Consider the following 115,343-nt stretch of genomic DNA (forward strand, 5'->3'; position numbering starts at 1 on the left):
GTAATAACTATCTCTACTATAGCCCATCGCTTTACATGCTGACTATATGCTACCAAGACTCTTAGCTAGTTCTAGTAACCCTATTTTTGGCTTTATTATTTTTTGATTTAAGTTCATTTTTCATCTCCATTTAATAATTAATTTATTTTACTAAATGTAAGATTTAATCTCAACTATTACATATTATACTACCCTTCTCATAACGCTTTGCTATAACCTGAAATAATAGATTAGCTTGTTCCTGTTTTAACGGCAGATACCCAAATTCGTCTATTATAAGTAATTTATATGGTAGTATGACTCTTTTGAATATAGAAGTCTAGGTTTCCCTGATTTAGCCCAGCATTAAGTACAAGCATCAAATCTGCAGCTGTAGTAAATTTAGTCTTGATTCTGCATTGTGTTGCTGCATAACCAAGGGCAATAGCTATATGGGTTTTTCCTACTCCAGAAGGACCAAGAAGAATAATATTTTCTTGTCTTTCTATAAAAGATAGAGACCTTAGACTTTCTAAAACCTTGCGTTTTATTCCTGTAGCAAAATTATAATCAAAATCATCCAGCGTTTTGATAGCAGGAAAGCCTGCCATTCTGGTAAGTATTGACTTACTCCTGTTCTGCCGTGCCAACATCTCTGTTTTTAATATTGACTCAAGAAAATCCATATAACTTGAGTCTTCTTTACTAGAAGATTGTGCAATATCAAGATAATTTTCAGATATCTGAATAAGGTTTAAAAAGCGGCACAGCTCTTCAATACGTTGGTGTTGTAGGTTCATAATGCCTCCAGTATACTTTGATATATTGAGAGGGAATGTTGTAAGGAAACTGTAGAAAATGGGACTGTTGCGAGATGAGTTTATACAAACAAAATGACTACAAAAATACTTTTTCAACAGTTCGCTGATATTAATATACACATAACACTTTATCTTCTATTAAAGGTAAATGTGATATTCTACCATGACATCTTTTCTTGAGTTCAATCTTTTTAAATTCAGGTCTAATCCGTTCTACTATCTCTCTAAATCTTTAAATTTACACCAGCTAGTTGTACCAAATTTTTTGGGTATTTACTCAACTTTAGATAATTTAAGCTTTTGTTCACATTATCTATTTTCCTTTAACTTAATTCAATCCAATCTCTTTCGCAGGAGGTCTATTATTTCACGAACCTTTTTCCTAATTTTATAGGATGACTATGACTTTCTCAAACTAAAGTTTCTCCACATGAAGGTAGAGGCTAGAGCCATCCGATGGATAGTCCACTTTTCGCTTTTCGCATATTCCGTTACGGCAATTCAAATTATGACAAAGATTCTCAAGTATCTGCTCATATGCAAGGAGTTGTGACATAGTCCAATTAAACCGACTCAAAATATTATAGGCATTATTGATGTTAGTATTAATATAAGCTGTATTAAACCTATCATTAGAGAGTAACTTTCTTAATCTTGTTTCCTGTGTCTTTTTATATTCATCGTGGTTTGCTGTACCAAATTCTGCTGTATTATGCATCTCTCTGCTACGTATTTGTATTTCTATATTACGTTTATAGATATTAATTATGACATGTAAGGAACGGTATCCATTATCCTTAGGATTAGTAATATAGTCTTTAAACTTCTTTACATCAACAGAATAAATATTGTAAATAATATCTAATACTTTATAACAGTCTTCTTTTTTATTAACTATAATCCTAAAAGCAATTAGGTCATTCAATTCTTTCACAGCGATAGCTTTTTTTAATATCTTCTTTAAAACAGAACAAGGGGATTTTAATCTGTAATGTATTTCAGTAGCTATATTAGCTTTATATAGTTTAGTGCTAATAGCAGCTATGATATTATGTAAATCATTAGTATTTATACCTTGCATAATTAACATTTATAATAAATTATAATACGTTTGTTATAAGATAATCAGCTTTTGATCCCTGTAATTAACTATTAACTCCACATTAGTACACTAAACTCCATAAAGAGATATAACTCTTGGAACTTTACTTTTAAATTTATGGAGGGAAAAAGCTGATTATTTTACAGTAACTTAAGTGCAATTTAACTCCCTGACCTTACTAATCTGGCAGAATGTATTAAAACTTAAATTAGAATTATTACAACTCTTAAAAAAACAGTAAGTATTATACATAAGTAAAAAACACATAGATATTAATGTAAAAATTTATCTATTAAAGACCTCTGAAAATAAGTGAATTAAGTAGTCAATAATAAGAAAGTAGATATTAATGAAGAGATTATAATCATTAAGAATTATTAGAATGGATATATTTACAGTTGCTGGAAGAGACAGATTAAGTAAAGATAACGTACTTAAGTTAGAACAAATAATTAACTGGAATCAAGTAAGTAATTATTTAAAGAACAGTAAACTGAGATCTGACTTAGAGCCTGTCTTGAAAGACTAATTATCTAATTACATAGTACTTCAACATGTTACTTTAGTACTATTTTATGTATAAAAAATTTACAAGTTTTAGCAAAATTACTGTTTTTTTATATAGATTTTAAACTGCTTGTTATGAATTAGTGTATTATTGTTGTTATCAATCCACTTTCAAGACAGACTCTTAGGCAGGATTGGTTATAGCGAGTGATTGTTATTTAAATGTATCCTATTAGGACAATTATATAATTTAACGTGAATAGCGAATTAAAATAAGTCAAGAATTAAGGGAAGAGTCGATAGACGGTTTGTTAGGTAGTAACTGGTAATTGATAAGAGAAGCGATCATGTGAGAGAAGGCATTTTTGACTGATCCATATATGACGATGTCTTTTAACCTTATAGAATAATAATAGTTTAAATAAATTAGATTTTATGGAAGATAAAGGCTATGTGTCCGCAAGAAATATATGCAAAACATTTACGTGTAATTAACAATATTAGATTTACATCAAGAGAAATAGATGTAATAGCATGCATTATGCATGGGAAGAACATAAAAGGAGTAGCTAATTTTTTATCAAATGAGGATAAACAGGTTGAGACAAGAACTATTGAAAGTCATATTTCTAACATCAAACGGAAAATAGGAACAAATGTCCGAGAGGGCATTATAAACTTTATGGAAAAGTCCGATAAATATAAACTAATACAAAGTTACTATTTAAGTTTATTAATTCAACAAGAATTTAAAAAAAACTTAAAGGAAATTTTAATATTAACAAAGCCTTATAATATATCTTTTTTTATTGTTTTGCAGATGCTAGGAAACAATGATTTAAACTGGGTAATTTATAAGATACGTAGGGATTTACAACTTGTAGGCATAACAGTTTTTATAGAACTGCGAGAATATTCTGATAATGTTCCTATAGTTCTCATGCATAAGGGGACACATGGCGAAGATAAAAAGCAATGTACTATCTATGTTTTATCTGTAAATAAAACTAATATACCTAAACGACAATCTATTGTTATGTCTAATGATCAGGATATATCTAAAGTATTTTTCCTTACAACACAGGAAGAACAAGGTTTAGAATTTTTACCTAAACGAACTAATTTTGAATATATTAATCTTTCTCTATCCAAACAATATAATTTTATTTTTTTAGAAATTATCACAAAAGTTTTTTCTAATACAAATGTAGAGAATATTATTGTTGAGTTCAGGGAAAGATATAATAATATTATGTCAAATCAGACTAGTTCAGTTGCCACTCAAGCCTATTTGACAGACAAAAATATTCAAGCTAAAGTTAGGAATATTTATTTACCAATAGTTGGTGTATTGGTTTTGATTATTTGTAGTACTTATCTTTTAATATTTGACCCAGCTGTTAGAACAACGGTTAAAAGTCAAGAAGCAGAAATGCCCTACCTTAAACCACAAGAATCAATAATATTTCCTAAGAATTTGACTACTTGGAATATACCTAGACAAGATAATGTTTTTGTTGGTAGAGAAAAATTATTGAATAATTTACACAATAAATTACGTCAGAATCACACACCAGAAGAAATAAGTAATTTGGCAATTAGTGCATGTGCTGGACTTGGAGGAATTGGAAAAACACAATTAACTTTGCAATATGTCACGCACACAAAACATCCGTATACATTTAAAGTTTGGTTTCCTGCAGAGAACATTGATGATTTGTATAATAAATATATTGAATTCAGTAAGCTATTAGGATATACAGAAAACATCTATACAAAAGAAAACATTATCGCTTATGTTAAACAATGGCTAGTTGATAATCCAGGATGGCTTTTAGTTTATGATAACGTAAATAACTATCGTGAAATTGCACCATTTTTACCAGAAACTGGGGGACATGTAATTTTAACAACTCGTCAACGTCATTGGCCAACAAAATTTTCAATATTGCCCATTGACGTCATGACAGAAGAAGAATCTATTAAAACAATAAAGACTTTAATACAGCGGAATGTGGCATTAGAAGAAGAAAATGCTATAAGGGAATTAGTAGAAATTTTAGGATATTTACCCTTAGCACTAGTACAAGCTAGTGCTTATATTAAGCAAAAACATATTACTATTCCAGAATATTTAGGCCTTTACAAGAAGTATGAATCAGAATTATTATCAGATAATTCTTTTTTAGAAGAGACAAATAATTATAGCTACCCAGTGGCAGTAACCTGGAACATTACCTTAGATGAAATTGTTAGAGATACTAGAATTAACAATGAACCACCAATAGCTATTGAACTTTTAATAGTATGTGCTTACTTAGCACCAGACAAAATCTCTCGAAAACTATTGCTTACATGGCTGCAAACTGCTCATCCTGATTTATCATCGCCAGAATTAACATTAAATAAACATATTGCTCTATTATGGCAATATTCCATGATCAATTATGATGACGATAATAATATTTCCGTCCATCGTCTAGTACAAACAGTTTTACGTCATCAGTTCAATCAGATACTAAATAAAAACAATAATATGTATCCTACCTTAAATTTAAGGTGGTTTGAATCCCTATTACAATTTTTTATAGATAATGAGCAAGAATTTAAACTAACTAATTCTTTTCAACAAATTATTGAAACTAGTCAGCACTTTAAAACTCAATTTCAGGATAAATATAATGAAAATCTTGTGACAATGGATTTGATGGTGGCTACAATCTACTATTATCAAGAAAAGTATAAAGATTTTCTAAAGATACTTGATCAGGTTAATGCATATTTGCAGAAAATTGACGGCTTAGAAATGTTAAAATGTGAAATGCTAGCCTTATATTCAGCATATTTTTATAAAATCGGTAATTATCATGAGGCTGAAGAAAAACTAAATAAAGCATTTGATGAGTACAATAATATAAAAATAAATAATTCAGAAAAAGACAATGATATGAAAATATTGAAGGCAAGATTAGTGTATCATAAAGCCAAGCTTGTCTTAGAGAAAAGTCAAAAAACAGATAAAACTAATATAAATACACTAGAAATAGAGAATGCTATTAAATCAATTCAAGAAGCAATGATTTTATTTAAGGCAGCTAATAGAACTAGAGGTTTTTTATTATCAATTAGATTGTATGGACAACTACTTATTTTAACTAACCAAGTGGATAAAGTAATAATAGAGTTTAATAAATACAATAACTTAATTGAGCAAATATCTGATGACATGATAAAAATGCTTTTTTATATAACTTATTCAGATGTTTATTTTAGCAAAGGCGATTTCAACAAAGCTTTGGAATATTGTGGTAAAGCTAAACAACAAGCAGAGAAATTACATCTTAACAATAAATTAAATTATCTTAACAATCAAGAGAAAACTATTAAAGCATCACTGCAATAAAATTGAATAGCATTCTATAGTTAAGTAAATTCAATTAGGTATAATAAAGAGTATTAAAGATATTTATTGCATAATAACAATTTACCGTTATTGTGGAGTAAGAGGAGAGAATGGGACTGTGTTATTATATGTAATAGTTGAGATTAAATCTTACATTTAGTAAAATAAATTAATTATTAAATGGAGATGAAAAATGAACTTAAATCAAAAAATAATAAAGCCAAAAATAGGGTTACTAGAACTAGCTAAGAGTCTTGGTAGCATATAGTCAGCATGTAAAGCGATGGGCTATAGTAGAGATAGTTATTACAGATTTAAAGAACTGTATGAAACTGGTGGCGAAGAGGCATTGTATGAAATTAGTCGAAGAAAGCCAATAATAGCGAATAGAGTTGATCCAGCGATAGAGAAAGCAGTAATGGATATGGCAATAGAATATCCAGCATATGGACAGCTAAGAGTATAAAATGAGCTTAAGAAGAGCGGTATACTTGTATCGCCTGGAGGAGTGAGATCAATTTGGTTACGTAATGATTTAAACAATATCAGTAAAAGGCTTAAAGCATTAGAAGCAAAGATGGCTCAGGATGGTATTGTTCTTACTGAATCTCAATTACAAGTGCTAGAGAAGCGTCGTAATGAAAAAGAAGCTCATGGAGAAATTGAGACGCAGCATCCAGGTTATTTAGGATGTCAGGATACGTATTATATGTAGGTAATTTCAAAGGTATAGGTAAGGTTTATTCTCAGGTATTTGATAGCTATACTAGGGTAGCTGATGCTAAACTATATACTGGGACTGTTGCGAGATGAGAGGATAGCAGGTATAATTAAAAAAAACAAAAAATATGTTCATATGTCTGAGTATCAAATGATAATGGTAAGTTTAGATGAGTTAATAAGTGTGGATCATCAATATCGTAAATTCAAAAGTTTATTCAATTTTAAAGCAGTTGAAGCTGAGTTATTAGCAGTAGAATGCGAAGCTAACTATAAAGGCTATGGTATAGTGAGGCTGTTTAAATGTTTGCTGCTGCAATTTATGGAAGACTTATCGGATCGGGAATTGGAACGTTATTTAGCTGATAGCACAGCGGCAAAATGGTTTTGTGATTTTGCTCTTACAGAGAAGACGCCTGATTATAGTGTATTTAGTAAAATACGTAAAAAAATAGGCACTAATTTACTATCAAAAATATTTGTAAAATTCCGAGATCAACTACGAGCACAAGGCTATATGGGTGAAGTATTTACCTTTGTAGATGCTTCTCATTTAATCTCAAAAGCTAATCTTTGGGAGGAACGTGATAAACTAAGAACACAAAAATATGATAAATTGAATAATGAGACTCTGCCTAAGGTTGTAAAGGATAAACAAGCTAAAATTGGCTGTAAGGGAGCAAATAAATTTTGGTATGGTTATAAAAAACATGTGAGTGTCGATATTCAATCAGGAATGATCAATAAGGTTGCAGTTACCCCTGCAAATGTTACTGATAGCAAAGGTTTTAAGCATGTTATGCCAAGCTCCGGTGCTACATATGTTGATAAAGGTTATTGTACAATCTCTGCCAAGAATGCAGCAGCTAAAAAGGGGTTCCATCTTTGCTCAATAAAGAAAAATAATATGAAAGATAAGAATTTTGACCTTGATAAATATTATACGAAAATCAGAGCACCTTTTGAGAGGGTATTTTCAAAAGATAATAAACGGGTTAGATATATAGGAATTGCCAAAAATCAATTCTCTGAATTTATGAATGCCATATGTTTTAATTTAAAACGATTAGTGGTTTTAACAACTTTAATAGCTTAGAGAAATTTGTTAATAAAAATCCTAACTCTGTAAACAAATCTCTATTAAATTACTATACTATTGAATAAATTTTATCTCAATATTAAACAGAATTTCTTTTTAAAAATATTTGGACAGAGCTAAATATTTATTTATCTGTTTTCCTCTCATTTTACTATTAAAAATTATCTCGCAACAGTCCCTTTATGGGTAATAGTTATTCTATCATCTAAATCTAATTCCTTATCATCAGGTAGAGCTATAACTACATCTTTTAATAATTGACTATTTTTTCTTTTCTCACTCCTTTCCACTTCATTCATTAAGATACTTGGATTTTTGAATTTCTGATCTACGTGGCTAGGTAATAATACTGCATGGTAAACATTATCGCCTTTTTTGCTAAAATTATAAGTGATGTTAGTTCTCTCATCTTTAATAATCAGCCTGGCATTATAAGCAGCTTTCAAACAAGCATTACCCCCAGAACTTCTACTTACTATTTCTATCCTTGCAAACTGTATCGCCATGATTCATTAATTCTAACAATATTCAATCCTGCATTACATTAGCATGAATGCTTTTCATCATCCATTGAATCAGCAATAAATCAGCAAACAATAAACGATAGTTTATATATTGCGTATTGCGTATTGCGTATTGCGTATTGCGACACGATGGCACTAAAATAAAGTCTGCAAGTATATTGCGGCTAGGTTGCATTTAGACCTAATTACCATTATTGCGGTGCAAGGTTGGTAACGATCTTGTGCTAAGCGCAATAAGAAGCCTAACTAAATTACTAATCTGGATGGGAAATAGGGGCAAGGTAAAGTTAAATTTGGTTAAACGAAAGTGAATCTTTGTTTGGAAAATATCGTAAATATAAAAGCAGATACTCCAGATAATATCTGTTATAGGGATGAAGCTGAAAAGCTTAACTGTAAGAAGGAAGACGCGACCTTCTTTAAAAAATGCCAGTTCCCCGGTATACAGAAGGTAACCAACTTAACGCATTTTTAATTAGTGAAACGTGGTAAGCCTATTATTTGGCAACTTGTAGTAGGTAAGAGAGGTCTTAAAAAGCTAATGACACTAAGCTGAAAGGCTACAGGAATAAATAACTGGGTGTATAGGCACTATGTGCTAATCAGAAATGATGCTGACTTAAGACTGGTGATTTACCCTAAGTAAGTAAACAAGATTATGAATTATATTGGAAAAGTTAGATGCAAAACGCAAATGTAACAATTAAGACCGATAATAATAACTTTGAGAAAATTTATTGGCATGCAATAAATTGGCAAGAAGTTAATAAAAAGGTTAATAATCTTCGTAGACGTATCTATAGGGCATCTGCAAATGGTAACATGAAATTAGTACGTAGTTTACAGAAATTGATGTTGAAATCAAGATCAAATAAATTACTTGCTATAAGACGTATTACCCAAATCAATCGAGGGCGAAGAAGCCCTGGTATTGATAAAATAGTTGTTAATACAGATAAAGAAAGAAATTTGTTAATGGAGAAGTTAGCAAATAATAATCTATCATCTGTTAAACCGATCAAGCGTGTGTATATTCCCAAACGAAAAGGTAAACTTAGACCTTTAGGTTTACCTATTATTTTGGATAGATGTATGCAAGCTGTTGTTAAATCAGCACTTGAACCATTTTGGGAAGCTAAGTTTGAAGGGAGTAGTTACGGCTTTAGACCTGGACGCAGCACCCACGATGCAATACAGAGAATTTCTGCTCTTGTCTGCCCTGGCACAACCAGGGGATGGATACTGGACGCTGATATTAAAGGAGCATTTGATAATATTGATCATAATTATCTTTTGAAAATTATAGGAAATTTTCCAGCACGAAATTGGATTAAAGCATGGCTTAAATCTGGTGTGATGGAAGAATATCAATTCACCAAAACAACAGTTGGAATTCCTCAAGGGGGAGTAATCAGTCCCTTACTTTTAAACACAGTTCTTCATGGAATGGAAGACATACTTAACATAACTTATGATAAATATGATCATCCATCCAAAATCTGAATATGCTTTAGTAAAATATGCTGATGATTTTATAGTTTGTGCAAAATCTGAAAGCTCTTGTATTAAAGCAAAGAAGATAATTAACGATTGGTTAAATATTAGAGGATTAACATTATCAGAAGAAAAGACCAAGATACTCCACATTAAGGAAGGGTTTGACTTTCTGGGATTTAATATTCGTCAATATAATACCAAAAGTACAAGAAGAGGTGTAACACTACTAGTTAAACCATCCAAAGATACTATAAAATCATTTAAAAAGCGAATGATGATAGAATGGAAAAGAAGTTTCTCATGGGAAATTGATAAAGTAATTGACAATCTTAATCCTAGAATAATGGGATGGTGCAGTTATTTTAACAAAGTTATCTCTAAGAGAACTTTTACTCAACTAGATCGGTGGATGTGGATGCGACAAGCAAGATTTGTTTGTCGAAGACATCCTAATAAATACTGGTGGTGGATTAAGGAGAAGTATTGGGGCAGAATCAAAGCACGAAATGATAATTGGGTTTTTATGGATAAAAGTAAAGATCTATATCTATGGAAATTACAATGGACAGCAATCAAAAGGCATATTCTAGTTAAAGGCAAAACATCTCCTGATAATCCAGAACTTAAGGAATACTGGCAAAAACGTCAAGCTAGTAAACCAAAGTACTTCTTTAAAACCAGACAGATTTTTTGGCGTAGACAAGAAGGTAAATGTCTTGTTTGTTTAGATTTAATAGATAATGGTGAAAATGTGCAAGTCCATCATAAAAGACCTACAAAATGTGGCGGCACTGACCATATTAACAATTTGTGCTTATTGCATACAAACTGTCATAGGCAAGTACATAGCAAGCGAGGTCAACTAATTGCAGCTGTTAGTAAANTCGCTTGTACGGTTCTTTGGGAGGAAAGCACCAATATGGTGCCTACCTACCCGCTTTGCGACACGATGGCACTAAAATAAAGTCTGCAAGTATATTGCGGCTAGGTTGCATTTAGACCTAATTACTATTATTGCGGTGCAAGGTTGGTAACGATCTTGTGCTAAGCGCAATAAGAAGCCTAACTAAATTACTAATCTGGATGGGAAATAGGGGCAAGGTAAAGTTAAAATTGGTTAAACGAAAGTGAATCTTTGTATGGAAAATATCGTAAATATAAAAGCAGAAACTCCGGATAATATCTGTTATAGGGATAAAAGCTGAAAAGCTTAGCTGTAAGAAGGAAGACGCGACCTTCTTTAAAAATGCCAGTTCCCCGGTATACAGAAGGTAACCAACTTAACGCATCTTTGATTAGTGAAACGTGGTAAGCCTATTACTTGGCAACTGGTAGTAGGTAAGAGAGGTCTTAAAAAGCGAATGACACTAAGTCGAAAGACTACAGGAATAAATAACTGGGTGTATAGGCACTATGTGCTAATCAGCAATGATGCTGACTTAAGACTGGTGATTTACCCTAGGTAAGTAAACAAGATTATGAATTATTTTGGAAAAGTTAGATGCAAAACGCAAATGTAACAATTAAGACCAATAATAATAACTTCTTGCCAATTTATTGGCATGCAATAAATTGGCAAGAAGTTAATAAAAAGGTTAATAATCTTAGTAGACGTATCTATAGGGCATCTGCAAATGGTAACATAAAATTAGTACGTAGTTTACAGAAATTGATGTTAAAGTCAAGATCAAATAAATTACTTGCTATAAGACGTGTTACCCAAATCAATCGAGGAAGAAGAAGCCCTGGTTATTGATAAAATAGTTGTTAATACAGATAAAGAAAGGAATTTGTTAATGGAGAAGTTAGCAAATAATAATCTATAATCTGTTAAACCGATCAAGCGTGTGTATATTCCCAAAAGAAAAGGCAAACTTAGACCTTTAGGTTTACCCATTATTTTGGATAGATGTATGCAAGCTGTTGTTAAATCAGCACTTGAACCATTTTGGGAAGCTAAGTTTGAAGGTAATAACTATGATACATGGCTATAGTATTCCGGACGTTAATAATAAACGATATTAACAGGAAGGATAAAAATGACAGATATAAAGCCAAGGATATATCCAGCTGAATTTAAGGAATCAGCGGTTAAATTAGCTATTGAGCCTAAGCAACCTTTTACTCAAACAGCTAGGGAACTAGGAATTACAAAATCTAGTCTATATAATTGGGTTCATAAATATTCAAAACCCAAGGAAGTAATGAGAGATGATGAACATCTGTATGATGAATTAAAGAGATTAAAAAAAGAACTAGATAAGGTTATACAGGAACGTGATCTATTAAAAAAGGCTGCCGCGTACTTTGCAAAAGAATTCCGATAAGGTACGCGTGGATCAAGGAGCATGAGAGTAATTTTTCTATTGCTGCTATGTGTAAATTTATGCAAGTATCACGTAGTGGTTATTATGAATGGTTAAATAATACTGGATGTAATAGGGATCGAGAAGATAATGAATTAACCAACAGAATTAAAATTATTTTTAAAGAAGGTAGAGGTAATTATGGAACTAGACCTATTAAAAAGGCACTATCTAGGCAAAGTATAGTTATTAGTAGGAGGCATATTGCAAGATTAATGGATGAAGCTAGTTTGGTCTGTAAAACTAAGCGTAAATTTAAAGCTACTAATGACTCTAATCATAACAAGCAAATTGTTCCTAATTTATTGAATAGAAAATTTACGGTTCTTGATGCTAATTGTTATTGGGTTGGAGATATAACCTATGTGCCCACTAGTGAAGGTTGGCTATATTTAGCCACTGTTATTGATCTATTTTCTAGAAAAATTATAGGATGGTCTATGAGTAATAATATGCAAGCTGATTTGGTTAATAATGCTTTATTAATGGCAATATGGCAACGCAAGCCACCGAAAGGGCTTATTTGGCATACTGATAGAGGTAGCCAATATTGTTCTGAGAGTCATTTAAAAATTATAAAACAACATGATATCAAACAGAGTATGAGTCGTAAAGGTAATTGTTGGGATAACGCTGTTGCTGAAAGTTTCTTTCATACTATAAAAACAGAATTAGTGTATCAACATAAATTTAAAACTAGGGAGGAAGCAAAACATACCATATTTGAATATATAGAGGTATTTTACAACCGTATAAGAATGCATTCTTCTAATGACTATCTATCACCAGTACAATATGAAGAAATACAAAAATGTGCATGAACAACTGTCCGGAAAAGTGTTGACACATCATTACGAGTTTTAGAGGTAAGCTGTGTATAAAAAACTTTTTTGTTATTTCAGAATTTTTATAAATGATTTTTCAAACAGCAGAGTAAATTTTACAAGAAATATGTTTACTCTAAAGAACTAATAAAAGCTTCATCAAGACCGGTTACACTAGAGATTAAAGCAATATTGCAACCTTGGGATAATAGTTTTTTTGCTATTTCTGTTTTTACTCTGATATTTTCTTCAGCTTTTCCTCTAGCTTCACCAATTTGGATACCTTTAGCTTCACCAACTTGTAAGCCTTCAAGAATACCTAGTTCTTTTCCTTCTTGTTGCCAATGCTCTGCTAAACTTCTCATAAGCCTTGTCCCTATTTCTGGATTCAACTTTGTTGATAATAAATTCTCTAGTTTTATTTTATCAGTTTGCTCTATCTTTGTCAAAGTATAATATAATATCATTTCTAAATAATCATAACCTATCGTTATTTTGGTTAATTCCGGTAATATATCTGATATTTCTTGCCATCTTTTTAATAATTCCCTCTCATGTATATGCTTGAGAAAAAATTCTAATATCCCTGACCATATCCTTTGTTTAAACTCTTCATCAGGAATTTCATGGACATTCACTAATTGGTAATCATTAATCCATAATTCTCTTGCTAATTTGTTATTAGCAAATAAATCCCACAAATTTCTTGCAACATTATATTTCTCCTGACCATTATAAAATATCATCGGGTATATTAATGGTAAAGTCTTAGCTTTAGGATTTTGCATTAAATATCGCTCACAAATATTAATCATATATTTAAATAACCTAAAAGCCATAAAATGATCTGCTTTTGATTGATGCTCGACAAGTAAAAATAAATATCCATCTTGTTTATCAAATTTGCATGAAAATAAAACATCAGAAATAGAATCTTTTAAAGAGCTTTCTACAAAAGTGGTATTTTCCATTGCTAAACTAGGAAAATCTATTAAACTTTTAATATTTGGGGGCAAATGTGCATTAAAGAATTCATGGGCAACTAGAGGATTCTCTAGTGCCTTACGAAATATCTTATCATGCTTAGCTTTCTTTGTGCCTTTATCTGGATCACCCAGCAGGTTTCCTTGTTCACTCATATATTTATATTTTTTAACTTGATAAAATATTATTACACTACACTCTAAACTCTTATTCCTTGATTTAGCTTGATCTCAGAACAGTTCTTTATCTCAGTTTTTATTACTTTACCTATTTCTGAAGCTTGATTTATATACTGCATTACTTGTTTATCTCTTCCTATGGCATTTAAGTAATCTTCAGGGACGAGATGGCTTTTGCCTTGAAAATCATGTACTACTATATCACAAAATTTTTTATCACCAAGATTATAATTAGGATCAAATTTATTCTGCATAATTTGTAAATCTTTCTGTATCTTCTGCTCTATTGCTGCTATGCAAATCTTGTTACTATAAGCAGTACAATAATCTATACCTTTTTCTCTGTAGATTTGTAAAGCAGTATCGATATTTTCTGCTGTGCCAAACTTTGCTAGAGCTTTTATTTGCTGTTGCTGCAAATTATTTAGTCCGTTATTATAAAGATAAACAAGTTATGCAATATGTAAGTCCAAGCTCAGAAATAGGTAAAGAAATAAGAAGTGCGGTAAAGCAAGTATCTGAGCACAAGCTTAGTCAAGGAATAAGAGTTTAGAGTGTAGTGTAATAATATTTTATCAAGTTAAAAAATGTAAATATATGAGTGAACAAGGAAACCTGCTGGGTGATCCAGATAAAGGCACGAAGAAAGCTAAGCATGATAAGATATTTCGTAAGGCACTCGAGAATCCTCTAGTCGCCCATGAGTTCTTTAATGCACATTTGCCCCCAAATATTAAAAGTTTAATAGATTTTCCTAGTTTAGCAATGGAAAATACCACATTTGTAGAAAGCTCTTTAAAAGATTCTATCTCTGATGTTTTATTCTCATGCAAATTTGATAAACAAGACGGATACTTATTTTTGCTTGTAGAACATCAATCAAAAGCAGATCATTTTATGGCTTTTAGGCTTTTTAAATATATGATTAATATTTGTGAGCGATATTTAATACAAAATCCTAAAGTTAAGACTTTACCATTAATATACCCGATGATATTTTATAATGGTCAGGAGAAATATAATGTTGCAAGGAATTTGTGGGATTTATTTACCAATAACAAATTAGCAAAAGAATTATGGATTAATGATTACCAGTTAGTGAATGTCCATGAGATTCCTGATGAGGAGTTTAAACAAAGGATATGGTCAGGGATATTAGAATTTTTTCTCAAACATATACATGAGAGGGAATTATTAAAGAGATGGCAAGAAATATCAGATATATTGCCGGAATTAACCAAAATAACGATAGGTTATGATTATCTAGAAATGATACTATATTATACTTTGACAAAGATAGAGCAAGATGATAGAGTAGAGCTAGAGAATTTATTATCAACAAAGTTGAATCCAGAAATAGGAACAAGGCTTATGAGAAGTTTAGCAGAGCATTGGCAACAAGAAGGAAAAGAATTAGGTATTTTTGAAGGTTTACAAGTTGGTGAAGCTAGAGGAAAAGCTGAAGAAAGAGTTGAGATAGCAAAAAAAATGTTAGCTCAAGGTTGTAATGTTTCTTTAATTTCTAGTGTAACCGGTCTTGATGAAGCTTTTATTCGTTCTTTAGAGTAAACATATTTCTTGTAAAATTTACTCTATAAAAATTCTGAAATAACAAAAAAGTTTTTTTATACACGTCTTACCTCTAAAACTCATAATACTAAATTAGTGATTTAAAGGGGTATTATAATAGGATTTTTCTTTATAAGGTATTCCCCCCCCTATCAAACAATTGAAATCTTTTAAAAATGATGTGGCTATAGTATTCCGGACAGTTAGTATGAGACAATATTAACAGAAAAGAAATACAGTATGACAAAAATAAAAATGTATTCTAGTGAATTTAAAGAATCAGCAGTTAAATTGGCAACTGAATCGAAGCGACCTGTTATTCAGACTGCAAAAGAATTAGGTATCAGTAAGAATACTTTATATAGTTCGATAGATAAATATTCTAAACAATTTAAAGAATCAATAACAAGAACAGATGAACATCTGTATGATGAATTAAAAAGATTAAAGAAAGAGCTGGTGATAGTAACACAGGAGCGTGATATACTAAAAAAGGCTGCAGCGTACTTTGCAAAAGAGTCCCTGTAAGGTATGCATGGATAAAGAAGCATCAAGATGATTTCTCAATTGCAATTATGTGCAAATGTATGAAGGTATCACGTAGCGGTTATTATGAGTGGTTAAATAATCCTGGATGTAATAGGGATAAAGAGAATAGAGAATTAACCTGTAAGGTTAGAGCTATTTTTCAGGAAGGTAGACGAAATTATGGATCTAGACCCATTAAAAAGGCTTTATTGAGGCAAGGCATAATTGTTAGTCGTAGGAGAATTATAAGACTAATGAATGAAGCTGGCTTAGTATGTAAAACTAAGTATAAATTTAAAGCAACTACTGATTCTAAGCATAATAAGCAAGTTGTTCCTAATTTATTGGATAGACAGTTTAAAGTTTCTAATGCTAATTGTTATTGGGTTGGTGATATCACCTATATCCCAACTGGAGAAGGATGGTTATATTTAGCAACAGTTATTGATTTATTTTCTAGAAAAGTAATAGGCTGGTCAATGAATAGTAATATGAAAGCTGATTTAGTTATAATGCTTTGCTAATGGCAATATGGCAACGTAAACCACCTAAAAAGCTTATTTGGCATACTGATAAAGGTAGCCAATATTGTTCTGATAGTCATTTAAAACTTATAAAACAACATGGTATTATACAGAGTATGAGTCGTAAAGGAAATTGTTGGGATAATGCTGTTGCTGAAAGCTTTTTTCATACTATAAAAACAGAATTAATTTATCAACATAAATTTAAAACTAGGGAGGAAGCAAAACATGCTATATTTGAATATATAGAGGTATTTTATAATCGTATAAGAATGCATTCTGCTAACGATTATCTATCACCAGTAACAATACGAAAGAATACAAAAATGTGCGTAAAAAACTGTCCGGAATACTGTTGACAGATCATAAACTTGCTGGCAATGTGCCAATTACTAAATTGCAAATGAATTTACAAAAATAATCAAAATAAAAACCTAAAAAAATATAAAACGCTCTAAAAATAGTCTTAAAACGCTAATTTGAACAGATTTTTATATAAGATAAAGAAATAAACTGTCATATACAAAAATATTACTAAAATTTAGCAAGAGAATTGATAAAAGATTCATCAAGACCAGTTACCTTAGATATAGTCTCAAGCGCAAAACCTGAAGATAACATATTTTTTGCAATTTCAGCTTTACCTTTAGATTCTCCTATTCGAACCCCCTCAGCTTTACCTTTTTCAATACCTTGTTGTATACCTTGAACTATTCCATGCTGAACACCTTGATCTATATATTTTTGAGCTATTGTTCTCATAATATCGTCTTTTTCTTCTGTTGATAAATGTTTAACTATTATTTGTTCTAATTCTGATTGTTTATCTTCAGATACTTTAGAGTCAGTATACCATAAAAATGACCTTAAGTAAACATATCCTGATTCTTTATCCATTATTAGACTTGGTTTAAATCTACTTAAAAACTCATCCCATAGTTTTAGCATATCCCTTTGGTGTATATGCTTCAAAAAATACTCCATCATGCCAAGATGTTTCTTCTTCACTATCTCATCATCAGACTGATTTTGTAAATCTACCAATCGATAATCCTCTATCATGAGTTTTTGTGCTTGCTTAGGTACTTCAAATAATTCCCATAAGTTTTTCGGAGCATTATATATTTCAGAGCCATTATAAATTAATAATGGACAAATTAATGGCAATTTATCCTTATTATTTGCATGACGCTCACAGAGCAGTAGCATATACTTCCACAATCTTAATGCTATCCAATAATCACAACTAGACTGAGCCTCTATTAACACATATACAAAAGCTTGTTTTCTATCTTGTCCTGTATCTTTAGTTTTTACCGAATAAATTATATCACTATATTTTCTTTTTAGATCATCTTCGACAAATGATTCTTTTTCTACTGTTATTTCTGTTAAATCTATTAAATCCTTAAAATCTGAAGGCAAATAATGTTCTAAAAATTCCTGGGCTGCTATCTTCTCAGTCAGAATTTTCTTTACTAAAGTATCATGTTTTAATTTTTTTGCCATATAACTTATTTATTATTTGATTCGTATAGTAGCACTACTTATGGTACTCTTAAACTCTTATTCCTTGGTTTAGCTTGATCTCAAAGCAGTTTTTTATCTCAGTTTTTATTACTTTACCTATTTCTGAGCTTGGACTTATATACTGCATTACTTGTTTATCTCTGCCTATGGCATTTAAGTAATCTTCAGGGACAAGATGACTTTTGCCTTGAAAATCATATACTACTATATCATAAAATCTTTTATCGCCAAGATTATATTTAGGATCAAATTTATTCTTCATAATTTGTAAATCTTTCTGTATCTTCTTCTCTATTGCTGCTATGCAAATCTTGTGACTGTAGAGCATACAAGAATCTATGCCTTTTTCTCTGTAGAGTTGTATGGCAGTATTGATATTCTCTGCTGTGCCAAACTTGGCTAAAGCTTTTAGTTGTTGTTGTAAATTATTTAGTTCACTATTATCGTGATTTTTCAATTGTGAAAATAATAATTCTATAGGCTGAAATTGTGATGTTCTATTATCATTTACTCTTAATGATGATTTAAGTTCTGTTATTTGACTATCTGATATTAATTTTGCTATTTCAGGCTCTATAAGCTTTCTTACTGATTCTGTTCCTTGTGATTTTAACATATCATTAAAATCACCTTTTTCTGATGGTCGTATTATTGAAACTACAGCTCCTTTGCTAATTAATTCTTTCTGTGCTTTAATTACAGTATTAACTGATACTGCGTCTTTGCCGTCATTATCAGCAGCAATTATTATTCTCTCACCTTTGATAGGCTCATAGTTTCTATATTATTTACCCCTAAACTACACAGAATGCTACCCTTAATCCCAGCTTCTGCAATACTTAAAGAGGTTTCCATACCTTCTGCTATAATTGTTACATTATTTGTTGAATTATTACCATCTTTACTGATTGCTATGTTCTTCTGTTCATGATTTTTATTAATCTCAACAAAAGAACCTTTAATTTTTCCAAAAGAACGTTTATTAACCTCAATTTCAGCTTTATTATTTGTTGCTTTGTTTAAATAAATTGCTTGTCCTCCTGCAGTACGAGATCAAAATTTTTTATCGCTTCTTCATATTTACCTAATTTATATAATGACTTACCAATATTAAAATATTCTTCAGCTAAAATATTTGGATCTTGAATAGTGCTCTGTTGAGCTATTTGTTGTTGTGTATTAATAGGCTTAGTTGAACTTTGTGCTAAAACAACATGAAAAGATATTAGTGGTAAGGTAAATATTAATGCTAATTTCTTAATATTGTTCATAAACTTACCCTTAATTCTTTTTATTTTTGTAATTTAGTAATTTTATGTTTCTTTTTTGTATAGCCTTATCACTAATGCCAAGATTATCTGCTATTTCTTGAGCTGTCCTGACAATCGTTGATTCAGGAGTGTTATCAAATTCATCTTGAATCTTTATCCTCTTATTTTCCACTTTAGCAGATAATTGTTCAAGAGTCTTGACTTTTTCTACTTCATTATTATCTGCACTTTGCAGTAGTATTTGTTCTATATTTTTATCAGCAATATCATTGTTTCTGTCATTAATATTACTAGCTTGATCATTTAATTGTTTGGTACTGTGATCAAAATCTGAACGTAAATTTTCTTTAGTTGGAATATGATAGCTACCTTTAGAGCTTAAATTCTTGGGTATAGTATTATTAATTTTAGCTATATCTAAAGCTATTTTCTCAGTCTCTGCTTGATGGGTCTTAGCCCAGGTAGCAGCTTGCTCCTTACTACTTACTCCAGGAATATTTTTGGCAATTATTGTGTTTAATACTGGTTCATTTAAATTACGATCAATAGAAGCAGAGTTTTGTGATATATAATTAATATTATAGCTTAATTGCTCCATATTTTGTTTGGTTCTTGATATTTCTTGTCCTACAGATTGTTGCTCAGAGAAGTTACTATTAAGATTATTGCTCAGTGATTGCAGATCACTATTTGTGTACAATAATACGCCGTGCGGTACTACTATAGCAGCACGTCCACTCCGCGGCTTAGTGGTTTTAATCATATGCAAAATAAAGGCATAATCTCCCTTACTTTTAGGAGGGATACCACGCTCAAAACGATTATACTCATCATTAGCTGCGTTTTCATGCCCCCATTTTTCTAAACTAAAAGGCGGGTTGGCAACAACTATATCAAACTCCATAATCTTATCGTTTTCAAGTAACGCCGGATGATTTAGTGTATCACCCCAATAAATATGTGCTCCGCCTTCCGCGTGCAAAAACATATTAATCTGTGCTAATGCCCATGTTGTATTAGTCATTTCTTGACCGTAAAGTGCATAATTATCATCCTCTACTTCTTTAGCCGCTCTAATTAATAGTGAACCCGGAGCCACAAGCCGGATCACAAATTGTATTGCCGGACTCCGGAGCAGCAAGCTTGGCAAGTAAAGTTGATACGGCAGCAGGAGTATAAAATTCTCCGGCTTTTGTGCCTGCATCTGAAACAAAGCGTTATATTAGATAAATATAACATTCGCCTAATATCTGCACTAACTCTATCGGGATTTAAATCTAATTCCGGTTTGTTAAAATCTTCTAACAGCATTTTTAAACGACGATTTCGTTCTTTGATCTTACATAAATTATATTCTGAGTTAAAATCGACACGCAATACTTCACCTAATTTAGCAGAGTTGTCCGAAAACATCATAAAAATTTGCACCTTGCGGTATTACAAATTGTTCTCGTTTTAATTGTTGTTCGGCTCTTAAAGGTTCGTCTTTATATTTTTCTTCATATTTTTTTGCATGCACTTTCCAAACATCTGAAAGGGACTGTTGCGAGATAATTTTTAATAGTAAAATGAGAGGAAAACAGATAAATAAATATTTAGCTCTGTCCAAATATTTTTAAAAAGAAATTCTGTTTAATATTGAGATAAAATTTATTCAATAGTATAGTAATTTAATAGAGATTTGTTTACAGAGTTAGGATTTTTATTAACAAATTTCTCTAAGCTATTAAAGTTGTTAAAACCACTAATCGTTTTAAATTAAAACATATGGCATTCATAAATTCAGAGAATTGATTTTTGGCAATTCCTATATATCTAACCCGTTTATTATCTTTTGAAAATACCCTCTCAAAAGGTGCTCTGATTTTCGTATAATATTTATCAAGGTCAAAATTCTTATCTTTCATATTATTTTTCTTTATTGAGCAAAGATGGAACCCCTTTTTAGCTGCTGCATTCTTGGCAGAGATTGTACAATAACCTTTATCAACATATGTAGCACCGGAGCTTGGCATAACATGCTTAAAACCTTTGCTATCAGTAACATTTGCAGGGGTAACTGCAACCTTATTGATCATTCCTGATTGAATATCGACACTCACATGTTTTTTATAACCATACCAAAATTTATTTGCTCCCTTACAGCCAATTTTAGCTTGTTTATCCTTTACAACCTTAGGCAGAGTCTCATTATTCAATTTATCATATTTTTGTGTTCTTAGTTTATCACGTTCCTCCCAAAGATTAGCTTTTGAGATTAAATGAGAAGCATCTACAAAGGTAAATACTTCACCCATATAGCCTTGTGCTCGTAGTTGATCTCGGAATTTTACAAATATTTTTGATAGTAAATTAGTGCCTATTTTTTTACGTATTTTACTAAATACACTATAATCAGGCGTCTTCTCTGTAAGAGCAAAATCACAAAACCATTTTGCCGCTGTGCTATCAGCTAAATAACGTTCCAATTCCCGATCCGATAAGTCTTCCATAAATTGCAGCAGCAAACATTTAAACAGCCTCACTATACCATAGCCTTTATAGTTAGCTTCGCATTCTACTGCTAATAACTCAGCTTCAACTGCTTTAAAATTGAATAAACTTTTGAATTTACGATATTGATGATCCACACTTATTAACTCATCTAAACTTACCATTATCATTTGATACTCAGACATATGAACATATTTTTTGTTTTTTTTAATTATACCTGCTATCCTCTCATCTCGCAACAGTCCCATTATGCAGAAGAATAACCGCGGGCTTATAGCCGGAATACTTAAGTTTTATGCTTTATTCGGTTAACTTACAAATTATGCAGCGTCCTAATATATCGGTTCTTGGTATGCCGACTCTATTATCTGTATTAGATCTCGAAAATTGGTTAATACCTTTAGTAATAATCAATTGTCTTATTATATGTTCAGTTATAATTTTATTAAAAGGTAAGCTCGGTTTATTTCTGCGTGCTTTTGGTTTTAATAAAGATTTATTGATTAATTTAGGAAAACCTGCCGAGCTTTACCGTACTATCGGTTTTAGCATAAGTAATTGTTTGGCTGCTTTAACCGGTACTTTATCTGCACAAGTAAATGGTTTTGCCGATATTAATATGGGTTTCGGGGTGGCACTAGTCGGTATTGGTGCAATTGTTATAGGGCGTCATATTTTAATCCATGCTAATAATTTTAATGCGTTTAAAGAGATATTTTCTTGTTTGATAGGTATATTATTTTACTTTATTGCTCTGGGCTTTTTACTCCGACTTGGCATCGATCCCATAAATCTTAAGCTTATTTTAGGGATAGTATTGTTTATTTCGTTGAGTTCTGTAAAAAGAGAGGCTTTATGAAACCTTATTTATATGCAGAAAATATACAGTTCAAAGTTAAAGAAAGAACCGAACCTATAATTGCTGAAACTACTTTAAATATTGCTAAAGAAGAGTTTGTTGTAATATTGGGTCATAACGGTAGCGGTAAGTCTACTTTAGCTAAAATACTTGCCGGCTATTTAAAACCTACTAGCGGGAAAGTGTGTCTAGATCAAGTCAGAATCGATAAAATACCTAAAGGACAAAAAGCTTTTACATTAGTTACATTAACACAAAAAGCTGAAGAGAGGCTATTTACCGAGCTAACCCTTGAAGAAAATATCATTTTGTGGGAAAGTAGATTCTCTAGTAATGAACGGTTAGCAAGTAGCGAGTTGTTAGAGCTTACAGGTGCGCCTAAACGCTTTTTGCCTTTACTTTCACAGCCATTAGGTAAATTTTCCGGTGGAGAAAAGCAGATTATACTGTTGGCACTTATCATAGCTCATCCACCTAAAATATTATTTCTAGACGAACATACGGCAAATTTAGATCCAAAAGCTTCTTTGGAAGTGATGAAAAAAACAGCAGAGATTATAGAGAAACATAAGATCACTTCCGTTATGATCACGCATAATTTAGAAGATGCCGTAAATTACGGCAAAAGGCTTATAGTCTTAGATAGTGGTAAGGTAGTACTAGACTACCTAAAACCACCGGGTTTTTCTTTAAAAGAACTTAAAGAGATTTTAACTTGTAGAAGTCAAGATTTGATCTTACAGACACTATAAATTTTGCACCTGATTGTCAGTTAAATTTTGACTGTCAGAGACGTATTCAAGATACAAGATTTCATTATTCTTTTCAACAGCTAATTTTTTACTATCCTTAAAAGTTTGCATAGGAGTTTTTCCATAACAATATTTTCCTGAATGTGGTCGCTCATTATTGAAATGCTCTAACCAAATATCAAAATCTAATTGTAAATCATCAAGATCTGTATAAATCTTTTTCCGCATAGCTGTATCAAAGAATTCTTGTTTCATGGTTTTATTAAAACGCTCACACATACCATTTGTTTGAGGAGAATATGCTTTAGTAGTAGTATGCTCTATACCTTCAATACTTAGAAATAATTCAAAAGCATGATGCTCTATATTTCCCTTATATTCTGCCCCACAATCTGTAAGAATACGAAGTATTGGTATCCCTTGAGTCTCGTACCATGGTAACACGCGGTCATTAAGCATATCAGCAGCAGTTAAAGCTGTTTTATCAGTATATAGTTTAGCATCAGCTACCCTAGTATAGCTATCAATAAATACCTGAGAATAAACCTTACCTATACCTTTGAAATTACCTACATAATACGTATCCTGACATCCTAAATAACCTGGATGCTGCGTCTCAATTTCTCCATGAGCTTCTTTTTCATTACGACGCTTCTCTAGCACTTGTAATTGAGATTCAGTAAGAACAATACCATCCTGAGCCATCTTTGCTTCTAATGCTTTAAGCCTTTTACTGATATTGTTTAAATCATTACGTAACCAAATTGATCTCACTCCTCCAGGCGATACAAGTATACCGCTCTTCTTAAGCTCATTTTATACTCTTAGCTGTCCATATGCTGGATATTCTATTGCCATATCCATTACTGCTTTCTCTATCGCTGGATCAACTCTATTCGCTATTATTGGCTTTCTTCGACTAATTTCATACAATGCCTCTTCGCCACCAGTTTCATACAGTTCTTTAAATCTGTAATAACTATCTCTACTATAGCCCATCGCTTTACATGCTGACGATATGCTATCAAGACTCTTAGCTAGTTCTAGTAACCCTATTTTTGGCTTTATTATTTTTTGATTTAAGTTCATTTTTCATCTCCATTTAATAATTAATTTATTTTACTAAATGTAAGATTTAATCTCAACTATTACATTTAACTTAGAATTGAATATCTGCACCTATCTGTCCGGCTAATTCAGTACCGAAAGAATATTCACAAATATAATCTATTAACTCACTTTTTACATTCTCGTTAGTAGTCTGATAAAGAAGCACGAAATTAATAATATCATCCTTATTTTCTCTATTGTAAGGCGTGTCTTCACTTCAGCCGATAACTTTTCTTCTGTTGAAGTTGATGGAGCCGGTACTACTATAGGGGTTGCTACAGGAGTAACTAATGCTGGAGCTGCTACAGGATTATTATCATTAACATTATAATTTAAAACTTTTTCTATTAACTCTGCTCTTGTATCTTCATTAATACTAATCTCAATTAATGTATTAATAATGCCATCTTTATCTTCACCGTTTTTAAGACGTTGCATAACATCTTTTAATAATTTTTCGTGTGTATTTTTTGCAAACCCTTCTTCATCCGGTAAATCATAATTATAATCATTAACATCCATGTTTTTATAATGGTTGGCTGATTTTGCACCCAAGTATTTTTGTATGGTGTTAATTTTTAATTGCTCATTAATATGAGAATTATATTTTTTAATGCATAAACTATCTTTTCTTTATCAACACCTATCTTTACAAGTTCTGCTATACTGTGATCGAATGGATTATGCAATAGAACGCCTTGTCCTATATCAGCACCTTTAGATATTAACTTCTCAAGTAACCATTTATCTCTTGATGTTAGTGCGTGATTAAAAATTGACTCACCACACGCATTAATGTTAAGATTAACGTTATTATTTAAAAAGAAGTCCAGTAACGTTTTATTTTGACCTGATTCATGCTTTAGTAGCAAATAGAAAAAAGGTGTGCCGCCATAATTGTCTACTGTATCAATTTCACTGCCGGGTTGTAATAAAATTTGAGTTATTTCGTGCTGTTTAGAATAAGTTGCATAATGTATAGGTATACGTCCCTTTCCATCTTTAGTATTAACATCCACATTTTTTTCAAGTAAAAAGCTTCTTATTTCCTATTGTTGCCGCATAATGTATAGGTTAGTATAGATATTTCTGCTCAACTTCAAAACTTGTCCCTTTGTCTAATAAAATTTTAGCTATTTCTTGAGTGCTTGCATAAAATAATGCCGTATTTCCTTGTTCATCTTTAGCATTGACATCATGACCTTGCTCAATTAATTTTTGAACAATATTTGCATTTCTGGCTGAGGCTTCTATACTAAACGGTGTACGGTTGTCTTCAGCTTCAATTAAGGTGTCATGTATTTCATGGTTTGGTGCACGTACATTGTCCTCTGCTGCTATTTCTGTAGAAGTAGTGGTTGTTACTGGTGCCGGTGCTGCTACCGGAGCTATTACTGGATTATTATAGTTAATATTATAATTAAAAAGTTTTTCTATTAATTTCTCTCTTGTAACATCATCTATATCAGAATAAAATTCAGGATTCATAATTAATCCGTTGATAATTTTATTTTTATCATCCTCATTTTTAATATTTTTCTTCATCTCAGCAAGCTTTTGTTCTGCTTTGAATTCAGGCAGTGCTGAGCGTGCATTAGCGGAATCAGTTAGTATTTCTTTAATTTCTGGTTTAGATGCATAATCTATAGTTTTTTTCCTTTAGCATCTAAAGCATTAACATCGGCACCTTGTGAAAGTAAAAGTCTAACATTATTTACATTCCCTATACGTGCTGCATTATGTAAAACCGTACTACCGTCTTGAAGTCTGTAATTAGCATTATTTGTTGGTTGATTCATCATATAAATATTCCTTTATGTTTAAATATTATTTTATCGTGCGAGCATTATACATAATATTTTGAATTTCTGCAAGCTAATAATTAATTTTTTAACTATTTATTAGATTTTGTATAAAACCAAACGAGGAGTAAACAGATTAGAAGACCGATATTTAAGAGTAGATTATACTCTGTCATAGAAATACCAAAGATTTTGATGGCGGGTTTCATGCAGGACGTGATTGGCTGCGAGTAGAACATTTGTTTGATGTGTTGTATAGACAAGCCTTTCGGGATACGAAGCATTGATGAACAAAGAGCACTTGGTTGTACTATGCCTCTTTCTACGAAACTATGATAGGTTGATAATATACAAGAGCTAAGGATAGTTAGGAGAATGAATATTAAAGTATACTTACTTAACTGTCGGATGATTAAAGCAGTTAAGCAAATTTTGATTAGGGTTAAATAGGGAAATCGTTCGTAAACGCATAAAGGACAGGGTGTATAATGGAATATATATTCAGCAATATAAGCGGTAGCAAGTGCTATTATAGAAATTGCAATCAGTCCTAAATGTAGAACTTTATAGCTATCTTTTCTGATGTAATTTATAATAGTATTAAATGGCATGGTTTTTTTGTTCTTAATGTCATTGCGAGCGACTGCCAGGAGCGTGGCAATCTCGGGAAGTTTGATGAGATTGCTACGTCGCTTCGCTCCTCGCAATGACGGCGTTTAATTTGATATTTTACAAATAAATAAATTTAGTATATTGTCACTGATTATTAATTAAAGCGCAAGAAAAATCAATGTCAGAAATTTGGAAAGATGCTATTAAGTCAAACGCGTGGCCTTTTGTTGAGGCTAAGAAGATATTAGATAGCTTAAACGGTAAAATTCCTGAGAAGGGGTATGTATTATTTGAAACGGGTTACGGTCCTTCAGGTTTACCTCATATCGGTACTTTTGGTGAAAATGCCCGTATGGTGATGGTACAGAAAGCATTTGAGCAATTATCCGATATTCCGACTAAACTAATTTGCTTTTCCGATGATATGGACGGGCTTCGTAAAGTACCTAGCAATATCCCAAATCCTGAAATGGTGGCACAGTATATGGATATGCCGCTTACTTCTATCCCTGATACATTCGGTGAATGTGAAAGTTATGGGCATTATATGAATGCAAAGCTTCGCTCATTCCTTGATAAATTCGGCTTTGAGTATGAATTTTATAGCAGTACTAACTGTTATAAAGCTGGTATGTTTGATGAGATGCTGATAATGGTGCTTGAGAAATATGACGAGATAATGGAGCTAATGCTACCGACTTTTAGAGAAGAGCGCAAGGCTACCTATTCACCTTTCATGCCTATATGTCCGAAAACAGGTAAGGTACTGCAAGTACCTATAGAGAAATGGGATGCTAAAGCAGGCACTGTAACGTATAAAGACAAAGCCGGTAATTATATAGAAGTACCGGTAACGGGAGGGCATTGCAAATTACAGTGGAAGCCGGATTTTGGTATGCGTTGGGCTGCGCTTAAAGTCGATTATGAGATGTACGGCAAAGACCATTTGGCAAATGCTCGTCTTTATTCGGAAATTTGCCGAATCCTAGGAGGAAAGCCGCCGGTGCAGTTATGTTATGAGTTATTCTTAGATGAAAACGGTGAGAAAATATCAAAATCAAAAGGTAATAGTATTAGCATTGATGATTGGCTTAAATATGCTCCTGTTGAAAGTATGACATTATTTATGTATCAAAATCCGACTAGAGCTAAGCGTTTGTTTTTTGATGTAATTCCTAAAAATGTTGATGAATATATTACTTTTAATCAGAAATATCATTTAGAAGAGGATAGGGCAAAGCGTTTTGCAAATCCCGTTTATCACATCCATCACGGAAATGTACCGAAAATTGAGACTTTTGGAATTACCTATTCGTTGCTTTTAAATCTTACTTCTGTGTGTAATCCTTCGGATAAATCGGTGCTTTGGGGATTTATTAGCAAATATGAGCCAAAAGCAACTCCAAATACTAACCCTTATCTTGACCATTTAGCAGAATTTGCTATAAGATATTATAATGACTTTATTAAAGCACATAAATCATATTTATCTCCTTCTGAAAAGCATAAGGTTATTTTGCAGGATATATTAGATATGTTATCTGATATAGCTGATCAAACCGAAGCTGAAGCAATTCAGAAAGCAATATATGATATAGGAATGAAAGCAGGATATGAAAATCTGCGTGATTACTTCAAAGATTTATATCAAATATTGCTTGGACAGAATGAAGGTCCAAGACTTGGGACTTTTATAAAGCTTTACGGGGTGCAGGAAATGAAAAAGCTGGTTGAAGGGCAGTTGTAGCCTATATATCATTCCCGCATGGGTATCTAAGCGTCATTGCGAACGAAGTGAGTGTGGCAATCTCAGGAAGTTGGACGAGATTGCCACGTCGCTTCGCTCCTCGCAATGACGTTAAAATAAAAACTATTAACAAATGAATGAAATTTTTTGTAGTACGTTACCTATTTTTTTAATTACGCTGCTTGGTAGTATTATCAAAAATAAATGGTTAACTTCAGAAGAATTTTGGTGTGGTATTGAGAAATTATCGTATTTTGTACTATTTCCTGCCATGTTGTTTAGTTACGTATCTACTGCCGATTTAAGCATTGCACCCATAATTAAATTAGTAGTGGCTCTTATTATATCCACTATTCTTGTATCAATCGGTCTTATAATTTACCAAAAAAAATACAACATAGATAAAGTCCAATTTACTTCCATTTTTCAAGGATCGATTCGTTATAATAGCTACATTTTTTTTGGGGTAAGTAGCCCCTTGCTTGGTTCTAGCGGGCTTTCAATCGTTGCCATTATTTCTTCTTATATGATTATTTTTACCAATATTTTATCGGTAATGATTTTCGCTTATTATATCCCTAATAAATCCGTTACTAATACTATTAGCACTAGTTTTGTTTTAATGATGAAATTAATTGTGCGTAATCCGTTAATTATCGCAAGTTTAGTAGGATTCGTTTTTAATTACTCAAATCTTGAATTACATTTAGGGCTTAAGAAAACGTTAGATAGCCTTTCTAATGCCGCTTTAGCTATCGGTATGCTAAATGTTGGGGCAGGGCTTAATTTTACTATTAGACAAGAGCTTTTACATAATGTAATGTTTACAAGCTTTGTTAAATTAGTTGCATTTCCTCTAGTTAGTGTAGTAGTACTATGGTTAATGTCTATTGACGGATTAGATAGATCGGTAGGAATATTATATAGCTGCCTTCCATGTGCGAGTACGGCTTATGTTTTATCTCGTCAACTTGACGGTGATCCTGATTCTATGGCGTCGATTATAACATTTACTACTTTTTTCTCGGTAGTTACTATATCAATTATTATGTATATAATGGGTTGAATTTACCACGTCATTGCGAGCGACTGAAAAAGGAGCGTGGCAATCTCAGGAATGTTGCCTGAGATTGCTTCGTCGATGCCTAGTGCGTCTGCTCGCAATGACGAAAAACCAAAACAAACAAATAAAACAGGAATTTCTAAAATGGATGAAATGAATAAAATAAATTATGCTGAGGCCCTTGAATATCATGAAAAAGATAAGCCTGGTAAGATCGCTATTTCTGCAACAAAGTCTTTAGTTACTCAGCAAGATTTATCACTTGCTTATTCCCCAGGGGTTGCGGCTCCTTGCCTTGAAATTGCTAAAAATTTAGAGGATGTATATAAATATACTGCTCGCGGTAATTTAGTTGCCGTAATCTCTAACGGTACTGCCGTACTTGGGCTTGGTAATTTAGGAGCTGCCGCTTCAAAACCGGTGATGGAAGGTAAAGCGGTACTATTCAAAAAATTTGCTGATATTGATGCAATTGACTTGGAAGTGAATACGGAAGACCCTGAAGAATTTATTAATGCCGTGAAGTATCTCAGTTATAGTTTTGGGGGTATTAATCTTGAAGATATTAAAGCTCCAGAATGTTTTATTATAGAAGAAAAATTAAAATCTTTAATGGATATACCGGTCTTTCATGACGATCAGCATGGAACAGCGATTATTACCGCCGCAGGGCTAATAAATGCTGCGTATCTTACTAATCGCAAGCTTGAAGATTTAAAAATCGTAGTTAACGGAGCAGGTGCAGCAGCTATTGCTTGCATTGATTTATTAATTGCTCTTGGAGCCGATCAATCAAAGATTATTGTATGTGATACTAAAGGCGTTGTTTACAAAGGACGCCTAGAAGGTATGAATAAATGGAAAGAGCTATATGCAAGTGATACCAAGTTTAGAACTTTAGCGGAAAGCTTAGATAACGCTGATGTATTTATAGGGTTATCGGTAAAAGGGGCAGTAACTAAAGATATGGTGAGTAGAATGACAAGTAATCCGATTGTTTTTGCTATGGCTAACCCTGATCCGGAAATTACTCCGGAAGATATAAAACTTGTGCGCGATGATGCGATTATAGCAACAGGGCGATCTGATTATAATAATCAGATTAATAATGTTATGGGATTTCCTTATATTTTTAGAGGAGCATTAGATGTAAGAGCTAAGACTATTAATACGGAAATGAAAATAGCTGCGGCAAAAGCCATTGCAGATTTAGCCCGTAGACCTGTACCGGAAGAGGTGTATAAGGCTTACTCAGGGCGTAAGATGGTTTTTGGTAAGGAATATATAATTCCTGTACCGTTTGATCCTCGTTTAATTACCGTAGTAGCAGCGGCGGTTGCCGTTGCTGCAATAGAAAGCGGCGTTGCTAGGGTTAAAGATTTTAGTATAGGTAAATATAAGAAAGAATTAGGTAGCAGATTAAATCCTACTGCTAACTATATGAATTTCTTAGCTGAAAAAATTCATAATGCACCGCTTAAACGGATTGTTTTTGCTGAAGGTGAAGAAGAAGAAGTAATTTCTGCCGCTCTTATGATGCGAGACAAGAAATACGGTCATCCGATTATAATTGGTCGTGTTGAACGAATTGAGGCTATGTTAAAAAAGATAGGTCAAGATATTAGCTTAGACGGAATTCAAATAATGAATGCGGCCTTAAGCGATAGTTTAGAGAAATATACTGATTATTTATATAAAAGACTTCAGAGAAAAGGTTATTTATACCGTGATTGTGCAAAGCTTGTTAAAACTGATAAGAATATTTTCGCTGCTTGTATGTTAGCATGCGGTGACGGTGATGCTCTGCTAACCGGTGTTACGAAAAGTTATATCGATAGTTTAGAAGATATCATGAAAGTCATTTCACCAAAAACTAATCGTAGCATCCTTGGCTATTCAATTATGATTGCTAAAGATAATAATATTATTATTGCTGATAATTGTATTACAGAATATCCAAACAGCTGGGAACTTGCACAAATAGCAACCCAAACTGCAGAAATTGCTAAAAATATGGGAATCACGCCTCGTGTTGCACTTCTTTCTTTTTCAACATTCGGTAATTCTTCTAAGGCAAAAACAGCTTGTATTCGTGAAGCAGTAAATATACTAGATAATTTTAGCAAAGACAAAAAAGAGCTGAGCGGCATGAAGGTAGATTTTGAATATGACGGAGAGATGTCGGTTAAAGTGGCTTTAGATGGTGATTTACGTAAATTATATAAATTTTGTAGATTATCAGGATCTGCAAATGTATTAATTATGCCTGGTTTAAATTCAGCTGCTATTTCTACTGAGTTGTTACAAGAATTTTCGTCAAACAGCTTTATAGGTCCTATAACAAACGGTTTTGAAAAACCCGTTCAAATACTTCAAGCTACAGCAACAGCTAATGAAATACTAAAAATAGCAACTTTTGCTTGCGTTGAAGCTATAAAAGAGGTTTAATTACTATATCTTTAAAATCAATTAACTTGTGAGAGGTAAAATGGCGTCGATTACAGAACTTCATAAAAATATACAAGAAATTACAAAAGGTTTACGAAAACATGATCCTCAAATACCTGATACCAGTAAAAAACCGTTAGCTTCTAGAGAAAATTTTGACGATCTAATACATTCTGATTTAGGACAGCCTGTACGAAATAAACCGCTTTCTTTTGATGAAGAGTTAAAGAAAAAAGTTCAAAGCAGACAAGTACAGGATTCTTTCGAGCAGCAAACAAAGAGTACAGAAGAAAAAATAGATAATCATGCAAAACGTATAGAAGAATTAAAGCAAAAACAGAAAGAACTAGAAGAGAGGAAAAAGGGGCTTGAAGAAAAAAAAGCTAATTCTAATATTACTAGAGAAGAAAGATGGAAAATCGCTGCAGAATTAGAAGCTATTAATAATCAATTTAAGGCTATAGAAAAAGAACATAATACTATTAATAGTGCTTCCGATAGAGAACAAAAGTTTGATAATAAAAATAAATACTTAACTTCTACAAAAAGAGAGCCGATAGCTGCAGATTTACAGCAACAAGGAGCATTAGCAGCTATAAAACGTATGAAAGAAGAGAAGATAAAGCAGCAGCAAGCAGAAGCTGTTAATCAATCTTCAAAAAATACTCCAACTATGCCTAGTGGTACTATACCGATGCCGCCTCTAATGCCTGGAAGCGGTATTCCTATTCCCCCATCGCCTCCGCCACCACCTATATCAATTCCAAAAACTATAAAAAAAGAGGCAAAGGATGTTGGTAAACAAATGCCTCAAGGAGGAGATAAGCATAAAGAAGAACTAACAAAAGCTATGAAAGCACGAAGAGAAAAAATAGAAAAGCAAAACTTAGGAAGAGGAATGTAATTATTATAGTATCATAATGGCTCTTTTTTCAAATTTTATCATAAAATGAGCTGTTAGTCTCTATGAAGATTTCTAAGAAGATTTAATTTTGGTTATTTTTTGCTGCAAATTATAAGGTTTCTTTGAAATAGGAGTAGCTATTCTTTCAAAAATCTTATTAATTTTCGCTAAAAAATACCTCAAAATAGCAAATCAATTAGAAATCTTCATAGAGCCTAGCGAATTAGAACGATTTTACAATTTAATTGCAGTTTAGCCCAAATTTTATCTGCAGTATATATAGGATAGCCTGTAATTAATCCTAGGCTAATGCAAGCTCTGTCACCAAGAGATAAGCCAAATTGTTCTGTTTCTTTCTTTAAGCGTCCAATTTCTATAGCTTGATCAAAATCTAAGGCTACAATTTTATTTATTGAAGCTGAGATCATTTCTTTACTTTGAATAAAAGATATGTTCAATTTTTTATCTAGTTCAGCTACTACTTCTGCTATATTTACTGTAGACATAATAGATAACGGTAATAATTCTTCGACCTTGTCACTACCAGTTTCTAAGTTAAATAATGCAAGTAAAGCAGATGAATCTAAAATATATTTATTCATTATTAAATTCCTTTCTTCTTGATTCAATTAAAGAGTCAACTAATGATATGTTATCTTTATTTCTAGATTTTACTAATGCTTGAAATTCTTTAATTTTATTTTTTAGAGGAATCAATGTTAATTCTTTATCAAGTATTAGCATTAACTGATCTCCTGAAGCAAGATGTAATTGATCACGAATTTTTGCAGGAATATTTATTCTGCCATTTTTAGATATAGTAACTTTATATTCTAAGTGCATATTTTTAAAACAGTTAAAAATTGAATATATACCAAATATAAAATATTATAATTAAAACTACAATAGTAAAATAAATATAAAAGATTTCTATATTGAAATTATGCTGTAGTTGTTCCTATTTCAAAAAAATCTTATAATTTGTAGACACCAAGAGTAAAAATAGATTAAATTAATTTTCTTTCACACAGCCTAAATAGTTGGTATCATATGATGTTGCCACAAAAAGAAAATATTATATGTCTAATTCAGCTTTTTTAGTTGCATTTTTTACAACGATTATCCGTTATTATGATTATGCTCTATTCGGTTTATCGGCTAGTATTCTTGCACAAAATTTCTTACCTAATATAGAGCAGGATAAACAACTACTTGGTTTTTTTGCTATTCTTAGTGCAGCTGTTATAGTACGACCTTTAGGGTCCTTAATTTTTGGATTTATCGGAGATAAATACGGGCGTACTAAATCTATCAAGATATCAATGTGCATGAGTAGCATTTCTACCGGATTAATTGCTATTACTCCTTCCTTTGAGATAATAGGTATTTTTGCTACGGTAATACTAACATTATGTCGAATGGTTTTTTTAGCAAGCCTTGCCGGAGAAGTTGACGGAATAAAGGTTTATGTAGCTGAAAAAACAGGAGATAATCAGAAAAATTTAAATATAGGAATAGTTTCATGCTGTAGCCAAATAGGTGCATTACTTGCGGCTATAGCTTATTATTACGCTAGTAATTCCGATATCCAATATTTATGGCGTTTTAATTTCTTTATTGGTGCAATATTTGGTTTATTTGCTATTTTGATGAGAAATTTTTTTAAAGAAAGTAGCGAATTTTTAAGAACGTCATCAAAAAGTACCTTGCGGCAAATTATATGGAATAATAAACTATCCGTTATAATAGCATTACTAATAAACGGTGCTATTGGAGGAGTGTATCACTTTTTAGTAATTTTCTTAGGAGTTTTTTTAACAAAAATAGCTTTTATAAATCATCCTGAAATAAGATTTATGAATATAGCTCTTACTACTACCTATGGAATATCAGCTGTTTTTGCAGGGCTGTTTGCCGATAAAATAAACCCTTTAAGACAGATTACATGGGCTTTATTTGTCAGCATTATTGTTGCTTTAGGAATGCAAATAATGTTATACAAACAAATATTTAATATTCTTTGTCCCGTTATATTAATAGGACTTGCAGCATTTTATGCAGTACCGCTACAAATTATTGTTCAATCCTTATTTAAGACTAATGTTAAAATGAGGCTTTATAGTCTATCACATTCTTTTGGAGGTATTATTCTATCCTCAACTACTCCTTTCTTTAGTATGTTGTTATGGCAAACTTTTAAGTCACTATCTCTCACTTTAAGCTTTTTCATATTTTTGCTTATAATATTAATGAGTACAGTGTTGGTTTTACGCAGGATGTCATCCTCACAACAGTAAAGCCTTGTTGTATGGCTCGAAAAACCTACTCAATGTCATCTCCGCGAAGGCGGGGATCTAGAAAAATAACTTCAATATTGATACAGAGTTTACATATTTGACAAAATAAACACATAAAAAACTTGTTTTTTATGTGTTTTACTGGAGTCCCGCCTCCGCGGGAATGACATAAACGAGCCATGCAACAAGACCCAAAAACAAGAATAACATCAATTGCCTTAGATATTTCTTTCGTCTTTACTGCAACCTGTAGGTTTTATGCTAGGACTACTTGAAGATTTGGAGCTTTGCTGTGCTTGTGTCCCAATTTGCTTCGCTTCTTTTGCTAAGTTTTCAAATTTGTCTTTTAAGTTTTTTGTATTGCTTTTTAGCTTTAAATCGTGAGTTATTTCGTTAATATTCAATTTTTCAGGTGTTGGATGATATATAGGCTCTTTAGATTGAGTATGTTTAGAATGTTCTATTGCAAATTTTGTACGAGGTTTTATTAGTTCATTCTCTTTTCCTATACCTTTCTGTTTTTCTTCCTCCCATTTATCCCATCCCGCCGGTGATGTCCAGTATCTTGTTGTTTTACTATCAAAGCCTTTTTCAATTGGTACTATTCTCTTTAATTTCTTTACCTCGATTTTCAAACTCAAAATTTTTCTGAGGAGTTATATAGTCAGATTGAGTATTTTCATGTTGTTTTTCTACAGTCTGTTTCTTTTCTTCTGTCCAGTATTTTTTGATTTTGCTGTCAGAGTCTGCTTCAAATTTTGCTATTCTATCTTTTATACCGGTAACTGCTCCTGTAGATATTTTAGGTTGATCTTGGGGTGATTGCTTAATATGTTTCGGAGATGTATTTTTAGATAATTCATAAGTCAAAGATTCTAAATTAGATAAATTCTTTTGAACTTTTTCTATATTGGAATTTAAATATTCTATTTCGGGTCCTTTATATTCTATTATATTTTTTAATGTGGTATTAATTTCTACAAAAGATTCTTTAATCTCTTTATTAAATTTATCATCATTATTACTTATCTTACTACAATTAGTAGAAATTTTTTGAAGTTTATCTAATATATCATTAATTCTCTCATCTTGTTAAGAAGTCGATACCATACTTGCTAAAAATTCACTTCTTCCTAAATTTCTATTAACATTATTTCAATATAGAGGTATGGTAGAGGTATAATCTTGTGGAAATTTATCGATCTCTTCTTTAAACCTCTTTAAGAACTTTATTGTATCATCGAATATAGGATGAGTATTCCAGGAAAGAGCAGGAGGAGTCGGTATTGCTTCCTGCATTGGATGAGTTATTGCCTCAACTTGTTTCGGGGATGTATCTTTAGATAGCTTTTCATTTTGTAGCTCAGATATATAATCATCTACTGCTTCTTTTAATTTATCTGAAACGGCACTATTTGGGGCAGGAGGCAGCATTCCGGTGTCATCCCACTCTAAATCAGTATCAGTAGTTAGTATTCCAGTATCATCCTGCTCTAAAGCGATATTATCGCTTCTACGCTCCTCACGAGGATCAGTTAGCTTATAGTAATTTTTATTTAGTAAACGAGGAACACGTGAATTGTTGCTCTTTTCATATTCCTTAATTTCTTCAAATATACCTAGTGTCTTATAAATATTATCTACTTCTTCTTGAGTAAGTCTTTCATTGCTTACTTCTTTTTGTTGGATAGATTTTTGTAGTTCTTGTGTTGCCGTTAACGTATCTTTTGCTGTATTTGAATTTGATAAAATTTTCGCTTGTGCTAAATCAAGAGCTTCAATTAAATTAGTAGAGCTGCTTTTTCCAAATGTGGTAGATAATTCTTCTTGACTTGAGCCTATTCCTGAATCAATAGAAGAAGATCTAGAAACGGTATTAGATTTAGGATTAATATTTGCCTGTTGTACATAAGATTTGCCGGTATCTATTAATATTTTATCAGTGAATTGTGCTAGTTCATTGAATGAATTTTCTAGTTTTGCAAAAAGTTCTGTTGAGTAATGTACTATTGCCGGTGATAACTTAGGTATAGAATCTTCAGGTATAGTTTCTAAAGAAGGAGAATATTTACCTGTTTCTTTTTGTAGTACTGATTCATTTTGCTTGATTAAATTTGATATATTTTTAAATTTATTTGCTAATTCTTCAGATAATATATCAATCTTGTTATTGTTATTACTTCCGGCATATAAGACTAGAGCCTCCTTTATATTTGGCGAGATATTATCTTAACAACATCTTATATTGTAAATCTAATTCGCTTGAATTATTAGTATTACGGAAGTAATTTTTATTTACTGATATACTTTTGCTGAGTATATTTTTAGAAGCTTCTATAAGTTCTTTTGCCCCTGTCTCTTCTTTATTTTTTAACTTCTCAAATAAATTTTGTACACCATCTGAAAAATCCCTGGCATTATCAAGGTATAAAAATTTTTCATTTCATCTAATTTTTCTCTAGACTCTTTTATTTTTTGTAATCTCTCTCTTAATTCTTGAAATTTATCCCATTCATGTTTTTCAAGAAAAAATCCCTCTATTTTTGTATTTTTAGTATTAGGGCTTTCTCCGCTACTCAGGATTTTATTTCTAGCTGCCTGTAATCTAGATGGTTGATGAGAGTTGATATTATTAATCAAACCTAAAATTTCTTTTGATGTCTTATTAAATTCTTCATTATTAGTTGGATTTTTGATTGTTTCTTGAACTGCTTCCCTTAACTTGATTATTTCTTCTTTAAGGCTAAGTTCTACTTTTTGTTGACCGTGTGTTATAGCTTGTTCGTTTTTTTGTGAGGTAAGTACTTTTTTATCTTGCTGTATATTTAAGCTCTTTTCCCCTACTTTCTGAACAACTTCTTCCATCAATTGCAATAGATTAATATTGCCCTTTATTTCTAGTTCTTGCTCATTAGTGATCGGTAATGAATTACTTAGTCTTAATAATGCTGAAAAATCTGAAGGGGATATTAGGACATCAAGTTGAGCCTTTACTAGCACCCTGTATATTTTTATCATTTGCTACTTTGAAGTTAGCTTGTTGCTGAGCAACATACGGTCCCGGCGTTCTAGGGTCTATTTTGTTTATTAGAGCTTCTATAAAATTAGTTGTACGTGTTATAGCTAGTTTATCTGTTTCTAAAATACTAATTTAAATTTAGCCGGTCTAATTCATTCTTATGTTTCATAATTTCCCTCTATTAATAAAAATAAACCAAAATGTAATACCATTTATGTTCAATTAACAATACTAATAATTAGTATTAATTCAATATTTTAAATCTTGTTGCATTTGTGCTTCAATAATATAATTTTATCATTTATTTTATCGTCTCAATGAGTTTTTTAACTTCCTCGACTGATTTATCAAATAGTGCTTTTTCCTCTGCGGTTAACTGCAGTTCTATTACTTTTAGAACACCTTCTTTACCGATCATAATAGGCACTCCGACATATAAATCATGTACGCCGTACTCACCTTGTAAATGAGCGGCACAAGTTAGAATCTGACGTTTATCTTTTAAATATGACTCAAGCATTTCTATTGCTGAGGCTGCGGGAGCATAATAAGCAGAACCTGTTTTAAGTAATGCAACAATCTCACCGCCGCCGTTTCTAGTACGATCGATTATTTTTTCAATATTTTCATTACTTGATAAGCCCATTTTTATCAAGTCAGGTATCGGCACGCCTGATATTGTAGAATATCTTGCAAGAGGTACCATAGCATCGCCGTGACCGCCGAGAACCGTGCTATTAACATTGCTAACTGATACTTTAAACTCTTCAGCAAGAAAAAGATTAAATCTTGATGAGTCAAGTACTCCTGCCATACCGATTACTTTATTGTGAGGCAATCCGCTTTCTTTAAGCATGACATATACCATAACATCAAGTGGATTGGTAATGACTATTACAAAGGCATCAGGAGCGTATTTTTTAACATTTGCTGCAACCGTTTTCATAATACCGGTGTTAATGCTAATTAAATCGTCTCTACTCATCCCTGGTTTTCTTGGTAAACCGGCAGTAATAATTATGGCATCAGATCCTTCAATATCTTTATAGTCGTTTGTGCCTTTTATTTTGATATCAGACCCGGCTATTGTACCGGCTTGCATGAGATCCAATGCTTTTCCTTGCGGTACTCCTTCAGTCACATCAAATAACACGATATCGCCGAGTTCTCTAAGGCTAATTAAGTGAGCAAGTGTACCACCTATGTTACCGCTACCTATTAATGAGATTTTTGGATTTTGTTTCATTACTCCCTCTACAAATATTAAATATGCCTATTACTATATTACAAATAGATTCAAGAAAAAAGAATTTTTAAATTATATTGTTAATTGGTTAATTCATAAAAATTAACCATTCACATTGACTTTATTAAAATAGATTATATATAATGCCGAGTCAAAAATACCATGAAACATGGAATTTTAATAAAATAACTAAAAAAAATAATTATGCCTAAAATTTCTAAGTTAATAAATATTTTTAAATCTTGTATAGGAAAGGGGAGTAATGCAAAAGAATGTAAAACCGCTCCAGAAATGTTTCATGATTTACGCATTAGTATTAACAATAGTCTTAATAGTAAAACAGTAAAGATGTTAGTTTTGATACGGTAGATAGACCAGAAAACAAAAGTACCCTACATTATGTAACTGACTTAGCAGACCTTAAAGAGTTACTGCAAAAAGGTATTGATCTTAATATACAAGATGAGAATGGTGATACTGCTTTAGAGATTACAGGTAATTTTAAAAAAGCCAAAATGTTACTTGAATATGGTGCTACGGTGAATGACTATAAACAGATGGGTGAAGTATTACATTACTGTGGTCGTAACTCAGTAGAAAACAAAATTATTCTTTCACTATTAATGCATAACAATACTAATTTTACAAAAGCAAATTTAGTAAGACAATGTAAAGAACCATATGAAGGAGGCAGAGTGGTTAATAAAACAAATTGAAAAAATAGAGGGCTTAATATATCAAAGTAAAGAAGTAGAGACGTTAAGAGTATATGTTGACAGATTACAGAGCTTAAAAAATAAATATGAAAAAGCAAAGGATAGTAGCCAAGCTGTTTTAAAAATAATATTAGATTATATTAAAAATCAATAGAGTGATGGTTTAAAAGCTCAACTTGTTATTATTGTCAAAATCTAGGGTTAATCGAAGATTATTCGGAAGTAGCTCAAGAAAATGCAGTATATAAGTGCTTGGATGAGGCTTTTGATTTGCTTGATCAAGGATTAATAGGAGAGGATGTTCAAAATACAGTAGTTTGATTCATAGCATCAAGCAATTTTTGAAAAGCACTGGTCATTCCTGTTCAGCATTGTATGCATGGATCGTTTTATGTCATTCCCGCGTAGGCGGAAATCTAGTAAAACCTATAAAAAATTTGTTTTTTTAGGTTTATTTTTTTAATAAATAACTTCTCTATATCGATATTTGAAGTTATTATGCTAGATCCCCGCTTTCGGGCCTTGTTGAGTGGATCAGTTTTCCCGATGTCATCCCGCGACTTGATCGCGGGATCCAGTTAAAAATACTAAAATTATTAGTATTTTTTATTGTTTTTATGGATCCCGTGGTCAAGCCACGGGATGACACAGGGGATTTTACCGGTCTACGCAACAATGTTGAGCTAGGAATGACATCGTACGCTTTTTCTGAGTCATGCAACAACGCCTACGTAGCTCATGAAGATTAGGTATCAACGCAAGCAAGCCTTTGCAGGCATGGATATCCTTATCAACGTTGTATCATCTTATTATAATATTTCGATAAAACTTTCACGCCATATAGCCATAATAGACATACGATAATAAAACTAAACATCAATAAACTGGCTATGTCGTTATGTATGGCGTTCGGGAAAATACTAAAGGATATGAATTGAATAATAGCACCTATTGATTTACCGATTTTAGCACCCATAACATCAACTGCAGCTTTACCTTTGGTCTTCATTTCACTATCGAGCGGAATATATACCATTTCTTTAGTAGCATCAAAAAGTGAATATTTTACGGATTTAGAAAGTACATGCCAAAGTCCGCCGATAAAAACTATAACGACAAGCGGTGCACTATAGCCGAGAGTATTTACGATATTTCCTAGGTGATTTTCAAAAACCGTGAATGAAAAGAACATAAAACCTGCTCCAAACATCATAATCGGTGTTATAATAGCTCCCCAAAACCAGCCGCATATTCTAATTAAACTACTGCCTAAAAACGCACTAACTAACGTGAGTACTCCCGTCCAAAAAAACACTTTACCGTGATAGGCCATAAAATCCTTTGTCGCGGGATAGAGTTGCTTTACTTTGGACATCCATAATCCTTCTATTAGGCTAATACTCATAGAATAAGACATTACAAGAAGACAAATAAAACCGAGATATCTAGAAGTTAATATTACTTTTGCACTTTCGACCAAGTTTAATTTTAATATATCCGTTCTTTGGTTTTTAAATTTAATATTTTTGTCAGCTTCTACGACTGATTTATCAATAAGTTTATGAAGAGCTAGACAAATTAATCCGGATATTAAAATAACCGTAATAAATGATTTTAAAAGAATTTCATTTGTATCGTTGAGATGAGAAAATAAAGGTAATAAGAAATGCTCACTCTTAGCAAAATAAATAATTACGGTTCCTGAGATGAGTAAATTAGTTTGTCCGAATAAAGTAAAAAATGAGTAAAATCTTGGTGCTTCTTCGACTTTAGTAATTTTATTTGCAAGCTGCCAATATAAAAGAGTAAAGACTATAACCGGCCATAACTCTCCCATAATATAAAATAATACCAAACTCCACTGTCCCCAAATTATTAAAAACCATTTTAAGTGAGGAAGAACAGTGATATAGTGCTTAATTAATTCGGGATCGGGATGAAAAAACTCTCTGTACGGAAATAAAATAAAACCAAAAATTGCGAAGAAAAATAAAAAAATACCAGTAATTATCCTAAAAACTTGCTCTGTTGTCATAATATTACAGAGTTTAGAATAAAAAATAACAAATAAAATTCCCATCGGCATTTCGCCCCAAAGTTTGATAAAACTCAATACTTCTGAGCTAATTAAGGTAACAACAAAACTATCTTTAATACTACGAACTAAGTTTTGATTAAGTAGAATAAAAAACATTAGTAAAGCCATCGGGATGAACTTGGTTAATTCATACGATCTAATCGGCCATACTATATGCCTAAATTTACTGTTTCTGGCTTTATTCCAAATTGTGAAATTAGAATCCACGCTATCCATTGATTTACTATGAGCTTATTTTTTTAGTACCAGATAGTTTTTAAAAATGTTATGTTTTTGCAAGGCTTAGAGCTTTATAGGTCATTCCCGCATATGCGGGAATGACCTAAAACGCTTTGCAGAAACTGTCCGGCTATATTATTTTTTATGCACCCTAGACTATAATAAAAACTATGTCAAGATTTTTTAACATAGTCTCATATATTATTGTTAATTACATTTGTTATACTCAATCGCTGCTTTAATAAACTGAATAAATAACGGATGAGCTTCAAAAGGTTTAGATTTAAATTCCGGATGAAATTGTACTCCTACGAACCAACGCAGTAGCGGTAGTTCAATTATTTCTACAATCTCTTCATCTTTTGAAAAACCGCTAAATACTATTCCGTGTTTTTCAAAAATATTTTGAAATTCATTATTAAATTTATATTTATGACGATGTCTCTCATTTATTTCAAGGCTTTTATAAGCATTAGCTGCAATGGTACTTGCGACCAAACTACAAGGATAAGAGCCGAGCCTCATAGTCTTTTTTACATTTTCAATTGTTATTTTTGAGTCTTCACAGTTTTTATTTATTTTCTCAATAATTTTTGTACCATCTACTTTAAATTCTTCCGTTACTGCATCTTTAATACCGATTAAATTCTGAGCTATTTCGATCGTCGCAAGTTGCATACCGAAACATATTCCAAAAAAAGGTATGTTATTAGTACGGGCATATTTTATTGCTATAATTTTTCCTTTAGTTGCCCGTTCTCCAAATCCGCCTGGTACTAAAATCCCATCTATATCTAATAATTTTTTATTAATATTCTCTTCAGTTAGAGTTTCAGCATTTATCCATACTAAATCAATTTTGTATTTGTAATAAATACCTGCATGATCAAGTGCCTCGATTACTGATTTATAAGCATCTTTTAATTTATGATATTTAGCTATTATAGCGATTCTTACTTTTGAATTAGAATCTTTTATCCTATTAATTATATCATGCCATTTATCTAATTTAGACGGCATTATATTAATATTAAAAAATTTTAATACTTTATTATCAAGACCTGAATTATGATATGCAATCGGTACTAAATATATATTTTTTTGATCTATTGCCGGAATAACATACTCAGATTCTATATTACACAATAAAGCTATTTTATCTATTTCGCCTTTTGAAATGTTACGTTCTGCACGACACACTAGTATATTAGGTAAAATACCTATAGCGCGTAATGCTTTAACTGAGTGTTGGGTAGGTTTTATTTTTAATTCACTGGCGGTTTTAACATAAGGTAATAATGTTAAATGAATAAATAAACAATTTTCGCTTTTTAATTTGTTACCAATTTGCCTCATAGCTTCAAAAAACGGTAGACCTTCAATATCACCGACTGTACCGCCTATTTCACAAATAATAAAATCAAAACCCTTGGTGTTTGAAAGTATAAAATCTTTTATTATATTTGTAACATGCGGGATGACTTGAACAGTAACGCCGGCGTAATTTCCTAAACGTTCATCTTTAAGTAATTTTGAGTATATCGCACCTGTTGTGATGCTATCAAATTTGCATGCGGAAACTCCGGTAAAACGTTCATAATGTCCAAGATCTAGATCGGTTTCTGCTCCGTCATCGGTTACATATACCTCACCATGTTCGTGAGGATTCATAGTTCCCGGGTCAATGTTAAGATAAGGGTCTAGTTTTCGTACACTTACTCTAAAACCTTTCGCTTGCAATAGCATAGCAAGAGATGCTGCCGTTAGACCTTTACCGAGTGATGAAACAACGCCGCCGGTAACAAAAATGAAATGTACCATTATTATAAACCTAGTTTACTAATATTTTCGTAAAATTTTACTGCTTTTTTTAAGTCTTCTTCCGTATCTACGGAAATAGGAACATTCTCAACTAAACATGTACCTATAGTCATGCCGTTTTCAAGGACACGTAATTGTTCTAAACGTTCTGTTTTTTCTAAAAAAGTTGGCTTAAGAGATACAAATTTTTCTAAAGCGTTTTTGCGAAAACCATACATGCCTACATGATATAAAAATTCTTCTGCACCGTTTGGAATAAGACTACGCGAAAAATACAATGCTGTCCCCGCCGAGTCAACTGCTACGGTAACATTACTACTAGCTTTCACTGATTCCCTATCTACTTTTACTATCGGTGTAACAATATCGTATTTGCTGTTTTTTAAATATTCTATAATTTTTAAAATAGAGCTAGGTTCAATGAAAGGCATATCTCCCTGTACATTAACTATGTAATTAATGTTTTGATTATTTGGAATTAATTTAAAAGCTTCATAAGTACGATCAGTACCGGTTGGGATAGCACTATCCGTGAATATTACTTTTCCTCCGACTTTTGTAATAACGCTTGCTATCTCTTCCGAGTCGGTCGCAACATATGTATGCTCAAGGCCCGCTTGATTTACTTGTTTGAATACCCGCTCGATTAAAGTTATAGAGCCGATAAGCTGCAGCGGTTTTTGTTTAAGCCTAGTTGAACTTAGCCTTGAGGGGATAATTATAGCCACGTCCTGATGCCGCATAAACTTTCTAAGTTTAAATTAAAAAATAATTGTTGACAGATTAGCCTTTTTCGGTGATAAAGTAAAACATAATTTTTGAATATATGCAATATATTTAAGAGCTCGTAGCTCAGTCGGTAGAGCATTTGACTTTTAATCAAAGGGTCCCGGGTTCAAATCCCGGCGAGCTCGCCATATTTCTACACTGTGGGTTTGTAGCTCAGCTGGTTAGAGCACACGCCTGATAAGCGTGAGGTCGGAAGTTCAAGTCTTCTCAAACCCACCATTCAATCCGCTACAACAATAAAATCTGTATTATCATAATTATATCAAGGTGATCATTTATTAATATTGCTAAGTTAGGATGATATTGTCAAGCTAAGGTTTAGATTATGAAAAAATACAAATTTACTGAAAAAGAACAAGAAATACTAGATTATTTTGAACAAGATGAGCTTTTAGAGTTACCTAAAAAAGAACTAGAGAGCCAAAAAAATATAGCTAAAATTGCCGCAGCTAATTTTTTTAAAAAATCGGAAAGAATTAATATTAGATTGCCGTTATACGATTTAAATCATATAAAAAGAATTGCAGCACAAGAAAGAATGTCTTATCAAACTCTTATTGCTAGTGTTTTACACAAATACGCGTCCGGATATTTAAAATTAGATAAACTTAGTTAATCAATACTTTTTTTATATAAATAACATTTTTTCTCAATGAGTCTTTTTAGAGGTAGAAAAAGGTTAGAGGGTAAATTATCAAGAGCAAACCACTACCAGCTTTCTACTTTATGAGCCTCAAGATTCTGTAATTCATGCTCATTTAAACAATGAGCTTTAAGGAAAATCAAGACGTAATGCTTTTGTTCTTTTTCAAAAATATCGTTAGTCACCGCTATCAATTGTGGATTTTCAATGATCAGATTTGTTTCTTCTAAAACTTCACGGATAGCACATTCTTCAAATGTTTCTCCAAATTCTAAATGTCCACCGACAGGAGCATAACTAGACTCACCATGGGAACTAATACGTTTACCTAATAAAATTTCATTCCTATTAAGATTAAAATACCGATACCGATGCGTAGGTGGTTAGTCATATCTAACTATTAACTCTGGATTGACTTATTAATATCGTATGTTAGCTTCTAAAGCAAATAAAAAAATATTGCTTATTTAAATACCGTGAGCTATTTGTAGATTATATTTAATACTTACCTGTAGTTATGAATTCTACCAATCAATTACAAAATAATAGCTTAACTAATTCTTGGCTTAAGCTTGGTGTTTTATCCTTGGGATTTGCGGGTTTATATTCAATTATTTTGGTGGTACTACGTACTCCACAATTATCAAGCTTTTTCCCAAATCCACATATTTTCAAATCTGCTTTAATTATTCATGTTAATTTATCGGTATTGATTTGGTTATTGTCCGTTACGGCTAGTGTTTGGGGGGGTGAAACGTCATTGCGAGGAGAGGCCAAGCCTCGACGCGGCAATCTCGTGAAACAATACAAAATTTCTGAGATTGCCACGCTCTCTACGTTCGCTCGCAATGACGTGTTTCGCCTTTACCCCAAACTTGCTTTTCTAGCTACTCTTCTAATCGCCATCTCCCCAATAGCCGGGCATAATCCGGTGATGAATAATTATATACCGATGCTTGAAAATATCGTATTTATTGGGGGGTTAAGCTTATTTGGTGTTACGTTGCTATTGTACGCTATAAATATTTTATATTTCTTCGATTGGATGAACTTAAATAGTTTAGTTAATTTTACCGTATTATCGACTATTATAATGTTTATTTTAAGTTTTGTTTGTTTTGGATGGTCTTATAATGGCTTGCAAAACATCATTCAAATTATTCCAATCGAGATAGAATTTTATTATGAATTACTTTTTTGGAGCGGAGGTCATTTACTGCAATTTATATATACTCAAATATTAATATTTATTTGGGTTAGTTTATTTAGAGAGTTAATAGCTAGAGAATTGAAATTTCAAAAATTCTATCTTTTCTTGCTTTATTTAAATTTTATTTTCGGAATTCTTACACTTTTCGGTCATATATTTTATGATATTATCGATGGAGCCTTCAAAGTATTCTATACAAATCATATGCAATATCTAGGCGGCATTGCTCCTGTTTTATGTTTAATAGGTATGGGGGTTGAGTTGGTGTGGGTATTTGTCATCCCGCGGCTTGACCGCGAGATCCAAACAAAATATCAGAATAATGTTATAGATCTCGCGGTCAAGCCGCGGGATGACACGGTTACAATAAATGACAGAGTAATCAAAACTATCTTACTTTGCTCTATTACTTTATTCTTACTTGGCGGGCTTATAGCAATGAATATCACAGGTATAAATGTAGCAATTCCTGCTCATTATCACGGGTCTATAGTAGGGATTAGCATTGCTTGTATGGGGTTTAGTTATTTAGGTATTGGGAGGTATCAACGTCATTGTGAGCGACTAAAAAGAGCATGGCAATCTCATGAGGTAATACAAAAACTCCCTAGATTGCCGCGTCGGTACTTCGTGCCTCCTCGTAATGACAATATTATTAATTTTACATTTTACCTCCTAACATTCGGGCAGATTCTGCACATACTAGGTCTAGCATTCGCCGGTAGTTACGGTGTTATGCGGAAAGACCCAAATAGTGTAATGCCGATGTCAGCTAAGCTATTAATGGTAATGATGGGCGGAGGAGGGTTTATTGCTATAGTAGGCGGCTTGATGTTTGTATATATTTGTGTTAAAGTAATGTTTTTTAAAAGTATAAAACTAGCACATGAGTAAACCAACTAGAGAAGAAGCTAAAGAGGCAGTAAGAACGTTACTAAAATTCATTGGTGAAGATCCAAGCAGAGAAGGGTTGCTTAAAACGCCTGATAGAGTAATTAATAGCTACGCAGAAATATTTTCTGGTTATGGAAAGGATGTAGCAGAAATATTAAATACCAAGTTTTATGAAACTTGTAATTTTCAAGATTTTATCTTACTGAATATAAAATTTACCTCTTTCTGTGAACATCATATATTACCTTTTAACGGTACAGTAGATATAGCTTATGTTCCTGATAATTGTATTGTCGGCATAAGTAAGCTAGCACGAATAGTAAATATTTTTGCTAGAAGACTACAAATCCAAGAAAAAATGACGGTACAGATAGCAGAAAGCGTGCAGGAGAATTTAAAGCCGCTTGGCGTTGCCGTTAAGATTTCTGCCGTACATAGCTGTATGTCAATGCGTGGTGTAATGCAAGATAATAGCGTTATGAATACCATGCATTATACGGGTATATTTGCCGAACAGCAGAAATATCGTCATGAGTTTTTAAACCTTACTGCTAAAAGGTGATACGTTATTAATGTCATTTCTGCGGAAGCGGGAATCCAGTCATTTTGTCATACCGCGACTTGATCGCGGTATCCAGAAAAAAATTTAAAAAAACTGGATCCCGTGGTCAAGCCACGGGATGACAAAATAAATGATTATAAATATAGCAAGAAAGTAAATAAAATATGTTATTATCAAAATATTTTTTACCTGTGTTAAAGGAAGAGCCAAGTGAAGCTCAAGTAACTTCGCATAAATTAATGCTTAGAAGTGGAATGATTAGGCAGCAAGCAGCAGGGATTTATACTTGGCTTCCGCTTGGCTTAAAAGTATTGAAGAATATCGAGAATATAGTACGCTTAAATATGAATAAAGCGGGAGCTTTGGAAGTGCTAATGCCTTGCATTCAGCCGGCACATTTATGGATGGAATCGGGACGTTTTGATAATTACGGTAAAGAAATGCTGAAATTTCAAGATCGCCACGATAATACTTTACTATTAGGTCCTACTAACGAAGATATGATTACGGATATTTTTCGTCATAATATTAAGTCATATAAGGATTTGCCGAAAAATCTTTATCATATCCAATGGAAATTTCGTGATGAGATTAGACCTCGTTTTGGTGTTATGAGAGGACGAGAGTTTTTAATGAAAGATGCTTATTCTTTTGATATAAATGAAGAAAATGCCGTTAAAACCTATAATAAAATGTATAAGGCTTATATCAACGCTTTCAGGGATTTAGGCGTGTTTGCTATCCCTGTTATTGCCGATAACGGTCCGATCGGTGGCAATTTAAGCCATGAGTTTCATATAATCGCTGAAACTGGTGAAAGTACTATTTATTACGATAAAAAATTTAAGACATTAAAAGATAATCCTGATATCGATGTAGAGGAAATTAAAAGTTGGTACGCGGCAGCTGAAGAAAAATATGAAGTAAATAAATTACCTATATCTGAACAAGAAATAACCAGCAGTAAAGGAATAGAAGTCGGGCATATTTTTTATATAGGCTCAAAATATTCGGTTAATATGAATGCACTTATTAATAATGAGCATGGTAAACTAACTCCTATAGAAATGAGTTCTTACGGTATAGGCATTTCAAGGTTAGTTGCTGCTATCATAGAAGCAAATTGTGATGAGAAAGGTATCATATGGCCTTCTAGCGTTGCTCCTTTCAAAGTTTCTCTAATTAATTTAAATATTCATGATAGTAAATGCGTAGAGCTTGCGGAAATGGCTTATAAAGAGCTATCAGATAAAAATATAGAAGTGTTATATGACGATACCGAAGCACGTCCAGGCAGTAAATTTGCAACGCATGATCTTATAGGCTCACCTCATCAAATTATAATTGGTCCTAAAAAAGCCGCAAATAATATTGTTGAATTAAAAGATCGTAAAAGTGGTGTTATAGAAGATATTGAGGTAGGTAGTCTAATGAGTGTATTGTAAAATAAAGAAATATACATCATTACGAGGAAATTGCATAGCAATTGATGAGGCAATCTCAGGAGTTTGTTATTATTGCATGAGATTGCCACGCAGTCTACGGCTGTTCGCAATGACGATTTTGGAGTCATGCAATAAGGCTAATACCCTATGGGAATGATATAGCAAAAATATTCTTCGTAGACAATGATAGTATCATATGATACTATCATATAATGAATAGCAAACCGTCTTTTCAAATAACTAATAAAATCTTGGAGTTATCACAAGATATTTCTTATGAGCTTGGTATTTTAGCCGGTAGCAAGCTTTACTCTCAACCTATAAAACTTAGAAAAAATAATCAAATTAAAACCATCCATTCTTCTTTAGCAATTGAAGGAAATAGTTTAAGCGTAGAGCAGATAACCGATATAATAAACGGCAAGCGTGTACTCGCACCTGAAAAAGATATTGTAGAAGTAAAAAATGCTATAAAACTATACAATAATCTGACTATATTTAATCCCTTCAAAATTGAATCATTATTAAAAGCACATGAGATATTAATGCAAGGATTAGTAGAAGATAACGGAAAGTGGCGTAAAGGTAATGCCGCTATATTTAAAGGCACAGAGATTATACATTTTGCCCCTACGGCACGCCGTGTATCTTTATTAATGCAGGATTTATTTGAGTTTATAGCACAAGATAAGCAAATTTCTGGAATAGTTAAAGCTTGTATATTTCATTATGAGTTTGAATTTATCCATCCTTTTTCAGACGGTAACGGACGAATCGGTAGATTATGGCAACAATTATTACTAATTCAAGCTAATAAAATTTTTGAGTATATTTCCGTTGAAAGTTTGATAAGGAATAATCAAAGTGAATATTATAGTGTTTTAAGTAAGTGTGATAGGCTTGGTGAATCGACCTTATTTATCGAGTTTATGCTTGATAGAATAGTTGCAGCATTAAGATTATATAGTAATAGTATTACATATGAGGCAAATACGCCTTTGTCTAGAATGGAATTTGCTAAGGTTAATTTAATAGATCAATGGTTTTCTAGAAAAGATTATATTACTGTACATAAAAATATTTCTACGGCAACGGCTAGTAGAGATTTGTTATATGGTTTAGAGCGTAAACTTTTAATAAGTAAAGGGGATAAGAATCAAACTTATTATAAGTTTGTGTAGTTTTTAATGTGTCATTCCCGCTTTCGTGTATGAGGGTTAACTTAAGAGAAGAAAAAACCTCTGATGCCATTCCCGCGAAAGCGGGAATCCAGTACTTTAAAGCTTTTTAAAAGCTCGATTTATCTTGCTTTATCCCTAGATTTCTGCTTTCGTAGGAATAACATCATATCACTGATTCAAAAAGAGATTAACATGAAAAATTTTATAAAATATTTGTTTTTTACCGGTCTATATATAGTAGTGACGATAATAGTTGCTTATATGGTTTTGGCTCAAACTATTCCTAATGATGGGCAGTGTCATATGATGGATAGACCGTTTGTTATTCATTACATCTTAACAGCAATTATTACCGCTTTACCGACACTAATTTTAATATATAGTAAAAAGAAAAAGTAAATATATGATCGGTAAATTAAGCGGTAAAGTTGATTTCCAAGGCGATGATTACGTTATAATTGACGTAAACGGGGTAGGGTACTTAGTCTATGCTTCAGGTAAAACTTTAGGTAAACTTGCTGAAGGGGAGTTTTATAAACTATTTATCGAAACCCATGTTAGAGAGGAACATATTCATCTTTACGGTTTTTTGACTCTAGAAGAGAAGAATTTTTTTAATTTGCTACAATCAGTAAACGGTATAGGTACAAGAATGGCTTTATCTATCTTATCAAACCTTACGCCTTCAGATATTCAAATTGCTGTAAATAATGAAGATAAAAATATATTTAAAGTAATATCCGGAGTAGGGGCTAAACTTGCTGAACGTATAGTGCTAGAGCTGAAAGGTAAAGTAGCGAAAATATCAAGCGGTTCAGCTATTATTAAAGAGAGCTTAAATATTAAGAATATCACACCCGTTGCAAGTAATGAAGTAATAAAAGCTCTAGTAAATCTAGGATTTTCTAGATTTGAAGCTCAAAACGCTGTTCAAGGCATCATTACCCAAAATCCCGAAATCTCTATTGATGAATTAATCAAAACAGCCTTGAAAAATCGAAATTCTAATTTTTAGTTGATAAATTAGCAGTTATTTTATATTAATTTTAATTACTAAAATTAATAGGTAAAATATATGTCCAAGTTAATAGAATATTTAGGGAAAATACAGGCTGAAGAAATATTAAAAGAGCTAAAGAAAGACCCTGCTACTTATAATTATTACCGAGGTTAATTTTGTACCACAATCACCGGTATTTGCAGCTGCTGGATACTCTAAAATTCCTGAAGATGTTTTAAATGGGTTATTTAATGCTTTACAAGGAGACGCTACTATAAAGTACTTAAGAGCACTGATAGTTTTGAGTGGAGTTTAAAATCAATAAAGTTATTTGCTGAATTTTTTAAAGATCCGCTATGCCGAATTACCGACATTAGTTTTATAAATGCTTTGAATAATGTTAATAAGATAGATGTTCTTTTAGATACCTTAAGAGTAAACGAAACAAAAATAAGCGATTTAGATATAAGTGGGATATTTTTTGATAATAATGTTCCTGCCTGATCCTCATTTGTTAAAAATACTAAACTTGCCGGATTGAATTTTTCATTAAGTACAGAAGTAAGCGAGGAATCAAAGAAAGCCTTATCGGATGCTATAAAAGAGAATAAAAGCTTAATTGGATGTAATATTTTAGGTTATAAGATAGGAATGAAATCTCAAGATAGACAAGAATTGGACGCACAAATTACAAAAATAACTGATGAAAATAACCTTACTCTAAAATATGTAGCAGAAGTTTTGAAAAATTATTATGAAAATCCTAATATAATATTATCAAATGAGATATTTGGCCATTATTTCAAGTTATATAAAGGATTAAATCAAAATTACCTTAAAGAAGAATTACAAAACTTAGGCGTCACTGATACAGAAAAATTTTTTGAAACCGTAGATAAACTTAGAGAAGGGGTAACTAGTTTCTATGAAGAGGGCTAATATAAAAGTCTAAAATAATTTATAGCATAAAACTATTTTTTGGCTATTATTAGTCATTATATTCGATTTAAAATAATGACTAATAGATTATCACCTGAAAAAAGTGAAAATGATCAAGAATTGCCGATAAGGCCGTCATATTTGCAAGAATTTGTCGGTCAACAGCAGATTAAAGAAAATCTTTCGGTATTTATTAAGGCTGCAAAATCTCGAAATGAGCATCTTGATCATACTTTATTTTACGGTCCGCCCGGGCTTGGTAAAACTACGCTTGCTAAAATTATCTCTAACGAAATCGGCGGTAATTTTAAATCCACCTCCGGTCCTGCTATACTTAAGGTCGCTGATCTTGCTGCTATTCTTACCAATCTTGAAAAGAACGATGTATTATTTATTGATGAAATCCACCGCTTAAATACTGCGGTTGAAGAGGTTTTATATCCTGCTATGGAAGATTTTGAGCTTGATATAATTATCGGTGAAGGATCTGCCGCAAGGTCAGTGAAAATAACCTTGCCGAAATTTACCTTAATCGGTGCTACCACACGCCTCGGGCTGCTTAGTAATCCTTTGCGTGATAGGTTCGGTATCCCTATGCGGCTAAATTTTTATAATACCGAGGAATTGAAGAAAGTTCTCAATAGAGCAAGTAAACTACTTGATATTGATTTGACCGATTCGGGTTCTGAAGAAATAGCTAAAAGAAGTAGAGGAACGCCAAGAATTGCATTAAGATTGCTTCGTCGTATAAGAGATTTTGCAGCAGTTGACGGTAAATCAAGAGTAGATAAGGAAATCTCTGATTTTGGGTTAAATCGTTTGGCGGTTGATCGCATAGGACTTGATAGCAATGATTATCGTTATCTAAAATTCATAGCGGATAATTATAACGGCGGTCCTGTCGGAATTGAAACGATTGCAGCTGCCTTATCTGAACAACGTGATGCACTTGAAGAAACCATAGAGCCTTATCTTATACAGATAGGTTTACTACAAAGAACTCCTAGAGGTAGGGTAATCACGATTGCCGCTTTTGAGCATTTGAAAATGCCTGTACCGAATCAATCACATCATCAATTTAATATTTTTAACGAGAATGAATAACAATAATTTAAATGATAACTACACAGCCGCAGATGTTATAAAAAGGCTGATAAAAGATCATGTTAAACCTTACGCAAATAAAATATATTTTTCGATATTTTGTATGGTTGTTGCAGCACTTTGTACGGCAGTGATCGTACATGCAGCTAGACCTATTATTGATAAGGTTTTTTTAACTCATGATAAGAAAATGCTTATAATAATGCCTATAGTGCTTACTGTAACTTTTGTTATAAAAGGAATTTCAGAGTATTATCAGAATTATCTAATAAAATTTGTTGGGCAGAGGGTACTAAACGATTTACAGATAAAAATGTATGAGCATTTGTTATTTGCCGATATTTCTTTTATTCAAAACCAATCTTCAGGACGTTTAATATCTCGTTTTACTAATGATATTTCTTTGATGCGTGGAGCTGTTTCTAACTTACTTGTCGGATGTGCTAAACATTTCCTAACTGTAGTATGTTTGATAGCAACAATGTTTCATTTAGAACCGCTATTATCTTGCGTAGTTTTTCTTGTTTTCCCTTTAGCTGTTTATCCGGTGCAAAGGATGGGTAGAAAGATAAGAAGAATATTTGCACAGTCACAAGAAGAGCTTGGGCATTATACCTCTCGGCTTGATGAAACATTTCAGTCAATTAAGATTATTAAATCTTTTGTAGGCGAACAAATAGAAAGTAATAGAGCATCGTTGATTATTAATAATATTTTAGAGTTCTACAAAAAAACATCTAAGCTAGATGCGATGGTTTCACCGATTATGGAGGGTTTAAGCGGTCTTGCAGTTGGAGGGATGGTATGGTATGGAGGTAATCTAGTCCTGGAGGGGAAAAGTACGCCAGGGGCTCTTTTTGCTTTTTTGGCTTCTTTTGCAGCGGCTTATAGACCGTTTAAAAGTTTGGTATCGTTAAATATTAATTTGCAAGAAGGAATAGCAGCAGCTAAGAGGGTATTTAGTATTTTGGATACCGAGCCTCTTATTAAAGATCATGAAGATGCTAAAGACGTAGATTTATATAATCCACAAATTACTTTTGAAAAACTAGCTTTAAGGTTTGAGAGTAAAATAGCTATAAAATATATAGATTTAAGGTTAGAGCCTCATAAAATTATTGCGTTTGTCGGGCGTTCAGGTAGTGCTAAGACTTCGCTTAGTAATTTATTAGTGCGTTTTTATGATCCAAATGAAGGAAGAATTTTAATTAATAATCATGATATTAAAGATATTAAGCTTACTTCACTTAGAGGTCAGATTTCCTTAGTGACTCAAGATACTCATTTATTTGATACAAGCGTTGCAGAAAATATAGCATACGGTCAGGAAAACGCTACAAGAGAAGAAATAATTAGAGCAGCAAAATATGCCGATGCTCATGAGTTTATTATGCATCTGCCGAATGGTTACGACACGCAGATAGGGGGGCAGGGGACGACTCTTTCAGGCGGTCAGCGTCAGCGTTTATCTATTGCTAGAGCTTTCTTAAAAGATGCTCCTATTTTAATTTGGGATGAAGCAACAAGCAGCTTAGACCAAGCTTCCGAACAGAAAATTCTAGAATCGTTAAAGAAATTACGCCAAGGAAAAACCACTTTAATTATTACGCATCGTTTAAGCAGTATTACCGATCTTGATAATATTATCGTCATGAAAAACGGTGAGATTTGTGAACAAGGAACTCATACACAATTGCTTAAGAATAAAGATGAATATTATAGGTTGTATAATAAGGAGTTAAGAGAAAATGGTTGATTTATAAAGTAAATAGCTTATATTTATTAATTATTATTGCAACACTAATATTCTCGTCATTGCGAGGAAATTATGTAAGTAATTGACAAAGCAATCTCAAGATACTTAACAAGATTGTCACGTCGGGACTATGCCCCTCCTCGCAATGACGATTTAATGAAATATCACAATGCGCATTACCAAGATTTTTAAAGACTATCGATTATTTGAAATATTTATTTTAGGAATAGTGAGCGGTATGCCGCTGGTTATAATTTTTTCTACTCTTGCGGTATGGTTAAAAGAATCCGGTATAGATATCGCCGTTATTACTACTTTTGCGGTTGCAAGGTTATCATATTCGTTAAAAGTATTTTGGTCGCCTCTAGTCGACAATTTTAAAATACCTTTTTTAAGTAGGTGGGGACATCGCAAAAGCTGGCTTATATTATGTAGCTCTTTAATGGCTTTAGTACTAATTGCTATGAGCAAGGAAAATCCTGAAGTTTCTTTAACTTCTTTCTATTTTTTGACTATATTATTAGGCTTTTTATCTAGCACATTTGATATTGCCGTTGATGCGTTGCGTATAGATAAGTTTGATCAAGAAACACAAAACATAGCTAGTGCAACCGCCGTATTCGGTTATCGAATCGGTATGCTTATTACAGGGGCAGGTGCTTTGTACCTTGCAGAAATAACTGGAAATAATTGGCAACTAACTTTCTTTGTTATAGCTATAATATTTGTCGTTGCAACGATATTTATAATAACCGTAAACGAAAAAGAATTAGTAAGAGAAAAAATTAATATTATTTCTATTACTTCATGGATTTCTACAGTAATTAATCCTTTCAAGGATTTTTTCAAAAGAGAATTTGCTGCAACTATTTTACTTGCGGTAATATTTTTAAAATTAGGCGATGCTATGCTTGGAGCGGTTGCCTCACCTTTTTATATAGAGCTTGGTTATACAAAAGGCGAAATAGCAATAATAGCTAAACTTTATGGATTGATTGCAACCTTAGTCGGCGGTTTTGTCGGTGGTATTGTAATGTATAGGGTGGGGAATTTTAAAGGTTTGATTTATTACCGGTATTGCCCAAAGCTTAACGCATTTTGCATTTATTTGGCTTAATCATCAGCCTCCTTCTTTTGAAGCTTTATTAATTGCTATTACTATAGAGAATTTTGCTGCCGCTATGGGTGCTACTGCTTTAGTCGGATATATAGGTAATTTATGTAATAAAAAATATTCCGCAACACAATATGCTTTACTTAGTAGTGCTAGTAGTTTATGTAACAATACTGTCACTATTTATGCTGGAAAACTCGTAAATATGATAGGCTGGGACGGTTTTTTCCTCTTTACTATAATTTTAGCCTTGCCTGCTTTGTTTATATTAATGTATCTTAATAAAAAGGTTAATGTGTAGTAAGTATTATTTTCATCGTCATTGCGAGCGACCGTAGGAAGCGTGACAATCTAGGAAAATAATAAAAAAATGCTATGCATTTTTTACTGGATTGCTTCGTCAAAATTTTCAATTTTTCCTCACAATGACGAAAAATCACACTTGGTTTAATTTGAATAATATTTTATTTATTTAAAATGTTTAGGAAATTTTTATTACCTTATGTTTTTGTCGTAACATTTTTCTTTGCGCCTATAAGCGAAGCAAAAAAAGCCGTAAAAAATACCCCTAAACCTCCTGTTCAAACTAGTTTAGTAATTGATGCAAAAAGCGGTAAAGTGTTGCAGGCCCATAATTCACAAATTCGGATTTACCCCGCTTCTTTAACTAAGCTAATGACTCTATACTTAATGTTTGAAGCAATTGAAGCCGGTAAGTTACCTTTAGATAAAAAATTACTTGTATCAGCAAAAGCTTCAAAAATGCCGCCTTGTAAGCTGGGTTTAAAGGCAGGGGAAACTATAACCGTTCGAGAGGCAATTAATGGATTAATTATAAAATCTGCTAATGATGTTGCTGTAACGGTTGCTGAGGGCATGAAAGGTTCAGAGAAAGCTTTTGCTCATTTAATGAATGTTAAAGCTAAACAGCTCGGTATGAAGAATACCTATTTTAAAAATGCTTCAGGTTGGCATGACCCATTGCAGCAAACTACCGCAAGAGATATGGCTAAACTTGCTATGGCTTTGAAGAGAGATTATCCTAAATTTTATCCGTTATTTGCTAAAACCAGCTTTGTATTTCGTGGAAACGTAGTAAACGGACATAATAGGGTTACTAAAAATTATCAAGGTGCAGAAGGGATGAAAACAGGTTTTCATACACCGGCAGGTTATAATTTAGTAACTACTGCTTCTAGGAACGGTAAATCATTGATTGCCGTTGTTACAGGCGGTAAAAGTGCCGCATCTCGTGATCAAAAGATGATGGGGCTACTAGATCAGCATTTTAATATTAAGCCTATAGTCCCTAAACCTTCAATCAAGCTTGCCTCTAATAATAAATCTACTACAAAAGCTAAATCAAAAATAATAAAGAAAAAGAATATACGTAGTTGATATGTATCGTCATTGCGAGACCACAAAGTGGTCGTGGCAATCTCATGAGGTAATACAAAAATTCCTGAGATTGCTTCGTCAAAACTTAAGTTGCTACTCGCACTGACGTTAAAAATCGAGCCATGCAACAACGCCTACGACTACTGACGATTTAATATTCACACATCTTTTAAGGAGTTACTGCCAATTTATACTTTAAATTTACAAGTTTTATATGACAATTAACGCTACATTTATTGTTTTTTGTAACTTTATTAGATGAAGATTTTTTAGAGTTTTTAGCTAAAGTTTTACTTTGTGGTTTTTTTAGATTAATATTTTTTAGAAATTTCTCAGTTTCATTAGGTAAATATTCTATTTTTACTTTAGTTATACCTTGATTTTTAAATGCTAAAATTTCAGCCGCTTTTTGAGAAACATCTATTACACGATTTTTCTTAAAAGGACCTCTATCATTAACCATTAAAATTACTGCTTTATTATTGGCTTTGTTGGTAACTTTAACTAAGCAAGGGAGCGGAAGAGTTTTATGTGCAGCAGTTAATAAATTTCTATTAAATCTATCGCCGTTAGCTGTTTTTTTGCCGTGAAAACCGTCTTTATGTCCACCGTACCATGAGGCATAACCTGTTTCGGTAAAAGATTTAGGGTTGTGAGGTTTGTAAGTCTTTCCTTTTATTTTATAATTTTTACCGACTTTATAATGTCCTTTATAAGTTAGATTATGGGGATCATCTTTTGATAATTCTTTGTAAGAATATTTGTGGGAATAAGGTAATCTTTTTGAGGTATTACAACCGCTTAGACCGAAACAAAAAATTAACAAAAGTAATAAACCCTTTGCATAACGTGCTCCTAAAGGTAATTTGTATACCTTTGATACTTCAAGATTTGGTACGTCAAATTTCGGGATTCTCCTGTGTTCACGTATTTTTATAAGCTGTGCAGGCTCACCACTTATTTGATTTCCAACTTTTGAAACATCTGCGGTATACGTCAATCCGGTACTCGCATCCTCACGTATTAAAGTGTACGCTGCGGTGCTACATACCGTGTTGCCTTCAAATTTCTCTTTATTAGCTTCGTTCTGCAAGAGGTCTAATTTGAATTTATGATTCTTCACTATTATCATTATTTGTGTTAAAGTTATTCATTATTTTAGCGTAACACACAACTTTTTCAACACCTTTTATTTTTGATGCAATAGAAGCAAGCTTTTCTAGCTCTTCTTCTGATCTTGCAACTCCAAATAAATAAACAATATTATCTATAGTTAGAATAGTATAATTAGCAAATTTAATGTCTTTGCTGACTAAATTTTTAGCTTTAATTTGCGTGGTTATCATACTATCTTTAGTATATTGGGCTAAGTCAAAATGATTACTGTTTTTATTTACTTTCAACTCATTAATAACTTCTTTTACGCTTTTTTGATTCCAAGCAATTTCTACGGCTTTTAACGCATCAGATTCTTTTTGAATATTTCCTGTTAATAATACTCTTCCTTGTGATACTTCAACCTTTATTTTAGCACCTAAATCTCTAAAATTATTTTTTACTAAATCAGCTTTAATGCTGGCAGAAATCCTTGCATCATTTAATGTTTCAGACATTGGTTGATCTTTTGAAGCAACAATGCCGGTAGTGGTTGCTACGGTAAAAATAGCAGGTAAACAAGCAGATAGACTAAAAGAAAGAGCTATAAAAATTAGAACTCGTAATATCATAACAATAGTACCCTACGATTTTTAAAAAGATTGTATTTGTTCAAGAATTAACTGTTTGTTTATTATAGTACCGGACAATTTTTAAAAAGCCATCGGTGTTATCTCTGTGAAAGCAGGGATCCAGTGCTTTTCTGTGTCATCCCGCGACTTGATTGTGGGATCCAGCTTAAAATACTAATATTATTAGTATTTTAAATTGTTTGTATGGACCCCGTCGTCAAGCCACGGGGTGACACAGTGGATTTTACCGGTCCATGCAACAACGCCTACGCGGTAATGACATAAAGTAAAAATAGTAAGGTATTATATATCATATCTTACTATCCGGTAATTTATTCTTTAATAAAAGAGGTAATTGCAGTAAAATAAATATAAAAGTAATAGGTATTACACCGAATACTTTGAATTTTACCCATGTTTCATCTGAGTAATTACGCCAAACTATTTCATTAACTACAGCCATAAAAAAGAAAAAAGCCGCTGTTCTATAGCTTAAGGTTATCCAACTTTCTTCTTTAAGACGTACTATACTCTCTAAAGCATATTTGATAAAAGGATTTTTTCTTATACCGCTCATGAGAAATATTATTCCAAAAATAACATATAATATAGTAGGTTTGATTTTTATATACATTGAATCGCCGCTAATTAAAGTAATGCTTCCTGAAACTAATAAAACAGTCGTAGAAATAATAGAAAGCTTGGATACTTTCTTATCTATAACATAACAAAGGGTAATACAAACAACAGAGGTAATAAGCATATAAAGAGTAGCGTGTTGTATACCGCCTCCATAAAAAAAGCCTGCAAAAAATGCTATTACCGGACCAATTTCTGATAAAAGTTTTAACATATTTAATTTAATTGTTCTCTTTGATAAAATTAATTTGATTCATTTTTTTGTACTGATATTAAGTTATTTTTGGAATATCTTAATTTTATTTGTATGACAATATTTATCAGTAATATAGTAGTAAAATAAGCCAGTACTTGTAGCCCGTTAGGTCTTGCAATATAACCGGTAACAATATGTAAGATTTTACCTATCATACTTCTATCTGCTACTAACCATGAACTATCCCAAAGTTGATCGGATAAAAACATAACTAGACCGGAAGAGGTTAAAATACCTGCAGCACTTGCTGCAAATCCGCCTGCTATTAGCATTAATAATACGGTAGAGATTTTAAAAATATATTTTTGATTAGCAATCTTAATGAAACCGAAATATATTACTAAACCAAGTAAGAAGCCACTTGTAGCACCTATTATCACTCCTTGCAAGTAAATACTGCTTGATATTGTTTCAACTGAAGATATGCTATATACTAAAATAATAATTTCTGCACCTTCTCGTAATATAGTAGTGGCAACTAAAAAAAACAACATGAAATAACTGGCATTACCTTCATGAATTTTTACTGATAAGTCGTTTATATGTTGCTTTACTTTTATACCGTAACCTTGCATCCATATTATTGTCCAGCTAATCAGAATTGTTATTAGTATCATAATTCCGGAATCGAATAACTCGTCGCCTATTCCGCCAAAAGATAAAGATAATTTACGTGTAAAAAATGCAAAAATTGAAGCAAATACTACTCCAAGCATGACTCCAGCAATAATATAAAGACGAGATTTTTCTATTTGTTTTGTTACGACGAGTATTACACCAAGTAATAAGGATATTTCTAAACATTCACGAAACACTACTAAAGCAATTTTAAACATATTTTTTATCTAATCATTAACAATTATAAGACCCTGAGCTGTATCTTGATGAAAATCTCCAAAAAATTCATATTTTCCGGACTTGAGAGGTGCAAGTATAATATGTATTGACTCATTTGGCATAACTATTTTTTCACGATGTAAATCATGACTTTCAAACTCTTCTACCGTATCATCTTCATTATGAACAATTAACCTTATCTTAGTCGATTTTGGTACTTCAACTATATTCGGAACAAATTTATGATCTTGTATAGCTATCTTTACTTCTAATATATTATCGTTTGTTTTATTATAGGAACTCTTACTTGTATAGATATAAATAATTACTGCTAAAAATATTAAACCTACTAATATAATAATATTTTTGTTTTTTTTAATAATTTCCATATTATAATTAAAGTTTAAAGTAAGATGCTTATATACTCGTTTAATTTGAGTTTTAAATTTTTAATAATTACAAAATTTATCCTGCAATTTTTATTAATGCTATAAGATATATAATTATTATCATTATGACAAGGATAGATAATAAAGTATAATTTTTTTGTCTTTGAATTTTATTTTGTTTCATATTTATTTAATTTTGTTTAAAGTCTCTTAGTTCAAGCAAAAGATATTCATTTATCGGTAACGATTCATGAGAAATAATTTTATTTATGTTAGAACCTAAAGTTTTAAATGTTTTGCCTTCAGCAATAACACTGCGTGTTCCAACCGTTACTTTACCTTGCAAGGCGTAAGAAAAAATTAAAGGATATGTAATATCGCCGATTTTCATATCTATTTGTTGTCCTTTTGCTTTTGAATCATATAGTATTTTACCGTTTGATAAGCGAGTAATTTTAGCATTAAAGCTTACTTTTTCACCACATAATAAAGGAACACGATACGCTATCTCATCGTCATAAATTTTCACTTTATTACTTTTAACAAAATTTTGCGGTAATATGGATTTTAAAATTACATTAACTTTATAATTATAAGCATCATCGAAGATAATATTATTACTATTATTAACGGCATATTTTGCCGGAATAATAGCTTCTCGTGCTTCTCCTACCATCATACCGATTATTACATTATCTAAGCCAAGCATTACAGGAGCAGAGCCTAAAGTAAAAGTCTTAGTATCTTCAGATATTAAAGTATTGTTCATATCTGATATTTGATAAAATACGGTAACTACATGTCCGCAAGAAGCGGGACCGATATTACCGCTACCGAGCGTATTAATTTTGAACAGTGTTTTTACTAAATCCTTACGTACTTCAATAGTGTAATCATTAGGATTGATAGGTCCATTTAACGGTTGTAAAATATTTTCAAAAAATGCTTTCCCTTCTTCGGTTTTAAGAGCATTGATTACTATTTTTGAAACCGTACGTTCAAATAAGTTGCCGTTTAATGAAATAGGAGGTTCATTATTTATACTAGTTTGGTTTTCATCGGTAGATGAATTATTTGAAGCCGTTTGCTCTACAGTTGTAAGATTATTGTTGTCGGGAGATATTTTTAACTTTACTATATTGTAAAGTATTAGAATTACAATTATTAAAGATAAAAATTTTTGCATATATATAATATTTTAGTATAACAAAGTTTACTATAACAATCAATTACTTAATAATCAAATGAGAATAAAAATAATTTGATTAATAAAAATAATTGATTTAAATTTAGATGCAGAATTTTATAAATATAGTGGTGAAAAGTGAAAAAATTTATATTTTGTTTTTTATGTTTATGGACATTAAATATATTTGCTGCCTCTAAAACTTACCCTAATAAGCTTAATCGTTGTAAAATTACTAGAAATATATTTAATGATTATGAACCAAAAGTTTTTGAAACTACTAATAATTTATTACGTAAAACAGGAAGATTATCAAAATTTTACGGTGAAAGGATATTAATTAAAGGAAAAGTATTAGATCAAAATTGCGTACCGGTTGCGGATGCTAAAGTTTATTTATGGCAAGCAGGAAGCGGTGGTAAATATCCTTACGAACCTTTAAAAACTAGAGTTGATAAAAGAAGATTTACAAGTAAAAGCGATTCAAGTTTTACCGGTTCCGGTATTGCTACTACTAATAATAAAGGAGAATATTACTTTATTAGCATGTTGCCTTATAAATCTTCTCGTTATTTGAGAAGTGCAAATATAAGAATAGAGCATCCTAGTCTTACTACTCTCGAAACACGCTTAGACTTATCTGATCAAAATATGTGTGATAATGAGTGCGGTGAAGTAAATCCGATATTGATCGAACCGCAAGAAAATATGCCGTCTTATTGTTTTGACTTAGTTTTGCAAGGTACGACGCTTAAGAGGTATTGATACAGTACGTCATTGCGAGGAAAATTACGAAGTAATTTGACGAAGCAATCTCAGGATATTTGACGAGATTGCCACGCAGTCTACGACTGCTCGCAATGACGTTTTGCCTCTTTCTGCGGTGCTTCTAAAGGCTTTTTTATACCACAACTACATAATGTAAGTGCTAATACGAATAAAAAAAATGTCTTCATTACTATAAATTATTATATGACCTTAAGAAATTATAATAAATATCTTATATATATTATAGTATTTTTATTATCTATAATAATTTTTATTCCTAAAATTCATGCTAAGCTCTATGAGCAGCCTAAGGATAAATTAGCATTTTTAAGAGGTTCAAGTGTTCCTGATAATATAATTTTTTTTGATGAAGAAAAAAATCAATATTCTCTTGATCAGTTTGAAGGAAAGACTATATTGTTAGTGTTTTGGGCTACTTGGAGTGCTCCTTGTGTCAAAGAAATGCCTGACCTTGATATGTTGCAAAAAGATTTTAGGAAATTACCTTTTTCAGTAATTCCGATTTCAGAAGATTATCAAGGCATAAAAGTTGTGAAAGAATATTTTAAAAGCTATCAAATAAGATATTTGCCGATTTATCATGATTATAGAAATGAATTATTTAAAGCCTTAGGGGTTGTTAGTTTACCGACTAGTATATTAATAGACCCAAACGGCAAAATAGTAACTAGCTTTGTCGGCAATACAAATTGGTATGACGAAAAAGTTAGAGATACTATTTTATCTGCCATTTCCGGAAATTATCCTGAACCTAAAAATAGTTATAACGAGCAATCTCTGAATAAACCGGCTAAGCCTTTGCCGCCAATAAAAAAGGATGCTCTATAGTAACTCCAAGTAAATAGACTAAGTGTAATTTGGAAAAGAGCAAGGAGTCTATAAGGCGAGGAGCGGAGCGTATACTTAATAGGTGAGTACCGCAGATCTTATAAGACAACATAGCCAATTTTTCAAATTAAACGAGTATATTAAATTAAAAATGAGTACAATTAATGAATGAAGTAAATAAATCAACTATGGCGAATGCTGAATTTGATCAGATAATAACCAAACGGCAGATAAGTAAATTAGATCAATTATTTGCTTCGGTTTTTGGTAATTCTAAAGAGGTGATTGCCGTTTTACGCCTTAGCGGTGTTATCGGTAAAGTAAGTACTATGCAATCGGGACTTACTTTAGAATCATTAAATGAACTAATAGAAAAAGCTTTTAAAATAAAGAAATTAAAAGCTTTATGTTTAATTATTAATTCTCCCGGCGGTTCTCCGGTACAATCTGAACTTATTGCAAAACGTATTCGTGACCTTGCTGAAGAAAATAAAATAAAAATTTATAGTTTTATTGAAGATATGGCGGCTTCAGGCGGATATTGGCTGGCTTGCAGCGGTGACCGGATATATGCTTTGCCGAGTTCGGTTATCGGTAGTATCGGAGTAGTATCAAGCGGATTCGGTTTTCATGAAGCAATTAATAAACTTGGGATAGAGAGAAGAGTTTATACGGAAGGCAAGAATAAATCAGTATTGGATCCGTTTAAACCTATTAATAAAGATGATCTTAAAATTATCAAAGATTTGCAAAAGCAGGTTTATGAACATTTTATAGAATATGTAAAAACAAGAAGAGCAGGGAAGTTAACTCAGCAAGACGAAATTTTATTTAACGGTGAATTTTGGGCAGGGCAAACAGCGCTTGATTACGGCTTAATTGACGGCATAGGTGATATGTATAGCGTAATGAAAGAAAAATTTGGTGATAATATTAAGTTTCAATATCTGTGTGCTAAGCAACCTTGGCTTAAAAAGAAACTTGGCATGGGAAGTAAGATATTAACCGATAATCTTGCTAATTCTTTAATTGATGCGGTAGAAAATAAAATTATTAACGATAAATTTGATATGAAATAATATGACAATAACACAAGTTAAAATTAAAAAACTAGAAAATTTTTCCGGCAGTCTGCCGGAATATGCTACAGAGCATAGTGCAGGGATGGATTTAATAGCCGCAAACGAGCAACCTACAACAATAAAAGCAGGCGCAATACAGCTAATTCCAACAGGCATCGCTATAGCACTACCGGATTCGTTTGAAGCCCAAATAAGACCCCGTTCGGGTCTTGCCGTTAAACACGGTATCACGGTTGCTAATTCACCCGGTACTATTGATGCAGATTATCGAGGTGAAATAAAGGTCATTCTTATTAATCTCGGTAAAGAAGATTTTATTATAGAAAAAGGCATGCGAATTGCACAGATGATAATCGCAAAGTACGAACGTATATTATGGGAAGAAAGTAGTAGTCTTATAGAGACGATGCGTGGTAGCGGTGGCTTTGGTTCTACGGGTGTTTAGTGGGTCTCTATGTCATTCCCGCGTAGGCGGGAATGACATAAACGAGCCATGCAACAACGCTTTTAGTAGCTCGTAATGACTATTAGGTATCCACCAAATCATAAAACTTATGAAAATCACAATAAAATTATTAACTTCTATATTATTGTTATTAGCTTTGAAAGTACATGCTGATTCTGTAGATAATGTTAAGCAAGTTTTTACCTATATCGATCAAAAAAATTGGTCACAAGCCGAAGATTTAGCTCTAGAAGTAAATAATAAAACTTTAACAAAAATTGTACTTTCTCAGAAATATTTAGATAATAAATATGCAGATAATAGTTTTGAACATGTAATAAGGTTTTTATGCAATAACCCAGATTGGCCTCAAAATAAGCTGCTTGAAGAAAGAGCAGAAGAATATCTAAATAATAATACAAATAAAAAAGTAATTGTTGATTGGTTTAGTAAACATCCTCCTCTTACCGGCAAAGGTTATAAATTTTATGCGGCAGCTGCAAGTAGTTTAATCAAAGATCAGAAGATATTACTACCTATTATTAAAGAGGCTTGGGTATACGCCAATTTTACTCCTGAAGAAGAAAATGCATATTACAATAAGTGGCATAAATATTTAACTGCGAGTGATCATTTAGAGCGAATAGAAGAACATTTATGGAAAAATTATATTAGATCTGCTGAGCAATCCCTGAAATATGTAGAGCAAGGTTACCGTAATTCTTTTAAAGTCCAAATTGCGATTATAGGTAAATCGCCAAATGCTGAAAAGCTTTTTAAAAGTGTTCCTGAAAAATACTATACTTCCGGTTTATTATATCATTATTTAGATTTTAAAAAAATGCAAAAGCCGACAAAGGAAATTATTACTTTGTTTAAGAAAGCTAAAAATAACCGTAAACATTTTGCTAAATGGTGTCGGATTCAGTCCTATTATGCTCGTGAATTCATCGATTACAAGGATTTCGCTAATAGCTATAGAATGGCAACGCTTCCTTTTGCTACTTGTCCTGAAACTATAAGGGAGCAGGAGTGGCTTGCGGGCTGGCTTTCTTTAAGTTTTTTAAAAAAGCCTGATCAAGCATTAGTACATTTTAATAAGTTTATTAAAGTGGTTAAAACTCCGATTAGTTTGGCACGTGGGTTTTATTGGCTCGGTCGTACTTATGCAGCAAAAGGCGATAAGCAAACGGCTAGAAAATTTTACGAGCAGGCAGCTAAATATTCTTTTACCTTTTATGGGCAGGTAGCAAATATTGAATTAAATAGGACAAAGTTAGTTTTACCTCCTATTCCCGTAATAACTTCTGAAGAAAGGAAAATTATAGAAAATAAAGAGATTATTAAAGCAATAAGGTTATTGGTTAAATATAATAAAAACTACTTAGCCCTGATATATTCCAAAGCAGCAATGAAAAACACTAAAAATTCTGCAGAAATTCAAATAATTGCGAATATTATTAAAGCAAATAATAATACTAATCATATAGTTGAGGTGGCAAAAATTGCCGCCCAAAATAATGCTTTTATTCCGGATTGTGCTTTTCCAACGCCTTATAATCTAGTAGGTTTGCCTATCCCACCTCATTTAACTTATGGAATAATTAGACAAGAATCGGTTTTTGATCATAAAGCAGTAAGTTATGCAAATGCTATGGGTCTCATGCAACTTATTAAAGGTACTGCTTGTGATACCGCAAGATCCATAAATGTTAAATGTAATGTAGCAGACTTAACTAGAAATCCGGTATATAATATTAAACTTGGTTCGTATCACTTCAAAAAATTATTAGATGATCATAAAGGTTCTTATATTCTATCCATTGCTTCTTACAATGCCGGAAGTCATAATGTAGTAAAATGGATAGATAGGTTTGGTGATCCAAGGGATATAAAAGATACAAGAAAAGTTATTGACTGGATAGAACTTATACCTTATCGAGAAACAAGAGATTACGTTCAAAGAGTACTTGAAAATGTTCAGATTTATCGGGTAATCTTAAATAAGAATAGTAGTTTGTACTTTAAGCGTGATTTACATGCTTGTGATATAGCAAAAAGTTAATTTCTATTAGTGTTTTATTTTAACATATAGTAATATATAAGTATAACATGGACACTAATTAAAAATACGAATTAAGGAGGAGAGTATGAAAAAATTAGAGCAACACTTTAAAAAATATCGTAATGATACCGATATTCAAGTAAAGAAATATAAAAACGATCTTAATGTAATCGGCATTAGATATGACCATAAATTTGCACATGTTGCAGTTCCAAATCATGCTACCGGCGGGTTTGAATATTTTAAATGGGATTGGATGACAAGCATTACGGGTAGTCATTCAGAAATAGTAACAAGATTTAAGAAAATAGTAAGCATTTTAAAAGAAGCTAAAAGTAACCCAGCCCAGTATGAAAACTTAGTATCTAACTTGGATGCTAGTACTAAAAATGCACTTGAGGTTACTATTAAGAGTAATAATATTACTATACCGACACAAGACACTAATAAGGTAATGTCAGAAATATTATCAGGAATCAAACATGGCTAGATACAAAAAGTCATATCCCTATGGACCTTAAACAAAAATTCTTAGATTTAGGTTCTAATCATTTAGAACTATTCATAAAAGCTGCTTATAACAAATTTAACAATACGTGGATAGTTAAAGAGTTTGTTGATAATGCTGTAAAAACTGGAGAAGAAGGTAGAAAATATCTAGCCGATTGTGATTGTAGTTCAACTGACCAGCTATGGACAAAGCTTGTTGAACCTATAATAGAAAACCTTAGAATAAGCGAAAATTCAACTGATAAATCTGAAGATGATGAAATATCAGAGGCTTCGGCGAATAAACTTGGAGCAAAAGTAAAGACTTTAGTACTATCTAATACTCATGAACTACCAGCACAAAAAGAAGCATTAAAGCTTGTATATGATATGAGGAAAGGTAATATAGATAAAGCAACTGTTGTTAAGAACATTAATTTTTTTGGTCAGGACGATACTTTATTAGGTTGGTTTGTAGAATATAGTGGCCTTACTATTGACCAAATCAAGGCTAAAGCAGTAGAGATTACCGGTGATGATGCTGCTGATTTTTATTTAGAATAGTTTCTTAAGGTTATTCTCATTTTCTATGTCATTTCTGTTCCCTTTTATGTCATCCCTAGCTAAAATGGGAATCCAGTGCCTGCCTCTGTCATAGCGTGGCTTGTCCACGGTATCTAGAAAAAATAAAATAAAGACTGGATGCCGTGGTCAAGCCACGGCATGACATAGTAGGTTTACCTGTTCATATAACAATACCTATAAATTATATTCATGATTCTTAAAAATATATCTTTACTAATAATATTATTTTTTTCAATATCAACTTTTTCTGCTGGTCATAGTCTAAAAAATATCTCTATTACTGTTGTTGCTCCGGCAACAGGAGTGGATAATAAAACCTTGTCGGATTTAAAAAATATTAATGGACTAAATTTACAAATTTCTTCTAAGTGTTTTGCTAAAGGTAAGCTACCCTTTCTTGCAAGTAGCGATGAAGTAAGATTTAATTGCCTGCGGGATGCATTATTTGATGAGTCTGATAATATAGTATGGAGTTTACGAGGTGGTTACGGCTCTGCGAGAATAATTCCCGATTTACTAAAGCTATCAAAACCAAATAAAGAGAAATTCTTTATAGGATATAGCGATATAACGGCGTTACATCTTTTTCTATCACAAGAATGGGGCTGGAAAACTATTCACGGCAGTAATATAGCCGATCTCTTAAAGCTGGAACAAGATCAAGGTAATTTTACCAAGCTTGCTGAAATATTAAAAGGTAAAGTAAAGCAAGTTACTATAGATAATTTAGTGCCTCTTAACGATATAGCAAAATCAAGTGATCTTGTTAACGGCAAACTAACAGGCGGTAACTTAACTATGGTGCAGACTAGTATAGGAACGAGTTGGCAAATAAAGACTAAGGGCAAAATTCTTTTTTTAGAAGATGTGAATGTAGCTCCTTTTAGATTAGATCGTGAGCTTTTACACTTAAAGCAAGCAGGGTTACTTGAGGATGTTAAGGCTATAATATTTGGTTCATTTGGTAAAGATCTTGATGCCACAATGTTAGTGCTTCGTAATTTTGCAGATAGTTTAGATATACCGGTATTTAAAACAAATAGATTCGGTCATGAAAAAATTAACGATCCGATTATTTATAATACGAATAGTAAGATTATTAAAAGTAAAGAATTTAAGTTAGTGATGGGGTTGTAAGCACTATTGAGCAGTTGCTAAGCCGTCATTGCGAGCGACTGAAAGCCTTGTTGCATGGTTTGTTTATGTCATTCCCGCCTACGCGGGAATGACATCGAGTCTGACCCCCATGCACCTGCGCAGGAATGACATAATTAGCCTATCGACTCAAATGCAAATAATCATTATACTTTGATAAATTCAAATCATAAGAAAAGAATTTATTTGTAATATAATGTTCAAGTAATTTTACTAATCCTGCTTTATGTCTATTTAAAGTCTCGATGCTTAAAGCTATTTCTGTTGTGTGCACATAAGGTTCGGTACTAGTTATTTTTACGTAGGCGATAGTAATATTGTTATTCATAACTGGATTCCCGCTTTTGCGGGAATAACACAAAAGGGGCTGAGGATGACATAAAAGGGACAGAGAATTACATTTCGTAAATCCGTTTTCTAGTAACATCAAACTTTCTATGATAAGTTGCGGAGAGAGTCCAAGCTCTATTTCTTTCTTAGTCGGAATAGTACCGGTCTTATAATCTAGTATAGTTATATTGTTTGATTTACTTATTTCAATTCGGTCAGCTATACCGATTATTTTTATATCTTGACCTACAATATTTAGCCGTAACTCCCCTTTAGTTTCAAAATAGATTTCTTTGCAGTTTTTTCGGCGTTCTATATCAAATAAAATAAAAGCTTTGCTGAAAGCCGTGAGTTTTATTTGCCAAGTCTTTTTTGTGTAGCTTGGTAAAATAGTGCTATATAAAATATGATTACCGATATTTATTAAAGCATTTTGTTTATCAAGCAAATTTAAATTAATATATTGTTTGTCATAATTTTTAGAATATTCCTCTAAAACTTTATGAATCAAATGACCGAAATCCGATATTTTAGGCTCTTCCCATATATGATCTTTTTTACGTAGTCCAAGAATTTTCTTAGCATAAAAACCGTATGGGTTTCTTATTAATGTTTCTATTTCGGTTACTGATAAGGTGGTTGGGAAAGAGGGGCTGTGGATCTCAATACTCTTGTCATACCGTGGCTTGACCACGGTATCCATATAATTACTGGACCCCGTGATCAAGTCACGGGGTGACACAGAACCTTTTTCTAGCTTCAAAAATAAATTACTCGGCACTGACAGTTTCCCATCATATTTTTTAGCATTCAGTATAACTATTTGCTTATTTTGTAGAAATAAATTGAAGTAATCTGAATATAGAGTAGGGGCGATTTCATCGTAATCTATATTTAGTATCTGCAAGGCTTTCTTGCTAAGCCATGGGTGAGCTTTAGCACTAAGTGTCCAGTTTTCATTATTAAAATGCGGTAATATAATTAAGTCAAATTCACATAATGCTAAATCTTCAGGCCGTCCTATAATAATACTAGCAGCGTCGGTATTTTTGTAATATTTGATATTAGAAAGTAAAAAAGAAAAAATTTTAGGAAAATCCTTTTTATCCGTTGAATTTACATATTTACTATATGCGGTTAAATTTGTTAAAAACTCAAGTAGTTCTGCTCCTCCTTCTTTTTCCCAAATAGTAGGCAAAAGTTTTTCAGTTATTTCTTTAGTTAAGGTTAGAATAGCTTGTATATTATGTGGAGTATCGGTAAATAAAATATCTATTAAGTTATGGCAATACTCTCTTATATCCTCATTATCAAATTGTAATTGCAATAAATATTTCGGTGAGGATATAAAACGGTTTTTATTAGATAGCATTAACTCTAACTGCTGCACAGTAGGGCAGTTAATTAAAGGATTTTTAAGTAATAAAAATAGAAGTTTTAAATCAAAATTATTACATAATATTTTAATAATGGAAGTTAGTAATTCACCTATATTAGTAAGCCTTAAGTCATTACCTAGTAGATCTTCATATTTGTCTAAAAAATTACAATATACTCTTTTAAGCTTATTATTATTTGTAACGATTGCAATCCGTCTGTCTTTATTACGGCTACATATATAAGCTATTTGTTTAGTTTCTTCATAAATGTCATTAGGTTCATAATAAGATATACCATCGCTAATCTGTTTGGAGGCAGGATTATAGTGAATTATGTAATCCTTTAATTCTTCTTCAAATCTTTTTAAAAAAACATTAGGCTTGAATATTCCGGCGAGTATTACCTGCTTATGTCCCGTTTTTATTTTTATTATTTCTTCTTGTAATAGCTTTAATTTATAAACTGCTTTAGTTTGTTTTTGAGTAAACGATATTTCTTCTTGCCATCTTAAAAAGCAATATTCTAGAAATTTATAAATCTTTTGCCAATAGTTAGAATTGTTATAGACTTCAATTAATTTTATATCGATATTATTGATTATAAGATCATTAAACAATTTTCTTAAAAGTTCTGCAGCTTTTAATGATTCATTTTTATTAAAAGGTAATTCTTTATATTCGGTGATAATGGATGATAAAATAAGTAATTCTTCTATTTTAGATATATAATCCGAATCGGTTTTTTTTGAAATAAGAGAATTAAAAGGAATAATAATAGGTAATTTAATTTTATATTTATCGGTTAAAATCTTCTTTAATTCTAGGCATGAGAAATTATTAGGCAATATTATTTGAACTTCTGTATCTTTACCTAATTTATCAATGATATACTCAGCAAAACTTTTCAAAAAAGAATAATCAGCAGTCATAAATAATGTTTTTGACGATAATATAGCAGATCAAAGGTCCGAAATCTTATTTAAAATGATAATATAGTACAATAAATAATATTTGATTATTAGTTTCTTATTAAGTATCTTTAAATATATTAATTTAAATTTAATAAGTAAGGTATCATTTTTTATTATATTATTTACTATTATAGTCTTTATAACATCACGAGCTTATGCTAATAATTTAAACTCACATATAGCTTATTGTGATAATATACAAGTAGAACAACAAGAAGATTTGGTAATACAAAAATTGGTTAAACTATTTGTGACTGAAATGAATTGTATTATTAGCGGCTGTTTACAACAATGGGATGTGCAAGATAATCGGGTAAAATATTCAATTGCTTGGCAAGAACAATGTGGACCTGTAATTTATGGTCAGTATCAACTAGAAGACAATGGTAGAGGTTCTACTTTCGTATATGAACGCTCTAAAAATTCCTTATGTTGTTGGCCGCTTGGATATGAATATAATAAAGCGTTTGTAATATGTTCATCTAATGATGTTAAAAACTAATATTTACTTACTAACTTTTACGAATTCTTTAAATAATTCTAAATCTACTCCATTATCGTTAAGATATTCAGGATGCCATTGAACGCCGATAACAAATTTATGTTTCGTTGATTCAATGGCTTCAATTATACCGTCTTCTGCTGTTGCAGATACGATAAGATCATTACCAAGTTGTTTAGCAGCCTGGTGATGAGTCGAATTAACCATAGTTTGTAGCTGATTATTAGCTATTTTAGCAAGTTTAGTATTTGCTTCTATATTAATTGCATGTGAAACGATGTTTTTAGGCGAAGGTTGTGTATGATTAATTACAGTTTCAATATAATCAGGAATATGTTTAATAAGCGTACCCTTAAAAATAACGTTTAATAACTGCATACCTCGGCATATTCCTAAAACCGGAATATCTCTCTCTAATGCTTTCTTTAAAACTAATATCTCAAAATTATCACGTTCTTCATTGGAAACTACTATATCTTCGGCGCATTCCGGCTCATAAAATTTAGGATGTATGTCCTCATCACCGCCTGGCATTACAACACCATCAACAAGTTCCATAAGCTGATTTATTGTATCACTTTGATAAGGTAATAATAGCGGTACACCGCCGGCTGCAATAATCGCATCGGTATAGTTTCTTCGCAAGGCGTACCATGGAAAAGTAGCGTAAGTATATTTTTCACAATTTTGAGCTAAATCAGGTGTAACACCTATTATCGGTTTTTTATACATTTTATTATAGTTTTATTATTTTTCGGTCAGCTATGTCATTCTTCATAGTACCGGACAGTTCATAAAGGTCCCGTCATTGCGAGCCAGCATTTATGCTGACGTGGCAATCTCAGGAGTTTTTTTTATATTATCTTATGAGATTGCCGCGTCGTTGCTAACGCAACTCCTCACAATGATGACTTGGCATCCACGCAGCAAAGTCACTATTACCCCTCAATATGCGGTGGTGTTTCAAAAGTATGGAACGGCGGTGGTGAGGTAAGTGTCCACTCTAATGTGTCTGCTCCTTCTCCCCAAGGATTGTTTGGACAATCTTTGCCGTATTTTAGCGTATAGAAAACGATAAATACAAAATAAAGGGCAGCAAACATAGAAATACCTGCTCCTATCGACGAAACCATATTCCAGCCGGCGAAAGCTTCAGGGTAGTCCGGTATTCTTCTTGGCATGCCCGCAAGACCTAAGAAATGCTGCGGGAAGAAAGTTAAATTAACGCCTATAAAGGTAATCCAAAAATGAATTTTGCCTAAAATGTCCGGATATTGTTTACCGGATATTTTGCCAAACCAATAATAAAAGCCTGCAAATGCCGTAAATAAAGCACCGAGCGACATCGTATAATGGAAATGTGCAACAACATAATATGTATCGTGCAGAACTCTATCAAGTGCCGAATTTGATAGGATTATGCCGGTTACGCCGCCGATCGTGAATAATATAATAAATCCTATCGAAAATAGCATAGGAGTTGGGAATGTAATCGAACCACCCCACATAGTCGCTATCCAGCTAAATATTTTAATACCCGTCGGAACTGCTATAATCATCGTTCCGGCAGTGAAATATATAAGTGCATTATAAGAAAGCCCAACAGTAAACATATGGTGAGCCCATACGATAAATCCAACAAAGCCTATTATCACCATGGCCCCGATCATACCTTGATAGCCGAATATAGGTTTGCGTGAAAAAGTTGAAATAACTTGACTTACTATACCAAAGCCTGGAAGTATTACGATATATACTTCAGGATGACCGAAAAACCAAAATAGATGCTGAAATAATACAGGATCACCGCCGCCGTCAGGCTTAAAGAAAGTAGTTCCAAAATTACGATCTGTAAGTAGCATAGTAATAGCTCCACCAAGTACCGGCATCGCAAGAATTATTAGAAATGCGGTAACTAAAATAGACCAAACGAATAACGGCATCTTGAAAAGCCCCATTCCTGGAGCTCTCATATTAAAGATAGTAACGATTAAGTTAATTGATCCAAGGATTGACGATAGACCGGTTAAATGTAAACTGAAAATAGCCATATCAACGGCTGCACCGGGGTGACCGCTTAAATTACTTAAAGGAGGGTAGAGCGTCCAGCCCGTTCCTGGTCCACCGTCAACAAAAGCTGATCCCATAAGTAAAAGAAAAGCAGGAACTAGTAGCCAAAAACTGATATTGTTAAGGCGTGGAAATGCCATATCGGGGGCCCCTATTAACAGAGGTACGAAATAGTTACCAAAGCCACCGAACAAAGCCGGCATAATCATAAAGAATACCATAATAACCGCATGTGCTGTGATAAGCACGTTATATAGCTGGAAATCATGATTTAAGAAAGTGCCGCCGGGCATTGCAAGCTCTAACCTAAAAAGCAGTGAGAACAAACCTCCGACAATTCCAGCAAAAACGGCAAATATGATATACATAATGCCGATATCTTTGTGATTGGTAGAAAAAAGCCATCGCCTCCAACCGTGTGGGGTGTGGTGGTCATCGTAATAAATTTCGGTAGTAGTTATATCCATAATTATTATTCTGCCTGTTTTAATTGTTCGATATCTGCTCCAACAATTGCCGGAATATTCCGAGTGATTTTATCATAATCCCAATCCCACCATTTAATTTCAAGTAATTGCTCAACTATCTCATCAGGAAATCTATAGCGTACTATCTTTGCAGGATTACCGACAACAATACTATACTAGTACCCATAGCAAAAATTTTCCTATAATCAATTTAACAAAATAAGCTCCTCTAACATTTTCATATTCAAATTTCTCAGGGTGATTAGAGTCATGGTAATAAGTGTAATCTCCGACTATTATATTTGGATTATGGATAAAATGTTTTAAAAATATCGTTTCTTTCGCTTGTTTAGGAAAAAGATGGGGATAAGGGTTATTGTGGTTAGTCATATATTAAAAAATTTAAAGTAATAGTTTTAGTTTATAAAATACTTGCGTTATAAATTACCCTGCTTCTTTACCTGCTGAATCATCACTACTTAATAATTTCTTGATGTCGATTAGAATCGGTTATATCGTTTAGTAATTTATCTAGTTCAGATATTTTTGTATTATAATTTTCCATAGAACTTCTAAATATAATTAGTTAGCTGCCAATTTTGGCTTCTTGCCATTCATAGCAGTCTTATTCTTGCTTGCAATCCAATTGTCGAAATCCTCTTTACTTACTACTTCTATAGCAATCGGCATGAAGCCGTGATGGATGCCGCATAGTTCGGAGCATTGTCCGTAATATACGCCTTTTTTAGCCACTCTTGTCCAGGTTTCGTTTATTCTGCCTGGGACTGCGTCTATTTTAAACCCAAGTGATGGAACGGCAAAACTATGTATTACGTCACCTGCGGTAATGAGAAACCTTACGGTAGCATTTTCAGGGATAACAATTCGATTATCAACATCTAATAATCTTTTGTGGTTAGGTTTTAAATGCTCATCAGAGATCATTACGCTATCAAATTCTAAATTATCATGATCAGGATATATATAATGCCAATACCATTGATAACCTACTACTTTAATAGTTAAATCCGTTTCGGGTATTTTTTCGGCATGACGCAATATTTTAAAAGACGGCACTGCAATAATAACTAAAATTATTATAGGTATTACAGTCCAAATTATTTCTATTAAAACATTATGTGAAAATTTTGCTGGTACGGGATTATTTTTTGCATCAAATCTTATGCATACAAAGCCAAGTAATCCGGCAACAAATAAAACAATAGCTGTTGAGATATAAAGCAGAAAATTATGAAAATGATGTAATTCCTCCATAATCGGACTTGCCGGCGGCTGGAACGTTACTTGCCAAGGTAACGGCTCGGAAGCAAAGCAATTATTGCTAACAATCAAAAAATAAATTAAAGCAATAGACATTTTTCCAAATCTCGCTTTTGGAGGTAATTTATACGTCAATCCGGTACTCGAATCCTCACGTATGCTTTTGTACGCTGCGGTTCGAGGGGAAGTGTCTCCTTTAAATTCCTCTCTATAAGCTGGTTTGGCAAGATGTCTAATAATATTTTTCATAGCACATATAAAGTTATTTATATTTAATATAAATGGATATACAGTTTTATTAAAGTAAAAATCGATAAATTTTTGTAAAAACTACATATTTTTAATAATATTTTAGCTAGAAAGTGTACCTATATTAGGATGTTGCAGTAAGTCAATAACTTCTATTACTTTCGCATTTATTAATTTTGCTTGAATTTATTTATTAACTGAGGATCGTGCTTTGTTATGGCGATTACAGAAGGACAAATATTTTGCACTAACCGAGCGTAATCATTAAAATCTTTTAGTTTAGGTAATATAAGTACTTTATCAACAAATGTGAAAGAACTTAAAATTTTTGCTCGTTGTAATTGATTATGGATAGGTTGACGTTTTTTATATTTAATAATTGTTTCATCCGGCTCTAAAGCAACGATTAAGTATTTACCGTGTTTTTTAGCTTTGCGTAGAAATTCTATATGACCGTAATGTAATAAATCAAAACAACCGCCTACTAGAACTATTTCACTATTTATAGGACAGTTTTTATTTAAAGAAATATTCTCATAATATTCTATTTTGGGTAATTTGACAGTATTATGGCTAGATATGAGTAGGACATAAGATTTATAAAAATTAATAAAAAATTAATAAAAATAGGAAAAGTCTAGGCATAATATTTATCTATATAAGTTAATGAAAATTAACTTATATAAAAAATTAAATTTTAATCAATAAAAAACTAATAAGACAGAAATAAAACAAAATTTTACAATTTTCTATTGTAATTTGTTTGTATGTAGTTCATATTATTACTAGTAATAAAAAATTGATTCAAATAATCTTCAGAGCAATTTTAATGAATGATACCGCACTATCTTATGATTTTAATGGCATATTACCATCATCTTTTATTAGTGCACGTCTCAGGAAAATCCTCACCTCTGCCTCCTTATTATTATTTATAGGATTAGTTGTTTTTGTCTCTTTTGCCGTTAATAATTATGTTAACGACACTTTATCCATAACTTTAGTACAACCTGATAGTAGTGAAGAAGAAACAATTTCATTTAAAGAAGTAGTAGTAAAAAAAGGCGATACTATAAAGTCAATTTTGATAGAACAACGTATCCCTAAAAATGAAATAGACAAAATTGTAAGTTTAATAAAAGAGGGAAAATTATCTTCTGCTCTTAAAATAGGGCAGCAAATTACTTTTGAATATGAAACAAAAATTACAGAAAACGAGGATGAAGATTTAACCTCAGAGGTAGCATTCTTAAATAAAATCGTTATAATTATCGATAAGCTAAAAACTATTGAAGTAATTAGAGAAGGTGATAATTTTAAAGTTGAAGAAATTGTAGTACCTTTAAGTAAAAAAGTTGCTAAATCGTCGGTAAGTATTGAAGCAAATTTTATGTCAGCTCTTAAAAAACTGGGCTTATCGGATAACAGTATAATAGAGCTGATTAATGCTTATGCTTATCAAATCGATTTTCAGCGTCAAATAAAAAGCGGTGATACTGCAACCGTAATAACAGAAAAATACGTAACGGAAGACGGTAAATTTTCCCACTACGGTAAAATTCTATATGTTTCATTAAATCTTTCAGGGAAAGAATATAATATATATCGTTATTCTCATGACAATAACGCAAATAATCATGCATTTTTTTCCGAAGACGGTAAAAGCGTAAAAAGAAGCTTACTTAAAACTCCGCTAAAAGTTATAAAAGTTTCTTCACATTACGGTAATAGAAAGCATCCGATACTCGGTTATACTAAAATGCATAAGGGGGTTGACTTTGCAGCTCCAACCGGTACGCCTATATATTCTGCAGGAAACGGAGTTATAACAGAAATAGGTTGGAAGTCGGGTTATGGAAAATTTATTCAGGTAAAACATAGCGGTACGCTATCTACTGCTTATGCGCATGCTTCAAATTTTGTAAAAAATTTAAAAGTGGGAAGTATCGTAAAACAAGGACAAATCATCGCATATGTCGGAAGTACCGGCAGAGCTACAGCTCCACATTTACATTATGAAGTTAAAATTGATGGCAAACATGTTAATCCTATGTCAGTTAAAACAACACCGGGTATAGAATTAAATGGAAAAAATTTAGAGAAATTTAAACAATTTAAAAAAGAAATAAAAACTTTAAGTGTTAAGCTTGATAAGGAATTGCAAGCTGATAAAGCAGCCACAGTTTCATTGTAGGGTGAATCCTTGTCATACCGTAATCAACTTGTTGTACGACTCTTATGTCACTCCCGCGAAAGCGGGAATCTAGTAAAATCTATAAAAAACTTGTTTTTTATAGGTTTATTTTATCAAATATATAATTTTGTATTAATATTAAGGTTGTTTTTTCTGGATTCCCGCTTTCGCGGGAATGACATTTACAATTATGCTCCCACTACTAAAAAAACTATATCTCACATTTGCTCGTAGTAGTCGTATAATAATAACCTTAGTGATTATTGATCAGTTAAGTAAATGGTGGTTTATTGATAATTTGAGATGGAAGCCGGGCTTAATGCTTAAGGTTACTTCTTTCTTAAATATGGTTTATACTTGGAATTACGGTATTAGCTTTGGTCTAATGCGTGAATATTATCAATATAGCAATACTATTTTCTTAATAACGAACACGATTATTGTCTGTTATTTATATTATTTGATGATACGTTCAAAAACGATCGGAAGCTTTGCCGGTTATAGCTTTGTAATCGGCGGAGCTGTTGGTAATCTAATTGATAGATTTTTTAGAGGAGCAGTTTTTGACTTCATCCATTTTCATTATCAGAATTATAGCTTCCCCGTATTTAATTTAGCTGATTGCTTTATTACAATAGGAGTAATTATCTTAATAGAAGATTATTATAGTACTAAAAAAGTTATTGAAGAAAAGGCTAAAGGGAATTATGATAATGCTCAAATTGAAGCTATGGCTGAAAAAATTCGTAATACCGACGATAAGGGTGGTAACGATAAAATAGCCTCCTTGCAAAATTAAACTTATAGAGAGGCATTTGAAGGAAACACGGAACGCAGAACCGTAACATAGTAGACCTACGTGAGGATTCGAGTACTGGATTGACGTACAAATTACCTCTAGAAGTTCATTTTGCAAGGAGGCTATTATAATTTTAATTTATAGGTGTTTAAGTGAAAAAGATTTTTTTATTATTTACTGTTTTATTAATTACTTCTGCTTGTAGTAAAAAGTTAAAAGAAACCGTAGGTATATCAACAGCTGGACCTAATGAGTATCAAGTACAGCGTGCTAAAGCACTAGAAGTTCCGCCTCATTATTATTTACCTGATCCTGGGCATAGCAAAACAACTTACAGTAATGTAAAAGGACAAGGTGAATTTAATGAAGGTGAACAAGCATTAATGCAGGACATGCATTAGTATACTTGATCAAATTCAAAAATTGGCTACGTCGTTTTACAAGATCTGCGGTGCTCACGTATTAAGTATACGCTCCGCTCCTCGACTTGTAAACTCCTTGCTCTTTTTGAATTTGATCTTCATATACCTGTTCTTGAATACTAAGACTGCAATGTTCTTTCAAATTAATTCATGAATTCTCATACAAAACAAAAAATAGGTGTTTTTGGGCTTGGTAAAACCGGTATATCGGTTTACGAGGAATTGCAAAATAAATATGATGTAATTGTTTATGATGATTTAAAAGCAAATAGAGATATATTTGAAGAATTATATAGTAAAACCGCTATCGCTGCTTTATCTGATTCAAGATGGCAAAATTTAGATACAATTGTCTTAAGTCCTGGAATTCCTTTAACGCATGAGATAGTCAATATTGCAAAAAATTTTAATATTCCAATCACTTCCGATATAGACTTATTATTTGCAAAATCAAAAAACTTAAAATTTATAGCTATAACCGGTACAAACGGTAAAAGTACTACTACTGCTTTAATAAGCCATATCTTAAATAGTAGCGGTTTAGACTATCCGGTTGCCGGTAATATTGGAGTTTCTGCTTTGCAAGCTAAAGCAAGTAAGGATGGATATGTACTTGAATTGTCTTCTTTTCAGCTAGATCTAGTAAAAACCTTTACAGCTAAAATAGCCGTGCTTCTTAATATAACTCCCGACCATTTAGATAGACATCAGGATATGACCTGCTATATTGCAGCAAAATCTAAGATCTTTGATCGAATGGATCAAGAGAGTTATGCGGTAATTAATATCGATAATGATTATTGTCGTGAAGTCTTTATAAAATTGCAGCAAGAGCAGCGTATAAAGCTAATTCCTTTTTCGGTTACTAAAATTCTTGAAAACGGTATTTCGGTAGTTGATGATAAAATTAGCGCTAATTTTTTTGATGATATAAGTTTTGAATTACAGCGTAATTCAGAAAGTTTTAGACAAGATGAATTTCAAGGTGAGCCTGCGGAGCGTATAAAAATACGTGAGCACAGGCGAGACCTGCAAAATTCGCTTGTATCAAGCTTTATGCATTATGCTGTACCTTTTAATAAAAACCTGCAAGGAGTTCATAATTGTGAGAATATTGCAGCAAGTTATGCAGTAGCTAAAATAATAGGAGTAGAACCTAAAAAAATACTTGAATCTATAAGTAGTTTTCAAAGTTTACCTCATAGAATGCAATATATCGGTAGTATAAATAATATAAGTTTTTACAATGATAGTAAAGCGACAAATGCCATATCTGCCGTGCAATCAATTAAAGCACTCGATAATATTTACTGGCTTGCGGGAGGAATCCCTAAAGAGGGTGGTATTGAGGAAATAAAGCCTTATTTCAGTCAAATTAAGAAAGCTTATTTTTATGGTCAAGCTAAAGAAATATTTGCAAATACTGCTAAGAATATAGTAGATTTTGTAATATGTGATAATCTTGAGCAGGCTTTCGATCTTGCTTATAAGGATGCAGTAGGTGATAACGCGGAGGTAAAAAATATCTTGTTAGCACCTAGTTGTAGCTCATATGATCAGTTTAAAAATTTTGAAGAGCGTGGCGAGTTGTTTATAAAATTGTGTAGTATCCTGTCACCCCGTGGCTTGACCACGGGGTCTAGTTAAAAATACTAAATAATATTAGTATTTTTTATTGTTTTTCTGGATACCGTGGTCAAGCCACGGGGTGACATCGAGGGTGTTTTCCGATCCATGCAATAACATTATAAATATAGCCATAATTGAATAACTATAATATGAATAACGAAATATCTAATAACTTTATAAAATTATGGTGGCGGAGTACCGATAGGCAAATAATAATTTCTTTAATTATCTTATTTGCTTTTAGTCTAATGCTTGTTACTACCTCAGGTTCAGCAGTAGCAAGTAGAATAGGTCTTGAAGAAAGTTATTTTGCATCTAGACAAATATTTTATTTAGCTGCCGCTTCGGGACTTATATTATTATTTTCATGTCTTAATAAAAAATGGTTAAGGCGTTTTGCAATAGTTGGATTTATTGCTAGTATAGTTTTATTAATAGCAGTTAAATTTTTTGGCTATGAAGTAAAAGGCGCAGTGCGATGGATTAATATTCTAGGTCTATCTATTCAACCTTCGGAATTTATCAAACCGTTTTTTGCAGTTGTTACGGGCTGGATATTATCGCTAAAATTTAATGATGAGTTTCCAAGTTTTACGACTTGTGTAATACTTTATTCTATTGTTGCTATTCTCTTAATTATTCAGCCGGATTTTGGAATGCTTGTAATGATTACTGCAGTTTTCGGTATTCAACTGTTTATTGCGGGTATGCCGATATTTTGGATTGTTTTAGCCGGTTTTTTAGGAATGATAGGAGTAACTATTGCTTATTTTTGGTTACCGCACGTAACGCAAAGAATTAATTCGTTTTTAGATCCAGATAGTAGCGAGAATTATCAAGTTAGTAAGTCTCTTAAGGCGTTTGAGCATGGCGGGTTATATGGACGAGGTCCAGGGGAGGGGGCAGTAAAGCAGGTACTACCCGACTCGCATACGGATTTTATTTTTGCTGTAGCAGGTGAGGAGTTTGGAGCTATTATTTGCCTTATTGTTATAGGTATATTTGCTTTTATAGTATTAAGAAGTCTTATTAAGTTATTAAACGAAACAGATAAATTTGTACAATTCGCTGCTAGCGGTATAATTGCACAATTAGGGCTTCAGGCAATAATTAATATGGGCGTGACTTTACATTTACTTCCTACTAAAGGTATGACATTACCGTTTATTAGTTACGGTGGTTCTTCAACGCTTGCAATAGCTATCGCTACCGGTATGCTTCTTGGCTTTACAAGACACCGAACGCCGTTAAATTCGTACAAAATTCGTAATATTGAAATATGAAAAAAATCATTTTGGTAGCAGGAGGGACGGGGGGACATTTTTTTCCGGCAGTTGCTCTTGGAGAAGAATTAATCAAACGTGGCTATGAAGTTCATTTTATTACTGATTTAAGATGCAAACAATATATAAAGCAGGATATGAAAGTAATTTTTCATATCCTAGATTTAAAACGCTCAGGTAATATTTTCTTGTTTTTACCTAGGTTATCAATTGCAGTTTTAAAGGCTATTAAATTATTATATAATATGAAGCCTTCCGTCACTGTAGGGTTTGGCGGTTATCCTGTTATAGCTCCAATGTTTGCGGCAATTTTTTTAAGAGTACCGATTATAATTCATGAACAGAATTCTTACCTTGGAAAAGTTAATAAATTTTTTGCAAGCTTTGCTAAAAAGATAGCTATTTCTTATGAAAAAATAAAGAATTTACCGGAATTTGCAAAAAGTAAAATAGTAGTTACCGGTGGGGTAGTTAGAGAGAATATTAGGGAATTAAAGGTTATAGAAATGTCGTCCCGTGGCTTGACCACGGGGGCCAAAAAGTCTTTAATAAAAACACTGGACTCCGTGGTCAAGCCACGGAATGACAAGCTTTTTACAATATTCATCTTTGGCGGTAGTCAAGGAGCTAAGTTATTTTCAGAGCTGATACCTGCAAGTATCCAAATTTTGATGCAAAAACAGCCAAGTCTTGAATTAAATATAATCCAGCAAGCAGCATTAGATGATCAAGTAAAAATAAAAGATATATACTCGAAATTAAACATTACTTATGAGTTTGCTGAATTTTTTGATAATATGGCATTGCAATATAAAGAAGCCGATTTAGTGATTTCAAGAGCAGGAGCATCTACTATAGAAGAATTGACCTATATAGGGTTGCCGGCAATCTTTATTCCACTGCCTAGTGCTGCGGATAATCATCAATATTACAATGCACAATTATTGGAAGATAAAAAAACAGGATGGTGTTTAGAGCAGAATAATATTTCTGCAGGAAAATTAGCAGATAAAATACTCGATTTGATAAGTAATCCAAAAATATTAGAGGATGCTTCACAAAATTTATTAAAAAGAAGAAAAGAAGGGCATAAGCTATTAAGTAACCTCATAGAAGAGGTGATTGCGAGGAAAGACTGTAAGTTTTGACGAAGCAATCTCGTCAAATATCCTGAGATTGCCACGCTCCTTTTAGTTGCTTGCAATGAAGGGGTGGAGACATACAACACCAAAAATACCTCAGAATAACAATAATTTAATTAAGCACATAGCAGTTCAGCTCTTTATCCTTGCAAGTTTGGCTATTATGTGGCATTAATCATATTAGACTTTCTGCATAACTTGCTTCTAAGGGTAATTTGTGCGTCGATCCGGTACTCGCATCCTCACGTACCAAAGCGTACGCTGCGGTGCTGCGTTCCGTGTCTTCTACAAATTCCTCCTTATTAGCTAAGTTGTACAGGAAGTCTAATAAAAGTTTTGGAATAATATAAATATATGTTAAAAAAAATTATAATATTATTTTTAGGAATGTTTTTACTTTCAGCTTGTACAGATAATTTTAGAAGCTATTTTCAAAGATCAGCAAATAACAGATTGGTTGATAGCAAAGGTGCTAAAGGCGGCAAGAGAAAACCTGTATATAATAATAAATATATTACTTTGGCTAAAAAGAATATAGTAGAAGATAATCTTGATTATGATAACGATGATGATGACTATGATAGCGATAGTCCTTTAAGAGGAGAAAGAATCGATCCTGTAAAGAGAAATCGTGAAATGTATCTTAAGATGATTAAAAGGGATATAGCAAGGCAAAAAGCAGAAGCCGGTTTCGCTGAATCCGATGATGATATGACTTTAAGTAGAGCGAATAAAAAGGTTAGAAAAGACTATAGTGATAAAGAAAAAAAGATACAAGAGGAATTAAATCAGATAAAAGCCATGCTTAGAGAAACTAAGCGTGATATATCAAAATATACTTGTCCAAATGCTGTAGTAAATCAAAATTATGCCCCGCCCGTTACAAATTATGAGCCTGTAAATTATCCACCGGTAAAAAATAGTAAGCCGTATAATAACAATTCTAAGGTAAAGCAAAAATTTATCCGTGAAGATGATGATAACGGCAGTAATGCTTGTTCGATATAATAAGGCTATTCTTAGCTAAAAGCGGAAATCTCCAGTCTTTAGATATATACAGCAATCTCTGATGTGATATATTTATCACTATCAATAGGTTTATTATTTTTTAAGTAAGATTATTATTTATTAATAAAAATTAATATTTGAATATAGAAATATGTTAAATTTATTAATAGGTATATTATGAAAAGTAAACTCTCAGCAAGTACTGCTAGTCTTACCTTTATAAAAGGCCTTCAAAACCCTATTGTTACTGAAATAAAAGAATTAACAAAAAAATTACATTTTTAAAGATCAAGAGCTTGAAAAAGCTTACGGTATGGCTTCAGATGATGTTTCTATTCAAGCAACAAGAGAACAGATATTATATGCTTTAAGAGCTGTGGAATCTGCAAAACAACATTCAACAGACAAGACACAAGCATTTATGAAATGACTACGGTATTTGTGTTGCTTACTCATTTGCTAATTATAAAAGAAGCGGTAAGGACATACTAGAATTTGTATCACCTTATTTATTAAAAAACGTATCTGATATGGAATATATTAAGGTATATATTCCTGGAGCATATATAAAAGAAAGTAATAAAAATGATGCTATGGAATTGCTTGGTAAACGAGAAGTAAGAGACTATTTAGATCAAAAGTCTTCTGAGTTAGTAAGCACATCGCTTGTACCGTCTACTCCTTCTACAACGGACTCATTTAATTATGAGAGTGATGAAATTACGGTTGCTGGAGAAGAGAAAACGACGCCGAATACTGAATACGCTTGATACCACTATCACGCTGTGGCTTGTCCACGGGATCTGAGTCAATCATTTTTTTTGTGTAAGTTCATTTTTTATTTTCCAATAAATCATATTTAAAATTCCCACAAAGTATTTCAAATTGATTTAAAGCTAATGACCAATCTTTTATAGGCATAGTCCATTTTTTAGCCGCATTTTGCAAGGCTAAAAATATTATCTTTTGAATTGATTTATCATCTGGAAATACACCTTTATTTTTAATAATTTTCCTAATTTGACGATTTATAGACTCTATGGTATTCGTGGTATAAATCACCTTTCTAATCTCCTCAGGAAAGGCAAAAAATGGTATTATTCCTGACCAACTACGCTGCCAAATATCAGAAATTACTGGATATTTTTTATCCCATTTTACACTAAATTGTTGCAGTTTTAAACGAGCCATTTCTTCGTTATTTGCCGTGTAAATTTGTTTTAAATCTGATGTTACCTCTTTTAAATCCTTATGTGACACGTACTTTACTGAATTGCGTACCATATGCACTATACATAGTTGTACTATAGTAGCAGGAAATATGCTACTGATAGCCTCAGAAAAACCTTTTAAACCATCAACGCAAGCAACATAAATTTGTTCTACACCTCGATTCTTTAATTCAGTTATACTTGCATCCAAAATTTAGAGCCTTCATTTTTTCCTATCCAAATGCCCAATAACTCCTTCTTGCCTTCTATATTAACCGCAATTGCCAAATATACAGCTTTATTTATTACTATATGATTATCTCTAGATTTAACATATATGCAATCCAAATACAATATTGGGTATATCCTATCTAAATAGCGATTTTGCCACCTAGTTACCTCCTCTAGTACTCCATCTGTTATGGTTGATATTAAATCACTAGATACTTCAGTTTGATATATTTCTTCTAAGTGACCACGAATCTCACTGACTGTCATACCTCTACCATAAAGTGAAATTACCTTCTCATCAAATCCATTAAATCTCCTCAGCCCTTTTGGTATTAATTGTGGATTATACTCACCTTCCCGGTCTCTTGGTACTTCTAATGTCAACTTACGACTATCATCATCAATTACTGTCTTTTCATAGCTACCATTACGACGATTATTGTCTACTTTTTCTACTTTACTATGCTTTGAGTAGCCCAATTCATGATCTAACTCACTTGCTAATATTTTCTCAACTATTTGTTTCTTTAGCTGTTGAAATAAACCATCTCGACCAAATAACTCTGATGGGTCTGCTTTTGATAATAATTCTTCTACTAGCTGATTACTTATGTTTAATTTTTCTTTATCTTTACCTATTTCTTTAGCCATAATTTCCCTTTGTTTTAGTTACTTCTTTTTACAGTAATCTCTTACTGCTTTTTTTGCAACTTACACAAATTTTATTATAGACTCACGTCATTGCGAGGAAAAACTGTAAGTTTTGACGAAGCAATCTCAGGCGTCCTGCTTTATGAGATTGCCACGCTCCTTGCAGTCGCGGCGTTGTTGCATGGCTTGAAAAACCAGTTCGGTGTCATACCGTGGCTTGACCACGGTATCCAGTAAAACCACTCAAAATACTAATATTATTAGTATTTTTAACTAGATCCCACGAACAAGTCGTGGGATGACAGAGATGAAGCAAGCCATACCACAAGGCCTTCAGTCGCTCGCAATGACGAATTTAAGGATATTTATGACCAAACAAGAGCTGCGTCTTTATTTCAAAGAATTTTTAATAAAAAAACAAGATAAGATTAATTCCGATTTAGTCAAAAACTCTCTAATCAATAAAATTAGCCGGTTATTACAGGAGTTAAAAGTATAAAGACAGTAGGACTTTACTTTCCTCTAAAATACGAAATTAACTTACTTGAAATAACAAACTTACATCCTGAAATAAGATTCTTCCTACCGAAAATCATAAAAAATGAGATAAAATACGGTATAATAACCTTAATTTTTTTAACTTTGGGTAAAATGGTTGATATAATAAAAAAAATTGTCGTATTGATCGGTGTACCTTTTGCTTTTTTTGCACAAGCAGTTGGAGATTGGCTAGAAACAGGACAAATATCCGGCGATACTCAGACTGGAGATATTTGCTTTCAATTAGCATTAGTAGGAGTAGGGACACTTATCATAGCCCAGGCATTTAGTAACTTGCCTGATGATGTATACAACGAATATGTCAAAGTAGTACAAGATAGTGAAATACAAGTTACATTAGTTGGCTAATTTTTTTCTATTCATAATAGGCTACAAATTATTCGATTTATAGCTTTTTTCTTATAAGTTATTACACAAACTTATTATTTCATCTTTATATTTTTGTTTGTGTAAATATTTGCTTTTTAAATTTAGATTTTTAAAATCCTTGTGATTCAATGGTGGGTATTTACTAAGCTTTATTAAATCTTCATCTAAAATAAAATGCTTACGAGGAATATTTATAGTTTGTGCATTCTCTTCACGATAAGCTGCAAGCATTTGAACTTTGTGATTAAAACTCTTATCATCACTTCTATATTTTATTTTTTTCCAAGCATCTTTCGGCTCAACCTTATAATTTCTAACATCTAATAAAGTACTAAGAGTAGTTTGATATTTATTAGTTAAATTATTTCTAATAATTATATTATTTAACTCTTTATATATCTTATACAAATACTCCACGTCTAACATTGCATAATTTAACATATCACTAGTAATAGGGCGTTTTAGCCAGTTAGATTTTTGGTGGGTTTTATCGATAGTAATACCGATTAGCTTATAGCAAAGGTCATCATAGCTTAGCTGTTTACCAAATCCGCAAATATTTGCTGCAATTTGTATATCAAAAACATTAGCAGGTAGTGTTTTAAATAAATTATAGAAAATCTCTAAATCTTCACGAGGAGCATGAAATATTTTAGTAATATTATTATCTGCAAGCAGCTTATTAAAAATATTCAGATCTAAATTGCTTAATGCATCAATTACTCCGCAATATTCTTCTGCTTTAACTTGAATTATACTAAGCTGAGCATAATAAGTATAGCGACGCTCAAATTCCGTATCTATGCTTAAGCATGCCTTATTTGCTAACCGGTTACAAAATTCTTCTAATGTTTTTTGATTATCGATAATTTGCATAGAAGCTATTTATAAAGCTCCGATAATTTTTAAGAAAAGATTAGTATGAGATAACGACAGAACCACTTCAAGACCGATTAAAATAATAATAATCCACTCAAGTTTGGTGGAATGTTTATAATTAAGATCGTTTGAAAGAATGTTTAAAAGCTCGTGAATCATATTAAGACGATGATTCATTATATTTTGCCGTATTTCTATGTCTTGAAACTCTGCTGTCATGAGATATAGAGGCTCATAACTCGGACGACGCCAAAAGAATTCTGGAGTATCGAATATATCGCTATGCAAACTGATTGAATAACGCTCGTTAAATAATATACCTATTTGCTGTAATATCTCCTTTTTAGAAAGCGATACGCTACCGGTTCTAGCTAGTTCCTGTTGTATAGGGGTTGTCTGAACAATCAAGTTACTAACAGATTGCTCAAGAACGCTAAGTTTAACCGATTGTGCAAGCGCATGGGAAATAGAAAGTTTAACAAAAACTGATTTATCTGCCAAGATTATTTTATTTTTTTCTTCATCAATAAATGTTTTCTTGACCTCCGTATTATATTCAAAATAAATATAATCGGATACCGGCTCTTTAAGCTTATTTACTGGTACTAAATCAGTATCGCTTAAAACTATTTTTTCTTGAATTTCATCGCCGCCCCAAATAGTTACACAACCAAACGGAAAGAAAAATATCTCTATAAAATCAGAATCTTTATTTATCTCTTTCCGAATATATAAAACATCGTCAAAATGTTGAGGTTCAAGACCAATCTTTTTTAAATTAGTAACTAGATCACTCATCTTATATTCGGAAGAAGTACAGTAAGATGAACATCTCATGATTATTAAGTTTAATTTATATAAATTTAGAGTATAGTAGTTAGGAACCTATAAAGTCAATAATATTATAATTATGTATGAAATATTAAGTAATAGAGAAGTTATCAAAATAATAGGTTTTGATTCCGTAAAGTTCCTACAAAATCTCATTACTAACGATATTTGTAAGAGTATAGTCAATTCAGTTGAATTCGGATACAAGGAGCGAGGAGCGAAGCCTATAATAATAGGCGAGACGATGAGTAACGCAGTAGGCGAGTCCAAATCAATTGACTATAATTATTGCTATACTTATTTGCTTAATAATCAAGGAAGATATTTATTTGATTTTTTCGTGTATGTTCATAACCCTGAGGAAATTTACCTTGATATTGATAAAAGTAATAAAGCTGCTTTGATAGAGTATTTAAACTTCTATAAATTTCGCTCAAAAATACAAGTAATAGATTGTAGTGACGAATATAAAGTTATCTACTCACTTCAAAAATTAGATATAGACTCGCTAATTACGGTTCGTGATCCTCGTTATGCTAAGCTTGGTTTCCGCTCAATAAATAAGCTCGATGTCATACCACTGTGCGGTATCCAGACAATAATTAAAAAAGACTGGACCCCGTGGTCAAGCCACGGGGTGACAGAGGGGGAACCGCCCCCCTCAACAACATCTCCCCGCGAAAGCGGGAATCCAATATACCTAGAAGATAAATATAATTTTGCAATAATAGATGGTGTGGAAGATTTAATCACAGATAAATCTATTCCAAATATGTATGGTGCTGAGGAGTTAAATGCAATTAGTTTTGATAAAGGTTGTTATGTCGGGCAGGAAGTGATTTCAAGGGCTAAATATCAAGGAGTTATAAGAAGAAAGATATATAAAATTACAGCAGATGAAGATTTATCTTCATTAGTTAAAGATGAAGAAATACTCGCAGATAACAATAAAATCGGCGTAATATGCTCAAGTTATCACAATAAAGCAATCGCCTTAATCAGAGAAGAAAAATATCTTGCCGATAAAGGAGCTGATGTTACCATTAAAGGGATTAAAATAAACTTATCTCTCGCACCTTGGTATTAAATAATAGTTAATTTTTTAATAATTACTTGATATTTATTAAGTTTTCATGTATTATAATAATTATAAATAGATACAAACCATATTTCATGGTATTTTTTTATAAAAAATTAATATAAATTGGAGACTTTTATTTATACACCTTTTCAATTATTAACTTCAGGAAACATACAATTAATACCGGCTATATTAAACAGAACTAATGTTAACAACAAACTTAATATTTTTGAAGCTCTTTGTAGTTTAATACCTCAACAATAAGATCAGAATGTTAAAAATGTTTTAGAAAATACTGCTGTACAGATATTAAACAAAATGATCCTCATCCCTGACACTAATTGGGATAAGAAAGATACAAACGGTAATACTATACTTGAATGGGGTATTTGTAGTAATAGCTCCAATGTTATTGATGTATTTCATCATAACCCTGCACTTATGGCAAAATTTGTTTCAACTGAGAAAGCACAAATTCATAATTTTTTCCGTGTTGCTATGGAGTCGCATATTTCTGATGATTTCCGTAAGACACAAATTGAAAAATTTATACAATTAGGTTTAGATATTAATGATCTTGGTCAAGATAATCATATTGCTTTATATTCTACAATAAATATCAGCTTATTACTAATAATCCGAGTAATCAAAATATAAGTTTATTTCAAACTCAAATGGATAAATATTATAAAATAATTGAGAATCTAGTTAAATTTGGTGTTAATCCTTCGCTTGAAGCAAATAATATATTAAATTTATTAGCTACCGGTACTTTACAAATACAAAATACAATATCTAAAATGTCCGATAACGGTCATAAATATTTAGCTCAAGCAGGTTTTAAAACTTTAATAATGAATGCAAAGGAATTAGTAGAAAAAACATTAGAAAATTGTAACCTTGGACATTCTACCGGCGGTAATAATATGATTGCTACGCTTGGTAATATAATATGGTCTATTAAACAAGATATTTCAAAAGCATCCGGTCAAGAAAAAACATTGTTAATCAACAATTTTAAAGAACTGAAATCTTTAGCTGAGCCTATAATAGAAAAAATAGTAAAAAAGCAAGGATTTAATCCTAACATTATGGATCAATTGAATTCTAATACAATAGCATGGTTCGGTGAATTTGGAGCCGCATTCTTAGAAAAATGCATAAAAAATACGCATACAAAACCTGATGTAAATTTCTATGATAAGAGTGGTAAAACACCACTTGATTGGTATAGCGATTATAATGCTACTAAAATCGTAGAAACTTTAATAAAAAATGGCGGTAATGTAAATCTTCAGTGTACTCAAGATGCAGCTACTCCTGGCCATAGATTATTTTTAAATAATTCAAAAGTATAATGCTAGCACCCCAAAACTGCCAACTCTAAAAGCATTATTAAATAAAGAAAACAAGCCGCCGTTTGATCCAAGTATCAAGATGGTAGGTAATAAAAACTGCAGCAGATGTATTAGAAGAGAAAAAACAGCTATAGTTGATGACAATGATTGTCATAATGCACTTGATGAGTACACAACTTGGTATAATAACGATTATACTGTAGCATAATTAGGTCAGGCAGTAGAAGTTTAATCTTTATGAATAAAAATGAGTCTTGTATTTCATTCCTAGCTAAAAGCGGCCTTATTGCATGGCTCGTTTACATCATGCCCGCAGAGCAGGAATTTCAGCATAAAGCGAGCTTTCAAAAAATCTTTTAAAAAGTTTTGAAGTACTGGATTCCCGCCTACGCGGGAATAACATCGAGTCTTATGACACCCATGTGTATTCGTAGGAATGACATACTTTTTTAACTCCACAAAAATATTGTTTGTTTCTTTTTTTATCTTTATTATTATTTGCATAGAAAATCCCTATAACTTAACTCTATGCCAAATATAGATCTCCTTATTTTTACTAGCTTTTTAGCGATTAATTTGCTAGTTGGACTTCTAAATATCAAAAATATTTGCGAATATGCGATAGAAACAAGGAATTTTTCTACAGGTACAATAGTCGCAACTCTTATTGCTACTTGGATCGGTACTAGTACTTTTTTAATCGATAATTCAAGAATATATACGGACGGATTATTGTACTTATTACCTAGTATATTCGGTAGCGTTGTTAGTTGGTTATTAATTAGTGACTTTATAGCTCCTCGTTTTGAGAATTTTTTGGGTAGCTTATCGGCAGCGGAAATAATAGGGGAGGCGTACGGTAACAAAGTTCGTATTCTTACGTCGATAGTTAGTATATTAATGTCTATAGGTATGATTGCCATGCAATTCCACGTAGCAAGTTTAATATTACAGCTATTCTTTAACATTTCAAATTTTTACATAGATTTATGTATTGCCACTGTAAAATAATAAGCTCTTCTGCTTTTGGCGGTGTAAAATCGGTTACTTTTACCGAAGCCGTACAGTTTTTTACTTATAGTACAATTATTCCGGTAATAGGAATTGTCGTATGGAATGTTTTTAGTGATCCGCATATAGTTATAGACTCAAATGTACACACTCGTCTTACTGATTTACAAGGATTGTTTCACTATACTAGTCCTAAATTTTGGATTTCTTTAAATATTTTTATATATTTTGTGATTCCGTCATTTGGTCCTTCAATTTTTCAAAGAATATTGATGGCAAAAGACACAAGTCAAATATCACGAACATTTTTTATTTCGGCAGTTATTTGTCTTTTTTTATCCGTTTTATTCATTTGGATTGCAATATTATTATTGTCTCAAGATCCGGTAGTTAACACCAATGAATTGTTTTTACGGATCATTAAAAGTTATATAGGATTTAAGGGGTTAATAGTCGGCGTTATTATGGCAATGATAATCGCAAATACGAACTCTTATATTAACGTTGCAGTGGTAACTTTTACTAATGACATCATTAAAAAAGCTTCATTAAATTATAATTATATAACCGCAATTACTATAGGATTAATAGGTTTTATTATATCGCTCTACACTAAAGATTTAATAAATCTATTTTTATTATTGACTAGCATCTATTTACCGCTAAGCACTTTGCCGTTAATTTTGTTAATATACGGTTTTAAATCAAGTGCCAAAAGTTTTTTTATCGGTATGATTACTGCAATATTAACTATTATATTGTGGCAAATATTTTCTTTAAGAGCAGTTCTAGGTATTTATCCGATACTACCCGCAACTATTGTAAATTTACTCTTTTTCCTTGAAAGCCATGATATTTTAAAGCAACCCGTAGGGTTTAGTTCTTTAAAAGAGCCGCTAGCCGTTAAAATAATAAGGCAAGAGAGAGAAAGAAAAGGTTTGACTTTATTTCGTGATCTTAAGAATTTTAACATCTTTAAATATTGGGAAAGTACCCTACCAAATCAAGAAATTACTTATAGTTATGTCGGTATATTTATTTTAATATTGATGTTCTCATCTTTATATACCACATCAGGTAGCAGAATAATGAACCATTTGGAGATATATAATATTATTTCCACACTTATAACTACTGCAATATTAATTACTTATCCTTTATGGTCTTTAAAGTTTCAAAAGAATTATATTATATCTTTATCTTGGTTTGTGGCTACTTTCGTTATATTAATATTTTTTGGTAGTTTACTTGTTATATCAAGTAGTTTTGATCAACTGCAATTAATGTGTTCGATAATTAACTTACTTATAATTGCAACGATATTCAGGTGGCAAGCTACTTTACTTATGACCGTTACAGGCGTGTTTGCTAGTATAGAGTTTTATAAATATTTTATGGATGAGAAGTTATTAATTAGCATAAATAGTTTTCAATTCAAAGTAGTATATTCCTAACCTTATTTAGTAGCCTTTTAATAGTATGCTTAAAACCAAGGCAGGAGCAAGAAAAATTAGTTAACCTAAAAAATACTCCTTTAGGTAATAGAGTTAATTATAGAGAGCAGGAATTAGAGAAGTTACTTGATTTGAAACATTAGTTTTTACGTAATATAAACCATGAAATCAATACGCCGCTAACCGGTATTATTAGCCTTGGTGAAACCTTATGGGCTAATTTATGATACATTTAATGAAGATCAGCGTCGCAATGCAGTAGAGATTATAGCTAAAAGCTCTATTAAATTAAATAGCTTGATAAATAATATTCTAGATTTTTCAAAATTGTCCAGTCTTAATGATGAACTAAATAAAAAAGATATAAACTTAAGCGAATTGCTACATGAAAGGATTAAAATATGTAAGAAATTATATCTAAACGGCAAAATCTTAAATTTTGTATCTGATATTGAAAAGAATATAATTATATTCTTTTCAATTTTAACTGTGATCCTCATTATATTAAACACACATTCGATAATCTAATAATAAATGCTATCAGCTGTTGTAGTGAGGGAATAATAAAAATTGATCTACACATGCAAGAAAATAATATCTTGTTTTAGTATAAAAGACGATGGAATAGGAGTACTGAAAGAGGAATTGCAGAGTATATTCGGTGTATTTGTCGTAAGCTCTAAAACACGTACGGCAGGAGGTAGTATGTAAGAAAGTAATAGAACTGCACGCCGGAAAAATTTGGGCAGAAAACGATAAACAGGGAAAGACTACTTTTATTTTTACGATGCCTTTGTAATTGAAAATGTCATTCCGTTGATCACAGGAATCCAGTACTGTTTGCTGTCATACCGTGGCAGGGCCACGGTATGACATTATTATGAAAAAAATTATTTTTAATAAACAACGAGATTTTATATCAATTATAGCACCGGCGTCAAGCTGTCCAGATGCACAAGATAAATTAAAGGAAGCTATTAAAATACTAGCGTTGCATGATTTTAAAACTTTAGTAGATGATAAGATTTTTTCAGGTGATGAATTGCCTTTTTTCGCTGCTTCTAAAGAGGAAAGGTTGAGAATGTTTAAAGAAGCTATGGAAAATGAACAGGTTAAAATAATTTGGGCTTTTCGCGGCGGATATGGATGCAGTGAATTTGTAGAAGATTGTTTTAATATAGAACAAAAAGGGGATAAAGTCCTGATAGGCTATAGCGATATTACCGTTTTGCATTTATTACTAAATAACCATTATAATATCCCAACTATTCACGGTTCAGTGTTAACTTCGTTACTACCGCCTACTAATCAGGATATTATGCCTATAATAAATGTTCTTAAAGGAGAAAAGAGTGAAATACAACTTATACCTATAAAGAAAATTAGTGAGGAAAATATAACAGGTACAATAATAGGCGGAAATTTAACGGTTTTAACTAAATTGATTAGTACTGATTTGCAAATTCATTCTCATTCCTATGCTTCTTTATGTCATTCCCGCAGAAGCGGGAATCCAGAAAAAATAATACTGGATCCCCGTTTTCACGGGGATGACAATAAAATTCTATTGCTTGAAGACGTTAATGAAAAAGCCTATGTCGTGCATCGTAATCTAGTTCAATTAAAAAATACCGGTATATTTGAATGCATAAAGGCAATAATCTTTGGTGATTTTACTAAAGGGGATGAGTTTGTAGAACAAGCTATAAAAAGTTTTTGTTTAAATCATATTCAAAATATTGGAACTTATAAAGCAGCAGGAATAGGGCATGGAGAAGTAAATCATCCGGTTATTATGAATCATGAAGTAATTATAAACAGTAATGTTTTAAGTTTTACTAGCCCTTTTGAAATAGCAGAAAACAAATGACAAATTCTATCAGAATAGGTACAAGAAAAAGTCCACTTGCTTTAATACACACTAATTTAGTTATTCAGCAAATCACACAATTTTTTCCTGATATCAATTGTGAAATAGTGCCGATTATTACTAGCGGGGATTTAATCCAAAATAAACCATTATACGATATAGGCGGTAAAGCTTTATTTTTAAAGGAAATAGAGCAAGCCTTGCTTGATAAAAAAATTGACTTAGCTGTTCATTCTTTAAAAGATGTACCGGGTAGAATACCTGCACCGCTAGTAATAGCTGCTGTTTTAGAGCGTGAAGACCCCAGAGATGTTTTTGTTTGTCTAAAATATAAATCTATAGAAGAGCTGCCGCAAAATGCCGTAATAGGTAGCTCGGCAGTACGAAGAAAAGCATTTATCCAAAAAATAAGACCGGATTTAAAGGTAACGGTTTTTAGAGGGAATGTTGATTCAAGAATAAAAAAGCTAATGACCGGCGAAGTTGACGCAACAATTTTAGCATATACAGGTCTTAAAAGGTTAGAGGTGTTTAATCCGGAGTATTGCCATTTGATAGAGTATTCACAGATGTTACCGTGTATAGGGCAGGGAGTCATTGCAGTTGAGATTAGAAAAGACGATAATGCTATGCTTGAGATATGCAACCAAATTAATCATCTTCCCACTTTTGAACTCATAAAACCCGAAAGAGCATTTTTAGAGTATCTAGATGCTAATTGCCGCACCCCGATTGCTGCTTATTCACAATATCTAGATGCAGATCCTAGACATCTTTCCAAACTCGCTTATAGGGAGGCATTTGAAGGAAACACAGAAGCACTTGCCACCGCAGCGTACAAAAGCAATCGCACAGATGCGAGTACCGGATTGACTTACAAATTACCCCTAGAAGTAGAGTTTGGGAAGATGTCTAATATACAAACCAATTTTATGCTCGGTAACCTTGACGGCAGTAAAATAACTTTCCATACCGAAACTACCAATATAAAAACTTCAACAGAAGCAGGCATAAAAGCCGCTAAAATGATGTTGGAAGCTATCTGTAAATAAATTTTAATCGATAATTTAATTCTTTTTTGCTGCAAATTATAAGATTTTTTTGAAATATGAATAACATCCTATCAAAAATCTTATCAATTTTTGCTAAAAAAGCTCTTTACTTGCTAATTACAATTTATTTACAGATAACCTCTTAAATCAACTAGATAAATAGATATTTAGGGAATATACTCCTAAAATATCTAAATTTGCAAGATATTATCATGACAATACAAAGATTTTGAGACTTAGAATTACCAAAAGGACAGTCCTGTTTTTTGTGGGGAGCACATAAAACTGGTAAGTCAACATATCTGAAACAACGTTTTCCGGATATATATATATTACAAGCTGATATCTATAAAGTTTACTTTCAAAATCCTGAACGTTTAAGAGAAGAGCTTAAGTCAAAAGACGGCAATCTCAACTATTATTATTGATGAGGTGCAAAAAATTCCCTTACTGTTAGATGAGGTTCATTATTTAATAGAATCTAATAAATCTTTACAATTTATCCTTTGCGGCTCCAGTGCTAGGTACTTAAAATCAACAGGTAGCAATTTACTTGGCGGAAGAGCTTGGAGATATATGTTTTTGCCGCTCTATGCTATTCTGAGATAAAAAAGAGCTTGATTGGCATAAAATTTTTAATCATGGATATAATACCTGATCATTATATTGCATCAAAAAAGATTCATAAATATCTTGCGTCCTATTTATATGACTATATTTTACCTGAAGTACAGTTTGAAGCAAATTTAAGAAAACGCGAAGCATTTGCAAGGTCTCTAGAGATTATAGGCATTTCAAACGGTAAGATGATAAATTATAGTAATATAGCAAGAGATTGCGGTGTTGATGCAAAAACCGTTAGAACATATCTTGAAATATTAAAAGATATATGTATTTAGGATATCATCTTTATCCGTATAGATCACTTAGTAAAAGGCAAATTATTACGGAAATGCCTAAATTTTACCTTTTCGGATACCGCACTTAGCAATTACCTAAGGAAATATGAATATCAGGAAATGACAGGGTTTGATGCTGGTAAATCTTTTGAGCATTATGTATTCTTAGAATTAATAGCTTATAAATATTTAAACGACAAAAGATATGAATTATTTTATTGGCGTACTAAAAAGGATATGAGGTTGATTTTATATTTTAAAATAATACATTTGAAGTTAAAATTGCTTCTTCTATACAAAAAAATCATTTAGAAGGTCTATTAGAATTTAGTAAAGATAGTGATTTTAAATTACATGTTATATCTTTTGAAAAAACAAAACGTATAATTAATTTAGAAAATAAAAAAATTACCATTTGGCCTATTCAAGAATTTTTAGATACTCTTTGGAATGGCGATAAAATAATTAATAAATTTTTTCTTAAATTTTAATTTAAAACTAAACAGCATGGTTTATTACCCATATAAATATATGGACATTTAGTATAGAGCTAAGTATTATTAAATTAATCGATTAAAGGCTAAAAATGCATTCTTCTTTTGAATGGGATGAAGAAAAAAATAAAATTAATATTGGTAGCATAACGTAAGCTTTTATGAAGCTCAAAAAGCTTTTCTAGATATCAAAAGGATAATCCTTCAAGATGTAGACCATAGTGTTACAGAAAAAAGATATTTTTGTTTAGGTAAAGTTGATGGTAATATTTAACAGTCCGTTTTATGTTCCGAGATAATCATATAAGAATTTTTGGAGCAGGATACTGGCGTAAAGGCAAGAGAATAAAATATACTGATGGGGAAATAGGGGCAGTAAAAATAGTAAAAGATTTCTTAGCACATCCTAGAGAACTTTTATTAAAAGATGATTCCGTAAAAGTAACCATTTCTTTAAATAAAGAGAGCGTAGAATTTTTTAAATTAGAAGCAGCAACTGCACATGTTCCTTATCAAAAAATGATTAGGATTTTACTAGATAAATATACTAAGCACTATAAAGCAAATAAAAGGGTATAATACTATAAACTGAGCTGGCGGATAGGGTGGGATTCGAACCCACGGTACGGTTGCCCGTACGCCAGTTTTCAAGACTAGTGCCTTAAACCACTCGGCCACCTATCCAAGAAGATTCATACCAAATAATCTTATATATTTCAAGGGAAATCTTGCAATATATGAATTTAAATTACAAATCCGAATTGTTCTTTCACTTCATTAACCGTTTCAGAAGCTCTAATTCTTGCTTTTTCTGCTCCTTTGTGAAGTATTTTTAATAAATATTCTTTATCATTCATTAATTCTAAATATTTATCACGTATCGGTTGTAGATTTGTAATAATAATTTCTGCCAAATCTTCTTTAAATTTTGCGAAACCTTGGTTCTGATAATTACCGATTATTTTTTCCAAGCTTTCTTCGGATAAACTGCTATAAATATCTAATAAATTACTAATTTCCGGTCTTGTTTCTTGATCATAGCTAACAAAACTTAAATGATCGGTTTTGGCTTTTTTTATTTTTTGATGAATAAGATCGTTATCGTCTTTTAAATTGATACGGGAAAAATCCGAAATATCAGATTTACTCATTTTCTTTAATCCATCCCGTAAGCTCATGATTCTTGTGCCTGTTTCACTAATTAAAACCTCAGGAACTTTTAGAATTTCTTTGTTAAATTTTCTATTTATTACCCCTGCAATATCTCTTGTTAGCTCTAAATGCTGCTTCTGATCCTCACCTACAGGCACTATATCGGCTTTATATATTAAGATATCCGCTGCCATAAGTACCGGATAGGAAAATAACCCAAGACAAGCCTTTTCTTGATCGCTACCTGCTTTATCTTTAAATTGCGTCATGCGCTTTAACCATCCAAGCGGTGTAACGCAATTTAGTAACCAAGCAAGTTCAGTATGCTCTTTCACCATACTTTGGGCAAAAATCGTTACTTTGTCGGGGTTAAGCCCTGCTGCTAAATAAACAGCAAGCACCTCCATAATTGAATTGTTAAGTTCTGATGGCTTAATATCAACCGTGATAGCATGCAAATCTGCTAAGAAGAAAAAACAATTATATTCTTCCTGCATTTTAACCCAGTTTTTAATTGCACCAAGATAGTTACCGAGATGTAAAGAACCGGTTGCTTGCACACCGGAAAGAACAGTTTTTTTCATTTAACACCTTTTTATTTTACTCATTGTAAAATTATGTTATAAATTTTATGTTATAAATACCATTTTAATTAATATAATTATCTTAATAATTATGCTGTGGCGTTTAAGAATTTTATCATTTTACGGATTATTATCGTTATTTACATTTATTTTTTTTCTTATATGTTACATACCAGTAACATTTTTCAATGTCAACTATCAAATAAGATATAGAATTGCCATTATCTTTTCTTATGCTTTTGTGTGGCTTGCAAAAATTTGTTGCGGTTTAAAATATGAAGTAGAGGGGCTTGAGAAATTACCGAAGACTACTTCAATAGTCGTGTCTAATCACCAATCCTTTTGGGATCAAATGTTTATGCAACTGATTATTCCTAAACATTCTTGGGTATTAAAGCGTGAATTATTTAATATACCTCTGCTTGGTTGGGGACTTCGGATGGTTAAACCTATTGCGGTTGACCGTGGTACTAATAGCTCGGTTGCTCAGATTTTAAGAGAAGGTCAGGAAAAAATAAAAGAAGGATTATGGTTAATAATATTTCCGGAATCAACTAAAGTTCCGCCTGATAGAACGGTAAAATTTAAACCAAGTGCCGTAAAGCTTGCTTCAATTACTAAAGTTCCAATTGTGATGATAGCTCATAATGCCGGTTTATTTTGGCCTAGAGGTTTTTGGTTTAAGCAACCTGGCACTATAAAGATAAAGATTATAGGTGTAATAGAAAAAGAAGAAATAGAGCAAACAGACGTACGTATACTTAATGACAAGGTTGAGCAATTGATTAACAGTGAAAAGCAAAAATTATTAAATTAATATTAGGTTTTAAAAATAATTAGTATTATCATAAAATTACAACTTAGTTCTTATGGAGGTATTTATGGTAAGGACAGCACCGTTAAAATTAATTGCGGTTATCGATAGTAAGCAAATGATGCTTTACGACGCTCAAGGAGTTAAAATTACTACTAATACACCTTTAAAATTATCTTTGGATTTAGAGGAACATCACCACCATAGAGAAAAAAGACAAAACCTTTACCAAAATAAATCTACACCGGCTTCGTTGTTTGAGCCGCATACTTCGCTAAAAGATATAGCACATAAAGAAGCAGCAAGGAGCGTTATTAAACATTTAGAGAAAGTAACTACTGCTGATCAAGCTAAATATAAGGAATTGATTATTGTAGCAGAACCGCAAATGCTTGGATGTGTTAGACAAGAACTTAAAAACGGTCTAAAAAAGATGATTACTAAAGAAATTGCTAAGGATTTAGTGCAACATAGCGTAGATGCAGTGGAACGAGCAGTATTTTCTTAGATAATCTTTATATGTCATTCCCGCGAAAGCGGGAATCCAGTAAAACCTATAAAAAACTTGTTTTTTTAGGTTTATTTTGTCAGTAATCTGTAATTTTTATACTAGTATTAAGGTGATTCTTTCTAGACTCCAACTTTCGCGGGCATGACATAGAAGTCGTACAACAAGGTTTTTAGTTGTTTGCAATGATGATACAAATTAGGTGCCTAACTTGTAGAAGTCAAGATTTGATCTTACAGACACTATAAATTTTGCACCTGATTGTCAGTTAAATTTTGACTGTCAGAGACGTATTCAAGATACAAGATTTCATTATTCTTTTCAACAGCTAATTTTTTACTATCCTTAAAAGTTTGCATAGGAGTTTTTCCATAACAATATTTTCCTGAATGTGGTCGCTCATTATTGAAATGCTCTAACCAAATATCAAAATCTAATTGTAAATCATCAAGATCTGTATAAATCTTTTTCCGCATAGCTGTATCAAAGAATTCTTGTTTCATGGTTTTATTAAAACGCTCACACATACCATTTGTTTGAGGAGAATATGCTTTAGTAGTAGTATGCTCTATACCTTCAATACTTAGAAATAATTCAAAAGCATGATGCTCTATATTTCCCTTATATTCTGCCCCACAATCTGTAAGAATACGAAGTATTGGTATCCCTTGAGTCTCGTACCATGGTAACACGCGGTCATTAAGCATATCAGCAGCAGTTAAAGCTGTTTTATCAGTATATAGTTTAGCATCAGCTACCCTAGTATAGCTATCAATAAATACCTGAGAATAAACCTTACCTATACCTTTGAAATTACCTACATAATACGTATCCTGACATCCTAAATAACCTGGATGCTGCGTCTCAATTTCTCCATGAGCTTCTTTTTCATTACGACGCTTCTCTAGCACTTGTAATTGAGATTCAGTAAGAACAATACCATCCTGAGCCATCTTTGCTTCTAATGCTTTAAGCCTTTTACTGATATTGTTTAAATCATTACGTAACCAAATTGATCTCACTCCTCCAGGCGATACAAGTATACCGCTCTTCTTAAGCTCATTTTATACTCTTAGCTGTCCATATGCTGGATATTCTATTGCCATATCCATTACTGCTTTCTCTATCGCTGGATCAACTCTATTCGCTATTATTGGCTTTCTTCGACTAATTTCATACAATGCCTCTTCGCCACCAGTTTCATACAGTTCTTTAAATCTGTAATAACTATCTCTACTATAGCCCATCGCTCTACACTCATAAAAATCAATATTTGCCAAATACTAAAAATCTTGTTCACGGTTCATTTTTAAGTGGAAAGCCTGCGGAAGCAGCAGGAGTTATAGGTATAAATGATAGGGGAAAAATTGATTACCTTCGTAATAATAGCGGTCATTACCAACCTGAAGCTTTAGATATGTACTGTGCTGTAAAAAAATACAAGAAACTATGCCCGGTGCTTTAGATAAAAATTGTCAAATCGATATTCAAGGGCATCTACGAATACTTGTTACTGATTTTGTAAAAAATATGGAAACCAAAGTAGGTTTCAGAAAAAATGCTAAAACTCATTATGAAAAACTAAGATAGGAAAGAATAGAGAAAATTAAAAATTATCAAACTAATTTAAAAAATATTGCTGCTTCTTCAAAACCTAAAGCTAGAAATAGAACAACAAACAGAGGGCGTGGATAATAAAATAATTAACTATTTATAATTAAATGTCATTCCTGCGCAAGCAGGCATCCAGCTAAATGTCATACTCCGGCATTGTTGCGTGGATTGGTAAAACCCATTATGTCACCTAGTTCGCTTGACCACTGGGACCATAAAAATAATTTAAAGTACTAATATTTAATTGGGTCCCGCTACAAGCTTGCGGGATGATGACAAAGCAATTTTGGATTCCTGCTTCTAGCTAGGAATGATATCGAAGGTGTTTTTTGCACCATGCAACAACGTCCCTAGGTAATGTTGGATTTAATCACTTATTTATAATATTCTCTCCTTCTTTTCTACTTCTACTAGTTTCTACACAATTAAATTTTAGTTTATATTAACAAGCTAATTTTTTATTAAATAATATAATTATATACTTGACTAAATTACTTGGGTATTGTAGATATAAAACAATTTTAAGTTTTAATAGGTTGGTTATATGATGCTGACGACGAAAGGAAGATATGCCGTAATGGCAATACTTGAAATGGCTTCAAAATCAAGTGCCGAACCGGTCACTTTGAATGAAATGTCCGTAAAACAAAATATATCGCTTAACTATTTAGAGCAGATATTTTCTAAACTTAAAAAAGCTGATCTAGTTAAGGCTATTAGAGGATCGAAAGGTGGGTATATTTTAATCGGTAACCTAGAAGAAATAAAAATTTCCGATATTATGGACGCCGTTAACGAAAATTTTATAATGACTACCTGCTATAAGAAGTCAGTTAAAACTTGCGTGCCTGATACAATAAAATGTAATTCGCATAAATTATGGCAAGGTCTTGGTAAGCATATTAGAGATTATTTTGAAAATATCTCAATTAAAGATGCTTTAAACTCAAATTTAAATATATGATATATTTAGACCATAATGCTACTACTTTTATCGACCCTAGAGTTAAGGAATTCATAATAAGTTTAATGGACAAGGAGCTTAACCCTTCATCAGCACATAGCTCAGGTAGATTTGCTAAGAATCTCATAGAAACGGTACGCGCACAAATAGCGATGGCTCTTGGTATAACCTTATCATCTAGAGAATATGATATTACTTTTACTTCATCAGGGACTGAAGGTAATAATTTAATAATGAAAAATTTTTATGACGGCGATATTTTTATTTCAGCTATTGAACATTTATCGATCTATAACCATATAAACTACGCTCCAAATATTAAAGTTATAAGTGTTAATACGCAAGGGCTAGTTGATTTAGAACATTTAGAAGAGTTGTTAGCTCAAAGTAATACTAGTAAAAAACTAGTTTCCATAATAATGGCTAATAATGAAAGCGGAGTTTTACAAGATATAGCTGAGATAGGTAAAATAACTAAAAAATATGAGGCAAAATTTCATAGCGATTTAGTGCAAGGTTTTGGCAGAATACCAATAAATATCAAAGCATTAGGATTAGATTTTGCTACAATTTCAGGGCATAAAATAGGAGGGGGGCAGGGTGGTGCTGCTTTAATTTCTAGCTCTAATTTTCAAGTTACTCCAATGATTATAGGAGGAGGGCAGGAAAAATCAGTACGCTCAGGCACTGAAAATGTTTTAGCAATTGCAGGATTTGGTTTAGCTTCTGCATTGAGGACAGACAATATCTCAGAAAATTATATAAAAATCAAAAAGTTACAAGAAAATTTAGAGAAAAAATTAAAAAAATATCCTAATGTAAATATTGTTAGTAATAACGTAGCTAGGTTGCCTAATACTACCTTAATTACTATACCAAATACGGATGCACAAGTGAAATTAATCGGGTTTGATTTACATAATATTTGCGTAAGTTCCGGTTCTGCTTGTTCATCGGGAAAAATATCTAAATCGCATGTATTAACCAATATGGGTGTAGGGGAAGAAGAAGCAAAATCTTCGATTAGGATATCTTTAAGCCATACTAATACGGTAAGTGATATAGAGGCTTTTATAGAGGCTTTTGAGGAGATTTACGATGTCATTCCTAGCTAAAAGCGACGTTGTTGCACGGCTCCGTTTATGTCATTCCCGCGGAAGCGGGAATCCAGTAAAACTTTTTATATTGAAGTTATTTTTCTGGATTCCCGCTTCCGCGGGAATGACATCGGTGACTGTTTAAACTATACCAAAACATGAATTAATTTAACCATATGAACCAACAATTAAACAATTTAACCTTACCGATATATATGGATTATCAGGCGACGACTCCAATAGATCCAAGAGTAATGGAGGCAATGTTGCCTTATTTTACTACCAAATTCGGCAATCCTCATTCACGCAGCCATTCTTTCGGTTGGGAGGCAGAAAACGCCGTTGAAGAGGCAAGGAGTATGGTAGCAAAGTTAATAGGAGCGGATACTAAAGAAATTATTTTCACTTCCGGTGCAACTGAGTCTAACAATCTTGCAATAAAGGGAATAGCAAAATTTTACAGCAATAAAAAGAATCATATTATTACCGTAGTCAGTGAACATAAATGTGTACTTGATGCTTGCAGGCATTTAGAGCAAGAAGGTATAAAAATCACATACTTACCGATTAAGTCAAATGGAATAATCGATTTAGAAACTCTAAAAAATGCCATTACCGATCAGACTATGTTAGTTTCAGTTATGGTGGTTAATAATGAAATAGGTGTTGTTCAGCCTTTAAAGGAAATCGGGAAAATTTGCCGTGAAAAGGGTGTTTTTTTTCATTCCGATATTGCTCAAGGTTTTGGTAAAATTCCAATTGATGTTAACGCATTTAATATTGATCTTGCCAGTATCTCAGGGCATAAAATTTACGGTCCGAAAGGAATAGGTGCATTATATGTAAGGAAAAAACCTCGTGTGCGTGTTACACCGCTCATAAACGGTGGTGGGCAGGAGAGAGGTATGCGTTCAGGTACGCTACCGACTCCTTTAATCGTAGGGCTTGGCATGGCTGCTAAAATAGCGTATAGTGAGATGGAAAAAGATACTAAGCACGTAAATTACTTATTCGACAGATTTTTAAATAATATACATAAGCGAATTTCAGAAGTTTATTTAAACGGCGATAAAAATCAAAGATATAAAGGTAATTTAAATTTAAGCTTTGCCGGAGTTGAAGGAGAATCAATGATCCTTGCCATTAAAGATTTAGCGGTTTCCTCCGGTTCTGCTTGTACTTCTGCCTCTTTAGAGTCGTCATATGTTTTACGTTCTATGGGCATCGGTGAAGAGCTTGCCCATACTGCAATTAGGTTCGGCATAGGTAGATTTACTACCGAGCAGGAAGTTGACTACGCAGTAAATTTAATATGCTCAAAAATCGATAAACTAAGGGAATTAAGCCCTCTTTGGGAAATGATGCAAGAGGGAATTGATTTGAAAAAGATTAAATGGGCTGTACATTGAGAATATAGTCATTGCGAGCAGCCGTAGGCTGCGTGGCAATCTTGTCAAATATCCTGAGATTGCTTCGTCAAAACTTGCAGTTTGTCCTCGCAATGACGGCTCAGGTATTCACGCAAGTATAACATACAAAACCAAATTTGAGAGAATAACAATGGCTTATAGCAAAAAAGTGATAGATCATTATGCAAATCCTCGTAATGTTGGATCGCTTGATAAAGAAAATAAAAATGTTGGTACAGGACTAGTTGGAGCTCCTGCTTGCGGTGACGTTATGAAGTTACAAATCGCAGTTGATGATGACGGGATTATTACAGATGCTAAATTTAAAACATTCGGCTGCGGTTCAGCTATTGCTTCAAGTTCTTTAGTAACGGAGTGGGTTAAAGGAAGATCGGTAGAAGATGCCGAGACTATTAAAAATACCGAAATAGCAAAAGAATTGTCACTTCCACCGGTAAAATTACATTGCTCACTACTTGCTGAAGATGCAATAAAAGCAGCTATAGCCGATTACAAACAGAAAAAAGAAAGCAAAAAAGACTCTTAAAACATGAAAAATGTTATTTCATTAACCGATTCTGCTGCAAAGCAAGTAAAATTGCTAATAGAAAAACGCGCCAAGCCTACCTTTGGTATTAGGGTAGGGGTTAAGTCAGGCGGTTGTGCCGGTCAGACTTATTACGTGGAATATGCCGATAGTAAAAATCAATTCGATGAAGTAGTTGAAGAAAAGGGCGTACGGATACTAATCGACCCAAAGGCATTAATGTATATTCTAGGTTCTGAAATGGACTATGTAGAGACTAAATTCAAATCCCAATTCACTTTCACCAATCCTAACGAAAAAGCTAATTGCGGCTGTGGCAAATCTTTTAGCGTGTAACACTTTAAAATCAATAAAGGTTTTAAAATATGTTTAACTGGGTTTATAATAAAATATTCTCTTATCCTTCACCTAATATTGAAAGCTTACGAAAAGCACTAGAGGAAAGAATTGATTTCTTTTCTCTGCTAAATACAGAAGAAAAGGAAAGGGCTGAAAATAGAAGATTGCAGTAAATATTTAGATGATGACTTTGAAAATTCTTTTTACTATTCAAGCTAGTAAAGATTTGGAAGAACTCGAAAATAATAAAGGATTAGAAAAACGTTTAAAAGCAGTAAAAAAACACTGGCATATCTACAGGCAAACCCTCGTCATCCTAGTTTAAATACCCATAAATATAAAAATCTGTTAAAGGACATAACGGAGAAGAAATATTTGAAGCTTATGCTGAAAAATAATACTCCTGCTGCTTATAGAATTTTTTGGTATTATGGACCAAACAAAGATAATATCACACTATTCTAGCAATTACAGCACATCCATAAAAAGTCAATTGCAGTTGACTATTACACCAATAGCTTTATTTTAAGAAAAATCATGCAAATCACCGGAAAATAAAATCCCCCAGCCTACTGCGATATGATTAGGATCGCGTATATTATTATATTTAACTAAATCCTGAACAGGAGTATCATAATTTTGTGAAATTTTTGATAAAGCATCTCCTGATTTCACTGTATAAACTTTAGTGGTGCGATTTGGCATATTAGCTCCTAAGATTATTTTTGATAGCTTAAAAAGCTATTAATCTTTTGTTTAGAAATCAAGAGTAAAATAATTATAGTAGTTTTAACTATTGCTAAAAATCATTATTTCAGCTATTTTAAAGCTGTTTCTTTAAATTAGATTAATATGTCACAAAAATTAGGTTTCTGGGCGGTTTTTGCCTTAGTAACCGGCAGTCAAATCGGTACTAGCGTTTTTATATTGCCGTTAAGTTTAGCACCGTTCGGTATATACAGCATTTGGGGCTGGGTACTTTCCTTATTCGGTGCTATGAGTATAGCACTTGTATTTTCTACCCTTTGTGCAAAATTTCCTAAAACAGGAGGTCCGCACGTTTATGTACGGGCAAATTTCGGGGATAAAATAGCTTTTTTCACCGGTTGGACTTACTGGGTTATATCCTTTGTCAGTACAAGTATAGTAGTCATTTCGGCAATAGGTTATCTAACGCCTTTTTTTAAATCACAAGCGATTTTAGACTTAATATTACAAATCATATTATTAGGTGCTATTATGGTTTTAAATTTAAAAGGTCCTGAAGTAGCAGGAAAAGCAGAGTTTTATTTAACTCTCTTAAAATTTGTTCCATTGCTTGTAGTAGGTTTATGTGCTTTATCACATTTTAATATAGATAATATAACTATTGCCGAGGAAGTAGAGAATTTAAGCATTCCGAGCATTATGGGAAGAGTTGCACTTCTTACTTTTTGGGGATTTATCGGCATAGAATGTGCAACTACCACGGCAGGTGCGGTAAAAGATCCGGCAAAAACCATTCCACGAGCCATAATAGTTGGAACTTTTTGCGTAGCAGTGTTATATATTATTAATAGCATAGGTATAATGGGATTAATCCCTGCTTCTGAACTTATTAGTGCTAAAGCTCCTTATGCCGATGCCGCTTCATTATTATTCGGAGGTAAATGGTCAAGCGTAATTACGGTTATAGCCTCGATTATATGTATAGGTACGCTCAATGCTTGGGTGCTAACTAGCGGACAGATAGCTCTTGGGCTTGCAGAAGACGGTTTATTACCGAAATTTTTTGCTAAGAAAAATAGCAATAACGCTCCAACTCACGGAATTATTGTAAGCTGCCTTGGCATTGTGCCGTTATTAGTCTTTACGGCAAATGATAATTTTGCCAAACAGATTACACAAATAATAGATTTCTCGGCAATCACATTCTTATTCGTCTATTTAATTTGTAGTTTAGCTTTTTTAAAGGTGATTTTTAGCTCAAAAGAAAATTTTTCTTATTATTATTTACTTATAGCTATAATATCGATTATCTTTTGTGCATGGGTTATCTATGAAACACCTGTTAAAACTCTGATTATAGCTAGTTCTTTTACTATCTTTGGTATTCCTTTGTATTATGGATGGTATAAATGTCATTCCCGTCTATGAGCGTTGCCTAGCTGGATGCTGAGCTGTCATTGCGAGCGACTGCAAGGAGCGTGGCCATCCAGAAAAAATAATAAAAAAAATTCTGTAAATCAGAATTTTTTAACTGGATTGCTTCGTCAATTACTTAAGTAATTTCCTTGCAATGACGGCTCAGTCTCCAAGCGGGCAAGAGCACGACATAAGAGATATAAACATGGCAAAAATCCGCATTAATCTGCTTAGAAATTTATTCACAGAATATGATATAGACGGTTATATAATTCCGTCTAACGATAAATATATGAGTGAATATGTTCCAAGCTACGCAAAGAGACTTGAATATATAACAGGTTTTACTGGTTCAAACGGTATAGCTATTATATATAAAGATACAGCATTATTCTTTACCGATGGACGTTATTTAGAGCAAGCAAATAAAGAGCTGGATTTAGAGCTTTTTAAGCTTTTTGACTTAAAAGATATATCTAAGTTTGGTAAAGATGCAAAAATAGGATACGATTCTGAATTATTTACTTATCCCACTATATCAAATTTAAAGTTCAATTTTCAGAAGATTAATGGAAATTTAGTTGATAAGATTTGGCCAAATCAGCCGCTAGAGCCAAACTCTAAAGTTTATTTGCATGATATTAAGTTTGCGGGTGTTAGTCATACTGATAAAATAAGTAAATGTCGTGAAATTTTTTTGGATTCCCGCAAAAGCGGGAATGACATAGAGGAAAGTGGGAATGACACCGAGCAATCTGCCTTAGTCATTCTCGATAGCTCCTCCATATGTTGGTTACTAAATTTGCGGGCCAGTGACGTTGCTTATACGCCTTTAATGTTTGCAAAAGTTATACTCACTTCTACACAATTATATTTGTTTATAAATCCTACAAGAATCGATGCCGAAATTATTAATGCTCGTCCTGAAATAACGATTTTACCGGAAGAAGAATTTAAAAATATTTTAAGAGATAGCGAGAATAAACATCTTTCCAAACCAGCTTATAGAGAGGAACTTAAAGGAGATACGAAACGCAGCACCGCAGCGTACAAAAGCGTAAGTGAGGATGCGAGTATCGGATCGATGTCTAAATTACCTCTAGAAGTGAAGTGTGGGAAGATGTCTAATATTTTTATTGATGATACTATAGCATCTGTTCATATAATGGACTTAGTAGCTGATAAAAAAGTACAACAAATTACCGATCCATGCTTAATGCTTAAAGCTTGTAAGAATGATGTAGAAATTAAGCATGCAATCGATTTGCATATTAAAGATGCAGTAGCTTTATGTGAATTTTTTGCTGATTTTGCTCAATGTCATCCCCGTGAAAACGGGGATCCAGAAAAACATAATATGGCTTCCCGCCTACGCGGGAATGACATAGGAAATAACGAATTGACCGAGTATTCCCTTGGTTTAAAGCTTACAGAGCAACGAGCTAAACAAGAGGGATATGTTTCGGATAGTTTTCCTGCTATTTGCGGATTTCAGGAAAATAGTGCTATTATTCATTATAGAGCTGACCAAAAAACTGCTAAAAAAATTGAAGGGCAGGGGATATTACTGATAGATTCCGGCGGTCAGTATCAAGGTGCTACTACCGATATAACTAGAACAATAGTAATAGGTACACCGACAGATGAGCAGAAAAAGCGTTATACGCAAGTACTTAAAGGACATATTGCTTTAGCTAAAGCAAAATTCCCAAAAAATATCATCGCAGGAGCTAATCTTGATATACTCGCTCGGCAATATTTATGGCAAGAAATGCTAGATTATCCACACGGTACAGGGCATGGGGTAGGGAGCTTCTTAAGCGTTCACGAAGGACCGCAAAGCATAAATCTTCGTAATAAAACAATACTTAAAGCAGGTATGATCTTATCTAATGAACCGGGTTTTTATATTCCTGGCAAATATGGTATTAGGATTGAGAATTTGATGTATGTAAAAGAAAATAATGGATGGCTTGAGTTTGAGACCTTAAGCCTAGTGCCTTATGCTAGTAAATTGATTGATATGAAACTACTTAATATTGATGAAATAAACTATATCAAGGAATATTATAACAAAATTAGAGCTAAAATTTATGATTTATTATCCACGCAAGCGAGGAATTGGCTTAATAATGAAATAAATTTATTTTTACAATAATTATTGTAATTGACGTTTCCGCTATTTATTGGTATAAAGTCTATACATTTCTAATTTCTACATTGGGACGTCGCCAAGTGGTAAGGCAACGGTTTTTGGTATCGTCATCCGGAGGTTCGAATCCTCCCGTCCCAGCCATTCGTCAATTTTCAATATTTTTACAATCCCTAAACATACCCTAATTGACATGCATCCATTAAGTAATTGTTCTATAATCTATATTATGGAAAATAAAAAAATTAGTGATGGTGCATTCGATTGGATTTGAACCAACGACCTTTGCCTTCGGAGGGCAACGCTCTATCCAGCTGAGCTACGAATGCAATTTAATAAGAGCGATCCAAAATAAATTTAATAATCGAAAACAAATAGTCTTTATAAATATTCTGAACCGGAATTTTATTTAATAACTTACTTGCTTCATTTTCTAAGTTACTCAAATAATTAACTGTTTCATTGTAAATTTCATGCTTTACCATTAAGTCATGTATTTTTACAAAGTCATCGTTAGTACGCTTATCACATTTAATTATATTTTCGAGCCAAAGCTGCTTATCTTGCTCTAACTTCTTATTATATAAAAAAATCAGCGGTAACGTAACTTTTCCTTCTAAGAAATCATCGCCAATATTTTTGCCTACCTGTTTATCATTACCCAAATAATCAAGCAAGTCATCTATAACCTGAAATATCGTACCGAGTAATTTCCCAAAGTCCTGCATATCTTTAGAAATATGGTCTACCTGCTCTGCTATAATAGCTCCAACTGCACAAGCAGCTCCAAATAGTTCGGCGGTTTTAGATTTAACTATTTGCTGATATTCGTCTATAGTTATAATACGTCGTTCATTTAACTTCACTAGCTGTACTACCTCCCCTTCGGAAATAATTGCTGAAGCTTTAGCTAGAACATTCATAGCTTTAATAGAGCCGGAAGCTACCATTAACTTAAAAGACTGACTAAAGAGGAAATCACCCACTAAAATACTTGTTTTACTGCCCCAAATAACGTTAGCCGTAGGTTTGAATCTTCTTAAAGTGCTGTCGTCTACTACATCATCATGAAGCAATGTGGCGGTGTGAATGAATTCAACGGCACTTGCGAGCTTTATATGATTATCGCCTTTATAATCAAACATTTTAGCAGTTATTATAGTTAAAAGCGGACGAATTCTTTTACCTCCTGCTTCTAGTAAATATTTACCGACCTTTTCT

General features: G+C 32.3%; 104 protein-coding genes, 5 tRNA genes and 24 pseudogenes (1 of these 133 running past the window's edge). 79 read left to right on the forward strand and 54 right to left on the reverse strand.

All coding sequences use genetic code 11. The annotated features are described in order from the left end of the window. Positions 1–169 precede the first annotated feature (169 nt). The 4 genes and pseudogenes from C4Q30_RS10375 to C4Q30_RS10765 all read right to left on the reverse strand — a co-directional run. Entirely contained in the window at positions 170–313 is a 144-nt protein-coding gene (locus C4Q30_RS10375) for an ATP-binding protein (protein ID WP_342447529.1), read from the reverse strand. Beyond that, positions 285–779 carry an ATP-binding protein gene (locus C4Q30_RS01035; RefSeq protein WP_245207397.1) on the reverse strand — a complete coding sequence of 165 codons (495 nt, stop codon included), beginning with the start codon at positions 777–779 and terminating at the stop codon, positions 285–287. The genes C4Q30_RS10375 and C4Q30_RS01035 overlap by 29 nt, the downstream gene beginning before the upstream one ends. A 436-nt stretch (positions 780–1,215) precedes the next feature. Continuing rightward, entirely contained in the window at positions 1,216–1,881 is a 666-nt protein-coding gene (locus tag C4Q30_RS01040) for a bifunctional (p)ppGpp synthetase/guanosine-3',5'-bis(diphosphate) 3'-pyrophosphohydrolase (RefSeq protein WP_245207398.1), read from the reverse strand. Between the two features lie 805 nt (positions 1,882–2,686). Then, positions 2,687–2,782: pseudogene (locus C4Q30_RS10765) on the reverse strand (IS982 family transposase); the annotation flags it as partial. A 78-nt stretch (positions 2,783–2,860) separates the two neighbouring features. Here C4Q30_RS10765 and C4Q30_RS01045 point away from each other — a divergent pair. The 3 genes and pseudogenes from C4Q30_RS01045 (at position 2,861) to C4Q30_RS01055 (ending at position 7,628) form a co-directional block, all read left to right on the forward strand. Next, positions 2,861–5,812 (forward strand): DUF7779 domain-containing protein, encoded by a 2,952-nt coding sequence (locus C4Q30_RS01045; protein ID WP_103896954.1) that lies wholly within the window; start codon positions 2,861–2,863, stop codon positions 5,810–5,812. Between the two features lie 193 nt (positions 5,813–6,005). Then, a pseudogene (locus C4Q30_RS01050) lies at positions 6,006–6,619 on the forward strand (helix-turn-helix domain-containing protein); the annotation flags it as partial. A gap of 70 nt (positions 6,620–6,689) precedes the next feature. Beyond that, positions 6,690–7,628 (forward strand): transposase, encoded by a 939-nt coding sequence (locus tag C4Q30_RS01055; protein ID WP_280641661.1) that lies wholly within the window; start codon positions 6,690–6,692, stop codon positions 7,626–7,628. A gap of 182 nt (positions 7,629–7,810) precedes the next feature. Here C4Q30_RS01055 and C4Q30_RS01060 read toward each other — a convergent pair. After that, positions 7,811–8,137 (reverse strand): annotated as a pseudogene (locus C4Q30_RS01060) (MobA/MobL family protein); the annotation flags it as partial. Positions 8,138–8,836: 699 nt separating this feature from the next. Between C4Q30_RS01060 and C4Q30_RS08955 the strand changes: the two are divergent. The 5 genes from C4Q30_RS08955 (at position 8,837) to C4Q30_RS01080 (ending at position 12,839) form a co-directional block, all read left to right on the forward strand. After that, positions 8,837–9,658, forward strand: a complete 822-nt coding sequence (locus C4Q30_RS08955) for a reverse transcriptase N-terminal domain-containing protein (RefSeq protein WP_209445184.1) — start codon at positions 8,837–8,839, stop codon at positions 9,656–9,658. Next, complete coding sequence (locus tag C4Q30_RS10150; protein WP_209445185.1) at positions 9,636–10,616, forward strand: group II intron reverse transcriptase; 981 nt, start codon at positions 9,636–9,638, stop codon at positions 10,614–10,616. The genes C4Q30_RS08955 and C4Q30_RS10150 overlap by 23 nt, the downstream gene beginning before the upstream one ends. A 537-nt stretch (positions 10,617–11,153) precedes the next feature. Continuing rightward, positions 11,154–11,408: a reverse transcriptase N-terminal domain-containing protein gene (locus tag C4Q30_RS01070; RefSeq protein WP_103896832.1), complete on the forward strand. Its 255-nt coding sequence runs from the start codon at positions 11,154–11,156 to the stop codon at positions 11,406–11,408. Positions 11,409–11,691: 283 nt separating this feature from the next. After that, positions 11,692–11,979, forward strand: coding sequence for a transposase (locus tag C4Q30_RS01075; protein ID WP_103896956.1), 288 nt, complete (start codon positions 11,692–11,694; stop codon positions 11,977–11,979). Positions 11,980–11,990: 11 nt separating this feature from the next. Then, positions 11,991–12,839, forward strand: a complete 849-nt coding sequence (locus C4Q30_RS01080) for an IS3 family transposase (RefSeq protein ID WP_245207448.1) — start codon at positions 11,991–11,993, stop codon at positions 12,837–12,839. Positions 12,840–12,973: 134 nt separating this feature from the next. Here C4Q30_RS01080 and C4Q30_RS01085 read toward each other — a convergent pair whose 3' ends face one another. Together C4Q30_RS01085 and C4Q30_RS01090 are read right to left on the reverse strand one after the other, a co-directional pair. After that, positions 12,974–13,981, reverse strand: a complete 1,008-nt coding sequence (locus C4Q30_RS01085; protein ID WP_103896958.1) for an Rpn family recombination-promoting nuclease/putative transposase — start codon at positions 13,979–13,981, stop codon at positions 12,974–12,976. A 44-nt stretch (positions 13,982–14,025) separates the two neighbouring features. After that, positions 14,026–14,442 (reverse strand): annotated as a pseudogene (locus C4Q30_RS01090) (AAA family ATPase); the annotation flags it as partial. Between the two features lie 160 nt (positions 14,443–14,602). Here C4Q30_RS01090 and C4Q30_RS01095 point away from each other — a divergent pair. Together C4Q30_RS01095 and C4Q30_RS01100 are read left to right on the forward strand one after the other, a co-directional pair. Further along, entirely contained in the window at positions 14,603–15,574 is a 972-nt protein-coding gene (locus tag C4Q30_RS01095) for an Rpn family recombination-promoting nuclease/putative transposase (protein ID WP_103896960.1), read from the forward strand. A 240-nt stretch (positions 15,575–15,814) separates the two neighbouring features. After that, a pseudogene (locus tag C4Q30_RS01100) lies at positions 15,815–16,985 on the forward strand (IS3 family transposase). A gap of 175 nt (positions 16,986–17,160) precedes the next feature. Here C4Q30_RS01100 and C4Q30_RS01105 read toward each other — a convergent pair. From C4Q30_RS01105 to C4Q30_RS01125, 7 genes and pseudogenes are all read right to left on the reverse strand, one after another. Continuing rightward, positions 17,161–18,135 (reverse strand): Rpn family recombination-promoting nuclease/putative transposase, encoded by a 975-nt coding sequence (locus tag C4Q30_RS01105; RefSeq protein WP_103896961.1) that lies wholly within the window; start codon positions 18,133–18,135, stop codon positions 17,161–17,163. A gap of 49 nt (positions 18,136–18,184) precedes the next feature. Beyond that, positions 18,185–19,197 (reverse strand): annotated as a pseudogene (locus C4Q30_RS08445) (toprim domain-containing protein); the annotation flags it as partial. Further along, a complete protein-coding gene (locus tag C4Q30_RS01115) occupies positions 19,176–19,427 on the reverse strand; it encodes a tetratricopeptide repeat protein (RefSeq protein ID WP_103896963.1) in 252 nt (83 codons plus the stop codon). The gene C4Q30_RS01115 and the pseudogene C4Q30_RS08445, both read right to left, overlap by 22 nt. 10 nt (positions 19,428–19,437) lie before the next feature. Continuing rightward, positions 19,438–20,526, reverse strand: coding sequence for an HsdM family class I SAM-dependent methyltransferase (locus tag C4Q30_RS01120; RefSeq protein ID WP_209445186.1), 1,089 nt, complete (start codon positions 20,524–20,526; stop codon positions 19,438–19,440). Further along, positions 20,501–20,581: pseudogene (locus C4Q30_RS10630) on the reverse strand (hypothetical protein); the annotation flags it as partial. The gene C4Q30_RS01120 and the pseudogene C4Q30_RS10630, both read right to left, overlap by 26 nt. Before the next feature lie 236 nt (positions 20,582–20,817). Then, positions 20,818–21,036 carry a hypothetical protein gene (locus C4Q30_RS08710; RefSeq protein WP_198913018.1) on the reverse strand — a complete coding sequence of 73 codons (219 nt, stop codon included), beginning with the start codon at positions 21,034–21,036 and terminating at the stop codon, positions 20,818–20,820. A gap of 109 nt (positions 21,037–21,145) precedes the next feature. Further along, positions 21,146–22,162 carry a transposase gene (locus tag C4Q30_RS01125; RefSeq protein WP_245207395.1) on the reverse strand — a complete coding sequence of 339 codons (1,017 nt, stop codon included), beginning with the start codon at positions 22,160–22,162 and terminating at the stop codon, positions 21,146–21,148. Between the two features lie 4 nt (positions 22,163–22,166). Here C4Q30_RS01125 and C4Q30_RS01130 point away from each other — a divergent pair. After that, positions 22,167–22,779: pseudogene (locus tag C4Q30_RS01130) on the forward strand (ABC transporter permease subunit); the annotation flags it as partial. Continuing rightward, positions 22,776–23,531 (forward strand): ATP-binding cassette domain-containing protein, encoded by a 756-nt coding sequence (locus tag C4Q30_RS01135; RefSeq protein ID WP_103896965.1) that lies wholly within the window; start codon positions 22,776–22,778, stop codon positions 23,529–23,531. The pseudogene C4Q30_RS01130 and the gene C4Q30_RS01135, both read left to right, overlap by 4 nt. Here C4Q30_RS01135 and C4Q30_RS01140 read toward each other — a convergent pair. From C4Q30_RS01140 to C4Q30_RS01165, 6 genes and pseudogenes are all read right to left on the reverse strand, one after another. Beyond that, a pseudogene (locus C4Q30_RS01140) lies at positions 23,526–24,620 on the reverse strand (IS481 family transposase). The gene C4Q30_RS01135 and the pseudogene C4Q30_RS01140 overlap by 6 nt on opposite strands. A 153-nt stretch (positions 24,621–24,773) precedes the next feature. Then, positions 24,774–25,196, reverse strand: a complete 423-nt coding sequence (locus C4Q30_RS01145) for a hypothetical protein (RefSeq protein WP_103896966.1) — start codon at positions 25,194–25,196, stop codon at positions 24,774–24,776. Positions 25,197–25,219: 23 nt separating this feature from the next. After that, positions 25,220–25,660, reverse strand: a complete 441-nt coding sequence (locus C4Q30_RS01150) for an ankyrin repeat domain-containing protein (protein ID WP_103896967.1) — start codon at positions 25,658–25,660, stop codon at positions 25,220–25,222. Positions 25,661–25,715: 55 nt separating this feature from the next. Continuing rightward, positions 25,716–25,982, reverse strand: a complete 267-nt coding sequence (locus C4Q30_RS10380; RefSeq protein ID WP_342447530.1) for an ankyrin repeat domain-containing protein — start codon at positions 25,980–25,982, stop codon at positions 25,716–25,718. A 302-nt stretch (positions 25,983–26,284) separates the two neighbouring features. Then, positions 26,285–26,443 (reverse strand): ankyrin repeat domain-containing protein, encoded by a 159-nt coding sequence (locus C4Q30_RS09360; RefSeq protein ID WP_245207399.1) that lies wholly within the window; start codon positions 26,441–26,443, stop codon positions 26,285–26,287. A gap of 92 nt (positions 26,444–26,535) precedes the next feature. After that, positions 26,536–27,054: a disulfide bond formation protein B gene (locus C4Q30_RS01165; protein ID WP_014014200.1), complete on the reverse strand. Its 519-nt coding sequence runs from the start codon at positions 27,052–27,054 to the stop codon at positions 26,536–26,538. 179 nt (positions 27,055–27,233) lie between these two features. On the opposite strand from C4Q30_RS01165, the gene C4Q30_RS01170 reads away from it, so the two are divergent. The 4 genes from C4Q30_RS01170 to C4Q30_RS09365 all read left to right on the forward strand — a co-directional run bounded on the left by C4Q30_RS01170 (position 27,234) and on the right by C4Q30_RS09365 (position 33,217). Beyond that, positions 27,234–28,802 carry a lysine--tRNA ligase gene (locus tag C4Q30_RS01170; RefSeq protein ID WP_103896969.1) on the forward strand — a complete coding sequence of 523 codons (1,569 nt, stop codon included), beginning with the start codon at positions 27,234–27,236 and terminating at the stop codon, positions 28,800–28,802. 133 nt (positions 28,803–28,935) lie between these two features. Next, positions 28,936–29,868, forward strand: a complete 933-nt coding sequence (locus tag C4Q30_RS01175; RefSeq protein WP_103896970.1) for an AEC family transporter — start codon at positions 28,936–28,938, stop codon at positions 29,866–29,868. A gap of 141 nt (positions 29,869–30,009) precedes the next feature. Beyond that, positions 30,010–32,313 carry an NADP-dependent malic enzyme gene (locus C4Q30_RS01180; RefSeq protein ID WP_103897130.1) on the forward strand — a complete coding sequence of 768 codons (2,304 nt, stop codon included), beginning with the start codon at positions 30,010–30,012 and terminating at the stop codon, positions 32,311–32,313. 40 nt (positions 32,314–32,353) lie between these two features. Further along, the gene (locus tag C4Q30_RS09365; RefSeq protein WP_245207400.1) at positions 32,354–33,217 is read left to right on the forward strand and encodes a hypothetical protein; all 864 of its coding nucleotides are present in this window, start codon (positions 32,354–32,356) and stop codon (positions 33,215–33,217) included. Between the two features lie 215 nt (positions 33,218–33,432). On the opposite strand, the gene C4Q30_RS01195 is transcribed toward C4Q30_RS09365, so the two are convergent. Beyond that, positions 33,433–33,819, reverse strand: coding sequence for a type II toxin-antitoxin system VapC family toxin (locus C4Q30_RS01195; protein ID WP_012150708.1), 387 nt, complete (start codon positions 33,817–33,819; stop codon positions 33,433–33,435). Then, the gene (locus C4Q30_RS01200; protein WP_103896971.1) at positions 33,812–34,060 is read right to left on the reverse strand and encodes an AbrB/MazE/SpoVT family DNA-binding domain-containing protein; all 249 of its coding nucleotides are present in this window, start codon (positions 34,058–34,060) and stop codon (positions 33,812–33,814) included. The genes C4Q30_RS01195 and C4Q30_RS01200 overlap by 8 nt, the downstream gene beginning before the upstream one ends. Before the next feature lie 236 nt (positions 34,061–34,296). Between C4Q30_RS01200 and C4Q30_RS01205 the strand changes: the two genes are divergently transcribed. Beyond that, positions 34,297–35,514, forward strand: coding sequence for an MFS transporter (locus C4Q30_RS01205; protein ID WP_014014205.1), 1,218 nt, complete (start codon positions 34,297–34,299; stop codon positions 35,512–35,514). Between the two features lie 218 nt (positions 35,515–35,732). Here C4Q30_RS01205 and C4Q30_RS01210 read toward each other — a convergent pair whose 3' ends face one another. The 4 genes and pseudogenes from C4Q30_RS01210 to C4Q30_RS01225 form a co-directional block, all read right to left on the reverse strand. Further along, a complete protein-coding gene (locus C4Q30_RS01210; RefSeq protein ID WP_103897132.1) occupies positions 35,733–35,918 on the reverse strand; it encodes a hypothetical protein in 186 nt (61 codons plus the stop codon). A gap of 138 nt (positions 35,919–36,056) precedes the next feature. Then, positions 36,057–36,384: pseudogene (locus C4Q30_RS01215) on the reverse strand (hypothetical protein); the annotation flags it as partial. 27 nt (positions 36,385–36,411) lie between these two features. Further along, positions 36,412–36,594, reverse strand: a pseudogene (locus C4Q30_RS10385) (hypothetical protein); the annotation flags it as partial. A gap of 75 nt (positions 36,595–36,669) precedes the next feature. Beyond that, on the reverse strand, positions 36,670–36,948 hold the full coding sequence (locus tag C4Q30_RS01225) for a hypothetical protein (protein WP_245207402.1): 279 nt from the start codon (positions 36,946–36,948) through the stop codon (positions 36,670–36,672). Between the two features lie 232 nt (positions 36,949–37,180). On the opposite strand from C4Q30_RS01225, the gene C4Q30_RS08965 reads away from it, so the two are divergent. Next, positions 37,181–37,345, forward strand: coding sequence for a hypothetical protein (locus C4Q30_RS08965; protein WP_014014209.1), 165 nt, complete (start codon positions 37,181–37,183; stop codon positions 37,343–37,345). 539 nt (positions 37,346–37,884) lie between these two features. Here C4Q30_RS08965 and C4Q30_RS01235 read toward each other — a convergent pair. Continuing rightward, entirely contained in the window at positions 37,885–38,532 is a 648-nt protein-coding gene (locus C4Q30_RS01235; protein ID WP_245207403.1) for a hypothetical protein, read from the reverse strand. A 302-nt stretch (positions 38,533–38,834) separates the two neighbouring features. Continuing rightward, positions 38,835–39,779, reverse strand: a complete 945-nt coding sequence (gene mdh, locus C4Q30_RS01245; RefSeq protein ID WP_045805477.1) for a malate dehydrogenase — start codon at positions 39,777–39,779, stop codon at positions 38,835–38,837. Positions 39,780–39,983: 204 nt separating this feature from the next. Here mdh and C4Q30_RS09370 point away from each other — a divergent pair, with 204 nt between their 5' ends. Next, a complete protein-coding gene (locus tag C4Q30_RS09370) occupies positions 39,984–40,148 on the forward strand; it encodes a hypothetical protein (RefSeq protein WP_017442989.1) in 165 nt (54 codons plus the stop codon). A 312-nt stretch (positions 40,149–40,460) separates the two neighbouring features. Continuing rightward, positions 40,461–40,649: a hypothetical protein gene (locus C4Q30_RS01255; protein WP_245207404.1), complete on the forward strand. Its 189-nt coding sequence runs from the start codon at positions 40,461–40,463 to the stop codon at positions 40,647–40,649. 636 nt (positions 40,650–41,285) lie between these two features. Here the strand turns inward: C4Q30_RS01255 and tlc2 are convergent. From tlc2 to C4Q30_RS01275, 3 genes are all read right to left on the reverse strand, one after another. Further along, positions 41,286–42,809: a nucleotide exchange transporter Tlc2 gene (gene tlc2, locus C4Q30_RS01265; RefSeq protein ID WP_103896973.1), complete on the reverse strand. Its 1,524-nt coding sequence runs from the start codon at positions 42,807–42,809 to the stop codon at positions 41,286–41,288. 210 nt (positions 42,810–43,019) lie between these two features. Continuing rightward, the gene (locus tag C4Q30_RS01270; protein WP_103896974.1) at positions 43,020–44,633 is read right to left on the reverse strand and encodes a CTP synthase; all 1,614 of its coding nucleotides are present in this window, start codon (positions 44,631–44,633) and stop codon (positions 43,020–43,022) included. A 2-nt stretch (positions 44,634–44,635) separates the two neighbouring features. After that, positions 44,636–45,376, reverse strand: a complete 741-nt coding sequence (locus C4Q30_RS01275; protein ID WP_014014217.1) for a 3-deoxy-manno-octulosonate cytidylyltransferase — start codon at positions 45,374–45,376, stop codon at positions 44,636–44,638. A 98-nt stretch (positions 45,377–45,474) separates the two neighbouring features. Between C4Q30_RS01275 and C4Q30_RS01280 the strand changes: the two genes are divergently transcribed. The 3 genes from C4Q30_RS01280 to C4Q30_RS01290 all read left to right on the forward strand — a co-directional run bounded on the left by C4Q30_RS01280 (position 45,475) and on the right by C4Q30_RS01290 (position 46,038). After that, positions 45,475–45,550: transfer RNA gene (locus C4Q30_RS01280), tRNA-Lys, on the forward strand. A 14-nt stretch (positions 45,551–45,564) separates the two neighbouring features. Next, positions 45,565–45,641, forward strand: a tRNA-Ile gene (locus tag C4Q30_RS01285). Between the two features lie 106 nt (positions 45,642–45,747). After that, entirely contained in the window at positions 45,748–46,038 is a 291-nt protein-coding gene (locus tag C4Q30_RS01290; RefSeq protein WP_103896975.1) for a hypothetical protein, read from the forward strand. A 92-nt stretch (positions 46,039–46,130) separates the two neighbouring features. Here C4Q30_RS01290 and C4Q30_RS01295 read toward each other — a convergent pair whose 3' ends face one another. Further along, entirely contained in the window at positions 46,131–46,403 is a 273-nt protein-coding gene (locus C4Q30_RS01295) for a nucleotide triphosphate diphosphatase NUDT15 (protein ID WP_082068627.1), read from the reverse strand. A 179-nt stretch (positions 46,404–46,582) separates the two neighbouring features. Here C4Q30_RS01295 and C4Q30_RS01300 point away from each other — a divergent pair, with 179 nt between their 5' ends. The 11 genes and pseudogenes from C4Q30_RS01300 to C4Q30_RS01360 all read left to right on the forward strand — a co-directional run bounded on the left by C4Q30_RS01300 (position 46,583) and on the right by C4Q30_RS01360 (position 58,668). After that, complete coding sequence (locus tag C4Q30_RS01300; RefSeq protein ID WP_103896976.1) at positions 46,583–48,169, forward strand: cbb3-type cytochrome c oxidase subunit I; 1,587 nt, start codon at positions 46,583–46,585, stop codon at positions 48,167–48,169. Then, on the forward strand, positions 48,162–48,731 hold the full coding sequence (gene folE, locus C4Q30_RS01305; protein ID WP_014410203.1) for a GTP cyclohydrolase I FolE: 570 nt from the start codon (positions 48,162–48,164) through the stop codon (positions 48,729–48,731). Before C4Q30_RS01300 ends, folE begins: the two co-directional genes overlap by 8 nt. Positions 48,732–48,895: 164 nt before the next feature. After that, positions 48,896–50,176 carry a proline--tRNA ligase gene (gene proS / locus C4Q30_RS01310; RefSeq protein WP_103896977.1) on the forward strand — a complete coding sequence of 427 codons (1,281 nt, stop codon included), beginning with the start codon at positions 48,896–48,898 and terminating at the stop codon, positions 50,174–50,176. A gap of 212 nt (positions 50,177–50,388) precedes the next feature. After that, on the forward strand, positions 50,389–51,357 hold the full coding sequence (locus C4Q30_RS01320) for a Fic family protein (RefSeq protein WP_103896978.1): 969 nt from the start codon (positions 50,389–50,391) through the stop codon (positions 51,355–51,357). Positions 51,358–51,549: 192 nt separating this feature from the next. After that, positions 51,550–51,756, forward strand: a complete 207-nt coding sequence (locus tag C4Q30_RS01325) for a Holliday junction ATP-dependent DNA helicase RuvA (protein WP_103896979.1) — start codon at positions 51,550–51,552, stop codon at positions 51,754–51,756. Between the two features lie 4 nt (positions 51,757–51,760). Continuing rightward, a complete protein-coding gene (gene ruvA / locus C4Q30_RS01330) occupies positions 51,761–52,372 on the forward strand; it encodes a Holliday junction branch migration protein RuvA (RefSeq protein WP_103896980.1) in 612 nt (203 codons plus the stop codon). A gap of 636 nt (positions 52,373–53,008) precedes the next feature. Then, positions 53,009–53,296, forward strand: coding sequence for a hypothetical protein (locus C4Q30_RS01340; protein ID WP_103897134.1), 288 nt, complete (start codon positions 53,009–53,011; stop codon positions 53,294–53,296). A 75-nt stretch (positions 53,297–53,371) separates the two neighbouring features. Further along, positions 53,372–54,400 (forward strand): Holliday junction branch migration DNA helicase RuvB, encoded by a 1,029-nt coding sequence (gene ruvB / locus C4Q30_RS01345; RefSeq protein WP_103896981.1) that lies wholly within the window; start codon positions 53,372–53,374, stop codon positions 54,398–54,400. Further along, positions 54,393–56,156, forward strand: a complete 1,764-nt coding sequence (locus C4Q30_RS01350) for an ABC transporter ATP-binding protein (protein ID WP_103896982.1) — start codon at positions 54,393–54,395, stop codon at positions 56,154–56,156. Before ruvB ends, C4Q30_RS01350 begins: the two co-directional genes overlap by 8 nt. Before the next feature lie 169 nt (positions 56,157–56,325). After that, a pseudogene (locus tag C4Q30_RS01355) lies at positions 56,326–57,571 on the forward strand (AmpG family muropeptide MFS transporter). Between the two features lie 176 nt (positions 57,572–57,747). Then, on the forward strand, positions 57,748–58,668 hold the full coding sequence (locus C4Q30_RS01360; protein WP_103896983.1) for a D-alanyl-D-alanine carboxypeptidase family protein: 921 nt from the start codon (positions 57,748–57,750) through the stop codon (positions 58,666–58,668). A gap of 169 nt (positions 58,669–58,837) precedes the next feature. On the opposite strand, the gene C4Q30_RS01365 is transcribed toward C4Q30_RS01360, so the two are convergent. From C4Q30_RS01365 to C4Q30_RS01390, 6 genes are all read right to left on the reverse strand, one after another. Further along, a complete protein-coding gene (locus C4Q30_RS01365) occupies positions 58,838–59,800 on the reverse strand; it encodes a septal ring lytic transglycosylase RlpA family protein (RefSeq protein WP_103896984.1) in 963 nt (320 codons plus the stop codon). Continuing rightward, entirely contained in the window at positions 59,778–60,395 is a 618-nt protein-coding gene (locus C4Q30_RS01370; protein WP_103896985.1) for a BON domain-containing protein, read from the reverse strand. The genes C4Q30_RS01365 and C4Q30_RS01370 overlap by 23 nt, the downstream gene beginning before the upstream one ends. A 310-nt stretch (positions 60,396–60,705) precedes the next feature. Next, positions 60,706–61,248 carry a septation protein A gene (locus C4Q30_RS01375; protein WP_103896986.1) on the reverse strand — a complete coding sequence of 181 codons (543 nt, stop codon included), beginning with the start codon at positions 61,246–61,248 and terminating at the stop codon, positions 60,706–60,708. A 29-nt stretch (positions 61,249–61,277) separates the two neighbouring features. Further along, entirely contained in the window at positions 61,278–62,126 is an 849-nt protein-coding gene (locus C4Q30_RS01380; RefSeq protein ID WP_103896987.1) for an FTR1 family protein, read from the reverse strand. Between the two features lie 9 nt (positions 62,127–62,135). After that, positions 62,136–62,516 carry a cupredoxin domain-containing protein gene (locus tag C4Q30_RS01385; RefSeq protein ID WP_103896988.1) on the reverse strand — a complete coding sequence of 127 codons (381 nt, stop codon included), beginning with the start codon at positions 62,514–62,516 and terminating at the stop codon, positions 62,136–62,138. 190 nt (positions 62,517–62,706) lie between these two features. After that, the gene (locus C4Q30_RS01390; protein ID WP_103896989.1) at positions 62,707–63,702 is read right to left on the reverse strand and encodes an FKBP-type peptidyl-prolyl cis-trans isomerase; all 996 of its coding nucleotides are present in this window, start codon (positions 63,700–63,702) and stop codon (positions 62,707–62,709) included. Positions 63,703–63,840: 138 nt separating this feature from the next. Here C4Q30_RS01390 and C4Q30_RS01395 point away from each other — a divergent pair, with 138 nt between their 5' ends. From C4Q30_RS01395 to C4Q30_RS01425, 7 genes and pseudogenes are all read left to right on the forward strand, one after another. After that, positions 63,841–64,467 (forward strand): dioxygenase family protein, encoded by a 627-nt coding sequence (locus tag C4Q30_RS01395; protein ID WP_017443011.1) that lies wholly within the window; start codon positions 63,841–63,843, stop codon positions 64,465–64,467. 207 nt (positions 64,468–64,674) lie between these two features. Next, complete coding sequence (locus C4Q30_RS01400; protein ID WP_103896990.1) at positions 64,675–65,319, forward strand: TlpA disulfide reductase family protein; 645 nt, start codon at positions 64,675–64,677, stop codon at positions 65,317–65,319. A gap of 164 nt (positions 65,320–65,483) precedes the next feature. Then, on the forward strand, positions 65,484–66,398 hold the full coding sequence (locus C4Q30_RS01405; RefSeq protein WP_103896991.1) for a S49 family peptidase: 915 nt from the start codon (positions 65,484–65,486) through the stop codon (positions 66,396–66,398). Between the two features lies 1 nt (position 66,399). Next, positions 66,400–66,846 carry a dUTP diphosphatase gene (gene dut / locus C4Q30_RS01410; protein ID WP_103896992.1) on the forward strand — a complete coding sequence of 149 codons (447 nt, stop codon included), beginning with the start codon at positions 66,400–66,402 and terminating at the stop codon, positions 66,844–66,846. A gap of 109 nt (positions 66,847–66,955) precedes the next feature. Continuing rightward, positions 66,956–68,911, forward strand: a complete 1,956-nt coding sequence (locus C4Q30_RS01415; RefSeq protein ID WP_103896993.1) for a lytic transglycosylase domain-containing protein — start codon at positions 66,956–66,958, stop codon at positions 68,909–68,911. An 85-nt stretch (positions 68,912–68,996) separates the two neighbouring features. Then, positions 68,997–69,964: pseudogene (locus C4Q30_RS01420) on the forward strand (hypothetical protein). Between the two features lie 210 nt (positions 69,965–70,174). Continuing rightward, a complete protein-coding gene (locus C4Q30_RS01425; protein ID WP_103896994.1) occupies positions 70,175–71,122 on the forward strand; it encodes an LD-carboxypeptidase in 948 nt (315 codons plus the stop codon). A 139-nt stretch (positions 71,123–71,261) separates the two neighbouring features. Here the strand turns inward: C4Q30_RS01425 and C4Q30_RS01430 are convergent, their stop codons facing one another. Further along, positions 71,262–73,778 carry a PD-(D/E)XK nuclease family protein gene (locus C4Q30_RS01430; RefSeq protein ID WP_103896995.1) on the reverse strand — a complete coding sequence of 839 codons (2,517 nt, stop codon included), beginning with the start codon at positions 73,776–73,778 and terminating at the stop codon, positions 71,262–71,264. Positions 73,779–73,860: 82 nt separating this feature from the next. On the opposite strand from C4Q30_RS01430, the gene C4Q30_RS09380 reads away from it, so the two are divergent. Continuing rightward, positions 73,861–74,322, forward strand: a complete 462-nt coding sequence (locus C4Q30_RS09380; protein WP_245207406.1) for a hypothetical protein — start codon at positions 73,861–73,863, stop codon at positions 74,320–74,322. A gap of 3 nt (positions 74,323–74,325) precedes the next feature. Here C4Q30_RS09380 and C4Q30_RS01440 read toward each other — a convergent pair whose 3' ends face one another. The 5 genes and pseudogenes from C4Q30_RS01440 to C4Q30_RS10395 form a co-directional block, all read right to left on the reverse strand. Beyond that, the gene (locus C4Q30_RS01440) at positions 74,326–75,054 is read right to left on the reverse strand and encodes a gamma-glutamyl-gamma-aminobutyrate hydrolase family protein (RefSeq protein WP_103896996.1); all 729 of its coding nucleotides are present in this window, start codon (positions 75,052–75,054) and stop codon (positions 74,326–74,328) included. A gap of 206 nt (positions 75,055–75,260) precedes the next feature. After that, positions 75,261–76,859, reverse strand: a complete 1,599-nt coding sequence (ctaD, locus tag C4Q30_RS01445) for a cytochrome c oxidase subunit I (protein WP_103896997.1) — start codon at positions 76,857–76,859, stop codon at positions 75,261–75,263. A 5-nt stretch (positions 76,860–76,864) separates the two neighbouring features. Next, positions 76,865–77,249 (reverse strand): annotated as a pseudogene (locus tag C4Q30_RS01450) (acetyltransferase). A gap of 192 nt (positions 77,250–77,441) precedes the next feature. Next, a complete protein-coding gene (gene coxB, locus C4Q30_RS01455; protein ID WP_103896998.1) occupies positions 77,442–78,389 on the reverse strand; it encodes a cytochrome c oxidase subunit II in 948 nt (315 codons plus the stop codon). A 170-nt stretch (positions 78,390–78,559) separates the two neighbouring features. Then, positions 78,560–79,000: an adenylyltransferase/cytidyltransferase family protein gene (locus C4Q30_RS10395; protein ID WP_209445196.1), complete on the reverse strand. Its 441-nt coding sequence runs from the start codon at positions 78,998–79,000 to the stop codon at positions 78,560–78,562. A 218-nt stretch (positions 79,001–79,218) separates the two neighbouring features. Between C4Q30_RS10395 and C4Q30_RS01465 the strand changes: the two genes are divergently transcribed. From C4Q30_RS01465 to murG, 7 genes and pseudogenes are all read left to right on the forward strand, one after another. After that, positions 79,219–80,583 carry a M23 family metallopeptidase gene (locus tag C4Q30_RS01465; protein WP_103896999.1) on the forward strand — a complete coding sequence of 455 codons (1,365 nt, stop codon included), beginning with the start codon at positions 79,219–79,221 and terminating at the stop codon, positions 80,581–80,583. A 190-nt stretch (positions 80,584–80,773) separates the two neighbouring features. Next, positions 80,774–81,382: a signal peptidase II gene (lspA, locus tag C4Q30_RS01470; RefSeq protein ID WP_103897000.1), complete on the forward strand. Its 609-nt coding sequence runs from the start codon at positions 80,774–80,776 to the stop codon at positions 81,380–81,382. 3 nt (positions 81,383–81,385) lie between these two features. After that, a pseudogene (locus C4Q30_RS10635) lies at positions 81,386–81,501 on the forward strand (palindromic element RPE1 domain-containing protein); the annotation flags it as partial. Positions 81,502–81,534: 33 nt separating this feature from the next. After that, complete coding sequence (locus C4Q30_RS01480) at positions 81,535–81,783, forward strand: DUF3035 domain-containing protein (RefSeq protein WP_024704530.1); 249 nt, start codon at positions 81,535–81,537, stop codon at positions 81,781–81,783. Between the two features lie 171 nt (positions 81,784–81,954). Next, positions 81,955–83,451 carry a UDP-N-acetylmuramoyl-L-alanine--D-glutamate ligase gene (gene murD, locus C4Q30_RS01490; protein WP_012152743.1) on the forward strand — a complete coding sequence of 499 codons (1,497 nt, stop codon included), beginning with the start codon at positions 81,955–81,957 and terminating at the stop codon, positions 83,449–83,451. A 131-nt stretch (positions 83,452–83,582) separates the two neighbouring features. Next, positions 83,583–84,716, forward strand: a complete 1,134-nt coding sequence (ftsW, locus tag C4Q30_RS01500) for a putative lipid II flippase FtsW (protein WP_103897002.1) — start codon at positions 83,583–83,585, stop codon at positions 84,714–84,716. After that, the gene (gene murG / locus C4Q30_RS01505; RefSeq protein WP_103897003.1) at positions 84,713–85,864 is read left to right on the forward strand and encodes an undecaprenyldiphospho-muramoylpentapeptide beta-N-acetylglucosaminyltransferase; all 1,152 of its coding nucleotides are present in this window, start codon (positions 84,713–84,715) and stop codon (positions 85,862–85,864) included. Before ftsW ends, murG begins: the two co-directional genes overlap by 4 nt. Positions 85,865–86,042: 178 nt before the next feature. On the opposite strand, the pseudogene C4Q30_RS01510 reads toward murG, so the two are convergent. Next, a pseudogene (locus tag C4Q30_RS01510) lies at positions 86,043–86,201 on the reverse strand (palindromic element RPE1 domain-containing protein); the annotation flags it as partial. A gap of 11 nt (positions 86,202–86,212) precedes the next feature. Between C4Q30_RS01510 and C4Q30_RS01515 the strand changes: the two are divergent. Together C4Q30_RS01515 and C4Q30_RS08715 are read left to right on the forward strand one after the other, a co-directional pair. Next, complete coding sequence (locus C4Q30_RS01515; RefSeq protein ID WP_103897004.1) at positions 86,213–86,866, forward strand: hypothetical protein; 654 nt, start codon at positions 86,213–86,215, stop codon at positions 86,864–86,866. Between the two features lie 530 nt (positions 86,867–87,396). Beyond that, entirely contained in the window at positions 87,397–87,636 is a 240-nt protein-coding gene (locus C4Q30_RS08715) for a hypothetical protein (RefSeq protein WP_198913015.1), read from the forward strand. Positions 87,637–87,697: 61 nt separating this feature from the next. Here the strand turns inward: C4Q30_RS08715 and C4Q30_RS01520 are convergent. Next, positions 87,698–88,959, reverse strand: a pseudogene (locus tag C4Q30_RS01520) (IS256 family transposase). Positions 88,960–89,166: 207 nt separating this feature from the next. Between C4Q30_RS01520 and C4Q30_RS10640 the strand changes: the two are divergent. From C4Q30_RS10640 to C4Q30_RS01535, 3 genes and pseudogenes are all read left to right on the forward strand, one after another. After that, a pseudogene (locus C4Q30_RS10640) lies at positions 89,167–89,233 on the forward strand (permease); the annotation flags it as partial. A 93-nt stretch (positions 89,234–89,326) separates the two neighbouring features. Continuing rightward, a pseudogene (locus C4Q30_RS01530) lies at positions 89,327–89,574 on the forward strand (5-formyltetrahydrofolate cyclo-ligase); the annotation flags it as partial. Between the two features lie 66 nt (positions 89,575–89,640). Beyond that, complete coding sequence (locus C4Q30_RS01535) at positions 89,641–89,868, forward strand: hypothetical protein (RefSeq protein WP_029374947.1); 228 nt, start codon at positions 89,641–89,643, stop codon at positions 89,866–89,868. Between the two features lie 51 nt (positions 89,869–89,919). Here C4Q30_RS01535 and C4Q30_RS01540 read toward each other — a convergent pair whose 3' ends face one another. Both C4Q30_RS01540 and C4Q30_RS01545 read right to left on the reverse strand, forming a co-directional pair. Continuing rightward, complete coding sequence (locus C4Q30_RS01540; RefSeq protein WP_103897005.1) at positions 89,920–90,765, reverse strand: ribonuclease D; 846 nt, start codon at positions 90,763–90,765, stop codon at positions 89,920–89,922. A 9-nt stretch (positions 90,766–90,774) separates the two neighbouring features. Continuing rightward, positions 90,775–91,566, reverse strand: coding sequence for an RMD1 family protein (locus C4Q30_RS01545; RefSeq protein WP_014410794.1), 792 nt, complete (start codon positions 91,564–91,566; stop codon positions 90,775–90,777). Positions 91,567–91,678: 112 nt separating this feature from the next. On the opposite strand from C4Q30_RS01545, the gene ygfZ reads away from it, so the two are divergent. The 10 genes and pseudogenes from ygfZ (at position 91,679) to C4Q30_RS08720 (ending at position 101,397) form a co-directional block, all read left to right on the forward strand. Next, entirely contained in the window at positions 91,679–92,686 is a 1,008-nt protein-coding gene (gene ygfZ / locus C4Q30_RS01550; RefSeq protein ID WP_103897006.1) for a CAF17-like 4Fe-4S cluster assembly/insertion protein YgfZ, read from the forward strand. Positions 92,687–92,998: 312 nt separating this feature from the next. Beyond that, positions 92,999–93,337 carry a hypothetical protein gene (locus tag C4Q30_RS01555; RefSeq protein ID WP_103897007.1) on the forward strand — a complete coding sequence of 113 codons (339 nt, stop codon included), beginning with the start codon at positions 92,999–93,001 and terminating at the stop codon, positions 93,335–93,337. Positions 93,338–93,354: 17 nt separating this feature from the next. Next, positions 93,355–94,038 carry an ankyrin repeat domain-containing protein gene (locus C4Q30_RS01560; RefSeq protein ID WP_103897008.1) on the forward strand — a complete coding sequence of 228 codons (684 nt, stop codon included), beginning with the start codon at positions 93,355–93,357 and terminating at the stop codon, positions 94,036–94,038. 79 nt (positions 94,039–94,117) lie between these two features. After that, the gene (locus C4Q30_RS10155; protein ID WP_280641657.1) at positions 94,118–94,246 is read left to right on the forward strand and encodes a hypothetical protein; all 129 of its coding nucleotides are present in this window, start codon (positions 94,118–94,120) and stop codon (positions 94,244–94,246) included. Between the two features lie 320 nt (positions 94,247–94,566). Next, a pseudogene (locus C4Q30_RS10400) lies at positions 94,567–97,302 on the forward strand (ATP-binding protein). Between the two features lie 81 nt (positions 97,303–97,383). Then, the gene (locus tag C4Q30_RS01575) at positions 97,384–98,373 is read left to right on the forward strand and encodes an LD-carboxypeptidase (RefSeq protein ID WP_103897010.1); all 990 of its coding nucleotides are present in this window, start codon (positions 97,384–97,386) and stop codon (positions 98,371–98,373) included. Next, the gene (gene hemC / locus C4Q30_RS01580) at positions 98,370–99,425 is read left to right on the forward strand and encodes a hydroxymethylbilane synthase (RefSeq protein ID WP_103897011.1); all 1,056 of its coding nucleotides are present in this window, start codon (positions 98,370–98,372) and stop codon (positions 99,423–99,425) included. Before C4Q30_RS01575 ends, hemC begins: the two co-directional genes overlap by 4 nt. A gap of 432 nt (positions 99,426–99,857) precedes the next feature. Beyond that, positions 99,858–100,034: an AAA family ATPase gene (locus C4Q30_RS08480; protein WP_245207408.1), complete on the forward strand. Its 177-nt coding sequence runs from the start codon at positions 99,858–99,860 to the stop codon at positions 100,032–100,034. 32 nt (positions 100,035–100,066) lie between these two features. After that, positions 100,067–100,636: pseudogene (locus C4Q30_RS10645) on the forward strand (DUF4143 domain-containing protein). A 467-nt stretch (positions 100,637–101,103) separates the two neighbouring features. Further along, the gene (locus C4Q30_RS08720; RefSeq protein ID WP_103897138.1) at positions 101,104–101,397 is read left to right on the forward strand and encodes a hypothetical protein; all 294 of its coding nucleotides are present in this window, start codon (positions 101,104–101,106) and stop codon (positions 101,395–101,397) included. A 15-nt stretch (positions 101,398–101,412) separates the two neighbouring features. Here the strand turns inward: C4Q30_RS08720 and C4Q30_RS01595 are convergent. Both C4Q30_RS01595 and trpS read right to left on the reverse strand, forming a co-directional pair. Continuing rightward, positions 101,413–101,502: transfer RNA gene (locus C4Q30_RS01595), tRNA-Ser, on the reverse strand. A 59-nt stretch (positions 101,503–101,561) separates the two neighbouring features. Next, positions 101,562–102,554 carry a tryptophan--tRNA ligase gene (trpS, locus tag C4Q30_RS01600; protein WP_014120857.1) on the reverse strand — a complete coding sequence of 331 codons (993 nt, stop codon included), beginning with the start codon at positions 102,552–102,554 and terminating at the stop codon, positions 101,562–101,564. A 91-nt stretch (positions 102,555–102,645) separates the two neighbouring features. Here trpS and C4Q30_RS01605 point away from each other — a divergent pair, with 91 nt between their 5' ends. Then, positions 102,646–103,371, forward strand: a complete 726-nt coding sequence (locus tag C4Q30_RS01605) for a lysophospholipid acyltransferase family protein (protein ID WP_103897012.1) — start codon at positions 102,646–102,648, stop codon at positions 103,369–103,371. A 64-nt stretch (positions 103,372–103,435) separates the two neighbouring features. Next, entirely contained in the window at positions 103,436–103,876 is a 441-nt protein-coding gene (locus C4Q30_RS01610) for a host attachment protein (RefSeq protein WP_198913019.1), read from the forward strand. A 242-nt stretch (positions 103,877–104,118) separates the two neighbouring features. Here the strand turns inward: C4Q30_RS01610 and C4Q30_RS01615 are convergent. Further along, positions 104,119–105,132, reverse strand: a pseudogene (locus tag C4Q30_RS01615) (IS481 family transposase); the annotation flags it as partial. Positions 105,133–105,149: 17 nt separating this feature from the next. Here C4Q30_RS01615 and C4Q30_RS01620 point away from each other — a divergent pair. The 9 genes and pseudogenes from C4Q30_RS01620 to C4Q30_RS10160 all read left to right on the forward strand — a co-directional run bounded on the left by C4Q30_RS01620 (position 105,150) and on the right by C4Q30_RS10160 (position 110,171). Further along, positions 105,150–105,341 (forward strand): hypothetical protein, encoded by a 192-nt coding sequence (locus C4Q30_RS01620; RefSeq protein ID WP_245207409.1) that lies wholly within the window; start codon positions 105,150–105,152, stop codon positions 105,339–105,341. Beyond that, positions 105,326–105,571: pseudogene (locus tag C4Q30_RS10410) on the forward strand (hypothetical protein). Before C4Q30_RS01620 ends, C4Q30_RS10410 begins: the two are co-directional and overlap by 16 nt. A gap of 463 nt (positions 105,572–106,034) precedes the next feature. Continuing rightward, the gene (locus C4Q30_RS01630; protein WP_012150915.1) at positions 106,035–106,454 is read left to right on the forward strand and encodes a Fe-S cluster assembly transcription factor; all 420 of its coding nucleotides are present in this window, start codon (positions 106,035–106,037) and stop codon (positions 106,452–106,454) included. Further along, positions 106,451–107,569, forward strand: coding sequence for a cysteine desulfurase family protein (locus C4Q30_RS01635; protein ID WP_103897015.1), 1,119 nt, complete (start codon positions 106,451–106,453; stop codon positions 107,567–107,569). The genes C4Q30_RS01630 and C4Q30_RS01635 overlap by 4 nt, the downstream gene beginning before the upstream one ends. 158 nt (positions 107,570–107,727) lie before the next feature. After that, complete coding sequence (locus C4Q30_RS01640; protein ID WP_103897016.1) at positions 107,728–108,960, forward strand: IscS subfamily cysteine desulfurase; 1,233 nt, start codon at positions 107,728–107,730, stop codon at positions 108,958–108,960. Positions 108,961–109,111: 151 nt separating this feature from the next. Continuing rightward, positions 109,112–109,507: a Fe-S cluster assembly scaffold IscU gene (gene iscU / locus C4Q30_RS01650; protein WP_014014436.1), complete on the forward strand. Its 396-nt coding sequence runs from the start codon at positions 109,112–109,114 to the stop codon at positions 109,505–109,507. Between the two features lie 3 nt (positions 109,508–109,510). Beyond that, entirely contained in the window at positions 109,511–109,843 is a 333-nt protein-coding gene (locus C4Q30_RS01655) for an iron-sulfur cluster assembly accessory protein (protein WP_004998325.1), read from the forward strand. A gap of 29 nt (positions 109,844–109,872) precedes the next feature. Further along, positions 109,873–110,019, forward strand: a complete 147-nt coding sequence (locus C4Q30_RS08725) for a hypothetical protein (RefSeq protein WP_198913020.1) — start codon at positions 109,873–109,875, stop codon at positions 110,017–110,019. Between the two features lie 17 nt (positions 110,020–110,036). Beyond that, positions 110,037–110,171, forward strand: a complete 135-nt coding sequence (locus C4Q30_RS10160; protein WP_280641664.1) for a hypothetical protein — start codon at positions 110,037–110,039, stop codon at positions 110,169–110,171. 200 nt (positions 110,172–110,371) lie between these two features. On the opposite strand, the gene C4Q30_RS01665 is transcribed toward C4Q30_RS10160, so the two are convergent. Then, on the reverse strand, positions 110,372–110,551 hold the full coding sequence (locus C4Q30_RS01665; RefSeq protein WP_014120870.1) for a LysM peptidoglycan-binding domain-containing protein: 180 nt from the start codon (positions 110,549–110,551) through the stop codon (positions 110,372–110,374). A gap of 147 nt (positions 110,552–110,698) precedes the next feature. Between C4Q30_RS01665 and C4Q30_RS01670 the strand changes: the two genes are divergently transcribed. The 4 genes and pseudogenes from C4Q30_RS01670 (at position 110,699) to C4Q30_RS01680 (ending at position 114,266) form a co-directional block, all read left to right on the forward strand. Beyond that, positions 110,699–111,982, forward strand: a complete 1,284-nt coding sequence (locus C4Q30_RS01670) for an APC family permease (RefSeq protein WP_103897017.1) — start codon at positions 110,699–110,701, stop codon at positions 111,980–111,982. Between the two features lie 15 nt (positions 111,983–111,997). Next, positions 111,998–112,111 (forward strand): annotated as a pseudogene (locus tag C4Q30_RS10650) (lytic transglycosylase domain-containing protein); the annotation flags it as partial. A 13-nt stretch (positions 112,112–112,124) separates the two neighbouring features. Continuing rightward, entirely contained in the window at positions 112,125–114,128 is a 2,004-nt protein-coding gene (locus C4Q30_RS01675; protein WP_103897018.1) for an aminopeptidase P family protein, read from the forward strand. Between the two features lie 63 nt (positions 114,129–114,191). Beyond that, a tRNA-Gln gene (locus C4Q30_RS01680) sits at positions 114,192–114,266 on the forward strand. Positions 114,267–114,374: 108 nt separating this feature from the next. Here C4Q30_RS01680 and C4Q30_RS01685 read toward each other — a convergent pair. Both C4Q30_RS01685 and C4Q30_RS01690 read right to left on the reverse strand, forming a co-directional pair. Continuing rightward, positions 114,375–114,451: transfer RNA gene (locus tag C4Q30_RS01685), tRNA-Arg, on the reverse strand. A 3-nt stretch (positions 114,452–114,454) separates the two neighbouring features. After that, a protein-coding gene (locus C4Q30_RS01690) for a polyprenyl synthetase family protein (protein WP_103897139.1) crosses the window boundary here: on the reverse strand, positions 114,455–115,343 show its 3' portion. The gene runs 98 nt beyond the window's last position; 889 of the gene's 987 nt are visible here — the last part of the coding sequence; its start codon lies beyond the right edge, outside the window; the stop codon is at positions 114,455–114,457.

It is taken from the genome of Rickettsia fournieri, from assembly GCF_900243065.1.
Lineage (GTDB): Bacteria > Pseudomonadota > Alphaproteobacteria > Rickettsiales > Rickettsiaceae > Rickettsia > Rickettsia rickettsii.

Bases quoted from the DNA above. Each gene is read 5' to 3' on its own strand.
- C4Q30_RS01085 (WP_103896958.1), bottom strand. From the start codon at position 13,981: ATGAGTGAACAAGGAAACCTGCTGGGTGATCCAGATAAAGGCACAAAG.
- coxB (WP_103896998.1), bottom strand. From the start codon at position 78,389: ATGAAAAATATTATTAGACATCTTGCCAAACCAGCTTATAGAGAGGAA.
- C4Q30_RS01235 (WP_245207403.1), bottom strand. From the start codon at position 38,532: ATGATAAAAATATACAGGGTGCTAGTAAAGGCTCAACTTGATGTCCTA.
- ygfZ (WP_103897006.1), top strand. From the start codon at position 91,679: ATGTATGAAATATTAAGTAATAGAGAAGTTATCAAAATAATAGGTTTT.
- C4Q30_RS01095 (WP_103896960.1), top strand. From the start codon at position 14,603: ATGAGTGAACAAGGAAACCTGCTGGGTGATCCAGATAAAGGCACGAAG.
- C4Q30_RS01225 (WP_245207402.1), bottom strand. From the start codon at position 36,948: ATGCTGCCTCCTGCCCCAAATAGTGCCGTTTCAGATAAATTAAAAGAA.
- C4Q30_RS01380 (WP_103896987.1), bottom strand. From the start codon at position 62,126: ATGTTTAAAATTGCTTTAGTAGTGTTTCGTGAATGTTTAGAAATATCC.
- C4Q30_RS01605 (WP_103897012.1), top strand. From the start codon at position 102,646: ATGCTGTGGCGTTTAAGAATTTTATCATTTTACGGATTATTATCGTTA.
- C4Q30_RS01610 (WP_198913019.1), top strand. From the start codon at position 103,436: ATGGTAAGGACAGCACCGTTAAAATTAATTGCGGTTATCGATAGTAAG.
- C4Q30_RS01045 (WP_103896954.1), top strand. From the start codon at position 2,861: ATGTGTCCGCAAGAAATATATGCAAAACATTTACGTGTAATTAACAAT.
- C4Q30_RS01640 (WP_103897016.1), top strand. From the start codon at position 107,728: ATGAACCAACAATTAAACAATTTAACCTTACCGATATATATGGATTAT.
- C4Q30_RS01575 (WP_103897010.1), top strand. From the start codon at position 97,384: ATGAAAAAAATTATTTTTAATAAACAACGAGATTTTATATCAATTATA.
- ftsW (WP_103897002.1), top strand. From the start codon at position 83,583: ATGAATAACGAAATATCTAATAACTTTATAAAATTATGGTGGCGGAGT.
- C4Q30_RS01560 (WP_103897008.1), top strand. From the start codon at position 93,355: ATGGATAAATATTATAAAATAATTGAGAATCTAGTTAAATTTGGTGTT.
- C4Q30_RS08715 (WP_198913015.1), top strand. From the start codon at position 87,397: ATGGAATATATTAAGGTATATATTCCTGGAGCATATATAAAAGAAAGT.
- C4Q30_RS01290 (WP_103896975.1), top strand. From the start codon at position 45,748: ATGAAAAAATACAAATTTACTGAAAAAGAACAAGAAATACTAGATTAT.
- C4Q30_RS01415 (WP_103896993.1), top strand. From the start codon at position 66,956: ATGAAAATCACAATAAAATTATTAACTTCTATATTATTGTTATTAGCT.
- C4Q30_RS01635 (WP_103897015.1), top strand. From the start codon at position 106,451: ATGATATATTTAGACCATAATGCTACTACTTTTATCGACCCTAGAGTT.
- C4Q30_RS01465 (WP_103896999.1), top strand. From the start codon at position 79,219: ATGAATGATACCGCACTATCTTATGATTTTAATGGCATATTACCATCA.
- C4Q30_RS08955 (WP_209445184.1), top strand. From the start codon at position 8,837: ATGCAAAACGCAAATGTAACAATTAAGACCGATAATAATAACTTTGAG.
- C4Q30_RS01675 (WP_103897018.1), top strand. From the start codon at position 112,125: ATGACGGCTCAGTCTCCAAGCGGGCAAGAGCACGACATAAGAGATATA.
- dut (WP_103896992.1), top strand. From the start codon at position 66,400: ATGACAATAACACAAGTTAAAATTAAAAAACTAGAAAATTTTTCCGGC.
- C4Q30_RS01665 (WP_014120870.1), bottom strand. From the start codon at position 110,551: ATGCCAAATCGCACCACTAAAGTTTATACAGTGAAATCAGGAGATGCT.
- C4Q30_RS09365 (WP_245207400.1), top strand. From the start codon at position 32,354: ATGGCGTCGATTACAGAACTTCATAAAAATATACAAGAAATTACAAAA.
- C4Q30_RS01300 (WP_103896976.1), top strand. From the start codon at position 46,583: ATGAATTCTACCAATCAATTACAAAATAATAGCTTAACTAATTCTTGG.
- C4Q30_RS01630 (WP_012150915.1), top strand. From the start codon at position 106,035: ATGATGCTGACGACGAAAGGAAGATATGCCGTAATGGCAATACTTGAA.
- C4Q30_RS01370 (WP_103896985.1), bottom strand. From the start codon at position 60,395: ATGATATTACGAGTTCTAATTTTTATAGCTCTTTCTTTTAGTCTATCT.
- C4Q30_RS01365 (WP_103896984.1), bottom strand. From the start codon at position 59,800: ATGATAATAGTGAAGAATCATAAATTCAAATTAGACCTCTTGCAGAAC.
- C4Q30_RS01515 (WP_103897004.1), top strand. From the start codon at position 86,213: ATGTTAAAAAAAATTATAATATTATTTTTAGGAATGTTTTTACTTTCA.
- C4Q30_RS01320 (WP_103896978.1), top strand. From the start codon at position 50,389: ATGAATAGCAAACCGTCTTTTCAAATAACTAATAAAATCTTGGAGTTA.
- C4Q30_RS01200 (WP_103896971.1), bottom strand. From the start codon at position 34,060: ATGCACTTAGAATATAAAGTTACTATATCTAAAAATGGCAGAATAAAT.
- C4Q30_RS01135 (WP_103896965.1), top strand. From the start codon at position 22,776: ATGAAACCTTATTTATATGCAGAAAATATACAGTTCAAAGTTAAAGAA.
- C4Q30_RS01040 (WP_245207398.1), bottom strand. From the start codon at position 1,881: ATGCAAGGTATAAATACTAATGATTTACATAATATCATAGCTGCTATT.
- C4Q30_RS01270 (WP_103896974.1), bottom strand. From the start codon at position 44,633: ATGGTACATTTCATTTTTGTTACCGGCGGCGTTGTTTCATCACTCGGT.
- C4Q30_RS08720 (WP_103897138.1), top strand. From the start codon at position 101,104: ATGTTCCGAGATAATCATATAAGAATTTTTGGAGCAGGATACTGGCGT.
- hemC (WP_103897011.1), top strand. From the start codon at position 98,370: ATGACAAATTCTATCAGAATAGGTACAAGAAAAAGTCCACTTGCTTTA.
- murG (WP_103897003.1), top strand. From the start codon at position 84,713: ATGAAAAAAATCATTTTGGTAGCAGGAGGGACGGGGGGACATTTTTTT.
- ruvB (WP_103896981.1), top strand. From the start codon at position 53,372: ATGACTAATAGATTATCACCTGAAAAAAGTGAAAATGATCAAGAATTG.
- C4Q30_RS10155 (WP_280641657.1), top strand. From the start codon at position 94,118: ATGGTAGGTAATAAAAACTGCAGCAGATGTATTAGAAGAGAAAAAACA.
- murD (WP_012152743.1), top strand. From the start codon at position 81,955: ATGAATTCTCATACAAAACAAAAAATAGGTGTTTTTGGGCTTGGTAAA.
- C4Q30_RS01655 (WP_004998325.1), top strand. From the start codon at position 109,511: ATGAAAAATGTTATTTCATTAACCGATTCTGCTGCAAAGCAAGTAAAA.
- C4Q30_RS01055 (WP_280641661.1), top strand. From the start codon at position 6,690: ATGGTAAGTTTAGATGAGTTAATAAGTGTGGATCATCAATATCGTAAA.
- proS (WP_103896977.1), top strand. From the start codon at position 48,896: ATGTTATTATCAAAATATTTTTTACCTGTGTTAAAGGAAGAGCCAAGT.
- C4Q30_RS01350 (WP_103896982.1), top strand. From the start codon at position 54,393: ATGAATAACAATAATTTAAATGATAACTACACAGCCGCAGATGTTATA.
- C4Q30_RS01555 (WP_103897007.1), top strand. From the start codon at position 92,999: ATGATCCTCATCCCTGACACTAATTGGGATAAGAAAGATACAAACGGT.
- C4Q30_RS01430 (WP_103896995.1), bottom strand. From the start codon at position 73,778: ATGACTGCTGATTATTCTTTTTTGAAAAGTTTTGCTGAGTATATCATT.
- C4Q30_RS01115 (WP_103896963.1), bottom strand. From the start codon at position 19,427: ATGAACAATATTAAGAAATTAGCATTAATATTTACCTTACCACTAATA.
- C4Q30_RS01390 (WP_103896989.1), bottom strand. From the start codon at position 63,702: ATGCAAAAATTTTTATCTTTAATAATTGTAATTCTAATACTTTACAAT.
- ctaD (WP_103896997.1), bottom strand. From the start codon at position 76,859: ATGGATATAACTACTACCGAAATTTATTACGATGACCACCACACCCCA.
- C4Q30_RS01670 (WP_103897017.1), top strand. From the start codon at position 110,699: ATGTCACAAAAATTAGGTTTCTGGGCGGTTTTTGCCTTAGTAACCGGC.
- C4Q30_RS01075 (WP_103896956.1), top strand. From the start codon at position 11,692: ATGACAGATATAAAGCCAAGGATATATCCAGCTGAATTTAAGGAATCA.
- C4Q30_RS01195 (WP_012150708.1), bottom strand. From the start codon at position 33,819: ATGAATAAATATATTTTAGATTCATCTGCTTTACTTGCATTATTTAAC.
- C4Q30_RS01340 (WP_103897134.1), top strand. From the start codon at position 53,009: ATGAAATCTCAAGATAGACAAGAATTGGACGCACAAATTACAAAAATA.
- C4Q30_RS01205 (WP_014014205.1), top strand. From the start codon at position 34,297: ATGTCTAATTCAGCTTTTTTAGTTGCATTTTTTACAACGATTATCCGT.
- C4Q30_RS01440 (WP_103896996.1), bottom strand. From the start codon at position 75,054: ATGTATAAAAAACCGATAATAGGTGTTACACCTGATTTAGCTCAAAAT.
- C4Q30_RS01385 (WP_103896988.1), bottom strand. From the start codon at position 62,516: ATGGAAATTATTAAAAAAAACAAAAATATTATTATATTAGTAGGTTTA.
- C4Q30_RS01175 (WP_103896970.1), top strand. From the start codon at position 28,936: ATGAATGAAATTTTTTGTAGTACGTTACCTATTTTTTTAATTACGCTG.
- iscU (WP_014014436.1), top strand. From the start codon at position 109,112: ATGGCTTATAGCAAAAAAGTGATAGATCATTATGCAAATCCTCGTAAT.
- C4Q30_RS01170 (WP_103896969.1), top strand. From the start codon at position 27,234: ATGTCAGAAATTTGGAAAGATGCTATTAAGTCAAACGCGTGGCCTTTT.
- C4Q30_RS01405 (WP_103896991.1), top strand. From the start codon at position 65,484: ATGAATGAAGTAAATAAATCAACTATGGCGAATGCTGAATTTGATCAG.
- C4Q30_RS01070 (WP_103896832.1), top strand. From the start codon at position 11,154: ATGCAAAACGCAAATGTAACAATTAAGACCAATAATAATAACTTCTTG.
- C4Q30_RS01400 (WP_103896990.1), top strand. From the start codon at position 64,675: ATGACCTTAAGAAATTATAATAAATATCTTATATATATTATAGTATTT.
- C4Q30_RS01165 (WP_014014200.1), bottom strand. From the start codon at position 27,054: ATGCCATTTAATACTATTATAAATTACATCAGAAAAGATAGCTATAAA.
- C4Q30_RS01180 (WP_103897130.1), top strand. From the start codon at position 30,010: ATGGATGAAATGAATAAAATAAATTATGCTGAGGCCCTTGAATATCAT.
- C4Q30_RS01540 (WP_103897005.1), bottom strand. From the start codon at position 90,765: ATGCAAATTATCGATAATCAAAAAACATTAGAAGAATTTTGTAACCGG.
- C4Q30_RS01360 (WP_103896983.1), top strand. From the start codon at position 57,748: ATGTTTAGGAAATTTTTATTACCTTATGTTTTTGTCGTAACATTTTTC.
- C4Q30_RS01545 (WP_014410794.1), bottom strand. From the start codon at position 91,566: ATGAGTGATCTAGTTACTAATTTAAAAAAGATTGGTCTTGAACCTCAA.
- C4Q30_RS09370 (WP_017442989.1), top strand. From the start codon at position 39,984: ATGCCTAAAATTTCTAAGTTAATAAATATTTTTAAATCTTGTATAGGA.
- trpS (WP_014120857.1), bottom strand. From the start codon at position 102,554: ATGAAAAAAACTGTTCTTTCCGGTGTGCAAGCAACCGGTTCTTTACAT.
- C4Q30_RS01375 (WP_103896986.1), bottom strand. From the start codon at position 61,248: ATGTTAAAACTTTTATCAGAAATTGGTCCGGTAATAGCATTTTTTGCA.
- C4Q30_RS01275 (WP_014014217.1), bottom strand. From the start codon at position 45,376: ATGCGGCATCAGGACGTGGCTATAATTATCCCCTCAAGGCTAAGTTCA.
- C4Q30_RS01325 (WP_103896979.1), top strand. From the start codon at position 51,550: ATGAAAAATTTTATAAAATATTTGTTTTTTACCGGTCTATATATAGTA.
- C4Q30_RS01425 (WP_103896994.1), top strand. From the start codon at position 70,175: ATGATTCTTAAAAATATATCTTTACTAATAATATTATTTTTTTCAATA.
- folE (WP_014410203.1), top strand. From the start codon at position 48,162: ATGAGTAAACCAACTAGAGAAGAAGCTAAAGAGGCAGTAAGAACGTTA.
- lspA (WP_103897000.1), top strand. From the start codon at position 80,774: ATGCTCCCACTACTAAAAAAACTATATCTCACATTTGCTCGTAGTAGT.
- C4Q30_RS08725 (WP_198913020.1), top strand. From the start codon at position 109,873: ATGTTTAACTGGGTTTATAATAAAATATTCTCTTATCCTTCACCTAAT.
- C4Q30_RS01255 (WP_245207404.1), top strand. From the start codon at position 40,461: ATGAAGGAGGCAGAGTGGTTAATAAAACAAATTGAAAAAATAGAGGGC.
- mdh (WP_045805477.1), bottom strand. From the start codon at position 39,779: ATGAAACAAAATCCAAAAATCTCATTAATAGGTAGCGGTAACATAGGT.
- C4Q30_RS01035 (WP_245207397.1), bottom strand. From the start codon at position 779: ATGAACCTACAACACCAACGTATTGAAGAGCTGTGCCGCTTTTTAAAC.
- tlc2 (WP_103896973.1), bottom strand. From the start codon at position 42,809: ATGGATAGCGTGGATTCTAATTTCACAATTTGGAATAAAGCCAGAAAC.
- C4Q30_RS01105 (WP_103896961.1), bottom strand. From the start codon at position 18,135: ATGGCAAAAAAATTAAAACATGATACTTTAGTAAAGAAAATTCTGACT.
- C4Q30_RS09360 (WP_245207399.1), bottom strand. From the start codon at position 26,443: ATGATGAATCAACCAACAAATAATGCTAATTACAGACTTCAAGACGGT.
- ruvA (WP_103896980.1), top strand. From the start codon at position 51,761: ATGATCGGTAAATTAAGCGGTAAAGTTGATTTCCAAGGCGATGATTAC.